Source organism: Marinobacter sp. E2 (assembly GCF_055755345.1).
This window is the reverse complement of the sequence record NZ_CM146911.1, coordinates 3,267,667-3,380,111: the sequence shown is the minus strand read 5'-3', so window position 1 is coordinate 3,380,111 and position 112,445 is coordinate 3,267,667. Positions and strand designations below refer to the sequence as shown.

107 protein-coding genes and 2 other RNA genes (2 of these 109 only partly in view) are annotated in these 112,445 nt (G+C 61.3%); 55 read left to right on the top strand and 54 right to left on the bottom strand.

Annotation, left to right across the window (positions count from 1 at the left end; all coding sequences use genetic code 11):
- Both AC0J1C_RS15455 and AC0J1C_RS15450 read right to left on the bottom strand, forming a co-directional pair.
- A protein-coding gene (locus tag AC0J1C_RS15455) for a transporter (protein WP_473044674.1) crosses the window boundary here: on the bottom strand, positions 1–1,067 show its 5' portion. The gene continues 10 nt to the left of window position 1, outside the view; only the first 1,067 of its 1,077 coding nucleotides appear in the window; it begins with the start codon at positions 1,065–1,067; the stop codon falls past the left edge of the window.
- Positions 1,068–1,080: 13 nt separating this feature from the next.
- Positions 1,081–2,460, bottom strand: a complete 1,380-nt coding sequence (locus tag AC0J1C_RS15450) for a sigma 54-interacting transcriptional regulator (RefSeq protein WP_473044673.1) — start codon at positions 2,458–2,460, stop codon at positions 1,081–1,083.
- A gap of 296 nt (positions 2,461–2,756) precedes the next feature.
- On the opposite strand from AC0J1C_RS15450, the gene AC0J1C_RS15445 reads away from it, so the two are divergent.
- Both AC0J1C_RS15445 and senA read left to right on the top strand, forming a co-directional pair.
- Positions 2,757–4,580 carry an SLC13 family permease gene (locus tag AC0J1C_RS15445; protein WP_473044672.1) on the top strand — a complete coding sequence of 608 codons (1,824 nt, stop codon included), beginning with the start codon at positions 2,757–2,759 and terminating at the stop codon, positions 4,578–4,580.
- Positions 4,581–4,730: 150 nt separating this feature from the next.
- On the top strand, positions 4,731–6,098 hold the full coding sequence (senA, locus tag AC0J1C_RS15440) for a selenoneine synthase SenA (protein WP_473044671.1): 1,368 nt from the start codon (positions 4,731–4,733) through the stop codon (positions 6,096–6,098).
- 17 nt (positions 6,099–6,115) lie between these two features.
- On the opposite strand, the gene AC0J1C_RS15435 is transcribed toward senA, so the two are convergent.
- From AC0J1C_RS15435 to AC0J1C_RS15380, 12 genes are all read right to left on the bottom strand, one after another.
- Positions 6,116–7,690 (bottom strand): cation:proton antiporter domain-containing protein, encoded by a 1,575-nt coding sequence (locus AC0J1C_RS15435; RefSeq protein WP_473044670.1) that lies wholly within the window; start codon positions 7,688–7,690, stop codon positions 6,116–6,118.
- A gap of 36 nt (positions 7,691–7,726) precedes the next feature.
- Positions 7,727–8,671, bottom strand: a complete 945-nt coding sequence (locus AC0J1C_RS15430; protein WP_473044669.1) for an alpha/beta fold hydrolase — start codon at positions 8,669–8,671, stop codon at positions 7,727–7,729.
- A 125-nt stretch (positions 8,672–8,796) separates the two neighbouring features.
- Positions 8,797–10,083 (bottom strand): phosphoribosylamine--glycine ligase, encoded by a 1,287-nt coding sequence (purD, locus tag AC0J1C_RS15425; protein WP_473044668.1) that lies wholly within the window; start codon positions 10,081–10,083, stop codon positions 8,797–8,799.
- 12 nt (positions 10,084–10,095) lie between these two features.
- A complete protein-coding gene (purH, locus tag AC0J1C_RS15420) occupies positions 10,096–11,676 on the bottom strand; it encodes a bifunctional phosphoribosylaminoimidazolecarboxamide formyltransferase/IMP cyclohydrolase (RefSeq protein WP_473044667.1) in 1,581 nt (526 codons plus the stop codon).
- A gap of 84 nt (positions 11,677–11,760) precedes the next feature.
- Positions 11,761–12,078 carry a DNA-binding transcriptional regulator Fis gene (gene fis, locus AC0J1C_RS15415; protein ID WP_473044666.1) on the bottom strand — a complete coding sequence of 106 codons (318 nt, stop codon included), beginning with the start codon at positions 12,076–12,078 and terminating at the stop codon, positions 11,761–11,763.
- Positions 12,075–13,073 carry a tRNA dihydrouridine synthase DusB gene (gene dusB / locus AC0J1C_RS15410; protein WP_091988124.1) on the bottom strand — a complete coding sequence of 333 codons (999 nt, stop codon included), beginning with the start codon at positions 13,071–13,073 and terminating at the stop codon, positions 12,075–12,077. Before dusB ends, fis begins: the two co-directional genes overlap by 4 nt.
- Before the next feature lie 244 nt (positions 13,074–13,317).
- Positions 13,318–14,568 (bottom strand): DUF3426 domain-containing protein, encoded by a 1,251-nt coding sequence (locus tag AC0J1C_RS15405; RefSeq protein WP_473044664.1) that lies wholly within the window; start codon positions 14,566–14,568, stop codon positions 13,318–13,320.
- Between the two features lie 61 nt (positions 14,569–14,629).
- The gene (prmA, locus tag AC0J1C_RS15400; RefSeq protein WP_473044663.1) at positions 14,630–15,526 is read right to left on the bottom strand and encodes a 50S ribosomal protein L11 methyltransferase; all 897 of its coding nucleotides are present in this window, start codon (positions 15,524–15,526) and stop codon (positions 14,630–14,632) included.
- Positions 15,527–15,528: 2 nt separating this feature from the next.
- Entirely contained in the window at positions 15,529–16,875 is a 1,347-nt protein-coding gene (accC, locus tag AC0J1C_RS15395; protein ID WP_091988115.1) for an acetyl-CoA carboxylase biotin carboxylase subunit, read from the bottom strand.
- Between the two features lie 18 nt (positions 16,876–16,893).
- Positions 16,894–17,361, bottom strand: a complete 468-nt coding sequence (gene accB, locus AC0J1C_RS15390) for an acetyl-CoA carboxylase biotin carboxyl carrier protein (protein WP_473044661.1) — start codon at positions 17,359–17,361, stop codon at positions 16,894–16,896.
- A gap of 26 nt (positions 17,362–17,387) precedes the next feature.
- Positions 17,388–17,828: a type II 3-dehydroquinate dehydratase gene (gene aroQ / locus AC0J1C_RS15385; protein WP_091988109.1), complete on the bottom strand. Its 441-nt coding sequence runs from the start codon at positions 17,826–17,828 to the stop codon at positions 17,388–17,390.
- Positions 17,829–18,126: 298 nt separating this feature from the next.
- Positions 18,127–19,740: a diguanylate cyclase gene (locus AC0J1C_RS15380; RefSeq protein ID WP_473044659.1), complete on the bottom strand. Its 1,614-nt coding sequence runs from the start codon at positions 19,738–19,740 to the stop codon at positions 18,127–18,129.
- Between the two features lie 195 nt (positions 19,741–19,935).
- Between AC0J1C_RS15380 and AC0J1C_RS15375 the strand changes: the two genes are divergently transcribed.
- Together AC0J1C_RS15375 and AC0J1C_RS15370 are read left to right on the top strand one after the other, a co-directional pair.
- Positions 19,936–21,936, top strand: coding sequence for a bifunctional diguanylate cyclase/phosphodiesterase (locus AC0J1C_RS15375; RefSeq protein WP_473044657.1), 2,001 nt, complete (start codon positions 19,936–19,938; stop codon positions 21,934–21,936).
- 7 nt (positions 21,937–21,943) lie between these two features.
- Positions 21,944–22,996, top strand: a complete 1,053-nt coding sequence (locus tag AC0J1C_RS15370; protein ID WP_091988100.1) for a DUF2333 family protein — start codon at positions 21,944–21,946, stop codon at positions 22,994–22,996.
- Positions 22,997–23,062: 66 nt separating this feature from the next.
- Here the strand turns inward: AC0J1C_RS15370 and ppa are convergent, their stop codons facing one another.
- From ppa to rpiA, 3 genes are all read right to left on the bottom strand, one after another.
- Entirely contained in the window at positions 23,063–23,590 is a 528-nt protein-coding gene (gene ppa, locus AC0J1C_RS15365; protein WP_473044655.1) for an inorganic diphosphatase, read from the bottom strand.
- Between the two features lie 496 nt (positions 23,591–24,086).
- Positions 24,087–25,226, bottom strand: coding sequence for an acyl-CoA dehydrogenase family protein (locus tag AC0J1C_RS15360; protein ID WP_473044653.1), 1,140 nt, complete (start codon positions 25,224–25,226; stop codon positions 24,087–24,089).
- A gap of 143 nt (positions 25,227–25,369) precedes the next feature.
- Positions 25,370–26,050 (bottom strand): ribose-5-phosphate isomerase RpiA, encoded by a 681-nt coding sequence (rpiA, locus tag AC0J1C_RS15355; RefSeq protein ID WP_473044651.1) that lies wholly within the window; start codon positions 26,048–26,050, stop codon positions 25,370–25,372.
- Between the two features lie 160 nt (positions 26,051–26,210).
- Here rpiA and ilvA point away from each other — a divergent pair, with 160 nt between their 5' ends.
- Complete coding sequence (ilvA, locus tag AC0J1C_RS15350) at positions 26,211–27,746, top strand: threonine ammonia-lyase, biosynthetic (RefSeq protein ID WP_473044650.1); 1,536 nt, start codon at positions 26,211–26,213, stop codon at positions 27,744–27,746.
- Positions 27,747–28,016: 270 nt separating this feature from the next.
- Positions 28,017–28,178: a hypothetical protein gene (locus tag AC0J1C_RS15345; protein WP_473044648.1), complete on the top strand. Its 162-nt coding sequence runs from the start codon at positions 28,017–28,019 to the stop codon at positions 28,176–28,178.
- Here AC0J1C_RS15345 and AC0J1C_RS15340 read toward each other — a convergent pair.
- The 6 genes from AC0J1C_RS15340 to AC0J1C_RS15315 form a co-directional block, all read right to left on the bottom strand.
- Positions 28,148–28,795: a 5-formyltetrahydrofolate cyclo-ligase gene (locus AC0J1C_RS15340; protein ID WP_473044647.1), complete on the bottom strand. Its 648-nt coding sequence runs from the start codon at positions 28,793–28,795 to the stop codon at positions 28,148–28,150. The genes AC0J1C_RS15345 and AC0J1C_RS15340 overlap by 31 nt on opposite strands.
- A 4-nt stretch (positions 28,796–28,799) precedes the next feature.
- Positions 28,800–28,981: non-coding RNA, 6S RNA (gene ssrS / locus AC0J1C_RS15335), on the bottom strand.
- Positions 28,982–29,042: 61 nt separating this feature from the next.
- Positions 29,043–29,339, bottom strand: a complete 297-nt coding sequence (locus tag AC0J1C_RS15330; protein ID WP_473044646.1) for a cell division protein ZapA — start codon at positions 29,337–29,339, stop codon at positions 29,043–29,045.
- Positions 29,339–29,545, bottom strand: a complete 207-nt coding sequence (locus AC0J1C_RS15325) for a TIGR02449 family protein (protein ID WP_091988079.1) — start codon at positions 29,543–29,545, stop codon at positions 29,339–29,341. Before AC0J1C_RS15325 ends, AC0J1C_RS15330 begins: the two co-directional genes overlap by 1 nt.
- Before the next feature lie 102 nt (positions 29,546–29,647).
- Positions 29,648–30,922 carry an ABC transporter permease gene (locus AC0J1C_RS15320; protein WP_473044644.1) on the bottom strand — a complete coding sequence of 425 codons (1,275 nt, stop codon included), beginning with the start codon at positions 30,920–30,922 and terminating at the stop codon, positions 29,648–29,650.
- Positions 30,919–31,635 carry an ABC transporter ATP-binding protein gene (locus AC0J1C_RS15315; protein WP_473044643.1) on the bottom strand — a complete coding sequence of 239 codons (717 nt, stop codon included), beginning with the start codon at positions 31,633–31,635 and terminating at the stop codon, positions 30,919–30,921. The genes AC0J1C_RS15320 and AC0J1C_RS15315 overlap by 4 nt, the downstream gene beginning before the upstream one ends.
- A gap of 67 nt (positions 31,636–31,702) precedes the next feature.
- Here AC0J1C_RS15315 and AC0J1C_RS15310 point away from each other — a divergent pair, with 67 nt between their 5' ends.
- Positions 31,703–32,224, top strand: a complete 522-nt coding sequence (locus AC0J1C_RS15310; RefSeq protein ID WP_473044642.1) for a DUF3299 domain-containing protein — start codon at positions 31,703–31,705, stop codon at positions 32,222–32,224.
- A 24-nt stretch (positions 32,225–32,248) separates the two neighbouring features.
- On the opposite strand, the gene AC0J1C_RS15305 is transcribed toward AC0J1C_RS15310, so the two are convergent.
- Positions 32,249–32,824 (bottom strand): ZrgA family zinc uptake protein, encoded by a 576-nt coding sequence (locus AC0J1C_RS15305; RefSeq protein ID WP_473044640.1) that lies wholly within the window; start codon positions 32,822–32,824, stop codon positions 32,249–32,251.
- 137 nt (positions 32,825–32,961) lie between these two features.
- Between AC0J1C_RS15305 and AC0J1C_RS15300 the strand changes: the two genes are divergently transcribed.
- From AC0J1C_RS15300 to AC0J1C_RS15280, 5 genes are all read left to right on the top strand, one after another.
- Positions 32,962–33,561 (top strand): UPF0149 family protein, encoded by a 600-nt coding sequence (locus tag AC0J1C_RS15300; protein WP_473044639.1) that lies wholly within the window; start codon positions 32,962–32,964, stop codon positions 33,559–33,561.
- A gap of 26 nt (positions 33,562–33,587) precedes the next feature.
- Positions 33,588–34,907, top strand: coding sequence for a Xaa-Pro aminopeptidase (gene pepP, locus AC0J1C_RS15295; RefSeq protein WP_091988064.1), 1,320 nt, complete (start codon positions 33,588–33,590; stop codon positions 34,905–34,907).
- Between the two features lie 6 nt (positions 34,908–34,913).
- A complete protein-coding gene (gene ubiH / locus AC0J1C_RS15290) occupies positions 34,914–36,194 on the top strand; it encodes a 2-octaprenyl-6-methoxyphenyl hydroxylase (protein WP_473044638.1) in 1,281 nt (426 codons plus the stop codon).
- Positions 36,187–37,410, top strand: coding sequence for a UbiH/UbiF/VisC/COQ6 family ubiquinone biosynthesis hydroxylase (locus AC0J1C_RS15285; protein ID WP_473044637.1), 1,224 nt, complete (start codon positions 36,187–36,189; stop codon positions 37,408–37,410). Before ubiH ends, AC0J1C_RS15285 begins: the two co-directional genes overlap by 8 nt.
- A gap of 66 nt (positions 37,411–37,476) precedes the next feature.
- Entirely contained in the window at positions 37,477–38,391 is a 915-nt protein-coding gene (locus AC0J1C_RS15280; RefSeq protein WP_473044636.1) for a DUF808 domain-containing protein, read from the top strand.
- Positions 38,392–38,410: 19 nt separating this feature from the next.
- Here the strand turns inward: AC0J1C_RS15280 and AC0J1C_RS15275 are convergent, their stop codons facing one another.
- The 9 genes from AC0J1C_RS15275 to ubiE all read right to left on the bottom strand — a co-directional run bounded on the left by AC0J1C_RS15275 (position 38,411) and on the right by ubiE (position 44,625).
- A complete protein-coding gene (locus tag AC0J1C_RS15275; RefSeq protein WP_473044634.1) occupies positions 38,411–39,130 on the bottom strand; it encodes a 16S rRNA (uracil(1498)-N(3))-methyltransferase in 720 nt (239 codons plus the stop codon).
- Complete coding sequence (gene tatC / locus AC0J1C_RS15270; protein ID WP_473044633.1) at positions 39,127–39,912, bottom strand: twin-arginine translocase subunit TatC; 786 nt, start codon at positions 39,910–39,912, stop codon at positions 39,127–39,129. The genes AC0J1C_RS15275 and tatC overlap by 4 nt, the downstream gene beginning before the upstream one ends.
- Complete coding sequence (gene tatB / locus AC0J1C_RS15265) at positions 39,909–40,400, bottom strand: Sec-independent protein translocase protein TatB (RefSeq protein WP_473044632.1); 492 nt, start codon at positions 40,398–40,400, stop codon at positions 39,909–39,911. Before tatB ends, tatC begins: the two co-directional genes overlap by 4 nt.
- Before the next feature lie 11 nt (positions 40,401–40,411).
- Complete coding sequence (gene tatA, locus AC0J1C_RS15260; RefSeq protein ID WP_473044630.1) at positions 40,412–40,666, bottom strand: Sec-independent protein translocase subunit TatA; 255 nt, start codon at positions 40,664–40,666, stop codon at positions 40,412–40,414.
- A gap of 88 nt (positions 40,667–40,754) precedes the next feature.
- Positions 40,755–41,084 (bottom strand): phosphoribosyl-ATP diphosphatase, encoded by a 330-nt coding sequence (locus AC0J1C_RS15255; protein WP_473044629.1) that lies wholly within the window; start codon positions 41,082–41,084, stop codon positions 40,755–40,757.
- 12 nt (positions 41,085–41,096) lie between these two features.
- Positions 41,097–41,513 carry a phosphoribosyl-AMP cyclohydrolase gene (gene hisI, locus AC0J1C_RS15250; RefSeq protein WP_473044627.1) on the bottom strand — a complete coding sequence of 139 codons (417 nt, stop codon included), beginning with the start codon at positions 41,511–41,513 and terminating at the stop codon, positions 41,097–41,099.
- A 39-nt stretch (positions 41,514–41,552) separates the two neighbouring features.
- Entirely contained in the window at positions 41,553–43,196 is a 1,644-nt protein-coding gene (gene ubiB, locus AC0J1C_RS15245; RefSeq protein WP_473044625.1) for a ubiquinone biosynthesis regulatory protein kinase UbiB, read from the bottom strand.
- Positions 43,193–43,834: an SCP2 domain-containing protein gene (locus AC0J1C_RS15240; RefSeq protein WP_375183785.1), complete on the bottom strand. Its 642-nt coding sequence runs from the start codon at positions 43,832–43,834 to the stop codon at positions 43,193–43,195. The genes ubiB and AC0J1C_RS15240 overlap by 4 nt, the downstream gene beginning before the upstream one ends.
- Positions 43,834–44,625: a bifunctional demethylmenaquinone methyltransferase/2-methoxy-6-polyprenyl-1,4-benzoquinol methylase UbiE gene (gene ubiE, locus AC0J1C_RS15235; RefSeq protein ID WP_375183786.1), complete on the bottom strand. Its 792-nt coding sequence runs from the start codon at positions 44,623–44,625 to the stop codon at positions 43,834–43,836. Before ubiE ends, AC0J1C_RS15240 begins: the two co-directional genes overlap by 1 nt.
- A 124-nt stretch (positions 44,626–44,749) precedes the next feature.
- Between ubiE and AC0J1C_RS15230 the strand changes: the two genes are divergently transcribed.
- Positions 44,750–45,028, top strand: a complete 279-nt coding sequence (locus AC0J1C_RS15230) for a polyhydroxyalkanoic acid system family protein (protein WP_091988031.1) — start codon at positions 44,750–44,752, stop codon at positions 45,026–45,028.
- A 13-nt stretch (positions 45,029–45,041) separates the two neighbouring features.
- Here the strand turns inward: AC0J1C_RS15230 and AC0J1C_RS15225 are convergent, their stop codons facing one another.
- Together AC0J1C_RS15225 and AC0J1C_RS15220 are read right to left on the bottom strand one after the other, a co-directional pair.
- A complete protein-coding gene (locus tag AC0J1C_RS15225) occupies positions 45,042–45,791 on the bottom strand; it encodes a DUF8198 family protein (RefSeq protein ID WP_473044622.1) in 750 nt (249 codons plus the stop codon).
- Between the two features lie 78 nt (positions 45,792–45,869).
- Positions 45,870–46,793: an alpha/beta hydrolase gene (locus AC0J1C_RS15220; RefSeq protein WP_473044620.1), complete on the bottom strand. Its 924-nt coding sequence runs from the start codon at positions 46,791–46,793 to the stop codon at positions 45,870–45,872.
- A gap of 336 nt (positions 46,794–47,129) precedes the next feature.
- On the opposite strand from AC0J1C_RS15220, the gene AC0J1C_RS15215 reads away from it, so the two are divergent.
- The 4 genes from AC0J1C_RS15215 (at position 47,130) to AC0J1C_RS15200 (ending at position 53,476) form a co-directional block, all read left to right on the top strand.
- Complete coding sequence (locus AC0J1C_RS15215) at positions 47,130–48,536, top strand: WS/DGAT domain-containing protein (protein ID WP_473044619.1); 1,407 nt, start codon at positions 47,130–47,132, stop codon at positions 48,534–48,536.
- Between the two features lie 190 nt (positions 48,537–48,726).
- Positions 48,727–49,830: a porin gene (locus tag AC0J1C_RS15210; RefSeq protein ID WP_375183791.1), complete on the top strand. Its 1,104-nt coding sequence runs from the start codon at positions 48,727–48,729 to the stop codon at positions 49,828–49,830.
- A 237-nt stretch (positions 49,831–50,067) separates the two neighbouring features.
- Positions 50,068–51,237: a nitric oxide-sensing protein NosP gene (nosP, locus tag AC0J1C_RS15205; protein ID WP_473044618.1), complete on the top strand. Its 1,170-nt coding sequence runs from the start codon at positions 50,068–50,070 to the stop codon at positions 51,235–51,237.
- Positions 51,215–53,476, top strand: a complete 2,262-nt coding sequence (locus AC0J1C_RS15200) for a hybrid sensor histidine kinase/response regulator (RefSeq protein ID WP_473044617.1) — start codon at positions 51,215–51,217, stop codon at positions 53,474–53,476. Before nosP ends, AC0J1C_RS15200 begins: the two co-directional genes overlap by 23 nt.
- Positions 53,477–53,650: 174 nt before the next feature.
- Here the strand turns inward: AC0J1C_RS15200 and AC0J1C_RS15195 are convergent, their stop codons facing one another.
- The gene (locus AC0J1C_RS15195) at positions 53,651–54,328 is read right to left on the bottom strand and encodes a response regulator (RefSeq protein WP_091990912.1); all 678 of its coding nucleotides are present in this window, start codon (positions 54,326–54,328) and stop codon (positions 53,651–53,653) included.
- Between the two features lie 370 nt (positions 54,329–54,698).
- Here AC0J1C_RS15195 and AC0J1C_RS15190 point away from each other — a divergent pair, with 370 nt between their 5' ends.
- Genes AC0J1C_RS15190 through AC0J1C_RS15175 form a run of 4 tightly spaced genes read left to right on the top strand, consistent with a single transcriptional unit; the run spans position 54,699 to position 57,547 of the window.
- The gene (locus AC0J1C_RS15190; RefSeq protein WP_473046568.1) at positions 54,699–55,652 is read left to right on the top strand and encodes an ABC transporter substrate-binding protein; all 954 of its coding nucleotides are present in this window, start codon (positions 54,699–54,701) and stop codon (positions 55,650–55,652) included.
- Positions 55,649–56,425 carry an ABC transporter permease gene (locus AC0J1C_RS15185; protein WP_473044616.1) on the top strand — a complete coding sequence of 259 codons (777 nt, stop codon included), beginning with the start codon at positions 55,649–55,651 and terminating at the stop codon, positions 56,423–56,425. The genes AC0J1C_RS15190 and AC0J1C_RS15185 overlap by 4 nt, the downstream gene beginning before the upstream one ends.
- The gene (locus AC0J1C_RS15180) at positions 56,418–57,089 is read left to right on the top strand and encodes an ATP-binding cassette domain-containing protein (protein ID WP_305896373.1); all 672 of its coding nucleotides are present in this window, start codon (positions 56,418–56,420) and stop codon (positions 57,087–57,089) included. The genes AC0J1C_RS15185 and AC0J1C_RS15180 overlap by 8 nt, the downstream gene beginning before the upstream one ends.
- A 29-nt stretch (positions 57,090–57,118) precedes the next feature.
- Positions 57,119–57,547 carry a tetratricopeptide repeat protein gene (locus tag AC0J1C_RS15175; RefSeq protein WP_286816414.1) on the top strand — a complete coding sequence of 143 codons (429 nt, stop codon included), beginning with the start codon at positions 57,119–57,121 and terminating at the stop codon, positions 57,545–57,547.
- A gap of 15 nt (positions 57,548–57,562) precedes the next feature.
- Here AC0J1C_RS15175 and AC0J1C_RS15170 read toward each other — a convergent pair whose 3' ends face one another.
- The 4 genes from AC0J1C_RS15170 to AC0J1C_RS15155 are packed head-to-tail and all read right to left on the bottom strand — an operon-like array spanning position 57,563 to position 61,269.
- Entirely contained in the window at positions 57,563–58,360 is a 798-nt protein-coding gene (locus tag AC0J1C_RS15170; protein ID WP_473044615.1) for an ABC transporter permease, read from the bottom strand.
- 1 nt (position 58,361) lies between these two features.
- Positions 58,362–59,084 (bottom strand): ABC transporter ATP-binding protein, encoded by a 723-nt coding sequence (locus AC0J1C_RS15165; protein ID WP_473044614.1) that lies wholly within the window; start codon positions 59,082–59,084, stop codon positions 58,362–58,364.
- The gene (locus AC0J1C_RS15160; protein ID WP_473044613.1) at positions 59,081–60,055 is read right to left on the bottom strand and encodes a YVTN family beta-propeller repeat protein; all 975 of its coding nucleotides are present in this window, start codon (positions 60,053–60,055) and stop codon (positions 59,081–59,083) included. Before AC0J1C_RS15160 ends, AC0J1C_RS15165 begins: the two co-directional genes overlap by 4 nt.
- A gap of 41 nt (positions 60,056–60,096) precedes the next feature.
- Positions 60,097–61,269 carry an ABC transporter substrate-binding protein gene (locus AC0J1C_RS15155; RefSeq protein ID WP_473044612.1) on the bottom strand — a complete coding sequence of 391 codons (1,173 nt, stop codon included), beginning with the start codon at positions 61,267–61,269 and terminating at the stop codon, positions 60,097–60,099.
- A gap of 163 nt (positions 61,270–61,432) precedes the next feature.
- On the opposite strand from AC0J1C_RS15155, the gene AC0J1C_RS15150 reads away from it, so the two are divergent.
- Complete coding sequence (locus AC0J1C_RS15150) at positions 61,433–62,656, top strand: sensor histidine kinase (protein WP_473044611.1); 1,224 nt, start codon at positions 61,433–61,435, stop codon at positions 62,654–62,656.
- Positions 62,653–63,309 (top strand): response regulator, encoded by a 657-nt coding sequence (locus AC0J1C_RS15145; protein ID WP_069181976.1) that lies wholly within the window; start codon positions 62,653–62,655, stop codon positions 63,307–63,309. The genes AC0J1C_RS15150 and AC0J1C_RS15145 overlap by 4 nt, the downstream gene beginning before the upstream one ends.
- A 12-nt stretch (positions 63,310–63,321) precedes the next feature.
- On the opposite strand, the gene AC0J1C_RS15140 is transcribed toward AC0J1C_RS15145, so the two are convergent.
- Together AC0J1C_RS15140 and AC0J1C_RS15135 are read right to left on the bottom strand one after the other, a co-directional pair.
- Positions 63,322–63,975, bottom strand: a complete 654-nt coding sequence (locus tag AC0J1C_RS15140; protein ID WP_473044610.1) for a pentapeptide repeat-containing protein — start codon at positions 63,973–63,975, stop codon at positions 63,322–63,324.
- A gap of 66 nt (positions 63,976–64,041) precedes the next feature.
- Positions 64,042–65,895, bottom strand: coding sequence for a methanol/ethanol family PQQ-dependent dehydrogenase (locus tag AC0J1C_RS15135; protein WP_473044609.1), 1,854 nt, complete (start codon positions 65,893–65,895; stop codon positions 64,042–64,044).
- Positions 65,896–66,261: 366 nt separating this feature from the next.
- Between AC0J1C_RS15135 and pedF the strand changes: the two genes are divergently transcribed.
- The 16 genes from pedF (at position 66,262) to AC0J1C_RS15055 (ending at position 83,220) form a co-directional block, all read left to right on the top strand.
- Positions 66,262–66,690, top strand: coding sequence for a cytochrome c-550 PedF (gene pedF / locus AC0J1C_RS15130; RefSeq protein WP_041645637.1), 429 nt, complete (start codon positions 66,262–66,264; stop codon positions 66,688–66,690).
- Positions 66,691–66,767: 77 nt separating this feature from the next.
- Positions 66,768–67,748: a substrate-binding periplasmic protein gene (locus AC0J1C_RS15125; protein ID WP_473044607.1), complete on the top strand. Its 981-nt coding sequence runs from the start codon at positions 66,768–66,770 to the stop codon at positions 67,746–67,748.
- Positions 67,749–67,885: 137 nt separating this feature from the next.
- Entirely contained in the window at positions 67,886–69,661 is a 1,776-nt protein-coding gene (locus tag AC0J1C_RS15120; protein WP_069181972.1) for a PQQ-dependent methanol/ethanol family dehydrogenase, read from the top strand.
- Positions 69,662–69,846: 185 nt separating this feature from the next.
- Positions 69,847–70,728, top strand: coding sequence for a bifunctional transcriptional activator/DNA repair enzyme AdaA (locus AC0J1C_RS15115; RefSeq protein ID WP_473044605.1), 882 nt, complete (start codon positions 69,847–69,849; stop codon positions 70,726–70,728).
- A 156-nt stretch (positions 70,729–70,884) separates the two neighbouring features.
- A complete protein-coding gene (exaC, locus tag AC0J1C_RS15110; RefSeq protein WP_091987995.1) occupies positions 70,885–72,405 on the top strand; it encodes an acetaldehyde dehydrogenase ExaC in 1,521 nt (506 codons plus the stop codon).
- 330 nt (positions 72,406–72,735) lie between these two features.
- Positions 72,736–72,807 carry a pyrroloquinoline quinone precursor peptide PqqA gene (pqqA, locus tag AC0J1C_RS15105; RefSeq protein ID WP_007153157.1) on the top strand — a complete coding sequence of 24 codons (72 nt, stop codon included), beginning with the start codon at positions 72,736–72,738 and terminating at the stop codon, positions 72,805–72,807.
- 53 nt (positions 72,808–72,860) lie between these two features.
- On the top strand, positions 72,861–73,790 hold the full coding sequence (pqqB, locus tag AC0J1C_RS15100) for a pyrroloquinoline quinone biosynthesis protein PqqB (protein WP_473044604.1): 930 nt from the start codon (positions 72,861–72,863) through the stop codon (positions 73,788–73,790).
- A complete protein-coding gene (gene pqqC, locus AC0J1C_RS15095) occupies positions 73,787–74,542 on the top strand; it encodes a pyrroloquinoline-quinone synthase PqqC (protein WP_473044603.1) in 756 nt (251 codons plus the stop codon). Before pqqB ends, pqqC begins: the two co-directional genes overlap by 4 nt.
- Positions 74,542–74,817, top strand: coding sequence for a pyrroloquinoline quinone biosynthesis peptide chaperone PqqD (gene pqqD, locus AC0J1C_RS15090; protein WP_473044602.1), 276 nt, complete (start codon positions 74,542–74,544; stop codon positions 74,815–74,817). Before pqqC ends, pqqD begins: the two co-directional genes overlap by 1 nt.
- The gene (pqqE, locus tag AC0J1C_RS15085; protein WP_473044601.1) at positions 74,814–75,971 is read left to right on the top strand and encodes a pyrroloquinoline quinone biosynthesis protein PqqE; all 1,158 of its coding nucleotides are present in this window, start codon (positions 74,814–74,816) and stop codon (positions 75,969–75,971) included. The genes pqqD and pqqE overlap by 4 nt, the downstream gene beginning before the upstream one ends.
- 133 nt (positions 75,972–76,104) lie before the next feature.
- Positions 76,105–77,898, top strand: coding sequence for a S9 family peptidase (locus AC0J1C_RS15080; protein ID WP_473044600.1), 1,794 nt, complete (start codon positions 76,105–76,107; stop codon positions 77,896–77,898).
- A gap of 44 nt (positions 77,899–77,942) precedes the next feature.
- Entirely contained in the window at positions 77,943–79,106 is a 1,164-nt protein-coding gene (gene ercA, locus AC0J1C_RS15075) for an alcohol dehydrogenase-like regulatory protein ErcA (RefSeq protein ID WP_473044599.1), read from the top strand.
- Complete coding sequence (locus AC0J1C_RS15070; protein ID WP_473044598.1) at positions 79,090–80,859, top strand: PAS domain-containing hybrid sensor histidine kinase/response regulator; 1,770 nt, start codon at positions 79,090–79,092, stop codon at positions 80,857–80,859. The genes ercA and AC0J1C_RS15070 overlap by 17 nt, the downstream gene beginning before the upstream one ends.
- Before the next feature lie 105 nt (positions 80,860–80,964).
- The gene (locus AC0J1C_RS15065) at positions 80,965–81,252 is read left to right on the top strand and encodes a hypothetical protein (RefSeq protein WP_473044597.1); all 288 of its coding nucleotides are present in this window, start codon (positions 80,965–80,967) and stop codon (positions 81,250–81,252) included.
- A gap of 82 nt (positions 81,253–81,334) precedes the next feature.
- Positions 81,335–82,711: a class II fumarate hydratase gene (locus tag AC0J1C_RS15060; RefSeq protein ID WP_473044596.1), complete on the top strand. Its 1,377-nt coding sequence runs from the start codon at positions 81,335–81,337 to the stop codon at positions 82,709–82,711.
- 26 nt (positions 82,712–82,737) lie between these two features.
- Positions 82,738–83,220 carry a CDP-archaeol synthase gene (locus AC0J1C_RS15055; RefSeq protein ID WP_473044595.1) on the top strand — a complete coding sequence of 161 codons (483 nt, stop codon included), beginning with the start codon at positions 82,738–82,740 and terminating at the stop codon, positions 83,218–83,220.
- On the opposite strand, the gene AC0J1C_RS15050 is transcribed toward AC0J1C_RS15055, so the two are convergent.
- Positions 83,217–84,191 carry a metallophosphoesterase gene (locus AC0J1C_RS15050; protein ID WP_473044593.1) on the bottom strand — a complete coding sequence of 325 codons (975 nt, stop codon included), beginning with the start codon at positions 84,189–84,191 and terminating at the stop codon, positions 83,217–83,219. The genes AC0J1C_RS15055 and AC0J1C_RS15050 overlap by 4 nt on opposite strands.
- Positions 84,192–84,355: 164 nt before the next feature.
- Here AC0J1C_RS15050 and chrA point away from each other — a divergent pair, with 164 nt between their 5' ends.
- The 3 genes from chrA (at position 84,356) to msrB (ending at position 86,733) form a co-directional block, all read left to right on the top strand.
- Positions 84,356–85,537, top strand: a complete 1,182-nt coding sequence (chrA, locus tag AC0J1C_RS15045; protein ID WP_473044591.1) for a chromate efflux transporter — start codon at positions 84,356–84,358, stop codon at positions 85,535–85,537.
- Positions 85,538–85,648: 111 nt separating this feature from the next.
- Entirely contained in the window at positions 85,649–86,296 is a 648-nt protein-coding gene (gene msrA / locus AC0J1C_RS15040) for a peptide-methionine (S)-S-oxide reductase MsrA (RefSeq protein WP_473044590.1), read from the top strand.
- A gap of 11 nt (positions 86,297–86,307) precedes the next feature.
- On the top strand, positions 86,308–86,733 hold the full coding sequence (msrB, locus tag AC0J1C_RS15035) for a peptide-methionine (R)-S-oxide reductase MsrB (RefSeq protein WP_473044589.1): 426 nt from the start codon (positions 86,308–86,310) through the stop codon (positions 86,731–86,733).
- 45 nt (positions 86,734–86,778) lie between these two features.
- On the opposite strand, the gene sorU is transcribed toward msrB, so the two are convergent.
- Positions 86,779–87,096, bottom strand: coding sequence for a SorU family sulfite dehydrogenase c-type cytochrome subunit (sorU, locus tag AC0J1C_RS15030; protein ID WP_473044588.1), 318 nt, complete (start codon positions 87,094–87,096; stop codon positions 86,779–86,781).
- A gap of 54 nt (positions 87,097–87,150) precedes the next feature.
- Positions 87,151–88,377, bottom strand: a complete 1,227-nt coding sequence (sorT, locus tag AC0J1C_RS15025; protein WP_473044587.1) for a SorT family sulfite dehydrogenase catalytic subunit — start codon at positions 88,375–88,377, stop codon at positions 87,151–87,153.
- Between the two features lie 212 nt (positions 88,378–88,589).
- On the opposite strand from sorT, the gene AC0J1C_RS15020 reads away from it, so the two are divergent.
- Entirely contained in the window at positions 88,590–89,354 is a 765-nt protein-coding gene (locus AC0J1C_RS15020; protein ID WP_375192668.1) for a lysophospholipid acyltransferase family protein, read from the top strand.
- A gap of 16 nt (positions 89,355–89,370) precedes the next feature.
- On the opposite strand, the gene AC0J1C_RS15015 is transcribed toward AC0J1C_RS15020, so the two are convergent.
- On the bottom strand, positions 89,371–90,354 hold the full coding sequence (locus tag AC0J1C_RS15015) for a calcium/sodium antiporter (protein WP_473044586.1): 984 nt from the start codon (positions 90,352–90,354) through the stop codon (positions 89,371–89,373).
- 9 nt (positions 90,355–90,363) lie between these two features.
- On the bottom strand, positions 90,364–91,614 hold the full coding sequence (gene nhaD / locus AC0J1C_RS15010; RefSeq protein WP_375192666.1) for a sodium:proton antiporter NhaD: 1,251 nt from the start codon (positions 91,612–91,614) through the stop codon (positions 90,364–90,366).
- A gap of 339 nt (positions 91,615–91,953) precedes the next feature.
- Here nhaD and mqo point away from each other — a divergent pair, with 339 nt between their 5' ends.
- From mqo to AC0J1C_RS14985, 5 genes are all read left to right on the top strand, one after another.
- Positions 91,954–93,435, top strand: coding sequence for a malate dehydrogenase (quinone) (gene mqo / locus AC0J1C_RS15005; protein WP_473044585.1), 1,482 nt, complete (start codon positions 91,954–91,956; stop codon positions 93,433–93,435).
- Between the two features lie 156 nt (positions 93,436–93,591).
- A complete protein-coding gene (locus AC0J1C_RS15000; RefSeq protein ID WP_473044584.1) occupies positions 93,592–94,824 on the top strand; it encodes an ATP-grasp domain-containing protein in 1,233 nt (410 codons plus the stop codon).
- Positions 94,825–94,876: 52 nt separating this feature from the next.
- Positions 94,877–96,901, top strand: a complete 2,025-nt coding sequence (locus AC0J1C_RS14995) for a hypothetical protein (RefSeq protein ID WP_473044583.1) — start codon at positions 94,877–94,879, stop codon at positions 96,899–96,901.
- Between the two features lie 64 nt (positions 96,902–96,965).
- Entirely contained in the window at positions 96,966–98,636 is a 1,671-nt protein-coding gene (locus tag AC0J1C_RS14990) for an acetolactate synthase large subunit (protein ID WP_473044581.1), read from the top strand.
- 45 nt (positions 98,637–98,681) lie between these two features.
- On the top strand, positions 98,682–99,545 hold the full coding sequence (locus tag AC0J1C_RS14985; RefSeq protein WP_473044578.1) for a hypothetical protein: 864 nt from the start codon (positions 98,682–98,684) through the stop codon (positions 99,543–99,545).
- Here the strand turns inward: AC0J1C_RS14985 and AC0J1C_RS14980 are convergent.
- The 5 genes from AC0J1C_RS14980 to smpB all read right to left on the bottom strand — a co-directional run bounded on the left by AC0J1C_RS14980 (position 99,542) and on the right by smpB (position 103,787).
- Entirely contained in the window at positions 99,542–100,429 is an 888-nt protein-coding gene (locus AC0J1C_RS14980) for a chemotaxis protein (protein ID WP_091987943.1), read from the bottom strand. The two genes, AC0J1C_RS14985 and AC0J1C_RS14980, sit on opposite strands and share 4 nt — an antisense overlap.
- Before the next feature lie 120 nt (positions 100,430–100,549).
- Positions 100,550–101,146: an exopolysaccharide biosynthesis protein gene (locus AC0J1C_RS14975; RefSeq protein ID WP_473044576.1), complete on the bottom strand. Its 597-nt coding sequence runs from the start codon at positions 101,144–101,146 to the stop codon at positions 100,550–100,552.
- A gap of 145 nt (positions 101,147–101,291) precedes the next feature.
- Positions 101,292–101,658, bottom strand: a transfer-messenger RNA (tmRNA) gene (gene ssrA, locus AC0J1C_RS14970).
- A gap of 91 nt (positions 101,659–101,749) precedes the next feature.
- A complete protein-coding gene (locus AC0J1C_RS14965; protein ID WP_473044573.1) occupies positions 101,750–103,168 on the bottom strand; it encodes a WS/DGAT/MGAT family O-acyltransferase in 1,419 nt (472 codons plus the stop codon).
- 139 nt (positions 103,169–103,307) lie between these two features.
- Positions 103,308–103,787, bottom strand: coding sequence for an SsrA-binding protein SmpB (gene smpB / locus AC0J1C_RS14960; protein ID WP_473044570.1), 480 nt, complete (start codon positions 103,785–103,787; stop codon positions 103,308–103,310).
- Positions 103,788–103,966: 179 nt separating this feature from the next.
- On the opposite strand from smpB, the gene AC0J1C_RS14955 reads away from it, so the two are divergent.
- The 3 genes from AC0J1C_RS14955 to AC0J1C_RS14945 all read left to right on the top strand — a co-directional run bounded on the left by AC0J1C_RS14955 (position 103,967) and on the right by AC0J1C_RS14945 (position 106,400).
- Entirely contained in the window at positions 103,967–105,592 is a 1,626-nt protein-coding gene (locus AC0J1C_RS14955; RefSeq protein WP_473044568.1) for a sodium-dependent transporter, read from the top strand.
- Between the two features lie 83 nt (positions 105,593–105,675).
- Positions 105,676–106,122, top strand: coding sequence for a type II toxin-antitoxin system RatA family toxin (locus tag AC0J1C_RS14950; RefSeq protein ID WP_473044567.1), 447 nt, complete (start codon positions 105,676–105,678; stop codon positions 106,120–106,122).
- Positions 106,122–106,400: an RnfH family protein gene (locus AC0J1C_RS14945; RefSeq protein WP_473046567.1), complete on the top strand. Its 279-nt coding sequence runs from the start codon at positions 106,122–106,124 to the stop codon at positions 106,398–106,400. The genes AC0J1C_RS14950 and AC0J1C_RS14945 overlap by 1 nt, the downstream gene beginning before the upstream one ends.
- 22 nt (positions 106,401–106,422) lie before the next feature.
- On the opposite strand, the gene AC0J1C_RS14940 is transcribed toward AC0J1C_RS14945, so the two are convergent.
- Entirely contained in the window at positions 106,423–106,749 is a 327-nt protein-coding gene (locus AC0J1C_RS14940) for an outer membrane protein assembly factor BamE (RefSeq protein ID WP_091987927.1), read from the bottom strand.
- 122 nt (positions 106,750–106,871) lie between these two features.
- On the opposite strand from AC0J1C_RS14940, the gene fur reads away from it, so the two are divergent.
- On the top strand, positions 106,872–107,285 hold the full coding sequence (gene fur, locus AC0J1C_RS14935; protein ID WP_091987925.1) for a ferric iron uptake transcriptional regulator: 414 nt from the start codon (positions 106,872–106,874) through the stop codon (positions 107,283–107,285).
- 97 nt (positions 107,286–107,382) lie between these two features.
- On the opposite strand, the gene recN is transcribed toward fur, so the two are convergent.
- Positions 107,383–109,062: a DNA repair protein RecN gene (gene recN, locus AC0J1C_RS14930; protein ID WP_473044564.1), complete on the bottom strand. Its 1,680-nt coding sequence runs from the start codon at positions 109,060–109,062 to the stop codon at positions 107,383–107,385.
- Between the two features lie 256 nt (positions 109,063–109,318).
- On the opposite strand from recN, the gene grpE reads away from it, so the two are divergent.
- The 3 genes from grpE to dnaJ all read left to right on the top strand — a co-directional run.
- Positions 109,319–109,918 (top strand): nucleotide exchange factor GrpE, encoded by a 600-nt coding sequence (grpE, locus tag AC0J1C_RS14925; RefSeq protein WP_473044563.1) that lies wholly within the window; start codon positions 109,319–109,321, stop codon positions 109,916–109,918.
- A 90-nt stretch (positions 109,919–110,008) separates the two neighbouring features.
- Positions 110,009–111,934 (top strand): molecular chaperone DnaK, encoded by a 1,926-nt coding sequence (gene dnaK, locus AC0J1C_RS14920; RefSeq protein WP_473044560.1) that lies wholly within the window; start codon positions 110,009–110,011, stop codon positions 111,932–111,934.
- A gap of 79 nt (positions 111,935–112,013) precedes the next feature.
- A protein-coding gene (gene dnaJ, locus AC0J1C_RS14915; protein WP_091987915.1) for a molecular chaperone DnaJ crosses the window boundary here: on the top strand, positions 112,014–112,445 show its 5' end (the start). Its footprint extends 693 nt past the window's final position; only the first 432 of its 1,125 coding nucleotides appear in the window; it begins with the start codon at positions 112,014–112,016; its stop codon lies off the right edge, out of view.

The window sequence follows — 112,445 nt, the reverse complement described above, 5'->3', positions numbered from 1 at the left end:
AACGGCAGCCGCAGCGTGATCTCGGTGTTCGGGGCGCTGTCGGTAACGCCGACGCCGACCGAGAGGTTCAGGCTGGCATCCGGTGACAGTCGCTGGGACAGTCCGAACGACAGGGTGCCAACGTGGATCCGGTCAAAGTTGGCATCGAACAGGTTGTTGTCCAGTTCGATGGCTGTCTTGCGAATGATCGAGTGGTCGTAACTCAGGCTGAAGGAGGTCCGCTCGTTGAATGCGAAGCCCATTCCGAACCCGAACCGGATCACGTCGCCAGCATCAACCTTGCCACCATTGTCCGGCCCCTCGTCCTCTTCCCGGGTCCAGACATAGCTGAGGTTGCCAAACAGGACCGCAGGGTCTGACGGGTAGATAAAGGACAGCCCGGGTTCGAAGGCCCAGTATCCGGAGCCCGTTGGCCGCTCGGCCAGCTCCACCCCGATAGGATTGCCCTGGCTGTCGACAATGGTCTCCCGATCCACGTCGTAGGGTCCCTCGCCCGTGGGCGCTTTCGTGCGAATCACGCCAATAATGTAGGGCCAGCCGTCCAGCCCGTCATTGATCTGGTACCGGAATGCCAGTTCGACATCGCCCAGTCCGTCGCCGGAGGACTCGCGCAGCGTATCAACCGGAGTGCCCTGAAAGGCCTCCCGCTCCCGCAGGTCTTCGTCAATCTTGAGGTAGGGCACTCGCAGCGACGCCTCGAATCGGCTGGTAAAACCGTACTTCAGGGACAGCGCGCCCACCAGAACGTCCCGCTGTATCTCGGAGATGTTGATCAGGCCCACCAGGAGAGCGGGTATCACTGTGTACCCCTCAACGGCGACCTGTGTCGAGTTACTGTGTGCGTAGGAGAAGGAGGGCTCGATGGTCAGGCGCCCGGGACGGGTGACAATACCCCGGTCCACGGTTATCGAGGCAATGTCGGTGGCCTGATCCTGTCCGCCCTGGCGGGTAGTGTTCGCAGCCGACTGTGCCGCGGCGCTGGCGCCGTCGGCCGCCTCCTCCGACGCCGCCGGCAACGCGAAAGCGACGGTTAACACCGGTAGCAGATAGAGCGCTGTGCTGTTCATTGATCACTCTCCTTTACTCGCGTCCTGTGTTCCACCCCGCTTTTCCGTGGTGCAACTGGTGTTTTTCCATCAGCCGGTACATCGAGACCCGTGAGATCCTGAGCAGTCTTGCGGCTGCCGAGACGTTGTTCCGGGCCAGGGCAAGACTGACCGAGATCGCTTCACGGTCGGCCCGGGAACGGAAAGCATCGAGGGAAAGTTCTGTTCGAGCGTTGTCGGTGGCGACGGGAAAGCCAAGATCCTGTGGCTCAATGCAGGGCCCTTCGCTGAGCAGCAGCGCCTGACCAAGGCGGTTCTGGAGCTCGCGAAGATTGCCGGGCCAGGCGTGCTCGGTCAGGCAGACCATGGCCGAATCAGTGAGACGAAGGCCGCGCCCGCCGGAGGCAGTCGCCGACAACAGGCCGGTAACCAGTGCCGGAAGGTCCATCCGGCGTTCCCGGAGCGGGGGCATGCGCACATGCAGGCTCCCCAGCCGGTAAAACACGTCACTCCGGAAGGCTCCCACCTCAACCAGTTGGTCCAGAGGGCGGGTGCTGGTGGCGATCAGCCGGGTATCGATCCGTATCGGGTGAGTGGCGCCCAACCGCTCGATGACACCCTCCTGCAGGAACCGGAGAATGGCGGATTGCTGCTCGGTCGAAAGTTCATCAATGCCCATCAGGAGCAGGGTGCCGCCGTGGGCCGCCTCAATCCGGCCCTTCTGGGCGCTCATGGCGTGGGTGAAGGCCCCTTTTTCATGACCGAAGAGCTCGTTCTGGGTCAGTGACGGCGGCAGGGCGGCGCAATTTACCACCACCAGGGGCTTGCCCCGTCTCGCCGAGAGCCCGTGGATGTACTTGGCTGCCGCCTCCTTGCCGGTGCCGTTTTCACCATCGATGTGTACTGGCTCGTCGGTTTGGGCAAACCGTTGCAGTAAGTCCCGGACCCTCACCATACCCGGCGAGTTACCGACAAGTGCACAGTCGTGGTAGGTGCCCGACCGGGTATCCGGGAGGCTTGCCTGAAGCACGGACATGCCCCACAGGTGTCCGATAAGCGCGCCAAGGCGCTGCGGCTGCAGCGGCCGGGTGTGGTAATCGGTACAGAATCGTTGAATCAGGCGGCGCAGCTCGGGGTTGCGAAGCTGGTCGGCGTCGACAATGGCAACCCACCGTTCCAGAGCAAGGCACTCGAGGGTTTTTGCGAGCGCTGTCAGGGCGTCTGACGCCAGTGCGCTGGTATCAAATACTCCGACTCTGGCGTCCGGGTTGAGGTCCGGCATGGCGCTCCCGGAGCTGTCCGGCATCGGCTTTAATGAGTAATACAGCAGTCGCCAGCCACGGAACACGGGCTCGCTGGCGAGAAAATCCGGGTATGCCGCCGACAGCCAAACGAGCGGTCGTTTTTCCTCCATGGCGACTCTCCTGCGAAGGGGTCGGGAAAACGGACTGCACAGCGTTCAGTAAAGGTTGGTGCTACCGGAACGGCTCGATCCGATCACTGCCCTGTGACCGCAAACGGCTGGGGGAAACAGGCAAAATACTCCTGTTAACTGCTATACAGGTTATATGCCAGTTCAAACAGGTGTTGCCGATTCAGTCGGTTATAAGCCGGCGCTGTCGAACTTCGGCGTTTCCTGTAAAGTTTGCCGACACAGGCCCGGCACCGGGTGTCGCGGCCTTCAAACGGGATGATCACCAGGGAGTCCGTGTGACCGCCAATCAGATAATCATCTTCTCGGTACTGGCCAGCGCTCTGGCGTTGTTTGTCTGGAACCGGATCCGCTTTGATCTGGTGGCCCTGCTGGCTCTGCTTGCGGTGGCCGTCACCGGCATTGTTCCGTCCGACCGGCTGTTCGATGGCTTTGGGCACCCGGCCGTGGTCACCGTGGCAGCGGTGCTGGTGATCAGTCAGGGCCTGGTGAATGGTGGGGTGGTTGACCGTCTTGCACGTTTGCTGGGCAAGGTTGGCCACCGGCCGACGCTGCAGGTCCTGATGCTGACTTCCGTCGTGGCCCTGTGCTCGGGTTTTATCAACAACGTGGGTGCCCTGGCGTTGCTGATGCCGGTGGCCGTGTGGATGTCCCGCGAGGCCGGGCGCTCGCCCTCGGTACTGTTGATGCCCCTGGCGTTCGGATCGCTGCTGGGCGGCACCATGACCCTGATCGGCACCCCGCCCAACATCATCATTGCCAGTTATCGTGAGGCCGGGTCTTTCGGCATGTTCGACTTTGCGCCGGTTGGCGTGGCCATCACCCTGGCCGGGATTGGCTTTATTACGCTGATTGGCTGGCGACTGACGCCAAGGCGTGGCAAGGCCGACGACGGTGGCAAGCTGTTCAGCGTCGGCGATTACGTGACCGAGCTGCGGGTACCCGAGGATTCCTCCCACGCCGGCGCTACCCTGCACAATCTCCTGACCGGCGCCGATGCCGAGGAGGACGTGGTGGTGCTGGCGCTGATCCGGGATGGCAAGCGTAACCTGGCGCCGACGACCTTTTCCGTGCTGCGCGGCGGCGACCTGCTGCTGGTGGAAGCCGGCACCGACGCGTTGCAGGAGTTTCTGGACAAGACCCAGCTGGAGCTTGCCAACGTTGCCGGAGCAGAGGAGGACGAGGCCGATGACCCGGAAGGCGACGGGGACTCGGCAGACGAGCCCGAAGAGCCGGCTCTGGCAGAGGGGGACGTCCGTCTGCTGGAGGCGGTGATTGCGCCCGAGTCCGTGCTGATCGGTCAGACGGCAAACCGCCTGAACCTTCGGGAGCAGCGGGGGCTGAACATTGTTGCCGTGGCCAGACAGGGGCAGCGACTGGAGAAACGGCTGGGTGATATCCGATTCCAGTCCGGGGACATCCTCCTGGTCCAGGGACATGAGCAGACTCTGCGGGCGACGCTGCAGAACCTGGGGTGCCTGCCCCTGGCGGAGCGCGGTCTGCGATTCGGCCAGGAGCGCAGTGGCCTGCTCTCCGGCGGGCTGTTCCTGGCCGCCATCACCCTGATTGTCGCCGGTTGGCTGTCGCCTCCGGTGGCGCTGGTGGCCTGCGCCGTCGTGATGGTGCTCACCGGTGTGCTCAGCCACCAGGAAGCCTACCGCGCGATTGACTGGCCGGTGATTGTCCTGCTGGCGGCCATGATTCCGGTCGGACAGGCCCTGGAGAGCACCGGGGCGGCCAGCCTGATTGCGTCCTGGATGCTTGAGCTCGGCTCCGGTAGTGAGCCCTGGCTGGTGATTTCCATTGTGCTGGCAGGCACCATGCTGCTGTCGAATGTCGTTAACAATGCGGCAGCGGCCATCCTGGTGGCTCCCATAGCCCTCAGCATTGCCAGCCAGTTGAATGTGTCGTCCGATGCGCTGCTGATGGCCGTGGCCATCGGTGCCTCATGCGCCTTCCTGACGCCGGTCGGGCACCAGTCCAATGCCCTGGTCATGGAGCCTGGCGGGTATCGTTTCGGCGACTACTGGCGCCTGGGCTTGCCGCTTTCGGTGATCGTCACCCTGGTGGCCACTCCCCTGATCCTGATGGTCTGGGTCTGAGCGGACGCAGCTGATGGCGGATCCGATCCGATGGCGCTGTCTGTCCGTAAACCCCAGCTTTTGCAGAAGACCGGTTGAATTGGTTTGGCGTCCGTTTTTCGCTGTCTGTTATGCTGATGGGCAGCCAGGTTGAGGTGGATGATGGGTGATATGACCACGATAGAGCGAATCGACGAAGCCAGAGCCGAGCTGCTGAGCCAGCTGGAGTGGACCCGGAAGCGTACCGAGGCCCTGGTGACCTCCCTGCCTGAATCGGCATTGGACGTACCCTACCATCCCGGCGTCAATCCGCCTCTTTGGGAGATGGGCCACGCCGCTTTCTTCTACGAGGTCTTCGTGTTCAATCTGCTGGACGGCACCCCCAGCGTCGATCCTTCCATGGACGATCTGTGGGATTCCTTCCACGTGGAGCATCGGGACCGGTGGAACCGCGAGCTGTTCCCCGGGCGGGAGCAGACCCTGGCCTACTTCAACCTGATCTACGACCGGGTGGCCGAACGCATCCGGACCCAGCCGCTGACCGACCAGGCCCGTTATCTGTACCGGTACGCTGTTTACCACCAGAACATGCACATCGAGTCGCTGATCTGGTGTCGTCAGACGGTGGGTTATCCGGCGCCGCCGGGCACCGACTGCTATCGGCCGGCACCTGGCGAGGGGCAGGGTGGTGATGTCACGATTCCGGCCGGCGAGTGGCTCATCGGCATGCCGGGCGAGTCGGAGGCCTATGCCGGTGAAGACTTTGCTTTCGACAATGAAAAGCCGGCCTTCAAGGTTCGCCTGGACGCGTTTGCCATCTCGAAACATCTGGTCAGCAACCGCGAGTTCCGGGAATTCGTCGAGGACGGTGGCTATCGTCGGCCCGAGCTGTGGTCGTTCGGGGGGCGCAAATGGTTGCAGACTGAGACCGATGTGGCCCTGGTCCATGGCAGTGCTGAACCGTTGATGCGGACTCCGAAGCACCCCCTTTACTGGCGCTGGCACGAGGGTCAGTGGCAGGAACGGCTGTTCGATCAGTGGCAGTTGCTGAATCCGGAGGCTCCGGTCACCCACGTGACTTTCTGGGAGGCCGAGGCCTACTGTCACTGGGCCGGTCGACGGCTGCCCACCGAGTTTGAATGGGAGGTGGCGGCGCTTGGCAACCGACCGGGCGGGCCTGCACGTCGTTTCCCCTGGGGTAATGACACGCCGGACGACCGCAGGGCCGATCTCGACGGTCGGGCCATGGCCCAGAATCCCGTCACCGATTACCCCGAGGGCGACAGCCCCTTCGGCTGCAGACAGATGACGGGTACCGTCTGGGAGTGGACCAGCAGTCAGTTCTTCCCGTACGACGGCTTCAAGGTGGATGTGTATCCGTTCATGTCCACCCTTCAGTTCGGCGACCACAAGGTAACCCGTGGCGGCAGCTGCGCCACGTCGTCCTGCCTGATACGCGGTACCTATCGCCAGGCCTATCTGCCGCTGCGCAATGATGCGTATACCGGCTTCCGTACCTGTGCACTTGGAGACCCGTAGGCGGGAAGCCTCCGACGCTAGTCAGCCGTGCCTGAGAGCGGTGCCGATCTCGCAGCGCTCCTGTTGGTGATGTGACTGGCCAGCGCCACGCCGGTTTCACTCATGGTCAGGTAGGCCTCGTCGGCGCCCGCCTCACGGATCTGCTTCGCTTCGTCCTCGTACAGGGTGTGGGCGACGATATAGCCCTTGAAACCCAGCTTCCTGAGCATACGCGCGGCGATGAGCTTGCCTTCAATGTCGCCCATTGCCAGGATCACCGACTCGACCGCCGGCATATGCAGCCCGTTCCAGAAGGAGGCATCCTCGGCGTCGGCGAACACCACATTGCGGCCGGCTTTCTGGTGCTGGCGGGCTTTCGCCGGATCCGAATCCAGCCCCATCAGCCGGGCTTCGTCGTCGGCGAGCCAGTCGTAGGCGGCGGTGCCGGTACGGCCCATCCCCATGATCAGCACCCGGGTGTCGCCCAGGGAAATAGGCTGCTCGTCGGGGTGATGCCTGCTGCCTTCAAACCGGCTGAGGTTTCTGGCATAGCGCTCGTAAATGCCGTGGGAGAAGCGATTCAGAGGCGCCGACACCAGGAACGATACCGAGACCGAAATGGCCAGGGGAACCAGCCACTCGGGCAGCGCGACGCTGGCGACAATCAGGCCGAATTCGCTGTAGTTGGTCAACGCCAGGGCACTCAGGAAGCCGCTGCGGGCCCGCAACCGGAACGCCAGGAGAAGGAAGAAGAACAAAAGACCCTTGAGCGGCAGGACAAGCCCCGCCACAACGGCGAATACAAGGGCATCGGTGTCCGGAAGGCCACCGATGCCGATCTGCAGGAAAAAGCCGACGAGGAAGACTTCCTTCACACTCCAGAGCGACTTGGACAGTTCCTGGGCGCGGGGGTGGTTGGCGAGCATGGCACCGAAGATCAGGGCACCGAGCTCGGAGCTAAGGCCGACCGCCTCAAAACCAAGGCCACCGACGACGAGGGCCAGCAAGAGCCCGAGAAGCACCAGCAGTTCATCGTGACCACTGGCGTCCAGCAGCCGGAACAGGAACGGTCGCAGCAGGGGCAGGCCAAACACAATCAGCGCCCACTGTGACGGCGTCTTGCCCGCAGCAAGACTCATCACCACCAGGGCAATCAGGTCCTGCATGATCAGGATGCCGATGGCGACGCGGCCATGGAACGCACGCAGCTCCCGTTTTGATTCGAGCACCTTGGCCGCCAGCACGGTGCTTGAGAAGGACAGGGCGATGGCCAGCATCAGCGCAGTCGACCAGGAGACGTCCAGGAGCAGGTAGACCCCCGGGGCGAATACCGCGCAAGTGATGGCGAAATGCAGGAGGCTGCCGCCGATCACCTCGGGGCTGACGATGGATCGCAGCTTCAGCTTCAGGCCAACGGTGAACAGCAGCAGGAGCACACCGAGATGGGCGATGTGCTGCAGGACATCGGTCGCTTCGATGACACGTCCCGTGGTTTCGGCAATGCCGCTCAGCACAAAGCCCGCGGCCAGGTAACCCACCAGTGGCGGCAGGCCTACCAGCTTGACCAGCAGGCCCAGACAGAAGGCAAAGGTGATCCAGATGGCTTCAGGCATGGGTGATGCAAGGTTGTGGCTTGGAACCAGGCAAGGCTAGCGCGTTTTCACCGACTGAGCCAGAAACTCGCGAAACAATCGGGCGGATTTCTCCGGAACCTCAATCATCGGCGCGTGGCCAACTCCGTCCAGGAGTACCTTGCGAGCATCGGGTATTTGCTCAATGAATATGTCGGCGTTGCGGGGGTCGGTAATTCGATCTTCCTTGCCCCAGATGATCAGTACAGGAGCCTCGATTCCGGTAATGCGCTGGCGGAAAGCGGACGCCATTGTGCTGTCACGGATGTCGTTGAAAATCACCGTGTTGACTTCCATGTTCGCAATGGCCTTTTCTTCCATAACGCTGTACACCGGCCAGGGAACAAAAGGTTTCTTCTCCAGAGCAAAATCGACCAGTCGCTCGAAATCCCCTTCTTTGGTGGGGATCAGTGGATTATCGCCGGCCATGACCTGTTCGGAAAGGTCGGACTCGTAAGCCCAGATGCCTGCCGGGTCGAACAGCACAGCCGAACGGATCTGACCGGGAAAGTTGGCGGCGTAGAGCGCGGTAATGGCACCGCCCATGGAGTTGCCCATCATGTGGAACTGATTCAGGCCCAACTCAGCCAGGATCCGTTCAAGTCGGTTCGTCTGCTCGTCAAAATGGTAGCCAATGTCCAGGGGTTTACTGCTGTCACCGTGGCCGGGCAGATCTATGGCGTAGACGTTGAAGTCATCGGTCAGGTGTTTGGCCAACCGCGTCCAGTTGTCTTTATTGGCACCAAAACCGTGGATCATCACGACGGTGTCACCATCAACCGGTTGCTGGTTTCGCAGGTAGGCGATGGTCAGATCACCCACCACCACGGTGTCCTCCTCCAGGCCCGCCGACGACCGTTCAAAACCAATGGCGGTTTCGTAGATGCTCTGTCGGGAGCAGGCGCCCAACAGCAGCGAAACGGTTACGATAAGCAGCAGGTTCTGGGTTGCGAAACGCGGCATGGCGGGCTCCTTGGCAATCGATGGGTCGGCGTCCTCTGCGAGGCGTTTACATTACCCGATAAAAAAGCCCGGTCAATGACCGGGCTGTGTTTTCGTGCAGGCGTCGGGGTATATAGGCGAGGGGGTTACGACTGCTCGCGGGCGATCGCGCGGAAGGCAATATCCTTGCGGTAGAACACGCCCTCCCACTGGATCCGAGCGGCCACATCGTAAGCCCGTTGCTGGGCCTCGGTAACCGTGTTGCCAAGGGCCGTGGCGCACAGAACCCGACCGCCGTTGGTCACCACCTGATCGCCCGAAAGGCGGGTACCGGCGTGGAACACTTTCTCGCCGTCGGTTTCCTCCTCAGGCAGGCCGGAAATCACGTCACCCTTGTTGTAGCTGCCGGGGTAGCCGCCGGCGGCCAGCACGATGCCCACCGAAGCGCGGTCATCCCATTCAGAGCGACACTGGTCCAGCTTGCCGTCGATGGCGGCGCTGCACAGTTCCACCAGGTCGGACTTCATGCGCAGCATGATCGGCTGGGTTTCCGGGTCGCCGAAGCGGCAGTTGAACTCAATGACTTTTGGGGCACCGCTGGGGTCGATCATCAGGCCGGCGTACAGAAAGCCCTTGTACGGATGACCCTCGGCGGCCATGCCCCGCACGGTCGGGAAGATAACCTCATCCATGATCCGCTGGTGGACATTGGCAGTCACCACCGGTGCCGGTGAATAGGCGCCCATGCCGCCGGTGTTGGGGCCGGTATCGCCGTCGCCCACGCGCTTGTGATCCTGGGAGGTGGCCATGGCCAGCACGTGCTCGCCGTCCACCATCACGATAAAGCTGGCTTCCTCGCCTTCAAGGAACTCCTCGACGACGACACGGCTGCCGGCATCGCCAAAAGCATTGCCCGCCAGCATGTCTCGGATGGCGTCCTCGGCCTCTTCCAGGGTCATGGCCACGATCACGCCCTTGCCGGCGGCCAGGCCATCGGCCTTGACCACGATCGGCGCGCCCTGTTTGCGAACGTAGGCCAGCGCCTCGTCGACATCGGTGAAGTTGCCGTAACCGGCGGTCGGGATTTTGTGGCGCGCCAGGAAATCCTTGGTAAAGGCCTTGGAGCCCTCCAACTGGGCGGCGCCGGCGCTGGGGCCAAACACCCTGAGGCCCCGGGCCTCGAACTTGTCGACAATGCCCGCCACCAGCGGTGCTTCGGGGCCAACGATGGTCAGCTCCACGTTGTTGGTGGCGGCAAAGTTGGCCAGGCCCTCGAGGTCCATAACGTCGATATCAACGTTCTCCAGACCCGGTTCCCGGGCGGTGCCCGCGTTGCCGGGCGCCACGAAAACCCGGTCTGCTTTCGGGGACTGGGCGGCTTTCCACGCCAGGGCGTGTTCACGGCCACCGGAGCCAATAACAAGAATGTTCATCGTTTCAGTCCCTCAGTGCCGGAAGTGACGCATGCCGGTAAAGACCATGGCAATGCCGTGTTCGTTCGCCGCATCGATCACTTCCTGGTCGCGCATGGAGCCGCCCGGCTGGATCACGGCGGTGATACCGGCTGCGGCCGCGGCATCAATGCCGTCCCGGAACGGGAAGAAGGCATCGGAGGCCATCACAGAGCCCTTCACTTCCAGGCCTTCATCCGCGGCCTTGATGCCGGCGATCTTGGCACTGTATACCCGGCTCATCTGGCCGGCGCCCACACCAATGGTGCGGCCCGCCTTGGCGTAGACAATGGCATTGGATTTGACGTACTTGGCCACTTCCCAGGCGAACAACAGGTCGTTCAGTTCCTGCTCGGACGGCTGGCGCTCGGTCACCACCTTCACGTCCTCCATGGCCACCATGCCCAGGTCCCGGTCCTGCACCAGCAGGCCGCCGGTAACGCGCTTGTAGTCCATGGAGCGGGCGCGCTCGCCGTCAAACTCGCCACAGGCCAGCAGGCGAACGTTCTTCTTCGCGGCCACCAGTTCCACCGCTTCCGGCGCGATGGTGGGGGCGATGATCACTTCCACGAACTGCCGGTCGATAATCGCTTTGGCGGTCTCAGCATCCAGTTCGCGGTTGAAGGCGATGATGCCGCCGAAAGCCGAAGTGGGGTCGGTGGCGAAGGCCAGGTCGTAGGCCTGGCGGATATCGGCGCCGATGGCCACGCCGCAGGGGTTGGCGTGCTTGACGATCACACAGGCCGGGTCGGCGAAGGGCTTCACGCACTCCAGGGCGGCGTCGGTGTCGGCCACATTGTTGTAGCTCAGTTCCTTGCCCTGCAGCTGTTTGGCCGTGGCCACGCACGCTTCCCGGGGGTGACGCTCGGCGTAGAAGGCGGCCCGCTGGTGCGGATTCTCGCCATAGCGCATGTCCTGCACCTTGACGAACTGGGCGTTGAAGGTGCGCGGGAAATCTGCGTTGTCATTGTCCGGGGTGCGGCCACCGAGGTAGTTGGCGATGGCGCCATCGTAGCCGGCGGTGTGTTCGAACGCCTTGACCGCCAGGTCGAACCGGGTGCTGTAGCTCAGCTGGCCGTCGTTGGCGTCCAGCTCTTTCAGTACACGGTTGTAGTCGGAGGCGTTAACAACAATGGCCACGTCGTTGTGGTTCTTGGCAGCGGCGCGCACCATGGTCGGCCCGCCGATGTCGATGTTCTCGATGGCAGTGGCCAGGTCGCAGTCGGGGTTGGCCACGGTCTCCTCGAACGGATAGAGGTTCACCACCACCATGTCGATCGGATTGATGCCGTGCTCGGACATGACGGTGTCGTCGGTGCCCCGACGCCCGAGGATACCGCCGTGGATTTTCGGATGCAGGGTCTTGACCCGGCCATCCATCATCTCGGGGAAGCCCGTGTAGTCGGACACTTCGGTGACGGGGACCTTGTTGTCCTTCAGCAGCCTGTAGGTGCCGCCGGTGGAGAGCAGCTCGACGCCGCGTTCGGTCAGGGCTCGTCCGAAATCGACGATGCCTGTCTTGTCACTCACGCTGATCAGCGCGCGACGGACGGAGGTATTAGCCTGGTTTGCCATGGGTCACTATCTTCGCTGGAGATGAACGAATAAGGGCCTCGCGAATGGTGTCCGGGAGGCCCTCATCAAATCAGGGTGTCTGGATTATAGCAGACCGTACTGCTTGAGCTTCTTGCGCAGGGTGCCGCTGTTCAGGCCCAGCATGGTGGATGCCTTGGTCTGGTTGTTGCGGGTGTACTTCATGACCTGCTCAAGCAGGGGCGCTTCCACTTCGGAAAGCACCAGCTGGTATACCTCGGTGACCGGAGCGCCATCCAGTTGGGCGAAGTAGTTTTTCAGGGCCACTTCCACGCTGTCACGCAGGGTGACAGTGTTGCCGCTGCTGTTCACCGTCTGCAACTGATGGATATCATCGTTGGCGGGTGTGCTCAGGTTGTCGTTTGCCAAAGTCTCAGCGCTCATGCTGCGAATACCTCTCCATTTCGTAAGCCTGCAAAGTACTGTTGAATCGCGTCTTTCTGCTCCAGCGCATCGTCGATGGCGTTGAAGCGTTTTCTGAATTGTTTGCCCGGGTCGTGAGACTGCAGGTACCAGCCCACGTGTTTTCTGGCAATGCGCGGCCCCATGGTGTTCCCGTAGAAGGCATGCAGGGCCTGCAGATGCTCGGTCAGGATCTGCTCCACTTCGTCCAGCGGCGGTGCCGGAAGATGCCGGCCGGTTTCCAGAAAATGCAGGATTTCCCGGAAGATCCAGGGGCTGCCCTGGGCGGCACGGCCAATCAGCAAGCCGTCAGCCCCGGTATGACGGAGCACGTCCCGGGCCTTTTCCGGGGAGGTGATATCCCCGTTGGCGAACACCGGAATGGACACCCTGGATTTGACCTCGGCGATGGTGTCGTACTCGGCCTGGCCGTTGTACTTGTCGGCCCGGGTGCGACCGTGTATCGCAATTGCCTGGATGCCGGCGTCCTCTGCCATGCGGGCAATGGTCAGGGCATTGCGATTGTCGCTGTCCCAACCAGTGCGCATCTTCAGGGTAACCGGCACCTCGACGGCCCCTGCCACTGCATGCAGGATGTCGCGTACCAGGGCTTCGTCCTTCATCAGCGCCGAGCCAGCCGCCTTGTTGCACACCTTCTTCGCCGGACAGCCCATGTTGATGTCGATGATCTGGGCGCCAAACTCGGCGTTCTGACGGGCCGCATCGGCCAGCATCTCGGGGTCGCCGCCGGCGATCTGAACCGAGCGGGGCTCGGGTTCGCCCTCGTGGTTGAGGCGACTACGGGACTTGCGCGTATGCCAGAGCTTGCTGTCCGCTATGACCATCTCCGATACCGCCAGACCTGCCCCCAGCCGCCGGCAAAGCAGCCGGAAGGGGCGATCGGTCACACCCGCCATGGGTGCGACAATCAGCGGGTTGGGCAGGGTGTACGGCCCGATTTTTGCCGTTGGCAGCATGATCTGAGTCCGTGTCACAGCGGATTAAGCCAGAGTCGGAGTTGAACGGTTGCTCAGAAAATAACCGATCATGCCTCCGAAGGGCGGTAATGATACCGCCGGGGGCACGTTGATTGAAGGGGCCTGGGGGCGAAAAAACTGATTATTTTTCGCGCTGTCTGGTTGACTTTTGTGCGTCGAGCTGGCCCCGGTGCGCTGTAGCGGAACCCGTGTTTCCTGATGCCGGTGCCGGCGTACGCCGGTGTCAGGGCGCGTAAGGGCGGAACAGAATGTTGTAATTGACCGCATCGCGACCAGGGTCACGGATGTTGATGGCGATGCGCACCGGTGTTTCCGGGGGCATAGTCTCGAGCTCCTTGCCCTCGCCGGCGAGGTACTCCTCCGGGGTGAACAGGCTCTGGGCCACAACGTCGCCATTGAGGTTGGAGAAGGTGAGGGCAATGGCCGGGAATGGCTGCTCGAAGTCGGCCCGGTTAATGATGACCGCGTCTACCACCAGCTGCGAGCGGTTGTCCGGATTGGTACGCACCACCAGCTTGCGGCTCTGGATGGCATCAACATCGATCAGGGGCTTGAGTTCGCAGCCCGCCAGTTCGCAGCCCTTCTCGTAGAAGGGGCGAAGTTCGGGGATGGCCGACAGCCGATCAAACTGGAACCAGGTCACCTGTGCCACCAGGACCCCGACCAGGGCGAGTACAATCAGGCTCCAGATAACGGTGCGCAGGCTGCCTCCCCTGCCGCTGTCGACGGCCACGGGTTCCCGGCGGAGATCCCGGAAGGGCGGATCGGCCCGGAAGCTGTCTTCTTGCCGTTCCGGTGTCTCGAATTCGATGGCGGCATCGCTACCCGAACCCTCTGGCGAAGAAGTCGCAGCGGTTGTCAGCGAGGGCTTTGTGGCCGGCGAGCTCTGGTAGGTGGGTTCTTCTTCCAGGCTCAATTCGGCACCGATGTCCGGACTCGGTTCGGGCTTCGCGGGAGCCTCCGGTTCCGGTTCCGGTTCCGGCTCTGGATCGGGTCTGGCTTTCTTCGCTGTCGTGGTTGACGGCTTGCGGGGCTCCGGTTCGTCGTCGAGAATCGCTTCCGCCCAGCTTTCATCCACCGGTTGCTCGGAGTGGTCGTCCTCAACGTCCTTGTAGTCGCTCTGGTCGCGCTCGTCGAAGCTGCGGAAGCTGTCGCTGAGCTCGTCGTCGGAAAAGGTCAGTTTGCTGCCGGCGTATCGGCCCTCTGCGGCGTCTTCCTCCGGGTTGTCCGCAAAGACGAAGTCTTCCTCGCTGGCGCCGGATGAGGCCGATGCCGTATCAGAGGGGCGGGACGGGGTTGACGAAGGACGATTGACGGCGGAACTTCCCGGCATGATCTGGTGCTCGATGGCGTTGAACACGTTCATGCAGTTGCCGCAGCGCACTTTGCCCTTGGCAACGCCAAGCTGCTCCTCGGTGACCCGGAAGCGGGTCTGGCATTTGGGGCACTGTGTCTGCAGGCTGCTCTGGGTCATGCTTCTTCCTGAAAGCGACGGGGCTACGACTGTCGGAGTTTAGTCGTTACGACCGGGTTCGTCATCTGTCGATGCGCCGTCCTGTGAGGCGTATCCACTCTTCCCTCTGCTCGGGCTCGTCCATCACAAACCAGGGCTCGTAGGCCGCCATCACTTCGCGGGCCTGGGTGGACAGTATGCCGGACAGAACCAGGGCGCCACCGGGCCGCGTGCGGGCCGCCAGGTGCGGCGCCAGGCCGATCAGCGGTTGCGCCAGGATGTTGGCGAGCATGATGTCGGCGCAGGTGTCCGGTTCGTTATCGGGCAGGTAGAGGTCCAGCCGCTGCTCGTCGATGTCGTTGCGACGGGCATTCTCACGGCTGGCCTCCAGGGCCTGGGGATCGGTGTCCACGCCCACCACGTGTTCGGCGCCGAGCAGCAGTGCGGCCAGTCCCAGGATGCCGGATCCGCAGCCGTAGTCGATGACCTGTTTGCCCAGGACGTCCTGCCCGTCAAGCCATTCCAGGCACAGGGCGGTGGTGGGATGGGTGCCAGTACCGAAGGCCAGCCCGGGGTCGAGCATAAGGTTGGCCGCCTTGGGATCGGGCGCCTGATGCCAGCTGGGTACGATCCAGAGCCGGTCGCCAAATCTCAAGGGCTGGAAGTCGTCCATCCAAGCCCGTTCCCAGTCTTTGTCCTCCACCAGGCTTACCTCGATTTCAGGCAGGTCCTGCTGGGTTCTCTGGTGCCAGGCATCGCGGATGTCGGCGCACAGCTGCTCAACGTCCCGGTCGGAGTCAAAGAGGCCGGTCACGGTGGTCTGGCTCCACAGGGGTGTGGTGCCGGGGTCGGGTTCGTACAGGGGCTGGTCGGCGGCGTCCTCCATGGAGACGGCGTCCGAGCCCATCTCCATGAGCAGATCCTCCAGCTGATCCGCGTTGTCCGGATCAGCCGGGATCTGGAGTTGTATCCAGGGCATGGTTATTCCCGCATCAGTTTCTCGAGGTAGTGGATGGTGAAGTCTACCGTTTTAAAGCCACCATCGCGTACCAGTTTCCGATGCAGGGACTGGTTGGTCTTGATGCCCTCGACGACGAGCTCGTCCAGCGCGTTCTTCATCCGGCGCCGGGCAATATCCCGGTCGTCGCCCCAGGTGATCAGCTTGGCCACCAGGGAGTCGTAGTAGGGCGGTACCGTGTAGCCGCTGTACAGATGGGAATCCACCCGCACGCCATTGCCACCCGGCGCATGGAAATGCTTGACCTTGCCGGGGCTGGGAACGAAGGTCTTCGGGTCCTCGGCGTTGATCCGGCATTCCATGGCGTGCCCGGAAATGCGGATATCATCCTGGGTGTACTGCAGGGGCAGACCACTGGCAATGCGCAACTGCTCGCGCACGATGTCCACGCCGGTCACCATTTCCGACACCGGATGCTCCACCTGGACCCGGGTGTTCATTTCAATAAAGTAGAATTCTCCATCCTGGTACAGGAACTCGAACGTACCGGCGCCCACGTAGCCGATTTCCTTGCAGGCATCCACGCAGGCCTTGAGGGTGCGTTCCCGGGATTCCGGGTTGACGTTGGGCGCGGGCGCCTCCTCAATAACCTTTTGGTTGCGACGCTGCATCGAACAGTCACGGTCGCCCAGGTGGATGCAGTTGCCGTGCATGTCGGCCAGCACCTGCACTTCCACATGCCGGGGCGCTTCCAGGAATTTCTCGAGGTACACGGTGGGGTCGCCAAAGGCGTTGCGGGCCTCGCTCTGGGTAATCTGCACGCCCTTGAGCAGGGCCGCTTCCGAATGCACCACCTGCATGCCCCGGCCGCCCCCACCAGAGGCCGCCTTGATCATCACCGGATAACCGATTTCCCGGGCGATGCGCAGGGTGCGTTCCTCGTCATCATTCAGGGGGCCGTCGGACCCGGGCACCGTGGGCACGCCCGCCTTGATCATGGCGTTGATGGCCGACACCTTGTTGCCCATCAGGCGGATGGTTTCGGCCTTGGGGCCGATGAAGCGGAATCCGCTCTTCTCAACCTGCTCGGCAAAGTCGGCGTTCTCGGCCAGGAACCCGTAGCCGGGGTGGATGCCCACGGCGTCGGTCACTTCGGCCGCGCTGATAATGGTTGGAATATTCAGGTAGCTGTCGGTCGCACTGTTGGGGCCAATGCAGACAGACTCGTCGGCGAGCCGCACGTGCATCAGATCGCGGTCGACCTGGGAATGCACCGCCACGGTCTTGATGCCCAGCTCCTTGCAGGCGCGCAGAATCCGGAGGGCAATTTCACCCCGGTTTGCGATCAGAACTTTCTCTAACATGGCCATGGGTTGCTATCACCGCGTTCAGGAAATGACGACCAGGGGCTGGTCAAACTCTACCGGTTGGCCATTCTCGACCAGGATCTCGGTAATGGTGCCGCTCTTGTCGGCCTCGATCTGGTTCATCATCTTCATGGCTTCAACGATGCAGATGACGTCACCCACGTTCACGCTCTGGCCGACTTCCACGAACGCCTTGGCCGTGGGTGAGGGCGAGCGGTAGAAAGTGCCGACCATCGGCGATTTGACGGTGTGGCCGGAAGGTGCGGCCGGTGCCGAGGATTCCTCGGATGCCTGTGCGGAGCCACCCTGGGCCGGCGCGGGCTGGGGTGCCGGCGCGGGCGCCGGGTAATGGCTCACGTATTGGGTGCCTGCGGCGGGTTCGCGGCGACGAGAGATACGTACCGAATCGTCGGCTTCGTGAATCTCCAGCTCCTCGACGTCGGATTCCTCGAGCAGCTCGATCAGTTTCTTGATTTTGCGAATATCCATAGTCAGTCCAGTCCCGTGTGTCAGTTCTATCGGTGAATGCGTGTCAGGGCGGCCTTGAGGGCGAGATCGTACCCCTGGCTGCCCAACCCACAGATAACGCCTTCGGCGATATCCGAGAAATAGGAGTGATGGCGGAAGGGTTCCCGCGCATGCACGTTGGAAAGGTGCACCTCGATGAAGGGGATGCCGGCGGCCAGCATGGCATCCCTGAGTGCAACGCTGGTGTGGGTGAAGGCGGCCGGATTGATGATGATGAAATCCACGCCTTCCGCACGGGCTTCGTGCACCCGCTCGATCAGCTCGTACTCCGCATTCGACTGCAGGTGCAGCAGGTGGTGACCGTGCTCGGCCGCCACTGAGCGCAGGCGGTCGTCGATGTCAGCCAGGGTCTCGTAGCCATAGACCTCTGGCTCGCGGCTGCCGAGCATGTTGAGGTTGGGGCCATGGAGTACGAGAATTGTCGACATGGTGCTGGCTGCCTTGGTGTCTTTTTACAGGATCGCCGAATTTAACGGCATGTTCACCCAATGGTGCGTGCTTATATCCCTCAGATCAACACTTTTTGACATTCGTCCGTGTTGTCCATTGGTCGTAAAAAGACGGCAAATGAATCGAAACCGGACCTTTTTGCTGATGACAGGAATTGTCGTCAACGATGGCCGGAACTTCCATACGACGTTGGTTTCATAAAGCCGGGGCCGGGGCGGTCAGGCACCGCACCCCGGCTGGCTGGTGTCGGGACAAGGGGGGGGCTGGCTGCCGAACTCAGGTCTCGGCCAGGGTAACGCAGTTGCGACCGTGTTCCTTGGAGGCGTAGAGGGCGCGGTCGGCCCGCTCGCACAGGGCCTGGGACGTTTCGTTGTTCCAGGCCGCAATGCCACAGCTGAAGGTCACGTTGAACTCCCGATCGCCGGCCGGCTGCTGCAGCTCCGAAAACCGCTCCCGGATCTCGTTGAGCACGTTGCGGGCATCGCTCGGGCGGGTATTGGGCAGGATGATGGCAAATTCCTCGCCGCCGTACCGGCCGATGTGATCGGTCTTGCGCAGCCGCTGCTTGAGAAACATCGACAGGCTTCTGAGGACGCGGTCGCCAATCGGGTGACCGAAGGTGTCGTTTACCTTCTTGAAGTAGTCAATGTCGATCATGGCGAAGCACAGCGGCTGGTCTTTCTGACGGGCCCGGACAATCTCTTGGTCCAGCAGGTGCAGGGTGTGAGTGTGATTGAACAGGCCGGTCAGGCTGTCACGGATCATCAGGGCCAGAAGCGAGCGCGCCCGACGGCCACGGTTGTGGATGGTGGCAATCAGGTGTTTCGGGTCGATGGGCTTGGTCAGGAAGTCATCACCGCCGAGGCTCATGGCATGCAACTGCTTGGTGACGTCCTCTTCCGCCGAGAGGTAGATGATGGGCACGCTGTGGAAGCGGTCCTGCTGACGGATGACCCGGGCAATCTCCATGCCGGTGCACCCGGGCATGTACATGTCGAGAATGATGATCTCCGGCGAGAATTCTTCCAGGGCATGGATGATCTGCATGGGGTCGGTGATGATGTGGGCGGTCATGCCCGCCTTCTTCAGCACTGTCTCCATGTACTTGGCCTGAGCCCGGGAGTCGTCCAGCACCAGTACCCGGTAAGGTTCGACGGTGTTGCCGTGGGTGTAGGTCTCGATTTTCTCGATCAATTGCCCGGGGTCTACAGCCGGGTAGAAAAACTCCTCGCCGCCGCATCGCGAGGCGCGCAGGCGGGTCTCGATGGAACCATCCTCGTCACTCATGAAAATGATGGGAATGGGCGTGTCGTGGCGTTCCTGAAGCGTCTCGATGGTGGCGATGCCGGCGTTGGTTTCGCCGGTGAAATTGACATCCACCAGGATGGTTTCGGGTTTATGCAGGGCGCAGGCCTCGTTCAGTTCCGATGCGCTGGCAAACGCTGAGGCGCGAAAGCCAAAGAACTCCAATTGACGGATGAGGCGGCCGGCCATCTCCTGGTTGGCCAGGGCAATGTACACCGGGGTGCGACGGAACTGATGTGGGGCTTCGGTACTGTTCAGGTCGGTGCGGCGCAGGGTACTGTGGGACAGGCTCTCAATGGCATCCTGCAGCTGTCGGGCAAGGGCATCGTCCAGTGGCGTTCCCGGCTCCCACCGGTTGGTCAGTTCCCGGAGCGATTCGCCGGCCTGGGCGTGGCTGGCCATTTCGAACCGCTGGGCGTAGCGTACCAATTTGTCGATGGCTGCAACGAATTCGTTGCGATGGCCGGGGGCGGCGTCCCGGTTTTCATGGATCTTCTGCCAGGTGTCCAGAACAACCCGGGCCTGGGTTGTGACACGGCGTGCGAAATGCTGCCTGAGTTTTTCCTTCTGGCTTTCGTCGTTCATGCTGCTCCGGCCTGTCTCTTTTTTTCGTTTTTGGTGGTCTCGCCCCGGACCACTTTTTCAACCTTAGTCCTTTTGCAGAGTCTATAGTGTTTAATGTTGTCGGCGTAGGTTGCGCTGTGTAAATGTTTGTCAACTCTGAGGTGCAGGTCACAATCGGCCCGCCAGTTGCCGCACGGCCTGTCCGGAGACACCTCCATGGCACGGAAGCAGTTCATCAAGCAACGCAGTCAGCGGGGAGTGGCGACCCTGCGCACCATTCTCCTGGTCCTCACCGGCGCTCTTTTGATCACATTGCTGGCGGCGGTGTTCGTGACCAGCTACGGCTATTTCCGCGATTACGTGTCGGATCAGCTGGCCGGCCATGCCCGTGATGGCGCCACCGCCATCGGTCTGTCGCTCTCCAACGCCATTGACGGTCGCGACCCGGTTGCGGCGGCGTCGCTGATCGATTCGGTGTTCGACAGTGGTCGTTACCTCTCCATCAGCTACCGGAATCACCAGGACGAGCAGATCGCAGGTCGTGCCATGACCCTTCAGAACATAGCGGTGCCGTCCTGGTTCAGGTCACTGGCAGATCTACCGTTGCCGGTGGCTGAGGCAGAGGTGGTCCGGGGCTGGAGCCGGCTGGGCACGGTGCAGGTCATCAGCCACCCGGGCAGGGCCTATCAGGACCTGTGGCGCATTACCGTGGGGCTGACCACCAGCACTGCTATCATCGGCGGCCTGGGACTGTTCGCGGTGTTCCTGCTGTTGCGAAGAACCCTGCAACCTCTGCTGGCACTGGAAGACCAGGCCAGGGCCCTTGGTCAGCGAGACTTCCGGAAGCGGGTGTCGGTGACCTCCACCCGGGAGATCAATCAGGTTACCGAGGCCATGAACCGGATGGCCGACGATCTCGGCCAGCTCTTTGAAGGGCAGGCCAAACTGATCCAGCACCTGCGCCGGGTCAACAACGAGGATGCGGTGACCGGTCTGGCCAGCCGCAGTGCATTCGATCAGCGCCTCAAGGTGGAAGTGGAATCCGAGGAGAAGGCGGCGCCGGGGGTGTTGATCCTGATCCAGCTGGCGGACTTTGCCGGTTACAATCAGGCGTACGGTCGTAACGACGCCGACCGCCTGTTGCTGCGGGTGGCGAGCGTCGTGTCGGACTTCGTGAACCAGCATGCAGGCGCCTTTGCCGGGCGCCGCACCGGCGCCGAGTTTGCGATTTTTCTTCCCGGTGTGATGGCGGCCGATGCCGGCGTCTGGTGCCGGCAGCTGGTTGCGGACCTCGACGGTGTATACGCCGACCTGGCGTCACCCATCGATACCGCAGTTCATGCCGGCCTGGCAAAAACGCTGGAAGGGCGGGGCGCCAGGGAATTGATGGCGGCCGCCGACGAGGCCCTGCGAACCGCCCAGAACCGGAACGGCAGTGGCTGTCATCTGGCGGACCCCGAGCGGGACGGCCACCACAACCTCGAAACCTGGCGAGTCATCATCAGCCAGGCTATACGCCAGAGGACGCTGGCACTCTGGCTACAGCCCATGGTGAATGAGGGTCGGCTGATGCCGGTTTACCATCAGGTGTTCTCCCGGATCGATTCGGCGGAGGGGGCATTGAAGGCGGGTACCTTTGTGCCGCTGGCCGAGCGTTTTGGTCTGATTGCCGATCTCGATCGCCTGCTCATTGAACGGGTACTGGAACGGCTGCGTACCTTTCCGGACCAGCCATTGGCCATCACTCTCGGCAATGCCTCGGTGGCCAGCGAGAGCTTCCGCTCGGATCTGCTGGCGCAACTGGACCAGGCGGGCCAGCTTGCAGGCAACCTCTGGATTGGCATCTCTGAACAGACCATTCATCACCACCGCACGGCGGCGGGCCTGCTGGTGCGTGCGCTGGGGCGCCGGGGTGTTCCGGTGCTTGTGGACCGCTTCGGCGTGGGCGGCGTGCCCTTCAGCTACCTTAGAAATCTGAGGTTTCAGGGGTTGCGTATCGATAACAGCTTCATTCACGACATCGACACCCACGAGGACAACCGCTTTTACGTGGAGTCGGTGCTGGCGATTGCCCACAGTCGCGGTGTGAAGGTGTTTGCCACGGGAGTGGAAACGGCGGCCGAATACTCTGTACTCTGTCAGCTGGGTATTGACGGGGCCATGGGGTACCATCTGGGTCGACCGTTTGCCGCTGATAACCAACAGACAGGGGATTGAGTGCTCTATGCCAGGCAGAATCAGACAGTATTTCAGGGACAGGAAAGAGGATGTGCAGGATTACGCCGGCGGCAGTAGCGTCATCGGCAAACTGATCCTGGCCGTGGTTGGCGTGTACCTGCTGGTAGCGGTGGTTCTCGGGATGTACTGGAGCAGTGAGCCCGATACCTTCTCGGTGCGTGAACACACCCGGTCGGTGGCAAACGCCATGGAGCGGGAGCCGATTACCGGTTTTGCCACCACCACGACTATGATTCGCATCGCCGAAACCCTGCTGGAGAAACCCGGCGGCTACCTCTCCAATGACATCTTCCCGCCGGGCGTCTGGCTCGACAACATTCCCAACTGGGAGTACGGCGTCCTGGTTCAGTTGCGGGACCTCTCACGTGCCATGCGGCGGGATATCGCGCGGTCCCAGAGCCAGTCTGCCGAAGATCCGGACCTGGTGATCGCAGAACCCCAGTTCCACTTCGACAGCGAAAGCTGGGCCATTCCGTCCACCGAGGCCGAGTACCGCCGTGGCATTGAGGCGCTCAGGCGTTATCTGAACCGGCTCAGCGCGCCCGAGCAGGCCAACGCCCAGTTCTTTGCTCGCGCCGATAACCTGAACAGCTGGCTGGCAGATCTCGAGACCCGTCTCGGTAGCCTTTCCAGAAACCTGGGCGAAAGCGTGGGCAAGGCCTCGGTTTCAGACGCGGTGGCCAACGTGGAAGAAGGTAATCCGCTTGCCGAGGAAACCGGCGCCAATGAAGTGCAGACTCCCTGGACCAAAGTGGACGACGTTTTTTATGAGGCCCGTGGCAGCGCCTGGGCGCTGCTGCATATCTTCCGGGCGATCGAAGTGGATTTCCGCAAGGTGCTGCAGGACAAGAACGCCATGGCCAGCCTTAAGCAGATCATCATCGAGCTCGAGGGAACCCAGGGCGAGATGTGGAGCCCGGTCATCCTGAACGGCAGTGGCTTTGGCGTATTGGCCAACCACTCCCTGACGATGGCGGCTTACTTGTCCCGGGCCAACGCGGCCATCAGCGATATGCGGGATTTGCTGTCGCGGGGCTGATTGGCCTGCGGGAGACATAAAAAAAACCGGGCTGCTGCCCGGTTTTTTTGTATTCGGAGGCGGCGATTAGCCCTTGTAGTTGTTGATGGAATCAACAATGGCCTTGCGCGCCGCGTCCGCGTTATCCCAACCCTGCACCTTCACCCACTTGCCGGGCTCCAGGGTCTTGTAGTTCTCGAAAAAGTGCTTGATCTGGTCGCGCAGCAGTTCCGGCAGATCGTCAATGTCCTTCACGTCGTGGTAGGTGGTGGTCAGCTTGTCGTGAGGCACTGCCACCAGCTTGGCGTCGCCGCCTGCTTCGTCTTCCATTTTCAGCACACCCACAGGGCGGCAGCGAATCACGGAGCCGGCCTGTACCGGGTAGGGGGTAACCACCAGCACGTCCAGGGGGTCGCCGTCGTCGGCCAGGGTGTGCGGGATGAAGCCGTAGTTTGCCGGGTAGAACATGGGCGTGGCCATGAACCGGTCAACCAGCAGGGCGCCCATGTCTTTATCGAGCTCGTACTTCACCGGCGAGCTGTTGGCCGGGATTTCGATGGCAACGTAGATGTCTTCAGGCGGGTTCTTGCCTGCGGGGATGTTGTCGAATTGCATGTGCGATCCTTCCTGGTACGTTCAAGGTACGTTTAACTGCGATTAAAAAGTGGGCGCAATTATACGGAAGTCTCCTGCGGTTCGAAACTAAACCTTGGTCGCTGGTTTTTTTGCCGGTTGTGTCGGGCTTTGGTGTACGCGGGAATCTGGCGTGACCTTCCGAAAAACGCCCGTGAATACATCCCTGTAGGGCTCGGTCGCGCCATCCCTGGCGCTCCACGTTTTCGGAAGGTCACGCCAGATTCCCGCCCGAACCTTTGAGAAAAGCCGTCGAAGTAAGTCCGAAACAAAGAACGCGGTATTCAACATGAGGACTGCACAGTGTTCGAACGGGGCGTGTCAGTGGCTGTTCCAAAACTGTAGAGGGCCATGGATGGCCCGAAACAAGCGCACATGGACGTGCTCGTAGCGTGTTTTGGAACAGCCTCTGACATGCCCCGCCACCAAAACTCGGCAGGCTGGGTCAGGACAAGAGGGCGATCACGTAAACCGCAACTCAGAGCTTGATCTGCTTGGCAATGAGTTCCTTCATGATCTCGGTGGTACCGCCGCCAATCGAGAGAATCTTGGCGTCCCGATACAGGCGCTCGACCACGGTTTCCCGCATGTAGCCCATGCCACCGAACAGCTGCACCGCCTCCCGGGTGACCTTCTCGCAGACATCCACCGAAAAGTTCTTGGCCATCGCCACCTCCTTGATCGGGTTCTTGCCGGCCTGCATCAGGGCCGCGCAGCGGTAGGTGTATTCCCGGGCAACGTCGATCTGGGTGGCCATGTCCACCAGCTTGTGGCGGGTGACCTGAAAGCCGGCGATGGAGCGGCCGAAGGCTTGCCGCTGACGGGTGTGCTCCAGGGCCGCCTCGTAGGCCAGTTGCGCGGTCATGTATGCCATGATCGACAGGCTGAGTCGTTCAAACAGGAAGTTGCTCATGATGGCGATGAAGCCGGCGTTCTCGGCGCCGATCAGGCGATCTGCGGGTACCCGGCAGTCCTCAAAGAACAGCTCGGCGGTGTCGCTGGCCCACCAGCCCATTTTGCGCAGTTTCCTGCCGGTGGAGAATCCAGGCATGTCCCGGTCAATCAGCAGCAGGCTGATGCCGCCGTGGCCCTCGCCACCGGTGCGTACCGCCACCGTGTAGTGGTCGGCGCGAAGGCCGCTGGTGATGAAGGTTTTGCTGCCGTTCACGATGTAGTGGTCGCCGTCGCGCACCGCGCGGGTCTTGAGGTTGGCGACGTCCGAGCCGCCTCCCGGTTCGGTTACCGCCAGCGCGGCAATTTTCTCGCCCCGCAGTACCGGCGGAACGATTCTTTCGCGGACTTCCGGTTTTGCCCATTTGGCCACAGGAGGCAGTCCGATATCCAGGGAGCCGAGGCCGGCAACCAGGCCGCCGGACGTGGAGCGCATAAGCTCCTCGGACACTGCCACTTTCATGAAGATGTCCCCCTCGCCAACCCCGCCCAGCGATTCCGGGAAGCCAATGCCCAGAAGGCCTGTCTCTCCGGCTTTCGCGTAGAGATCCCTGGGGAATTCGCCTGCCTCTTCCCAGTCTTCGATGTGCGGACGCACATGGGTATCGATGAATTTGCGCGCGGTGGCCCGGACCTGCTGGTGGGTTTCGTTGAAATAATCGGACACGGTAAAGCTCCCTGATCGGAATCAATGGGAAGCAGTGTCGCCCATATTCTGAAACCAAGCAAGCGCTTGGTTTTCCGTTTTTCAGGCAATAAAAAAGCTGGCCCATCTGGCCAGCTTTGCTGTGTCCGGTGTTGTTGTGACGATCAGGCGCCCTTACTCTCGATGGTTTTGACACCATCCTTGGTGCCCAGCAGTAGCACATCGGCGCGCCGCCGGGCGAACAGACCGTTGGTGACCACGCCCACCACGTTGTTCAGCTGCTCCTCCACCCGGATCGGCTGGGAAATATCCATGTTGTGCACATCAATGATGATGTTGCCGTTGTCGGTCACCACGCCTTCGCGATACACCGGATCGCCGCCGAGTCTCACGATTTCCCGGCCTACGTGGCTGCGGGCCATGGGAATGACTTCCACCGGCAGGGGGAATGCTCCCAGGATACCCACCATCTTGGACTCGTCGGCAATGCAGATAAAGGTCTTGGCGACGGCGGCCACGATTTTCTCGCGGGTCAGTGCGGCACCGCCGCCCTTGATCAACTCCAGGCGTTCGTTGGTTTCGTCGGCACCGTCCACATAGAACTCCAGTTCACCGGCGCTGTTGAGATCGTAGACCGGGATGCCGTGACTTTTCAGGCGTTCTGCGGTGGCTTCGGAGCTGGCAACGGCGCCATCGAATTCGGTTTTCAGGTCGGCCAGCATGTCGATGAAGAAGTTGGCGGTGCTCCCGGTACCGACACCGATCACGCTCTCGCTGTTGAGGCGGGGGGTGATGTAATCAATGGCGGCCTTGGCGACGGCTTTTTTCAGTTCGTCCTGGGTCATCTGGGGCTCCGGCGGTAAAACAGAATGGATTTGCCGGCATTATAGCGTCTTGTGCGGGTCTGCTTATAGACGGCCCCCGTGCAAAGTTTCTACACTGTGGGTTTTTCCCAGCCGGGCCGCTGAATCAACCCGCCACCAACCAACAGAAGCCGGAACTGCTATGCCGCAACGCTACATCAAGAAGATTCTCGATGCGCGCGTCTATGACGTGGCCATCGAAACACCCCTCACTGAAGCCCGCAGTCTGTCCAAGCGCTTTGGCAACAATATTATGCTCAAGCGGGAAGACCTTCAGCCGGTGTTTTCCTTCAAGATTCGTGGCGCCTACAACCGGATTGCGCAGCTTTCCGAGGAACAGAAGGCCAAGGGCGTTATCTGCGCGTCGGCCGGCAACCATGCCCAGGGCGTGGCCCTGGCGGCCAAGAACCTGGGCATCAAGGCGGTGATTGTGATGCCCCAGACCACGCCCGAGATCAAGGTGCGCTCGGTGCGTGATCACGGTGCCCGGGTGGTTCTCAAGGGTGATGCCTTTGATGAAGCGGCCGCCCACGCCCAGGATCTGATCAAGAAACACGGCTACACCTATATCCCCCCGTACGATGATCCAGACGTGATTGCCGGCCAGGGCACGGTGGCCATGGAGATCCTGTGGCAGTTCAGCAAGCCGATTCATGCCATTTTCATCTGCGTGGGCGGCGGCGGCCTGATCGCCGGCATGGCCGCCTACATCAAGTACCTGCGCCCGGAAATCAAGGTGATTGGCGTGGAGCCGGAGGATTCCAACTGCCTGCAGGCGGCCATGAAGGCGGGCAAGCGGGTGGTGCTGGATGAAGTGGGCATCTTCGCCGACGGCGTGGCGGTCAAACAGATCGGCAAGCACCCGTGGGAGATCTGCAAGGACTATGTGGACGAAGTGATCACCGTGTCCACGGATGAAATCTGCGCCGCCATCAAGGATGTGTTCGAGGATACCCGCTCCATTGCCGAGCCCGCCGGGGCCCTGGGCGTGGCGGGCATCAAGAAGTACATCGAGCGTGAGAAGATCGAGGGCGAAAACCTGGTGGCTACCCTGAGCGGTGCCAACATGAACTTCGACCGCCTGCGTTATATCTCCGAGCGCACCGAGGTGGGTGAGAAACGTGAAGCGATCCTGGCGGTAACCATTCCGGAGAAGCCGGGCGCTTTCAAGACCTTCATCAATGCCCTGCACAAGCGCAGCATTACCGAGTTCAACTACCGCTACGCCGATGCCACCAACGCCACCATTTTCGTGGGGATCCAGATCGCCGCCGGCGGCCATGGCCGGGAGGATCTCGTGCAGGAGCTTCGGGAAAACGGGTACTCAGTGGTGGATCTCACCGACAGCGATCTGGCCAAGCAGCACATTCGCCACATGGTGGGCGGCCACGCGCCGACCATTACTAACGAGAAGGTGTTCCAGTTCGAGTTTCCGGAGCGCCCGGGGGCACTGCTGAAATTCTTGATGTCACTGGGCACCCGCTGGAACATTTCCATGTTCCACTACCGGAACCACGGTGCAGCCTACAGCCGGGTGCTGCTGGGTGCACAGGTGGAAGACGATGAAGTGCAGGACTTCGAGAAGATGCTCGACAAGGTCGGTTTCCGCTATGAAAACATGACGGATAACGAGGCCTATCAGCTGTTTCTTGGGCAGGGTAACGCGCGTTCAAGTTAACTCTGGGTAGGTCAGGGTCTGGCAGGGCTTTCCAAAACTGTGCGGAGCCATGGATGGCGGAGCCAAGCGTACAGGGATGTATCCACAGCGTGTTTTGGAAAGCCCTGCCAGACCCTGGCCGGTCCCCCCACTTCAAAGCTTACTGAATTTTAATCTGTCAAAAATTGTAAAAGTTCAATTAGGTGTTAGTCTTTCTTCTGATTCTTGAAGTCAAGAATAGCTCACTGATTTTCCGACGTTTTCAACATCGCATTTTGAGGAACTGAAGCCATGGGCGGCAAGCCTGACATCATCAAAGCCATTGTGCTGATTTTCGCCATCGGCCTTGTGATTACCGGTTTCACTTCCATCCACGCCTCTGAAGACAACGGCCCCCGGGCCAGTACCCTTGTGGGTGCCGCTCAGGTAGCGAGCCCACCTCTGAACCGGTAACGCTGTTTATCGGTAACCACGCTGTGTAACGGCACATCCCAGGGCTCGATGGGCAGCTTGTCCACTTTCTGAAAGTCATGGGCCAGGCCGATCAGCTTGGGCGCCAGACTTGGCCGTAACCGGCTGAAAGCAAAGGTACGGTCGTAGAAGCCGCCGCCCATGCCCAGTCTGCCTCCGTGTTCGTCAAAACCCACCAATGGAAACAGAACCGCATCCAGTGCCCAGACCGGGCGCCGAAGACCTTTGCTGAAGGCAGGCTCGGGAATGCCGAAGCGGTTGGCGGTCAGCTCCACGCCATCGTAATAGGGGCTGAACACCAGTCGACCCTCATGGATCGGGTGCAATACTGGCAGATAGAAACGGACACCCTTGCGCCGTGCGATGTCCAGATACACGTGGGGATCAATCTCGCCGTCGTTGGGGAGGTAGATGGCCACGTGCCGCGCGCGATGCAGGTCCGGATTCTTCAGCAGGTTCAGGGCGAGGTTCTCGGCGGCCTGCTGCTGTTGTTCAAAACTGAGGGAACGTCGCTGGTGTCGCAGACGCTTGCGCAGCGCGCCCCGCGAAATAGTATCTGGATGGGATTGAAACGGATGGGGCTCGATAAACTGGCTCAAAATAAAGCTTCCCGGGCTGCCGTTATCGGATGTGGCCCTTGAACCCAAAGTTCAAGGTCGGTGGCCGCTGTGACATATTAGGCTTTCCCCTTTCGGGGACGTGCTCACAATGCCCTGAAGTAGCCACCTGGGTAGTGCGCATCGGCTCGAGGACGTATCCGACTATCCCGAACAGCCCAGGAAGTTAGACTCATTATACGGGCAGGTCCGGGGCCGATTGCAACACCTGTCCGGGATTCTCCGGAGGTTACCGGCCGGATCCGTCGCCGAGGGCGCCGCTCAGTTTGCTGTCCATCGCCCGCAGCAGGCTGCTGGTGGCGTCGGACATGGTGTCCCGCTCCAGCAGTTCGTGGGTGATGTTCAGGGCGGCCATGACCGCAATGCGCTCGGTGCCGAATACCTTGCCGCTGGAACGGATTTCCCGCATCTTGCTGTCGAGGTGACGGGCTGCACGAAGCAGCGCTTCCTGTTCTTCCTCGGGGCAGGCGACCAGGTATTCCTTGTCGAGGATTTTCACCTCAACCGTGGTGGATTGCTGTGCCATCAATGATGCTCCAGGGCCCGAAGGCGGCTGATCATGGCTTCGATCTTGTGCTTCGCGTGATCGTTCTTCTGCATCAGCTGGGCCCGTTCCCGGTTCCAGTCGTCCTGCAGTTCCCGCAAAGTTGCGTTGTCCCGCTCGAGTTTCTGACAGCGTTCAATCAGCCTGTCCAGCTTGTCCGCTAATGCCTGTACTTCGGACTGTTCCATGACGTGCCCAGCAGTGGTTTGAAAGAGTTGTAACCAACTATAAGTGTGGACGGTAAGTCGGTCAATTTACAGGCTTGTCATCGGGTTCCAACGTGACGGCCATCACTGATCCGAAGCCCCGCCAAAGCCCTGGTGACGGCTCTGGCGCCAGGTGTTCACGGCCGGGATCACGGCAACCACCAGTGCCGCCACCGGCACGGTGGCCAGAAGCGCCCACTCGCTCAGGGTCAATGGGCGCAGGCCGAGCTGCAGCCCGTATTCGGTCAGCAGCCAGGGACTGGCCAGGGGTATGGCCAGAGTGCCGATCAGCAGCGCCAGGACGCAGGCTGCCAGGGCGAGACCAAGGCACTCCAGCAGATACAGCGAGGCAATCAGCCCGGGCGAGGCGCCGGTGGCGCGCAGCACGGCAATTTCTTGGGCCCGTTGTGCCTGCAGTGTCAGGAGCACCGCCGCCAGCCCGATCAGGCTGGTTGCCACCACAAACCCGGTGATGCCCAGCAGTGCCGTCTCGAACTGGCCCATCAGCCGCCAGAGCTCGCTGAGGGCAACGCCGGGCAGAATGGCGGAGAGTGGCTCGCCGGCATACTGGTTGATTTCCCGTTGGATGCGGAAGGTCAGAATCGGCCGTTCAATACCCACAAAGACGGCGGTGATGGCATCGGGGGTGAAGTCGCGCCCCTCGGCCTGTTCACGGCTGAGGGTTCGTCCCGGTATGGCAACCCCGGATTCCCAGCCCACGTGCATGGCTTCCATGCCGTCCAGGCCAATGTACACGGCCTGGTCCACGGGTGTGCCGGTGGGGGCCAGAATGCCGGTTACGGTGAACGGGGTGTCCTGGTGGTTGGAAAAACTGGTTCGGCCGCCGCCGTGGGACAGGACAATGTCCTCTCCCACCTGGTGCCCCAGGGTTCGCGCGACGCCTGCACCGAGCACCACATCGAACACACCTTCGAACCATTGGCCCTGGGCCAGTTCCAGGGGCAGGTCCCGTCCGTACCGGAAGTGCGCCGGGAAGTTCTCGTCCGTTGCCACCACCCGGTAGCCCCGGTAGCTGTCGCCCAGGGAGATCGGGATCAGCCAGTCCAGGCGGTTGTCTTCCCTGAGTTTCTGGTAGGTTGACCAGCGGACGTTGTTGGTGGCATCGCCGATGTGAAACACCGTGTACAGCAGCAGGTTCAACTGGCCGCTTCGGGCTCCGACAATCAGGTCGGTGCCGCTGATGGTGTTGGTGAAGGACTGCCGGACCTCGGTTCGCAGATACTGGATGCCCAGCAGTAGCGACACGCTCAGGGTCAGTGTAACGCAAACCAGGGCAAGGACCTTTTTGCGGTGCCAGAGGCTGGCCAGGGCCAGGGACAGAGCGAGGCGTGCTTTCATGGCTGTTCGCTCCCGAGCGCCAGGCGGTTGTCGAAGTGGGCGGCGAGGGACTGGTCGTGGCTGACAAACAGCACCGATGTGCTGTGCTGCCGGGCGAGGGTCAGTAGCAGTTCCAGGAACCGGTCACGGTTGTCGGCGTCCAGGGCGGAGGTGGGCTCGTCCGCGAGAATCACCCGGGGGGTGCCGATCAATGCCCGTGCGGCGGCAATGCGCTGCTGTTGGCCGATGCTCAGGCGGGTAATCTTGCGATGCCAGTGATCCACCGGGATCGATAGTGCGGTGAGCAGGCGCTCTGCCTCGTTCTGCGGATCCGGTTCGCAGCGTTGTCTGCGAATCGCCGAGAGGCCGCAGGGCAGGGTTACGTTGCCGAGGGTGGTCAGGTAGGGCACAAGATTGAACTGTTGGAAGATGACACCCATGTGGTCGGCCCGGAACTGGTCCCGGGCGCCCGCGCCCAGGCGGTGGATGTCGGTACCATGGATGTCAATGGTGCCGCTGGCCGGGCGCAGCATGCCGGCAAGGAGGCTTAGCAGGGTGCTTTTGCCACAACCGCTGGGGCCGTGGATAAACAGATGTTCACCCTGTCTCAGATGGATGTCGGGGAACGTCAGCGGTGCCTGGTCCATCGACCACGAGAAGCCGAGACCGCGGACTTCGATGGCCATTTGCCCGTTTTGGGAACCAGGGCCGATTGTGTCTGTCTTGGTGTTCATGTTGATTGCCGTTTCGCCCATGTATGATGGCGGCTTGCCCTTTTGACTGTCAGGAGTCCATGGTCCGATGATGTTTTTCCCGGCACGTTCGCGTTTCGCGCTGCCCTGTCTCATGATGCTTGCACTGTTGTTGTCGCTGCCCGCAACCGGCCGCACTGAAACCCGGGAGATCGACTGGCTTGAACTGATGCCGGCCGAGGATCTCGCACTGCTGGAGAATATGCCAGAGATTGACCACGAGGGCGACGGCGCGCCCCTGTTGCCCGATGAAATCATGACCGGGCGCGTGGTGCCGGAGATGGGCAATGTCGAGGGCCGGATCCCGGGCTTTGTCGTACCCCTGAAAACCACCGAGGACATGCGCATCCTGGAATTCTTCCTGGTGCCTTACTACGGTGCCTGCATTCACGTACCGCCACCCCCTCCCAACCAGATCATCCACGTGAAGTACCGCGAGGGCTTTACCCTTGAGGCGCTGTACGACCCTGTGTGGATTGAGGGCAAGCTGGTGATCGAGCGCACAGAGAACGATATCGGCACCTCGTCCTACTCGATGGTAGCAACCGGGGTTGAGCCCTACACCGAGTGAATTCGCAGCGGTCCAGCGCGGCTGTTAGCGAGCGTTCAGGCTGAACCGGTCCACACCCTGTTCCAGGCGCTCGGAACCCTGACCGCCGGACCAGACCCACTCGACGCTCAGGTGCTCGATCTCGGGAAACCGCCCGGTCAGCGGCGTCGACAGGGTGGTGCCGTCGCCGAGGCCGGCGCAGCTGAGTGTCTGGGCGACTTCGAAATCGGTGTGCGTTGATTCTGGATGCTCTGATCCGGAGTGCCCGGATCCGTGGTCGTGGTGATCGTGTCCGTCAGCACCGGACTGGTGTTGCACATCGGCTTCCATGACCTTACAGCTGGGGTCTGTGGTGTCGACCAGGGGCGTCGAACCCAGCCAACGGGTGGTTTCCTGGACCGTCGTCTTCTGTTCGCCGGTATGGGCCTTGTGCTCAAAGCCGAGCAGGTTGTAGGCCGGTGAGGTGAACAGCAGGTCAATGCGATTGCCTTCTACCGCCAGTTGGAGTTCGGCGTTACCGTGGTCATGGGCGCCGGGGTTGTCGCCGCTGGCGACGCAGGTGTTGGCGGCCACTGCGCCCGTCAGCGCCAGTAGACAGCCGGTCAGTCGGGCTGGATTCATGGGGATGTCCTTTGACTCAAAATGATACGTTATAACATATTGATGCGGTGCCGGATAAAAATCAACAGGCAGTGCCTTGCCCCGTCCCGAATGCTAGGATAGGGCCCTAATCCATCAACACAGGACCTGCCTGTTTCATGTCAGAAACCGACGCCACCGGCGCTGCCCGCGCCGCTGAGTTTGAGCGCTGGGCCAACGTCTTCACCGCCCACAAGGCGTTCAGCCATCCCTCGGAGTTACACGGTGCACTGTGTGGTCGCCTGGCCGCCGGATCCCGGATCAATGAGCCGGAATGGTTGGCCATGGTATGCGAGCACATGGGATTACCCGAGCAGGCGGCAGAAGAATCGACTGATCTGGCGCCGTTCATGAACAGGGCCTACGAGCAAACCCTGGAACTCTTGAAATCCACCGACATGAGTTTCCACCCTTTGCTACCGGATGACGACTATGCCATCGAGCAACGGCTGGAAGCGCTGGTGTCCTGGGTGCGGGGTTTTCTGGAAGGGATGGCGCTGTCTGCCGGTGAGTCCCTGGGCCAGGCGCCGGATGAGATCCGCGAGCTGATCGAGGACATGGTGGCCATCAGCCAGTTATCCGAGGATGAGGAAGCCGACGAGGAAAGCGAGCAGCAGCTTCTGGAAATCACCGAATATATCCGGCTCGGTGCATTGGCCGTATTCACTGAGTTCAATGCGCCAGAACCGCCGAAGACAGATTCGCCGACCCTGCATTAAGCCGGGTCCCGATTGCAGGAGAGACGATGAATTCCATGATCCCCGTTAAGGAATTTGCAGAGCGCCGCCGCAAACTGATGGAGCGCATGGCGCCAGACAGTATCGCCATTATCCCGGCGGCGCCCGAGCGGGTACGCAACCGGGATGTTCTGCACCCGTTTCGTCAGGACAGCGATTTCCACTACCTGTCCGGTTTTGGTGAGCCGGAGGCAGTGCTGGCCCTGATCCCGGGGCGGGAGCATGGCGAGTCGGTGCTTTTCTGCAAGGAGCGTAACCCCGAAAAAGAGCTCTGGGACGGCTTTCTCGTCGGCCCTGAGGGCGCGATAGAGCGCTACGGGCTGGACGACGCCTTCCCGATTTCCGACATCGACGACATCCTGCCCGGCATGATCGAGGGCCGCAGCCGGGTGTACTACCCGCTGGGCAAGGACGATCATTTCGATGCACGGGTCATGGACTGGGTGAAGATGATTCGTAGCAAGGTGCGCAGCGGCGCGCATCCGCCCGGGGAATTCGTGGCCCTGGAACACCTGCTGCACGATTTGCGGCTGTACAAGAGCGCCAGCGAAATCAAAGTGATGGCCAAGGCCGCCCAGATCAGCGCCGAGGCCCACTGCCGCGCCATGAAGCGGGCACGGCGGGGCGGTTTCGAGTACAACCTTGAGGCCGAACTCATCCATACCTTCATGGAACATGGCGCCCGTTCCACTGCCTATCCCTCTATCGTGGGCGGTGGCGCCAACGGTTGTATCCTGCACTACATAGAGAACAGCGCCCCCCTGAAAGAGGGCGATCTGGTACTGATCGATGCCGGCTGCGAATACCAGTGTTATGCGTCGGACATTACCCGTACCTTCCCGATCAGCGGCAAATTCAGCCCGGAGCAGCGCGCCCTTTATGAGGTCGTTCTGGCGGCCCAGTACCGTGCCATCGAGGCGGTGTCGCCGGAGAACCACTGGAATCGTCCCCACGAGGCCGCCCTCGAGGTGCTGACCCAGGGCCTGATTGATCTGGGCTTGCTGTCCGGCACCCTGGAAGACGCCATCGCCAACGAGGCCTACAAGCCGTTCTTCATGCACCGCACCGGCCACTGGCTGGGCCTGGACGTGCACGACGTGGGCGATTACAAGGTGGGCGAAGCCTGGCGCCAGTTAGAGCCGGGTATGGTGCTGACGGTGGAACCGGGGCTCTACATCGCTCCCGACAACACCAGTGTGGATGAGAAATGGCGGGGGATTGGTATCCGCATTGAGGACGACGTGGTGGTCACCCGAGAGGGTTGCCGGGTACTGACTGAAGCGGTGCCGAAGACCATCGCTGAAATCGAAGCCCTGATGGCGGACTGACACCCGGTGGCCACGTTCGATACCGATCTCATCATTGCCGGCGGCGGTCTTGCCGGCGCGACCCTGGCGCTGGCGGTGGCCCGGGCGGTTCCGTCGCTGCGAGTGACCGTGGTGGAGGCCTTTCCGCTGTCGCCGGATGCCCTGCCCGAGAGTTACCAGCCCAGTTACGATGCCCGCTCCACGGCGCTCGCCTGGGGCTCACGGCTGATTTTCGAGGAGCTTGGGCTCTGGCAACGGCTGGCCGAGCACGCCACACCCATCAAGCACATTCACGTTTCCGACCGGGGCCACTTTGGCGCCACCCGATTGCACGCCGTCGACCACGGCCAGGAGGCCCTGGGCTATGTGGCCGACAACCGCTGGATGGGCCTTTGCCTGATGCGGGAGCTGCTGGATACAGGGGTGCAGTGGCGCGCACCGGCGGAAGTCACCGACATGGCGCCCATCCCCGAAGGTGTTCGGGTGCGTCTGTCAGAGGGCGATGACACCCGTGAAATGTCCGCCCGATGCCTGGTGGTGGCCGATGGCGGCCGATCGGGATTACGGGAGAAGCTCGGGTTCCAGCCCGATCGCCACAGCTATGGCCAGAATGCCCTGATCGCCAATGTCTCCACCAGCGACAGCCATGACTTTACCGCGTTCGAGCGCTTCACCGACGCCGGTCCCATGGCGCTGCTGCCCCACGGTTCGCCGGCCCGCGCAGGGCACCAGTCGGCGCTGGTCTGGACCCTGTCTGATGACGCCCTGGGCCAGGTACTTGAATTGTCTGACGAAGAAAAATGCCGATGGCTGCAGGAGCGGTTTGGCTGGCGGCTTGGGCGGTTCACCCGCATCGGCACCTGCCACCATTACCCGCTCACCCTGACCACGGTGGCCGAGCCGGTGCGCCCGGGCGTGGCACTCGTGGGCAACGCTGCCCATGCGCTGCACCCGGTGGCCGGTCAGGGTTTCAATCTCGCGCTTCGGGGGCTGATGACGCTGGTTGAACAGTTCCGGTTGGCGGAGGAGAACGGCCTTGGCATTGGTGATCTGGAAGTGCTGGGCCGCTACCAGAGCCTGCATCGTCAGGACTGGCAACAGACGGTGCGGTTTTCCGATTCCCTGATACGTCTGTTTGGCCAGTCCATGGCGCCAGTCGCCGCCGCCCGCGATGCCGGTCTGGTGGGCCTGGATCTGCTGCCCGGTGCCAAGCGCTGGTTTGCCCGCAAGGCCATGGGCCAGGGCGGGCGCCGCGCGGTGATCAACCGGCCCGGTAATCACCCGCGGGGGAGCATGGGTCATGAGTGAATCCAACCGCTTGGACATCCTGGTGGCCGGTGGCGGCATGATCGGTTCGGCCCTGGCCCTCGGCCTGTCCCGGCAGGGCTGGCAGGTGGGCCTGGTAGAGGGCGCCGACCATGACAGCCTGATGCGCGCGCCGGATCCCGCCGCCTCGGTAGACGATTTCGAGCCCAGGGTCAGTGCCCTGTCGCTCGCCAGTCAGCGTCTGTTGGAGCAGCTTGGCGTCTGGCCCGACATTGTTGCCGGTCGGCATTGTCCCTACCAGACCATGACTGTGTGGGACGCGGACGGCACCGGCCGTATCCGGTTTGAGGCGGCGGAACTCCAGACCCGCGCCCTGGGCACCATCGTCGAGAATCGGCGCATCGTACAGGCCCTGTTCACCGCCCTGGACCAGAGCCCGGTAACGCTTTTTGATGGCGCCAGGATGGTTGGCTGCCAGAGGCATCCGGAGGGTTTCCGGCTGGATCTGGCGGATGGCCGATCACTGTCGGCCAGGCTGCTGGTGGGCTGTGACGGCGCCCATTCGCCATTGCGACAGTGGGTGGGGTTACCGACGCGGGAGTGGGACTACGACCAGCAGGCCATAGTCTGTACGGTCCGTACCAGCCAGAGCCACCGCTACACCGCATGGCAGCGGTTTTCCCGGACCGGCCCCCTGGCGTTCCTGCCGCTGCTGCCGGAATCCGGTGAGGCGCATTTCTGTTCCATTGTCTGGTCCCAGGATACCACCGAAGCTCAACGACTGATGGCCCTGGACGATCACGCCTTTGCCCTCGAGCTTGAGCGGGCCATTGAACGCGAGCTGGGTGCGGTAGAGACGGTGTCCCGCCGGTTTGCCTTCCCACTGCGCCAGCGCCACGCCAAGGATTACGTCCTGCCGGGATTTGCCCTGTTGGGGGACGCTGCCCACACCATCCACCCGCTGGCAGGTCAGGGGGCCAACCTGGGTTACGGTGATGTTCGCGCCCTGATGAGCGAGCTGGCAAAAGCCCGGCAGGCGGGCCTGGATCCCGCCCACGAGCTGGTTCTGTCCCGCTACCAGCGCCGGCGCAAAGGGGAGAACCTGACCATGATGGCGGCCATGGAGGGCTTCAAGCAGCTTTTCGCCCGCGACGAGTTGCCAGTACGCTGGTTGCGCAACACCGGCCTGAGATGGCTCGACGGTCTCGGGCCGGTGAAAAATCGTATTGCCGCCGAGGCCATGGGGCTGCACGGCTGAACCTCTGAGCCGCATGGGCTCGGAACCTTTCAACCACAGAAAGACATAGCGACAGGAGTCTTTTCCATGGCAGGAAGCAGTCTGCTGATTCTGATCGACGACATCGCCACGGTGCTGGACGACGTCGCCCTGATGACCAAAACCGCGACCAAGAAGACCGCCGGCGTTCTGGGCGACGATCTGGCGCTCAACGCCCAGCAGGTGACCGGCGTAAAACCCGCCCGGGAGTTGCCGGTGGTGTGGGCGGTGGCCAAGGGCTCGATGATCAACAAGGCGATTCTGGTGCCCGCTGCCCTGGCAATCAGCTTTTTCATGCCGTGGCTGGTGACGCCGCTGTTGATGCTCGGCGGCGCCTTTCTGTGTTACGAGGGCTTCGAGAAGCTGGTGCACAAGTTCCTGCACCGGGAAGAAGACGAGAAGCACAAGGGCGAGCTCCACGAGGCCCTGAAGAACCCGGAAGTGGACCTGCGTGCCCTCGAGAAAGACAAGATCAAGGGTGCCATCCGCACCGATTTCATCCTCTCCGCCGAGATCATCGCCATTACCCTGGGCACTGTGACCAGCCAGACCATTGGTATGCAGTTCCTGGTGCTGGCGGTGGTTGCCGTGCTTATTACGGTTGGCGTCTATGGCCTGGTGGCGGGTATCGTGAAGCTGGACGATGGCGGCCTGTACCTGAGCCAGACCGATAGCCCGATATGGCAGAAGCTTGGAGCGGGCATACTCTGGCTGGCGCCCTACCTGATGAAAACCCTGTCGGTGCTCGGCACGCTCGCCATGTTCCTGGTGGGTGGCGGTATCTTGACCCACGGTTTCACGCCCGTGTACGACGCCATTCACCACTTCGCCGAGGGGTTCAGCGGTGTGGTTGCGTTGCTGCTGCCGACCGTGGCGGATGGTCTGTTCGGGGTGCTGGCCGGTGCTGTCCTGGTAGCGGTGATTACGCCTCTGGTGAAATGGTGGCAGCAACGCTCCGCCTGAGACTGGCCAGTAAGCGATCCTAGCGGCAGCTGTCGAACAGCCGACTGATCAGCACCGGAACGGCGGTTTCCACTCTGAGGATGCGCGGGCCGAGGTGCACTCCCTGACAGCCGGCCTCCTCCAGTTTGCCCACTTCGTAATCGGTAAATCCGCCCTCCGGGCCGACACACAGAAGCGCAGGCTCCTCAAGGTGTGCCGGGCAGGGCGCCGACGTGCCCGGGTGGGCCACGAATGCCTGTTTTGCAGCCAGCAACGCCGGCAATTCGTCCTCGACAAACGGCTTGAACAGCTTGCGGATGTGCACGGTGGGCATCCGGGTGTCCTTTGCCTGCTCAAGGCCCAGCACCAGGTTCTCCCGCAGGTGGTCCTCGGACAGCCAGGGCGTCTGCCAGAAGCTTTTCTCCACCTTGTAGCTGTTGATCAGCCAGAGATCCTTGACGCCCAGGGCAGCGCAGGTTTGCAGGACGCGGCGAAACATCTTGGGCCTGGGCATGGCCAGGACCAGCGTAAGCGGTAACGGGGGCGGCGGTGGCTGGTCCAGGGTAACCCTGAGCTCCGCCTCGGAGTCCGTGAGCCTGACGACCTCGCCAGTGCCCATCGGGCCATCGACTCGGCCGACCGGTACCCGGTCGCCGGTGGCCACCTTGATGACCGAGGTCAGGTGCGTCAGGCGACGCCCCTTCAATACCGCGCGATCAGCGTCCACAAAGTCGCTGTCGAACAGCAGGGCCAGATTCATTCGCCGGTGGGCTCGTCGGTTTCCGGGTCAGCGGCTTCCCGCCTTGCCAGCCGCCCGAAGAGGATGCCGAATTCAAACAGGATCCACATGGGCACTGCCAGCAGGGTCTGGGAGATGATGTCGGGCGGCGTCAGCAGCATGCCGATGATAAAACAGGCCACCACCACATAGGGGCGCTTGGCGGCCAGGTCATCGGGCGTGGTGGCGCCGGTCAGGATCAGCAACACGGTGGCGATGGGGATCTCGAAGGCGACACCAAAGGCGAAGAACATCTTCAGCACGAAGTTGAGGTAGCTGGTGATGTCCGGCAGCTCAACAATGCCCTCGGGGCCTATCGCAGTAAAGAAGCCGAAGACTAGCGGAAACACCACAAAGTAGGCGAAGGCTGCGCCCGCGTAAAACAGGATCACCGAGGTGAACAGCAGCGGGAAGGCCAGGCGCTTTTCATGGGCATAGAGCCCGGGGGCGATGAAGCTCCAGAGCTGGTAGAGGATGATCGGAATGGCGGCAAACACCGCCAGCACCAGAGCCAGCTTCAGGGGCGCGAAGAACGGCGAGGTCACGTCCGTGGCGATCATGGTCTGGCCAACTGGCAGCAGCGAGCGGATAGGCTCGGACAGCCACAGGTACAGCTCGTTGGCGAACGGATAGATGGCGGCAAAGCAGATCAGCACTGCCAGCACCATTTTCAGCAGACGGTTGCGCAGCTCGAGCAGATGCTCGATCAGGGGCATTTCCTGCTGGTCCGGAGGCATCTGGTTGCCGTCGGGTTTTGCATTCATGGACGGTTATCCGGCGGACTTTGCGGTGTTTTGTTGTCGGTTTGTTCATGGCTGTCCGTGCCGGGTTGTTCGTGGCCGTCCGTGCCGGACTGGGGTGAGGCTTCGCTGGCGGCGGCCCGGTTCTGATCGGCTGAGCTACCAGCATCCCTTTCGGCGGCCACGCGGCGTGTGGCCGGGGCCGGTCGGGGTTTGCGGGTTTCGCTCTCCGGCAGAATCATGTGCTCGTATTTCTTCGCCTCGTCCAGGGCGCCACGCACGGTTTTCTGGACGTCGTCGATGCCCACGTCGCCCGCCTTGCGAAGCTCTTCCCGCAGTTCATCGGCCTTGAGCTGGCGGTCCAGTTCCGAGGTGAACTGGCTGACCATCCTGCGGGCGCCACCGACCCAGCGGCCGGCAGCACGGGCAGCCGTCGGCAGGCGCTCGGGGCCAAGCACCAACAGCGCGATAACGCCGCAGATCAACAGCTCAAGAAAGCCGATATCGAACATTCAGCCTGGTCTCAGCTGTGGGACTTGTCCCGGGCCTTGTCATCGGCGGCGGCCTGCTGCTGCTCGCCTTCCTTGCCTTCCAGCGACTCCTGGCTCCCGGCCTTGGCGTTTTCGCCGTCGGCCTTGGTGTCGTCGTCATTCATGGACTTCTTGAAGCCACGGATGGCGCCGCCCAGGTCGCTGCCGATGTTGCGCAGTTTCTTGGTTCCGAACAACAGAATGACAATGCCGAGTACGATTAGTAGTTGCCAGATGCTGATACCCATGCAGGGGTCCTCGTATGATGTTGCTGTTTTATGTCATTGTACGTTAACAGAAGCGACCGGCGGAAACCCCCCGTTAGTGGTATGCCCGTTACCGGTTCCGCGACGCCTTTTCCTCGAGTCCCGAGAGATCGAACCGGCTGGCGAGTTCGTCCAGCACGTCCCTGGGGCCCAGCCCCAGTCTCGAGAGCATGACCAGGCTGTGGAACCAGAGATCCGCGGTTTCGCACACCAGTTCCCGGGTCTCTCCGGAACGCTCGGCATCCTTGGCCGCGAGCAGGGTTTCGGTGCACTCTTCGCCCACCTTTTCCAGAATCTTGTTCAGGCCTTTGGCGTGGAGACTGGCCACGTAGGAGGTTTCCGGATCCGCCTCCTTGCGGGCCTCCAGAACCCGGGCCAGATTTTCCAGTACATCGTTCACTGTCAGAGCTCCTTACTTACTGCCGTAAATGCGGTTCGGATCCTTGAGTACGGGATCTTTTTCCACCCACTGGCCGTTCTCGAGAGACCGGTAAAAACAGCTGCGTCTGCCGGTATGACAAGCGATGCCGCCTTTCTGATCCACCTTAAGCAGCACCACGTCATTGTCGCAGTCGAGCCGGATGTCGCGGATGACCTGCTGGTGCCCGGAAGTTTCACCCTTGCGCCACAGCTTGCCCCGGGAACGGGACCAGTAGACCGCATGGCCTTCCTCTGCGCTCAGCCGCAGGGATTCGGCATTCATCCAGGCCATCATCAGGATATCGCCGGTCTCGGCGTCCTGGGCGATGGCTGGCACCAGACCGTCTTCGGTCCAGCGGATACTGTTCAACCAGTCGGGGTTGCCGACATTATCCGAGCTATCTTGCATTTTCGTGAATCCTGAAATTTCCATGGTGCCGGTAACCGGTTATCGGCTGCCCCGAAGGACCAGCCCACAGGCCACGGCAAACAGCGCCCAGCTCCAGGTGGGCACCGTCTGCAGCCACTGCTGGCTGTCCGGGTGCGTACCGGCGAGCCCTGCCGCAATGAGCAGAACGGCCACGGTGCCCCGGCGCCAGCGGCGCTCGGTGCGCACCTGTTGTTCCCGAAGAAGCTCCAGTGTAGCGCGATTCTGGGGCTCCGTGGGACCGGCCTGGCGCAGCTGCAACAGGGCGTCGTGCACCAACTGTGGCATTTCGGGCGACTGCTCGAGCCAGGAGGGCAGGTGCGACTGCAGGGACTTGAGCAGGCCGGATGGGCCAATGCGCTTGCGCATCCAGGTTTCCAGATAGGGCTGCGCGGTGCTCCAGAGGTCCAGGTCCGGGTACAGCTGGCGCCCCAGGCCCTCCACGTTGAGCAGCGTTTTCTGCAGCAGCACCAGCTGAGGCTGAACTTCCATATTGAAGCGCCGCGCGGTCTGGAACAGGCGCAGCAGGAAGTGGCCGAACGAAATGTCCTTCAGCGGCTTCTCGAAGATCGGCTCGCATACGGTGCGAATGGCCGCCTCGAACTGGTTCACCGGGGTGTCTGGCGGCACCCAGCCGGACTGGATGTGCAACTGGGCCACCTGGCGGTAGTCGCGTCGGAAAAACGCGAGCAGGTTTCGGGCAAGGTAGCTCTGGTCGTCTGGCGCCAGTGTACCCACGATGCCGAAGTCGATGGCAATGTACCGGGGATCCGCCGGGTTGGACGTGTCCACGAAGATGTTGCCCGGGTGCATGTCGGCGTGGAAGAAGCTGTCACGGAACACCTGGGTGAAGAAGATCTCCACGCCCTTTTCCGCCAGCACTTTCATATCCACACCGGCGCTTTTCAGAGCGTCGGTGTCGGCGATGGGAATGCCGTGGATGCGCTCCATGACCAGTACCGACTTGCGGGTGTAGTCCCAGTCGATGAACGGAATGTAGATCAGCGAGGAGTTCTCGAAATTCCGGCGCAGCTGGCTGGCGTTCGCGGCTTCGCGCTGCAGGTCGAGCTCGTCGTGGATGGTGGCGTCGTAGTCGGCGACCACCTCCACCGGGTGCAGGCGTTTGCCTTCGGACCAGTATTTCTCCAGCAGGCCGGCCATCAGATACATCAGCGCCAGATCCTGGCGGATGACCGGCTCAATGCCAGGGCGAAGCACCTTCACCACCACTTTCTGGCCGTTGGGCAGAGTCGCGGCGTGCACCTGGGCCACGGAGGCGGACGCCAGCGGATCCGGGCTGAACTCGGCGAAGAGTTCCGAAACAGGGGCGCCCAGGGATTCCTCGATGATGCCTCTGGCCTGAGCGCTGGGGAACGGGGGAACACGATCCTGCAGGTTCTTCAGGGACTGTGCCATGTCGTCGGGTAACAGATCCCGCCGTGTGGACAGGATCTGCCCGAACTTTACGAACACCGGCCCCAGTTCCTCCAGGGCCAGGCGCAGGCGATCACCGCGGTCGAGTTTTGGTTGCGGGAACAGGTGCCAGGGCGCCAGCAGGAAGAACAGTTTCAGAGGGGCAGGCAGTTCAGCGATCGGCAGGAATGTGTCCAGCCGGTAACGGCAGAATACCCAGGCAATTCGGAACAGGCGGCGCAGTCGGGTCACGGCGTCTCCGGTTGGTCGTTCTGGTCGCCCCGGGCGATCAGGTCCAGGCGGGCCTGCAGGCGGTCCGTGCGCAGGCTGAGCTCATCGATGTCCTCGAAGGTGGCTTCCAGTTCCCGCCGACCGGGCAGGGCACGGCTCTCCTCGTGCACGTACTCCTCGATGTTGGCGTTGAGGGACTGGAACGCCTGCCGGCTCCAGCGCAGGGCGCCGCGAACCCGCTGGCCAAGGAAGTGGGCGGGCACATCGCCGATGTGACGGGCCAGGGCGGCTTCCCAGTCCGGATTCAGCTGGTTCAGGGCGCGTTGCAGCTGGTGGGCCAGAGCCATATCGCCGCTGACGTCGAGCCGGCCATCGGCGAACACCCGATCATCGCCGGTGGCCAGGGCGGCAAAGGCAATGGGCCTGCCGGTGATTTCGAGGGCCGGCGAGTCTACCGGCTGGCTGCCCACCCGAACCCGGTCACCGGCCCGGTCCAGGGTATAGGTGAGAGCAATCGGAGCGGTCACGGTAAACTGCACCGGGCCCGCCAGTGCCGCCATCAGCGCTTTTTGCCCGACCGGGTCCAGCTCAAGCGCCCGGTTCAGGGCACTTTCCAGTACGGCGGATACGGCAGACAGCAGGGTCGGGCCGGGAAACATCAGGGCTTGATTCCCACGTGCAGTGCCACGATGCCACCGGTCATGTTGTAGTACTTGCAGTTCACCAGACCGGCGTTTTCCATCATGCCTTTCAGGGTGTCCTGGTCCGGGTGCATGCGGATGGACTCGGCCAGGTACTTGTAGCTTTCGCTGTCGCCGGCAATCAGCTGGCCCATCAGCGGCAGGGCCGAGAACGAGTAGGTGTCGTAGGCCTTGCTCAGCAGCGGATTGGTGGGTTTGGAAAACTCGAGCACCATCAGCTTGCCGCCGGGCTTGAGGACCCGGGTCATGTCCCGCAGAGCCTGGTCCTTGTCCGTCACGTTGCGCAGACCGAAGGCAATGGACACCGCGTTGAAGTTGTTGTCCGGAAACGGCAGGTTTTCGGCATCCGCCTGCACATACTCAATGTTGCCGGCATAACCGCGGTCGGTCAGCCGGCTTCGGCCGACCTGCAGCATGGAGGCGTTGATGTCCGCCAGCACCACCCTGCCGGACGGCCCCACAAGGTCCGAGAACTTCATGGTAAGGTCGCCGGTGCCGCCGGCGATGTCCAGCACCTGATGGCCGGGCCGGACGCCGGAAAGCTCGATGGTGAAGCGCTTCCACAGCCGGTGGATGCCCATGGACATCAGGTCGTTCATGAGGTCGTACTTGCCGGCCACGCTGTGGAACACTTCCGCCACCTGGTTCGCTTTCTGGCTCTTGGGCACGTTGCGAAAACCGAAGTGGGTCACGTCGTCCTGGCCGTTACCGTTGGTGGCCGGGTTGGCTGGCGTTTGCTGCTCGCTCATGAGGCTGTCCTGTCAGAATCTGAACCCCGTATTCTAACCGCTGACGGGGTTGCTACAAGGGTGGCGGCGAGTTAAATCGCGCCCTACACTGTAAAGCCGAACAAATTCGAGAGAAAACCGATTCATGTCAGTTATTGATGTACACCGTCCCCACAGTCTGGACAAGGAGCACGCCCGTCAGGCGGCCGAGTCCCTGGCGCAGGATCTGTCCCGTCAGTTCGACGTGCATTACCAGTGGGAAGGCGACCAGTTGAAGTTCAAGCGCAGTGGCGTCAAAGGCCACCTTCACATCAGCCCTTCAGAGCTGCACATTCATCTCGAGCTGGGCATGATGCTCCGGCCTTTCAAATCCCGCATCGAGCAGGAAATTCATTCCCAGCTGGATCAGATCATCAAGGCCTGAGCCCCCGCCAGCGTCACAGGTTGTCTGGAAGCCGGAAGGGCTCCGGGTGATCGGCCATCAGATTGCGCATCACCTGCTGTTCCCGGCTCACCAGGCGGTCGATCAGCAGGTGCACGTCTTCCATCTTGCGGAATGCCGAGTAACCCCGGTGCAGGAAGCTGTGCAGGTCGGTGAGGTCGGCCATCTCTGCGGGGCCGCGGCTGATGGATAGCAGCCAGCCCAGGGTACGGTTACGGACGTAACGATCCAGTTGCTGACCGACCTCGGCTACCAGTCGAATCTGCCTCTCCCGCTGGTCGGGCTGACGGGTTTCCCGGTAGGCGGCGCCGTAGCGGGCGGGGGTCAGTGCTGCAGCGGGTACATTCTGCCGCTCCAGGATCTCGGCGAGTTCCAGGTCGAGCTGCTGGGTCAGCAGATTCAGTTCTACCAGTCCGGCGAAGGTGTCCAGCAGGTTGTCCGGCAGCCACTTCACCATTTTGGGGAATATCCGGTCGACGTTGTCGTCCCGTCGGGTCATACCCGCCGGCGCGTACAGGTCGGTGAGCAGGAACTCCAGACCCTGATGGTAGCCCGGGTGCTGGTATAGGTCGTGGTGTGTGGCCTTGAGCCGTTGGGCCTGCCAGTCGGCTACCTCGAAGGTCTGGTCGAGCAGGGGGTGCGCGGCCTTGTGTTGCCGGAAATCGTGGTAGTCGATCAGCAACCGTTGCAGCCGGCGGGCGCTCTCGGATCGGGTGTCGGTGGCGACCAGGCGCTCACGGTACATGGGGTGGCTCCACAAAACTGAGAAACGCGCAGTTTAGCGAAGCCGGCGCAACCTTGCAGCCGTGGCGGTCGCGCGCTATCAGGCCTGGGCCGCAGCGGGCAGGGTCTCGAAGCCGGGCACCCATTCCTTGCTGTCGAGGGTGATGAAGTGGCTCGGCGCCTCGGTTTCCACGATTCTCATGGTGGTGGGGCTCTGGCGGGCGCTGGCGAGCATGGCCGAGCGGTCCAGGATCCGGTCCACCGCCGGAATCAGGAAGGTCCCGTGGCGAACGTGCTTGTAGATGCTGGTGTCGGTGCGGTCCATCCAGTCCATGATGTTCTCGATGTTGCGAACGATGGTCAGGTGGTCCTTGGTGGCCGAGAACAGCTTGCTCAGGAGTTGCTTCTTGCGCGGGTTCATCTTGCCGAAGAAGGTCTGGCCATAGGCAGATGAGGGCGCGCTGTTGATCAGACGGATTACCCAGGGCCACATGCCATGGCTCACCGGTTCCAGGATGGTGGTCACCAGTGCAGACAGCCGGCCATTGGGCAGTACCGGGGCTTCCAGCACCACCTCAACATCCTCATAGAGCTCGGGCCACTGCTTGATGGCCTCCAGAATCACCGCGCCACCCCGGGAATGGCCGTGTAGCCGGATGTTCTCGGTGGTGGGCAGATTGGAGAGAGCCTGGTTGAGAATGCAGGCGTCGTACTCGATGGTGCCCTCGAGCTGCTTGATGGGCACTTCCCACTCCGGTGTCTCCGGAGTCACGCCATTCACCGGGATGTGGTAGTTGCTGCAGGTCAGCAAAATCAGTTCGGTGGTGGGCGCTTCGTAGGCCTGCGTGAAGTAACAGTGGTTTTCCAGAAAACCGTGCACGCCGATAACGGTCTGTTCAGCCGCACCGCTGTGGTTGCGAACGGAGACCGCGCCCTTGCCAACGCGATAGACCCGCCCGGAGAACATTTCCGAGTAGGCGCTCTCAATCGGTTTTATCAGCTTTCGAACGTGACTGGCTTTCATAACGGTTCTCCCACCCGGCACGGCAATGGCCTGTTTTTGGAATTCGAAGGTGCCGGTGACCTTGTTGTACCCCAACCGCCGGTTTCGCGTATTGGCGCTGCTAACCGGTTTTACGACGTTCCAGGGCCAATCGATGACTGTCGGCGGCACTGGTGCGGGGCGTTTAATAACCATTGCATCAAGGCTTATAACCAGTATAGGGCTGAAGGGTTACCTTCGTGTAATTTTTTGTAACCGTGCGCGCCGATGCGAGATATGGAGCCGATGGGGCATGTCTGGCACAATGCGGAGTTCGGTTTTTACTTACCTCCACCACTTCTCCGGGGACGTTCGGGTTTGAGTCACGAGCAATCGCATCTCCTGTTGCCGTCGGATTCGGCCTGGCTGGCGCTGGAACGTCCGGACAACCCCATGACCATCACCGTCATGCTCCGGGTGGAAGATCTCACTGCGGAGCGCTTTCGGGAGTTCCTACAAATCTACTGGATGGCGTGGGAGCGATTCCGGTACCTGCCAGTTAAACGGGCACCGGGATGGTGGTGGCAGGCGGATCCCACCTTTGATGTCCGGCACCATCTCGATGTCGTACTGGATCGCTTCTCGCCCGATGCCCTTCGGGAGTGGGTCTCGGCCCGCCTGAACCAGCCGCTGCCCCTGTATCGCCCCCTGTGGAAATTCTGGCTGGCACCCAACGCCGAGGGCGGTGCCGCGTTGTTGCTGCGCATTCACCACTGTTACGCCGACGGTCTTTCACTGCTTGGCATCTTTGACCGTCTGTGCCCGCCATCACCCCGCCAGCATCCGGCCATCTATGGGGCACCTCAGGAGGCCGATCTGGCCCGGTGGACCGCCGCTGCGAAGGTCTGGCTTGAGCGACTGGTGGCTTCCGGCGGCGCCGGAGGGGCTTCGGAAGAGGTCGATTCAGAGCCGCAACCGACCGGGGGCAACCAGTGGCAGCAGGCCACTCGATTGCTCGAGCGCATGGGAGAGCAGGGCCTGAAACTGGTTCACGAATGCTCGGAGTTTCTGGTGCAACCGGATGATACCGAGAGTGACCTGAGGCGACCGCTGCTGGGTCGCCGCCACTGCCGATGGTCGCAGCCGGTTCCCCTGGCCCGTTTCCGGGACATCGCCAGGGCCACCAACGTCACCATCAACGATGTGTTGCTCAGCTGCGTGGCTGCGGCGGTAAGGACCCGCCTGGGCATTGACGGCGACGATCTCGAAGAAGCCATCCTGCACGCGGCGGTGCCAGTAGACATTCGCAGCCGGCTGCCCGGCGAGCTCCGGCCGGGCGCGGGCGAGTTGGGCAACTACTTCGGAACAGTGTTCGTGCCGCTGCCGGTGGATGGCGAGAGCCCCCTGGAACGGCTGTATCGCATCAAACACGAGACCCGTCGCCTGAAGAAAAGCTGGCAACCCGGCATTGCCTGGGGCCTGGCGGCGAGCGCCTCGGCGATCCCGGAACCCTGGCGGGAGCCGGTGGCGGATGTCTTCTACCGCAAGGCCAGCGCCGTGGTGTCCAATGTGCCGGGTACGCCCGAGCCTCGCTACATGGCCGGCTGCCGGATTACCGAACAGATGTTCTGGGTGCCCCAGGCCGGGGATATTGGCCTGGGCATCAGCATCGTCAGTTACGCCGGGCAGGTGCAGTTTGGTGTGGTGGCCGATGAAGCCGTGATGGCCGACCCGGAAGCCTTCCTTGATGACTGCCTGCAGGAGCTGGCCCGGTTTCCAGGCTAAAAACCGGCCAGGTCGTACTCCCAAAGTTTCATTCCCCATGCCTCCCAAATGAGCAGAAAACCTGCTCCCTCGAAGCATTTTCCCCTTCTGGTGCATCACCGACCATGGAATTCAGGCGACAGACCACGCCTGGAGCGCCCGGATGTCCCGGGTCTCCGATCCCAGATTTCCAAAAACAACCGGGGGAACTATGAAAAACAACAACTTCAGAAAGTCAGGGTTGGCCATCGCCATGGCCGCCGCCATGGGTGCCAGTACCGGCGCCAGCGCGGCCGTTGAACTGTATAACCAGGACGGCACCAGCTTTTCCGTGGACGGCTATTTCAACGCGTTCTATGTCAACCGTGACGACAAACTGAACGACGTGCGCGATTCGCGCATCAAGATGGGCTTTCTGCCCAACACCATCGGCTTCAACTTCAGCAAGGAGATGGGCGATCTGACCCTGGGGGGGCGCTCTTCCTTCTGGACCACGATTAACGACAGCCTGGATGCCCCGACTGACACCGCCATCGACGTGCGGCAGTTCTACGCCACGGTCGACGGCGATTTCGGCCAGGTGCTGATCGGTAAGGATTTCGGCCTCTACGCCCGCTCCAACATCTTCCTGGATGAGATCCTGATGGGCTTCGGTTCACCGGGTTTGGCTCCGGGTGGAGTGTCCTTTGGCAACATCCGTGCGGGCTACCCTTACCCGACGCCGTCTGCCCAGATTACCTACCGCTCGCCGGACATGAGTGGCCTGAAGGTTGCGGCCGGCGTGCTGGATCCTGCAAACACGGTAACGGGCGCCAACGATGAAAACTCAGCGCCTCGTTTCGAGTCCGAAATAACCTACAACGCCAACCTGAACAACGTGGCCCTCACCGGCTGGGTGAACGGTCGCTACCAGTCCGCCGAGAACGGCAACACCACGGTCGACAGCACTGGCCTTGGCTACGGTGTGAAGGCCTCAATGGCAGGTCTCACTCTGGCTGCATCAGGATTTACCTCAAAAGGTGACAATCCGATTCTGATCGTAAACGGTGCGGTGCCTGAAGACGATGCCGATGGCTTCCTCGTTCAGGGCTCCTACGCTTTTGGCGCCAACCGCATTGTGCTGTCCTACGGTGAGACCGATGCCGAGATTCTGAATCTTGAAACCGAAAACACCACCGTGGGCTTCTTCCATGATGTGAACAGCAACTTCAAGCTGGTTGCCGAATACAACATGTACGAAGACAACAACCGCACCACCGGTGCCACCACCACCGAGGCGGACACCATCGCCCTCGGCGCCATCGTGATGTTCTGAGCCAACAGGCGCTGCCGGTGGCAGGACGCCGCCGGTAGCGACCGTCGGTCTAAGACTAAAGTGCCGGTTTGCCACCCGTGAAACCGGCAGCGCCACCAGGCATTGATTCAGGAGGTTGTTTAATCAATGGCTTATGATCGTTTTGGCGCGCCTATTAAAAGCACTGAAGTCGCATTGGCTGGCGTTGCGGATGCCGTAGAATCGAAGAGAAATCATCGGTTCAAGGGATCGGCGTTCATGAAGCCAGCAACGACCCTGCCTGCGGTCCGGGTAGCGAGCTCTAACGTTCGAGATCCGATGTTGGCCGCTACCAATCTTGCCAGCCAGCTTAGCCACGAACACCTCGGCTGTGTGCTGTTTTTCTGTTCCGCCGAATACGACCTCGGGCGCCTTGGTATTGCGCTGGAGCACGTTTTTCAGGGAGTTCGGGTGTGCGGGTGCACCTCCGCTGGTGAAATCACTCCGGAGGGCTATGGCCGGGGCTGCATTACCGCCATTGGTTTTGACCGCCGCTATTTCGCCATCGACTGTGCGCTGATCCGCGAGCTGGACCGGTTTACCCTGCAGGATGCCCAGGGCGTGATCGATGGCCTGCTTGCAACCTGCCGCGATGCCCGGCTGGCGCCGATCAAGGGCAATACCTTTGCCATCACGCTGCTGGATGGGTTGTCCAGTCGAGAGGAACTGGTGCTGGCGACCCTGAATTCGGCCTTGGGCACCATTCCCCAGTTCGGCGGCTCCGCTGGCGATGACGAGCGTCTTGCCAATACCCATGTGTTCTACGAGGGCCAGTTTCACACCGGCGCCGCCACCGTGCTGCTGGTAAACACGCCGCTGGATTTCCGGGTGTTCTCCACCCATCACATGGTTGAACGTAACGAGAAGCTGGTCGTGACGGAAGCCTGCGCCGAGAGCCGCACCGTTTATGAACTGAATGCAGAACCGGCGGCCGAAGCCTATGCCCGCGCCGTGGGCGTGGATGTGAAGGACCTGGATCGCAAGGTATTTGCGCTCAGGCCCATGGGTGTGAAGATCGGCGGCCACTATTTTGTCCGCTCGGTACAGCGGGTGAATCCGGACAAGAGCCTGACGTTCTATTGCGCGGTGGAAACCGGCATCGTGATGACGGCCATGGCGCCAGAGTCGCTGCTCGACAGCGTCCGGGCCCAGATCGAGGCGTCCGAGCGGGTGGTGGGTCCGCCTTTGGTCACCATCGGTTGCGACTGTTTCCTGCGGCGCCTGGAAGCCGAACTGACCGGAGAAGTGGATGCGGTCTCGGAGTTCCTGCGGCATCACAAGGTAATCGGCTTCAACACCTACGGCGAACAGTTCGACGGCATGCACATCAACCAGACGTTCACGGGGGTGGTCATTGGCCAGCCTGATGTCCATTACGGACAAGACTGAACGCTCCGCCGGCGATGATCGGGACCGGCGCATTGCCGAACTCGAGGCCGAGAACGAACGACTCCGGCGGATTCGCGACGCGCTGATTGTGCGCGTGGAATCCGGCTCTGCCCACAAACCAGAGCCCTACGCTGCGTTTGAACACTCCGTTGTGCTGGCGGAGCAGGTGCGGGAGCGCACCGAGGCCCTGAACCAGGCCATGGACGAACTCAAGGGCAGCAACAAGGCCCTGAACCGGGCCCGGGAAGAGGCTGAAACCACCCGCCAGCGCCTCAGCGACGCCATTGAAAGCATCGCCGATGGCTTTGTGCTGTTCGATCGCCAGCACCGCCTGATCCAGAGCAACAGCCGGTTCCGCAGTTACTGGCGTCATTCCGGCCTGGAGGCACCCCAGGCCGGTACCTCCGTAACCGATGTAAAGGCCCAGGCGGTCAGCTCGGGACTCATTGTTGAGGAACACAGCCACCCGGACTCCGAGGGCGTGGTGTTCCTGCTCTCCAACGACCGCTGGGTCCAGATGACCGAGCGGCCCACCCGGGAAGGCGGCCTCGTGGTGCTCTACTCGGACATCACCGATGTCAAGAACAGCGAAATGGCGCGGCGCATCAAGGCCCTGGAAGAGAGTGAGCGCTGGATCCGGGTGGTGACCGACCACGTGCCCGCACTGATTGCCTATGTCGGTGCCGACATGACCATCCAGTTCTGCAACAAGGTCTATGAGAGCTGGTACGGCCGCCGGGGTGAATCGCCCCTGGGCAAGCGTCTGAACCAGATCCACTCGCCGGAGTTCTATCAGCGTCTGCTGCCGCAGATTCTCGAGGTGATGGACGGCAACAACGTAACCTTCGAGTTTGAGGAAACCGGCGAACTCGGGGACACCCGCTACATGCTGCGTTCCTACGTGCCCAATTTTGATGAGCAGGGCGATATCATAGGCTTTTTCGTGTTGATCCGTGATATCACTGATCGTCGCAAGACCGCGCTGGCCCTGGAACAGGCCTATGACAACCTGGAGCGGCGGGTGAAGGAACGCACGGCCGCACTGACCGGGCTCAACAACCAGCTGCGCCAGGAAATTACCGAGCGTGCGGCTGTGGAAGCCCGGTTGCGGGATGCCAAGCTGGAAGCCGAGCGGGCCAATCTTTCGAAAACCAAATTCCTGGCCGCAGTCAGTCACGACCTGCTGCAACCGCTGAACGCCGCCCGGCTGTTTACCAGTGCCCTGCTTGAGCAGTCCTTCGGTCCCAAGGCGGAAGGGCTGGTGCGCTCGGTGAGCACGTCTCTGGACGATGTGGAAAATCTGCTGGGGACCCTGGTGGATATTTCCAAACTCGACGCCGGGGTGATCAAACCCGACGTCACGGCCTTTGACCTGCGGGACCTGCTCAACAACATTGCCCGGGAATTCCGGCAGATGGCCATGGCTGAGGGGTTACAGCTGGATTTTGTGGCCAGTTCGGCAATCGTGGAATCCGACTCACAGCTGCTGGCGAGAATACTCCGGAACTTCCTCACCAACGCCATCCGCTACACCGGCGATGGCCGTATCCTGCTGGGTTGCCGGCGGCGGAAAGACCACGTTCTGTTGCAGGTCTGGGACACGGGCCCGGGGATTCCGGAGGACAAGCTCACCGAGATCTTCCAGGAGTTCAAGCGCATTCGCCCGGCCGGCTCGCAGCCCGACAAGGGGCTTGGCCTCGGACTGGCGATCGTCGACAAGATCTCGCGGATGCTAGGCCATGAGGTAACGGTGTCCTCACTAGAGGGCAAAGGTTCGGTGTTCAGCGTCCGGGTGCCGATTGGCCGACTCAAGCCCAGGCAACCGTCCGCCGACCAGGACAGGGCGCTGACATTCAATGCCGGGCTGGGTGGCGCCCGCATCTGGGTAATCGATAATGACCGGTCTATCTGCGAGGGCATGAAAACCCTGCTGGAAGGTTGGGACTGCCAGGTGGTGACGGCGGTGTCGCTGGACGATCTTGAGCGCCAGTTGAACCCGGCCACCGGGGCGGTGGACCTGATACTGGCCGATTACCATCTTGATAACGATGAGAACGGCGTGGATGTGGTGGCGCGGATCAATGGCCGCCGCCGCTGCCCGGCCCCGGTGGTCATGATCACCGCCAACTACACCAATGAGCTCAAGCAGCATATCCGCGAGTTGGGGTATCTGTTGATGAACAAGCCGGTGAAGCCCCTTAAGTTACGCAGTGCGTTGAGTCATCTACTTAGAAGCTGAGACTGACGATAGGTGTCGGATTACGGCTGCGCCTAATCCGACCTACGCGGGGATGAGTACTCAAAAGGTAGGTCGGATTAGCCAACGGCGTAATCCGACAACCACTGCGCGGGGATGATTGCTCAAAAAGGTAGGTCGGATTAGCCAACGGCGTAATCCGACAAACCCGCAACCTTACCGCTTCAGATACTGACTGAAATCCACATCGCTGGCAGACAGTATCGCCTGCACCCGGTTATGCACGCCGAGCTTGCGCAGTATGGCCGAGACATGGGCCTTCACGGTGGTCTCGGCAATGTTCAGGTTGTAGGCAATCTGCTTGTTGGATTCGCCTTTGGACATGCGCTCCAGCACCAGCAGCTGGCGGCGTGTCAGGGAATTGAGCAGCTCCGGTGAAATCGGATTGTCTTCGTGCCGGCTCCGGCGGCTGTTGCTTTCCTTGCCGGTACGGATGATGTCGGACGGCAGGTACACGTTGCCGTTCAGGATCTGCTGTATGGCCTCGGTCATCTGGGCCCGGGGCGAGGATTTGGTGATAAAGCCGCAGGCGCCGTAGGTAATGGCCTGCAGCACAACCTGCTTGTCTTCCTCGGCGGAGACAATGACCACGGGAATGGTCGGTGCCTCATTGCGCAGGCTGATCAGGCCATTAAGACCGTGCATGCCCGGCATGTTCAGGTCCAGCAGAATCAGATCCAGATCGTCATTGTCGCGGGTTATGTCCAGGGCGCTGTCCAGATCAGCGGTCTCGATGATCTCACTGCCCTCGAAACCGGACGCTATGACACTGCTGATGGCCTCCCGGAACAGCGGGTGGTCGTCGGCAATCAGGATCTTGTAAGCCGGCTCCATGGATGCGTTTACCTGTTTGTTGTCAGTATCGGGGATGGCTTCTGAACCATGATAGCGGTTTTCAGAGGTGTGTTGGCGGTTTTTGGGCGCGGAGAGTTCGGCAGAGGGTACGGCATCGAGCTCGTTAAGCATGGCGGCCTCCTGTGCAGAGAATCCCCGGTAACGGACCTGATTCCCTGGTTATTATTGCGATGGTTTCATTACACGCCATCTTGGTCTCCGGTTGAATGCGACCATCGCACCAAAAAACAGGCACCAAAGTACTATTCTTGCCGGCCTGTGGGCTTCGTATCGTGGTTTTATGAGCCTGCATCCAACAACAACGCCTGTGTCCCGAATCTCTCTCGCCGATCTCTGGTTCGCGAAGGGAATGGCCGCTCTGCTGTGTCTTCTCCTGAGTCTTGCCGGCAGTGTCCAGGCCCGGGAAGCCGCGTCTGGTCTTCCCCTACTGTCTGTCAGCGTGCTGCAGTTTGGCACGGCGCATTGGGAACTGGATCACATCCTTCACCGTGGGTTGGACCGTGCGCACGGCTACCGGCTGGTGCTGCAGCCGGTCGCCAACCTGCCGGCCTCCAGGCTGGCGGTGACCAGTGGCTCGGTGAATGGCGCCGTGGCCGACCTGCTGTGGGCGCAGTCGCGGTTCGAGGCGGGCACTCCCTATCTTTATCTGCCGTTTTCGTCCCAGATCGGCGAGATCGTGGTCGCGGAGTCCTCGCCAATCCTCTCGGTCGCCGATCTGGCGGGCAAGCGCATTGGTGTCGCCGGTGGGCCGGACAGCAAGGGCTGGATTCTGCTCAAAAAAGTCGCGCAGCAGCAGGGCATTGACCTGGAAGCCTCTGCGCAGATCCAGTATGCCGCGCCGCCGCTGTTGAGCCAGGCGCTCATGCGGGGGCAGGTGGATGTGATTGTTACCTACTGGCATTTCGCCGCCCGGCTCACGGGCGAGGGCGGCTGGCGGTCGGCGTTCGGCATGGCGGACCTGCTGACAGAGCTGAAACTGGATCGCAATTTGCCGGTGCTCGGGTACGTTTTCCCGGCGGCGTGGGCGAGCAAGCATCGGTCACTGATCGATGGGTTCGCAGCCTCCCTGGCCGAGGCCAAAGCCGAGCTGGCGGCCGGCGAAGGACCATGGCAGAGGCTGCGGCCATTGATGGGGCATCCCGGGGAGGGCGTATTCACGGCATTGCGGGAGGGCTTTGTCGCCGGCACTCCGGCCCCGCAAACGGCCCCGCGAATTGCCGATCTGCAGCGTTTGATGACCCTCACCGGCGCCGATCCGGACAACCTTATGCCGGCCAACCTGTTTTACCGGAGGCAGCCGTGAAAGGCCGCGCCGGCCGCCCGCCGCTCTGGAGCTACTGGATCGTTCTGCCATCGTTTGTCGTGATCTGGGCATTGGTGGCCTGGCAGTTTCAGTCGCCCTTGTTGCCAACGCCCCTGAACGTTCTGGACACCCTGATTCGTGAATCGGCGACGGGCGAGCTCTGGCATCATCTGGGCGCGACCCTCGCGCGCGTGGTGATCGCCTTTATCCTGGCCATGGTCATTGGCACCGCCATCGGCATCGTCATGGGGCGGTCGCAAACCACCAATGCCCTGTTCGACCCCTTGCTGGTGCTGCTGCTGAATCTGCCGGCCCTGGTCACCATCATCCTGATGTACGTGTGGTTTGGCCTGGTGGAAGTAGCCGCGGTGATGGCGGTGGTGATCAACAAGGTTCCGAATGTTGCGGTCACCGTGCGGGAGGGCGCCCGCAGCCTCGACCACCGGCTGGAGGAAATGGCCACCGTTTATCGGTTCACCCGCTGGCAACGGCTGCGGGAAGTGTGGATGCCGCAGCTGTTCCCCTACCTGATGGCCGCAACCCGGGGCGGGTTGGCCCTGATCTGGAAAATCGTGCTGGTGGTGGAACTTCTGGGTCGCTCCAGCGGCGTCGGTTTCCAGCTGCACATGGCCTTTCAGGTGTTCGACGTGGCTGCCATCCTCGCCTACAGCCTGGCCTTTATCGTTGTGGTTCAACTCATTGAGCTGGCCATCCTCCAGCCTCTCGAACGCAGGTCCAGTCGCTGGCGTCAGCCGGAGGTGGCACATGCTTGAGCTGAGAATAGAGGGTCGCAGTTTTGGCTTGCCGGTGCTTGGGGAGGTGTTCTCTACCATCAACCGCGGTGACCGCATTTGCCTCCTTGGTCCTTCAGGCATTGGCAAAACGACCTTGCTAAACGCCATCGCCGGACTCGATCAGTCGTTGCAAGGTCCTGCTGTTGTTGGAAGAGAAAAGCTGCGGATCGGCTATCTGTTTCAGGAACATCGGTTGCTACCTTGGCGGACCTTGATGGCCAACCTAAAACTTGTGGGTGCCAGCGAGGCAGAAGCTCAGAAACTTCTGACTGACGTTGGACTGCAGGACTATGCCAGTTATTTGCCCGACCAGCTGTCACTTGGCATGGCCCGACGAGCAGCCCTCGCACGCTGCCTGGCAGTAAAACCGGATCTGCTGCTGCTTGATGAGCCCTTTGCCTCTCTGGATCCGGTGATGGCCAGCGACCTGAAACTATTGATCGCCAGCATTCTGGACGACCATCCAGATATGGCCATGATCTGTGTGACGCACGATGGCCAGGATGTGGAAATTTTGGCGAACCGGCTTTGGTATCTAGACGGCAAGCCGGCTCGGTTGCGATGGGATAATCATGTTGGTGTGTCGGGGTTGATTGGGGGGGTGCTCCGGCGGCTTCGTGGCGAATCAGAGGGTGCGTCGTAGTGAAACCTTTTAAACCCCCGGAGGCATTTATGAAACTCCAATACGCTAGAAAATTGACAGTCATGGCCGTGAGTTTTTGGCTGTTGCCTTCGTTTGCCCTGTATGCAGACGAATCGGAACAGCAAATGGGCGTGGCTCGCGAGATGGTTCAAGTGCTTGAGGCCTATGCTGTTTATAAGATGGGCCAGTATGATCTGGCTTTCGAGCGCTACCAGACGCTTGCAGAATCGGGAAGCCACCAGGGAATCTACAATCTGGCGAATATGTACGCGAATGGTTTGGGTGTGGAGCAAAGTGATGCCAAGGCATTCGAGTGGTATTTGAAAGGTGCAAAAGCCGGCGACAGACTATGTATGCATGCAGTGGCACAAGCTTATGCTCAGGGCATAGGCACCGAAGCAGACCCGATCTTGGCCGATTTTTGGCGAGCAAAGGCAGCATTGGAATCTGATGAGTAACGCTGATCTCCCGGGTTATGAGTTTGCCAGTATCCTGGTGCGCTGAGGTTTAAACCCGGCCGTCGCGAGCAGGGATAAGACGACAGTCACCGTTGCTGTAATGCCATAGGCCACCGGATTCCATTCCAGATACAGTGAGAATCGTATCGCTTCAACGGCGTGGGTAAACGGATTGAACTGGCAGATCCAGTACAGCCAGGGACTGGCTTCGTTCATGCGCCAAAGCGGATAGAGCGCCGAGGACATGAAGAACATCGGGAAGATGACAAAGTTCATCACCCCGGCAAAATTCTCCAGTTGCTTGATCCAGGTGGCGATCAGCAGCCCCAGAGCACCCAGCATCAGGCTGGTAAGGATCAGCGCCGGCAGCACCGCCAGGTAACCCCACAGCGGCGGCTCCACATCCACCAGCAGCGCCAGCAGCAGGAACACATACACCTGGCCAATGGACACAACCCCCATGGCCAGGAGTTTGGTCACCAGCAGGAAGGGTCGTGGAAGGGGGCTCATCAGCAGTACCCGCATGCTGCCCAGCTCCCGGTCGTACACCATCGACAGCGCGCCCTGCATGCTGTTGAACAGGATGATCATGCCGCACAGGCCGGGAGCGATGTAGGTCTCGTACGTGATGTAGGTGTCATAGGGCGGGATGATGGAAATACCCAGCACCGCCCGGAAACCGGCGGCAAACACCACCAGCCACAGCAGTGGCCGAACCAGAGCGCTGGCAAAACGGGTGCGCTGTTGCCAGAAGCGCAGCCATTCCCGCGTCTGGATGCCGATAAAACAGTGCCAGTAATGCGCGGGTTTCATATCAGCCGGCTCCGGTCAGGGCATGGAAAGTTTCGGCCAGATCGCGGGTACCTTCTGCCTCGCAGATGGCCTGGCCGTTGCCGTCGGCCAGCAGCTGGCCCTGATGCAGGATCAGCACCCGGTCGTCGGCACGGACTTCCTCAATCAGGTGGGTGGCCCAGAGCACGGTCAGTCCGTCTTCATCGCACAGGGTCCGAACGTGCTCGTTGAGGGCCTTGCGGCTTGCCACGTCCAGGCCCACCGTGGGTTCGTCGAGCAATAGTAGCGAGGGCTCATGCAGCAGGGCGCGGGCGATTTCCACCCGCCGGCGGTGGCCGCCGTTGAGCTGGCGGACGGCGTCGTTGGCCCGGTCCAGTAGTTCGAAGCGTTCCAGCTCCCGGTCACCCCGGGCCCTGGCTTGCTTGCGGGACAACCCGTGCAGGGCGGCGTGATACTGCAGGTTCTGGCGAACGGTCAGGTCCAGGTCCAAGGCATTCTGCTGGAACACCACGCCGATCTGGCGCATGGCCTCGGCCGGCTGCTTTTTCAGGGATTGGCCGCCCAGCCGAATATCGCCCTGCTGCAGGGCCAGAAGCCGTGTGAGCAGCCCGAACAGGGTAGACTTGCCGGCGCCGTTGGGCCCGAGCAGGGCGTGAAAACGGCCAGAGGTCAGCGCGAAGCTGACCTCCCGGAGCACTGGCTTGTCGCCGTAGCGAAAGCCGAGGTTGCTCGCTTCGATGGTCATGACGTCGGGTCGATGACCACACCCCAGGGGTAGCGGCCTACCTTGATGGATTTGATGACCTTCAGGTCCTCCACATCGATCACCGACACATCGCCAGAGACGCCGTTGGTGGTGTACAGGTGCTTCTCGTCCTTGTCCAGATCCAGCTGCCAGACCCGGCTGCCCACCAGCAGGTAATCCAGCACCTCGTAGGTCTGGGCATCCACCACCGCCACATGATTGGAGGGGCCCAGCGCCACGAAGGCGTACTTGCCATCGGACGTCAGTTCAATGCCCACCGGCTGCACCCGGTCCTGATTCACGCCCGGCACCTTGAAGGACATCTCGTGGATCTGTTCCAGGTTGTCGACGTCAATGATGTGCACGGTGCCGCCGATTTCTGCGGAGGCCCAGGCAATCTTGCTGTCTTTGGTGAACTCCACGTGGCGCGGGCGCTGGCCGACCACGATGTTTTTCTCGATCTCGAAGGTTTCGGTGTTGATCCAGTGCAGCATGCTGGTGGTTTCCGAGGTGTTCACCGCCCACTTGCCGTCCGGGCTCACCGCCATGCCTTCGGGTTCGATGCCGACGTCGATCTGCGCCAGCACCTCCTTGGTCTCCACATCCACCACCGTGACGATGGCATCGTCCTCGTTGGCGATATACAGGTGCTTGTTGTTCGGGTGCAGTGCAAACTGCTCGGGGTCCTCCCCGGAGGGCAGGGTGTCCACGATCTTGCGGGTGGCCAGGTCCAGTACCTGCACCGTGTCGTCGTCACTGGCGCAGATATAGAGCTTGGTGTAGTCCTTGGAGAGCAGAATGCCCCGGGGGCGCTGGCCGACATCGATGGTTTCAATCACTTCCTGGGTTTCGGTATCGATCACCGACAGGGTGTTGTCCTTCTCGTTGGAGACATAGGCCACGCTGGCCAGAGCCGGTGTCGACAGACCAATCATGGCAGCCAGGGCCGTGCGCTTGATCAGGGTTTTCATCTTTTAGCTCCTTCTTGTTTTAAACGTTCGTAGCCGCTGGGTCAGCCGTTGATCCGGCACTCGCTCTCGGGCCGGTCAAAGCCGAGGGTGTCCAGTTCGGTATTCGGGTGCAGGAAGCCTTCGAACGGGGCGGTCGCCACCAGCCCTCTCGGATGCACCAGCGGAATGGGTTGGCGCATCTGGCCGTTCCAGTCCCGGAAAGTAACCTTGCGGCCCTTGAAGGCGGCCAGTTGGAATTCGTCGCTGAACAGGAAGTTCCGGATCTCAGTTGGATTTGCGGAATTCAGGTCGGTCACGGCAGTACCGATGGCGCGAATGGCTGCCCAGGCGGCGTAGTCTTCGCTGTTCATGTTCCGATCGGCCAGTTCGCGGAACCGGTTCTGCAGTTGCGCTGCGCCCCAGCTCTCCACTACCCGGTGCCAGGTGACCGGCGACATGCCCTGGGTGCCCACCACCGGGCGTGGCAGCCAGGTGTTGAATGGCACGTACTCGCCAAAATCGCCCCGCACATCGGCCACCACCACCGCGTCGTAATCGCTGGCCTGGGTGAAAAGGGGCAACTCTTTCGAGGCGGTGCGACGCAGGTCGGCATCAAAGGTCCAGGGCTTGTCTTCGACGATCTCCAGCCCGAAGCGCTTGGCCGAACGGCGGAAGGCGTCCGCCCAGCCCTTGTCGGCCTCGGTGGGGCCGGTAATCAAGAACACCTCATCCCAGCGTCGCTGGTTCAGCCACTGGCCGAGGGCATCGGTAAGCATCGAATAGCTGGGCATGGTGTGCAGCAGGTTCACGTGGCACTGGCCGGTGCGCAGGGCATCGTCTTTGGCCCCGGCGTTGAAGATCAGAGTGTTGTCGCCGGCCTTTTCGGTGAGGATTTTCAGTGTTGAGGCAGGCGCGTTCACCACGAATAGCTCCAAGCCGTTCTCGCGCATTGAATCAAAGGCCGCGATGGCCGCTTCTTCGGTATCCGCAACATTGCTTTGGAGTGAGTAGGTCTGGCCCAGAAACTTGCCGGTGGTGCTGTTGTCGTTGATGGCCAGTTCGGCGCCCCGCAGACCGGCGTCCTCAGGTTCCGGGATCACATTGGAAAGCACCGGGCCCTGGTCGGGCACCCACTGCAGGTAGCCAATCCGCACGTCCAGCGATTCCGCTTTCAACGGGGTTGCTGCTACCAGGGCAATCAGTGATGTCGCCGCTGTCCGGGTGAGAAAAGACATGGGATTCTCCGGTTTGTTGTTGTGCTTCCAGCTTAGAGAAGGGAAAAAGTCCCGGAAATATTCAGAAAGTAGGAAAGTGGCGGTACTAAAGAACTATTCCGGTGAAATCTGGCGGCTTTAGCATGGATGTAGAGACGCTAAGTACCCGCAACGGATAACAACAATGACCGTATACCGGAAGATTTCCTTGTTGATGCTGGTGGTTTTCCTCCTCATCTACCTGCTTGGGGCGCTGCTCTACACCCAGCAAGCCCGCCATGATGTGCAGCGGGAGCTCGACGGTGTTGCCGGGCTTGCCCAGAGCCTGGCAAGCCCCAAGGGTCTTCCGGACTCCATGGTCAGCAGCATGCGCCACCTGACCCCGGCGGCGAGGATGGAACGCGGGTCCGGAGGAGAAGTACCGGCCTGGTTCTCGGTGCTGATAGCCGGAGAAACGCTCCGGCCTGTGATCAATGGCTGGCGGGTTGATCCCGCCGACGAGGTCGAGGAGATCTGGGAAGGTTTTCTGTTGATCTCGGGTGCTTATGCGATCGGTATGGGGCTTTGTTTTCTGGCGCTGTTCGTGATGGTTCGGCGGGGCATGCGCACGCTTGCCAGCCTGTCCGAGGCCATGGGAGCGGTGTCTGAGGGCCAACTGACGTCCAGACTGCCTCGGCAGGGCGAACAGGAACTGGATGCGCTGGTTTGCCGGTTCAATTTCATGGCCGGGGCGCTGGAATCGGAACAGCAAACGGTGAGCCGTCTGCTCAATGAACTCCTGCAGTTGCAGGATCGGGAGCGCGAACACATTGCCCGGGTGCTGCACGACGATCTCGGCCAGTACCTGACGGGCATTCGGGCCCAGGCTCGCAGTCTGCTCTACGATCCGGACCTCAGCGACCGACAGAAGCAGCAGGCCCGGGATCTGGCCGAACACTGTGAGACTGTCCAGAAACACTTCCGGCACCTGCTGCAGGAGCTGCACCCCCTGGTGATGGAGCAGCTGGGCCTCGGCAGTGCCATTCGCCATCTGACCGAGCAATGGCAACAGCTCAGCGGGCTTGAATGTCGCCTGGCCATGGACGAGCGCCTGCCCGATTTCACCGGTGAGCAGCAGACCCATCTGTACCGCTTCCTGCAGGAAGCCCTGAACAACATTTCCCGTCATGCAAAAGCTTCCTGCGCCACGCTGGCCGTTGCCCGCAATGATAACGAGCTGAGCATCGAGTTGCGCGATGATGGCGTGGGCAATGATCAACTGCCCGGCAATGCCGGCCTGGGCGTGCGTTCCATGTGCGAGCGAGCCCGCTGCCTGGGGGGCGAAGTGAAGTTTCTGAGCCGATTGGGCGAGGGAACCCGAATCCGGCTGGCCGTGCCGCTGACTCCAGGTACCGGAGGTGTTTCATGAAACTGATGATTGTGGATGACCACCAGGTCGTGCGACAGGGCATTGCCAATCTTTTGCGCTCCATGCTGCCGGCAGTGGCCATCACCGAGGTCGACAACGGTCAGGATGCCGTTGCCCGCTATGGCGAGCTGCGGCCCGACGTGGTGCTGTTAGATATGGGGCTGCCCGATATCTCCGGGCTGGAGGTCGGGCGTCGACTGCGCCAGCGCTGGCGGGGAGCCGCGATCCTGTTCTTCACCATGCACGATGAGTTGCCCATGGTGCGTCAGGCGCTGGACGTAGGTGGGCTCGGTTTTGTATCCAAGAGCTGCGCGCCCGAGGAACTTGCGGAAGCTGTAAAGCGGGTGGCATCGGGTCAACCGTACATCGAGCATCCGATTGCCACGCGCTTGGCGATGAATCAGGAGCGGCCGGTCGATCACCGCCTCCGGGATATGACCCAGCGGGAGATGGAAGTATTGCTGATGTACGCCAGAGGGGAGAGTTTGGGCGGAATTGCAGAACGCCTGTGTGTGAGCAGTAAGACGGTATCCAACCATCTGGCCGGACTGAAAAGCAAGTTGCAGGTGTCCTCGTCAGTGGAGTTAATTCATCTGGCGGTGGATGCCGGCCTGATACGCTATGGTCAGTTGGAGGAAGCAAGGCGGGTCTGAGCCCGCCCCGGATCACCAGTCAAAGGGGCAGGCTGTGCAGCCTTCCATGTAAGTGCCCTCGAAGGTGGCATAGTGGATGCGGCTTCCGGTCAGGTCCGCGTGTGCCAGATTGGCCAGCCCCAGCTTGGCTTCCTGAAGGTTTGCCCCCCTCAGGTTGGCTCCCTCCAGATTGGCCTTCGGCATCCAGGAAATCTCGAAACTGCTGAATGGCATGGTGGCGTTGACCAGCGTGGCGCCGGAAAAACGGGAGAAGTCGAAGTTCGCACCGGTCAGATCCGCGCCGCTGAAGTCCGCACCCTGGGCGAACAGGTATTCGCCCTGCATTCCCTGTAACCGGGCATTTTTCAGTGACGCGCCTCGCATGCTGGCCCGGTACACCTGAAGGCGGTATCCGGTGACGTTGTCGAGGTTAGCCCCGTCTAGATTGGCGCCTCTCAAACTGGTGTGGCTGAGGTTAGCGCCGGACAGGTTGGCACCGCGGAAGTTGGCGGAGCGAAGATCCATATTCGACAGATCCACGCCCTGAAGATCAGCGCCCGGGCAACTGGTTTCCCGCTCCAGTTTGCAGCCGTTGATGACCGGAGCTTGCTCAAGGTCGGCCATATAGTCGCCGGCGAAAACCGGTGTAAAAGCGAGAAGAAGTGAGGCTGTTGCGATAGGTCTCATGGGTTCACTCCCGAATCGATGGTAAAAAAGGGCCTGGCGAGACGCCAGGCCCGAGCCGGAGAAACGTTAGCGGGAAGCCTGTGCCCAGGAGGGCATCTTGAATACCCAGAATGACCCGCCCTGGGAAATGGGCTTGGTCAGTTCGGCCATGTCGCCACCCCAGAGCGGAACTGCACCGCCGTAGCCGGAGGCAACCCCGATGTACTGTTCGCCGTCCATCTCCCAAGTGATCGGAGAGGAGATGATTCCCGAGCCCGTCTGGAACTTCCACAGCTCTTCTCCGGTTTCAGCATCGAACGCCTTCAGGAAGCCGTCGCCGGTACCGGTGAACACCAGACCACCCTTGGTAGTCAGTACGCCGGCCCAAAGTGGCAACCGTTCCTTGTGCTCCCACTCGATCTCACCGGTAAGTGGATTCATGGCGCGAAGGATGCCTACATGGTCGTCATACATGCGCTTGATCCGGAACCCCTGACCCAGATAGGCGGCCCCTTTCTTATAGGTGACTTCCTCAGTCCAGTAATCCTCTTTCCAGTGGTTGGCCGGGACGTAGAACAGCCCGGTATCCTGGCTGTATGCCATCGGGTTCCAGTTCTTGCCGCCGAGGAAAGGCGGAGATACTTCAATGGCCTCACCACGGGTTTCGCCTTCAGCAACTTTGGGTGGGCGTTGACCTTCCACTTCCACGGGTCGACCATCCTCCCCGATTCGTTCGGCCCAGGTAATGTTGTCCACGAACGGGAAGCCTTTCTTGAACTCGCCGTTTTCGCGGTCGACGACATAGAAGAAGCCGTTGCGGTCGGCGTGGGCCGTAGCTTTTACGGTTTCGCCGTTGTCATCGTATTCAAACAGCACCAGCTCGTTGTTGCCGGAAAAGTCCCAGGCATCGTTCGGCGTGTGTTGGTAGAACCACTTCACTTCGCCGGTAGTGGGATCTACGCCCACCTGACCTGAGGTGTAAAGGTTATCGTAGTCGGCAGGGTCACCGCCGGGTGATGTGCGCTTCCAGGTATTCCAGGGTGCGGGGTTGCCGGCACCAATGATGATGGTGTTGGTCTCAGCATCGAAGCTGGCGCTTTGCCAGGGGGCGCCGCCGCCATGACTCCAGGCCTCCACCTTGCCGGTTTCGGTGTTGGGGTCATCCGGCCAGCTGGGTGCGCGGGGGTCGCCGGTGGGGGTGCTCTTTTCGCCGTTCAGGCGGCCATAGTGGCCTTCAACGAACGGGCGCATCCAGATTTCCTTGCCGGTATCGGGATCCCGCGCAAACAGCTTTCCGACAACGCCGAACTCATCACCGGAGGAGCCGTGAATCAGCAGTACCTTGCCGGTTTTTTGATCTTTTACCAGAGTGGGGGCGCCGGTCATGGTGTATCCGGCTTCATGGTCAGCGAACTTTTCTCGCCACACAACTTTGCCGGTGTCTTTGTTCAGGGCAACGATGCCGGCATCCAGGGTGCCAAAGAACACCTTGTCACCGAAAATGGCTGCGCCTCGGTTGACCACGTCGCAGCAGGGACGGATACCCTCGGGAAGGCGATGGGAGTATTCCCAGAGACGCTCACCGGTCTTGGCGTCCAGGGCGAAAAGGCGAGAGTAGGAGCCAGTAACATAGACCACACCATCATGAACCAGTGCCTGGGATTCCTGGCCCCGCTGTTTTTCATCGCCGAACGAGAACGACCACGCTGGAACCAGGCGCTCGACGTTATCCCGGTTAATGGTGGTCATGGGGCTGTAGCGTTGTGCCTTGGGGCCAATGCCGTATCCGAGAACGTTCTCAGGTGTTTGCGCGTCATTGGCAATGTCGTCCCAGGTCACGTCTTTGGCGTGAACCTGGCTGGCCAGTCCGGCCGCTGAGCTCAGAGCCAGGGCCAATCCGATCCCGCGAAGCAGCGGGTGTTTGCGTGTCTTGATGTTCATAGTCTTTCCCCTTGGTTTTTGTTGTAACCATTGTCTTGCCCATGGCATCGACGCCCCGAGTATTGGCGCAGGCGGACTTTGATGGCGACGGAAAAACCCACTTCCAGTGCGGGAAAAAATCCGTAAAAACCGGGAAAAAATCCCGAACCGCCTCCTTCTTCATGAAAGTTGGTCGGTTTCCCGTTCTTGCTGAGGGATCTCGTGCTTTGGCCTTCGCTCCAACCATCTACTACCAAGGAACTAAGTCAAAAACCCCAAAGTGGCATTCGGATTGGAGAAGAGCATTCCTAGACTGGATATCAGCAAGTTGGCAACTGACAAATCCAATAGCCAACCACGGGGAATCCAATAACAGAGGTAAGACCAATGGCAATGTCCTTTTCACTCAAAGCAATCGTGGCTTCGGCCATGCTTGGCCTGGCCGGCTTTGCTATCGCGCACGGCAATGTCACACCACAGGAAGTGGATACGGGCAATCTGCCGGAACTGGGGGATGACGTCCGCGCCGAGAATCCTTTCCGCGAAGGTAACGAGTTTGGCGAGTTCAACGCTCAGGCCATCAAAATCGGTGAGAGTGCTTACGCTGGCAACTGCGCCGCTTGTCATGGTATCCGCGCCATGTCCGGTGGGCTGACGCCGGACCTTCGGGAACTCACCGAATGGGACGACGAGTACTACATCGGCCGGGTGATGAATGGCACCGATCGTGGCATGCCATCCTGGAAGAAAAGCATGGATCAGAATGCCATGTGGGCAATCCGCACGTATGTGGAATCGCTGCCTAAGCCGGAATAACCGTTGCGGCGTCTACCAAAACGTATGCCTGAATTCGGGTCGGCCTTGTGCCGGCCCTTCGTCGTTGGGAGATAACAATGAAAACACTGACTCGAATGCTTGCCCTTTTGCTGTTTGCCCAGGTCGTCCTGGCTCAGGAGGTTAACGACGGAAACGAATTGCTCAATCGACCGGCGGAGCGCACCTACGACATCATCCTGGATTCCGGCTATCTGAAAGTCGGTGTCTACGAGAATTTCCCACCGTACTCCTACGAGGTGGATGGTGAGCCCAGGGGCATCGACGTCGAACTCGGTCGCCGGATTGCCGAGGAAATGGGCGTGGAATTCAAAGTCCACTGGATCACCCCGGATGAAAACCTCGGAGACGATCTGCGCAACAACGTCTGGAAAGGGCACTACCTGGCCAAGCAGCGGCTCGCCGATGTGATGCTCCGGGTGCCGTACGACAAGACCTACGCCTACATGCAGGATTCCACCGGCGAGTACATCAACGAACAGGTCGTTCTGTTCGGCCCATATCAGCAGGAAACCTGGCAGATTGCCTATAACCCCGAAAAGCTCGATAGCGTCGAAACCGTGGCGGTGTTCCAGTACAACCCGATCGGCGTTGAGATCGACACCCTTCCCGACTTTTACCTGACTTCCGCGTTTGGCGGCCGCATGCGGGACAAGGTGCGTCACTACCACAAAGTTGCTGAAGCCTTCGAGGCACTGCGCAAGGGCGAGGTGAGTGCCGTCATGGCCATGCGTTCGGAGATTGATCACGAACTGGCAAAGCCCGAGAACGAGGGGTTCAAAGCGGCCAGTAACGGTTTTCCGGGCATCGGCAAACAGGTGTGGGATGTCGGTATGGCCATCAAGCATACCCATCGGCAACTGGGTTATGCCCTCGAAGCCATTGTCGACAGGCTGGTGAAAACCGGCGAGATGAACGAGCTGATGGCCGCCCAGAATCTTCGCTACAGCGTGCCGGGCTATTACCGGGCGTTCCTTGATGAACAGGCCATCGCCCGGGCGGAAGGGGGCGTGGAGTTTCGGAGTAGTACTACCAAGTGATGAGGAAACCTGTTCCGGCGAGCAATTGTTGGTTTTGCCCCCGAGGCGAAGAATCGCATCAGAGGCGGGAAAAGTTCCCGGTTCGGCCTGAAACGAACTCAAGAGAACTGAAAACAAGAGACTTGGAGAGCGCAACCATGAGAACCAACAAGTTCGGGATTCGCATCGCGGCCAGCGCCCTGGCCATGGCAGTATCTTACGGGGCCCATGCGGTAACCGACGAAGACATCATCAACGATCACAAGACCCCTGAGGACATTGTCAGCTACGGCATGGGTACCCAGGGACAGCGCTACAGCATCCTGGAAGATCTGAACACCAACAACGTCCAGTATCTGCAACCGGCCTGGGCTTTCTCCTTCGGCAGCGAAAAAATGCGCGGCCAGGAATCCCAGCCGCTGGTTAAGGACGGCGTCATGTACGTGACCGCTTCCTACTCCCGCATCTACGCCATCGATGCCAAAACCGGCGAAGAGATCTGGCAGTACGATGCCCGTCTGCCGGACGGCATCATGCCTTGCTGCGACGTTGTTAACCGTGGTGCCGCCATCTACGGCGACAAAATCATTTTCGGAACCCTGGACGCGAAACTGGTGGCCCTGAACAAGGACACCGGCAAGCCGATGTGGATCAAGAAGGTGGCTGACTACCAGGCCGGCTACGCGATCACCGCGGCGCCCCTGGTCGTCAAGGGCAAGGTGATTACCGGCGTTTCCGGTGGTGAATTCGGGATTGTCGGCAAGGTTGAAGCCTACGACGCCAATACCGGCGATCTGGTCTGGACCCGTCCTACCGTTGAAGGTCACATGGGCTACGTCTACAAGGACGGCAAGAAGATCGAAAACGGTATTTCCGGTGGCAAAGCCGGCGTCACTTGGCCCGGCGAAATGTGGAAGAACGGTGGCGCGGCAACCTGGCTGGGTGGCACCTACGATCCGGACACGGATTCCCTGTTCTTCGGTACCGGTAACCCGGCTCCCTGGAACTCACACCTGCGCCCGGGTGACAACCTGTTCTCCTCAAGCCGCCTGGCGATTGATCCGGACGATGGCAGCATCAAGTGGCACTTCCAGACCACGCCGAACGATGGCTGGGATTATGACGGTGTCAACGAGCTGATCTCCTTCGACTACGAAGAAAACGGCAAAACCGTCAAAGCGGCGGCCACGGCGGACCGTAACGGCTTCTTCTATGTTCTGAACCGTGAGAACGGCGACTTTATTCGCGGCTTCCCGTTCGTGGACAAGATCACCTGGGCGAAAGGCCTGGATCCCGAGACCGGTCGTCCCATATACACCGAAGGCGGTCGTCCGGGTAACCCGGCTGATATGGACGGCAAAAAAGGTGAAACCGTTGTAGCGCAGCCCGCGTTCCTGGGCGGAAAGAACTGGATGCCCATGGCCTTCAGTCAGCAGACCGGCCTGTTCTACGTGCCCTCCAATGAGTGGTCCATGGATATCTGGAATGAGCCGGTATCCTACAAGAAAGGCGCTGCGTTCCTCGGTGCAGGCTTTACCATCAAGCCGGCCAACGATGAATACATTGGTGTACTTCGGGCCATGGATCCGAAAACCGGTGAGGAAGTGTGGCGTTACGAGAACACCGCTCCGCTGTGGGGTGGCGTGATGACCACGGCCGGTGGTCTGGTATTCACCGGTACTCCTGAGGGCCATCTGAAGGCATTCGACGCCAAGACGGGCGAAGAACTTTACCGCTTCAACACCGGTTCCGGTGTGGTAGGCACGCCTGTCACCTGGACCATGGACGGCGAACAGTACGTCTCTGTAGCTTCCGGCTGGGGCGGTGCGGTTCCGCTGTGGGGTGGCGAAGTGGCCAAGGTAGTGAAGGACTTCAACCAGGGCGGTATGGTCTGGACCTTCAAACTGCCGAAGGATCGGGTTGCCAGCAACTGATCCGCGTGAGTACCGGCCACCGGCCGGTTGATGAAGAGGGACGGCTGTGGCCGTCCCTTTTTTGTGCCTGTTGGTTGGACTGGGAGAAGGGCTAGGGTCCGGTGGCGCAAGATTCGGATGGCAGCGCCCACCGTAAACTCGCATCATAGGGATCAAGGCTAAATGATTCGCGAAGGAATCCAGGCATGACCGACTCCCGTTCCCCGACACCAGAAAGCGCTGCCTCCCCGGCCTCGCCGGACGACCCCATGGTCACCGTGGCCCGGTATATCGAGGAGCATCCAGATTCGACACTGAGGCTTGTGGATCTTGGCGCCCTGGTGGGCTTGTCGGCCACCCGGGTACAGAAGGCGTTCAAGGAAACCTTCGGGGTGTCTCCCAGGGCCTACCAGGATGCGCTGCGCCAGAGGCACTTCCGGCAAGCCCTCCGGAGCGGCCGAAGTGTGACCGACGCCATCTTCGAAGCCGGGTATGGTTCCGTCAGCCGGATCTATGGCGAAGCAGAACGACAGTTCGGGATGCCTCCGTCCCGGTACCGAAAAGGCGGAGAGGGCGAGGTAATCGCGTTCGCCTGTCGGCAAACGTCGTTCGGGCTTTTGATGATGGCAACGACAGACAAAGGCGTGTGTTTCGCTGAATTCGGAGACTCGGAGCAGGCCTTGACCGAGCGGCTGCAGAGGGAATTCCCCAAGGCCCGGCTGCTCCCGTCGGGTGCCGGTGGCTCCTCCGATCTCGATGCCTGGATGGCCGCGCTGGATGAACACCTCAGCAGGAACCGGCCCCGGCCGGAGGTGCCGCTCGATATGCGGGGTACGGTGTTTCAGACCCGGGTCTGGAAACTCCTGTTGAGCGTGCGCGAGGGCGAGGTTGTGAGCTATACGGAACTGGCGAGGCGACTGGGTGAGCCGAAAGCCGTTCGGGCGGTGGCCTCGGCCTGTGGACGCAATCGAATCGCGGTGCTGATTCCGTGTCACCGGGTCCTGCGCAGCGACGGTTCACTCGGGGGCTACCGCTGGGGGCTGGACCGAAAACGGCGGCTGCTTGATCAGGAATGCGCCGGGTCGTGAACCTGGCATCGCCCGTTCATCCAGCCATCTACTACCAAGGGATGAGTTTTTCGCCCCCATCGCATCATTCAACGATCCTGGATTGCGGTCTACATTGAACAGGTAAACGCGAAAGGCCGCGTTGCCCTGCGACAAACACAACAAGAGGTCGAGACCATGATCTACGCACAACCAGGAAAGGATGGCTCCGTCGTTTCTTTCAAATCCCGTTACGAGAACTACATCGGTGGCGAGTGGGTCGCGCCGGTGAAAGGTCAGTACTTCGAGAACATCACTCCGGTCACCGGTGAGGTGATCTGTGAAATTCCACGTTCCAGCGCCGAGGACATCGAACTGGCCCTGGACGCAGCACACAAGGCCGCGCCGGCCTGGGGCAAGACCTCACCCACCGAGCGCTCCAACATTCTGCTGAAAATCGCCGACCGCATCGAGGCCAACCTCGAAAAGCTGGCTGTGGCCGAGACCTGGGACAACGGCAAGGCCGTTCGTGAAACCCTGAACGCCGACATTCCCCTGGCCGCCGATCACTTCCGGTACTTTGCCGGTTGTATCCGGGCCCAGGAAGGCCATATGGGCGAGATCGACCACAACACCGTGGCGTACCACTTCCACGAGCCCCTGGGTGTGGTTGGCCAGATCATTCCCTGGAACTTCCCGCTGCTGATGGCGGCCTGGAAACTGGGCCCCTGCCTGGCCGCCGGTAACTGCACCGTGCTGAAGCCGGCCGAGCAGACTCCTGCCAGCATCCTGGTGCTGATGGAAATCATCGGTGACCTGCTGCCGCCGGGCGTGCTGAACATTGTCAACGGCTACGGCATCGAGGCCGGCCAGGCGCTGGCCACCAGCAAGCGCATCGCCAAGATTGCCTTCACCGGCTCCACCCCGGTGGGCTCGCACATTCTCAAGTGCGCGGCTGAGAACATCATTCCGTCTACCGTGGAGCTGGGCGGCAAGTCGCCCAACATCTACTTCTCCGACGTGATGAAGGCCGAGCCCGAGTTCATCGACAAGTGCGTGGAAGGCCTGGTGCTGGCGTTCTTTAACCAGGGCGAAGTGTGCACCTGCCCGTCCCGGGCCCTGGTGCAGGAAGACATGTACGACGAGTTCATGGCCAAGGTCATCGAGCGCACCAAGAAGATCAAGCGCGGCAACCCGCTGGATACCGACGTGCAGGTGGGCGCCCAGGCGTCGAAGGAACAGTTCGACAAGATCATGTCCTACCTGGCCATCGGCAAGGAAGAGGGCGCCCAGGTACTGACCGGTGGCGACCGCGAGCATCTGGACGAGGAGTTCAACAACGGCTTCTACATCCAGCCCACCCTGTTCAAGGGTGACAACAAGATGCGCGTGTTCCAGGAAGAAATCTTCGGACCGGTGGTGGGTGTGACCACCTTCAAGGACGAAGAAGAAGCCCTGGCGATTGCCAACGACACCGAGTTTGGTCTGGGTGCCGGCGTGTGGACCCGCGACACCAATCGCGCCTATCGCATGGGTCGTGCCATCCAGGCCGGCCGTGTGTGGATGAACTGCTACCACGCCTACCCGGCCCACGCGGCCTTCGGCGGCTACAAGAAGTCCGGCGTTGGCCGCGAAACCCACAAGATGGCACTCGAGCACTACCAGCAGACCAAGAACATGCTGGTGAGCTACGACACCAACCCGCTGGGTTTCTTCTGAGTCTGTGAGCGGTAAGCGGGCCCCTCCACACGGGCCCGCCTGTGAGTCAGCACAGTGGATGTGCCTCTTCAGTCCCGGCATCTGGCCGGGACGACTCTCTTGTGAGAGTTCGGGTTTTGTCACTCTCTTTGGCCCCTCCCAGGGCCTTTTTTCGTTTCTGGCAGGCCAGGAGCCGGTGCCCCTTTCTTTGCGACCTAGGAAGGGACGAAAACAGTTCCAAAGTACCATATGGGCGCCTTGCCCCGGCCGATAGGATGGGAACTGGGTTATCGGCAACTTCGTTGATTCACCCGCAATGCCCTGACAATCATGACAACAGAGGTGAGCATTATGTGGACCAAACCAGCCTACGAAGATCTGCGCATCGGTTTCGAAGTCACCATGTACTTCGCCAATCGCTGAGTACAGACGCGGCCAGCCTCGAGCTGGCCGTTTTGTCTCCGGAGTAACCCGCCATGCTCATCCACGTTCTGGGCTCCGCCGCCGGCGGTGGCTTTCCCCAGTGGAACTGCAACTGCGCCAACTGCGACGGTTTCCGCAAGGGCACCCTGAACGCGAAGGCCCGTACCCAGTCCTCCATTGCCGTCAGTGAAGACGGCGAGCACTGGATCCTGTTTAACGCCTCCCCGGATATCCGCGCCCAGCTAGCCGCGTTTGAAGCGATGCAGCCGGCCCGCGAGCTTCGCGATACCGGCATCGACGCCATCGTGCTGATGGACAGCCAGGTGGACCACACCACCGGTTTGCTGTCCCTGCGCGAGGGCCTGCCGATGGACGTCTGGTGTACCGAGCAGGTGCATGAGGACCTCAGCGGCGGATTTCCCCTGTTTACCATGCTCAAACACTGGAACGGTGGCCTGAACTGGCAGCGCATCGAGGCCTCCGAGCAGGTGCCTTTCACCATTCCCTGTGCGCCGTCCATCGAGCTTACCGCCATTCCGCTGTTGAGCAACGCGCCCCCGTATTCACCGCGCCGGGACAACCCGCACCCGGGCGACAACATCGGCCTGTTCCTGAAAGACACCCGTACCGGCCAGACCGTCCTCTATGCCCCGGGCCTGGGCCAGCCCGACGAGCGAATCCTTGGCTGGATGCGACAAGCGGATGTGCTGATGGTGGACGGCACCGTCTGGCACGACGATGAGATGATCCGCCAGGAAGTGGGCACCAAAACCGGCCAGGCCATGGGCCATCTGGCCCAGAGCGGCCCGGGCGGCATGATCGAGGTGCTCGACGCCATGCCGGCCCAGCGCAAGATCCTGATACACATCAACAACACCAACCCGATCCTGAACGAGGACTCCCCGGAGCGGGCGGAGCTGACCCGCCACGGCATCGAGGTGTCCTGGGACGGCATGCACATCGACCTGTCGGGGCAGCCATGAACGCCAAAGCCAACACCGCTATGAACCGGACGGATTTCGAGCAGGCCCTGCGGGCCAAGGGCCAGTACTACCACATCCACCACCCGTACCATAAAGCCATGTACGGCGGGCAATGCACGCCCGAGCAGATCCGCGGCTGGGTGGCCAACCGGTACTACTACCAGATCAAGATTCCCCAGAAAGACTCCGCCATCATGGCCAACTGCCCGGACGCCAGCGTGCGCCGGCTCTGGCTGCAGCGGATTCTGGACCACGATGGCCACGACGGGGATGTGGGTGGCATCGAAGCCTGGCTGTGTCTGGCCGAGGCGGTGGGCCTGAGCCGGGAAGAAGTCATCGACCAACGCCATGTGTTGCCGGGGGTCCGCTTTGCAGTAGACGCCTACCTGAACTTCGCCCGCCGGGCGACCTGGCAGGAGGCGGCCTGCTCGTCCCTGACTGAGCTGTTTGCCCCGGAAATCCATCAGTCACGCCTGGACAGCTGGCCTGCCCACTATCCGTGGATTGAAGAGAGCGGCTACAGCTACTTCCGCAAGCGCCTGTCGGAAGCCCGGCGGGATGTGGAGCACGGCCTGACCATTACGCTGGACCACTTCATCACCGAGGCCCAGCAGGCCCGGGCCCTGGAGATCCTGCAGTTCAAGCTGGACATCCTCTGGACCATGCTGGATGCCATGACCATGGCCTATGGCCACCGGACCCCGCCGTACCACACCGTGACCGACGAACAGGTCTGGCACCGGGGGCTGTAATGGAGGTGGGTATGCACCAGATTCCACGATTTCGCCGAGGCTTCCGGTTCCAGTGGGAGCCGGCCCAGGAGAGTTACGTGTTGCTGTACCCCGAGGGCATGGTAAAGCTCAACGGCAGTGCCGGTGCCATCCTCAACGAAGTGGACGGCCAGCGCAGCGTGGCTGATATTGTGGCCAGCCTGGAGCAGCAGTTCCCCGACGCCGGCCCTCTGGGCCAGGACGTCAGCGAGTTCCTGCAGGACGCCCGGCAACAGCACTGGATTGAATGGTCATGAGCTGCTCCCACGGACACCCGGCGCCCGCCAACCCCCATGACGCCGGGCCGCCCCTGTGGCTGCTGGCGGAACTCACTTACCGCTGCCCGCTGCAATGTCCCTACTGCTCCAATCCGCTGGATTTTGCCCAGACTGAACGGGAACTGACCACCGACGAGTGGGTGAGCGTGCTTCGGCAGGGTCGGGCAATGGGCGCGGCCCAGCTGGGCTTCTCCGGGGGCGAGCCGCTGGTGCGCCCGGATCTGGCGGAACTGATCGCCGAAGCCCGGCACCTGGGTTACTACACCAACCTGATCACCTCTGGCCTGGGGCTGACCGAGGCCAAGGTGGATGCCTTTGCCGAGGCCGGGCTGGACCATATCCAGGTGAGCTTCCAGGCCTCGGATCCGGAACTGAACAACGCCGTGGCCGGCTCCCGCAAGGCCTTTGACCAGAAGCTGGCCATGGCCCGGGCGGTGAAGGAGGCGGGCTACCCGATGGTGCTCAATTTTGTGATCCACCGACACAATATCCACCAGATGAACGACATCATGGACCTGTGCGAGCGCCTGGGCGCGGATTACGTGGAGCTGGCCACCTGCCAGTATTACGGCTGGGCCTTCGAGAACCGGGAAGGCCTGATGCCCTCGAAAGCGCAGCTGGTGAAAGCCGAGCAGGAAGTGAACCGTTATCGCGAACGGCTGCAGCAGTCCGGCTCGGCCATGAAGCTCATTTTCGTGACTCCGGATTACTACGAAGAGCGCCCGAAAGCCTGCATGAACGGCTGGGGCAATCTGTTCCTGACAGTGGCCCCCGACGGCACCGCCCTGCCGTGTCATAGCGCCAGGCTGCTGCCCATCGAATTTCCCAACGTTCGAGACATGGATCTTCAAAACATCTGGTATGACAGCCCCGGATTCAACCACTACCGGGGCGACAGCTGGATGCCGGAGCCCTGCCGTTCCTGCGATGAGAAGGAAAAGGACTTCGGCGGCTGCCGATGCCAGGCGTATTTATTGACCGGCAATGCCGATAATACAGATCCGGTTTGCAACAAATCCGCGTATCATGACCGTATCCTGGCAGCGAGGAGAGCTGCCGACCACGCCACGGCCGGCCTGACGGAACTGGTGTACCGAAATGCGGACAATTCACGACTTTTCTTCCGGGGCTGACGGCTCTTCCTTCCCAGCTGAAGGCTCTTCCCTCCCAGCTGATGGCTCTTCCCTCCCAGCTGATGGCTCTACAACCCGATGCCTGAGTGCCAGCGAGGCGTGTGCCGCCCATGTTCAGTGCGGTGAGCTTACGGTGTCGGCTGCCGGTGTTTACTGGTTGCAGACCGACCCTGAGCGGGGTTGCATGGTGCTGTGGCAGCTGTCGGAGCAGGGGCCGGTGAGGTTCGGGCCCGACACCCTGGGCGTCCGCAGCCGGGTCAACGGCTACGGGGGCGGCGCCCTGGCGGCGTGTTCCACCGGGGTGTTTGTGGTGGCCGAGGATCAGCAGATCCGGCATGTCAGCCTGAAAGACGGGCAGTGTACCCAGCTTACCGACGACCCCGATGCGATGTATGGCGGCCTGGTTGCCGATGACACCCGCCAGCGGGTACTGGCGGTACGCGAATGCAATCACCAGCAGCAGCTGGTTGCGATCACCCTCGAGGGTGAGCAAAGAGTGCTTCACTCGGGCCAGGATTTCTACAGTGCCCCGGCACTCTCCGATGACGGTAACCGGTTGGCATGGGTGAGTTGGCAGCAGCCGGATATGCCCTGGATACGCAGCCAGCTGTGGTTGGGTGAGGTGAGGGACGGTGGCGCCCTTGCCGACTGCCATTCCCTGAGCTCGCCCCTCAACCGGTCCCTGCAGGCTTCGGTCCAGCAACCGGTGTTTGATGGCGACCGGCTCTGGGTGCTTTCTGACCATGAGGGCTGGTGGCAACCCTGGCAGGTTGATGAGCGGGGCGAGGGAGACTGGCGCTCGGGCGGAGCTCCGGCTTGTGATCATGCCAACGCGCCCTGGCAGTTGGGTGAGTCCCACCATTGTCCCATCGGCGATGGCCGCTGGGCGCGGGTGCGATACTGCAATGGCACGGGGCAGCTCTGGTTGATTTCCGACGGTCAGGAAGAGCGCCGGGTGGCTACTGAATACGGCGATTTCCGTCACCTGCGAGTGGCCGAAGGTACCCTCTACTGTGTGGCTCGTTCTGCTACCCGATTGGATGCGATACTGGCTATTGATCCTGTCACGGGCCTCGAGCGCATCATCGCCGGTGGGGGCGACCCCATGCCGCAGGTACGGGCCGCGCTGCCGCTGGACATCGAGGTGCCAGCTTCGGGGGGCGATAGCCGCCCGATACAGGGTTTTTTCTACACGCCAAAACAGGCCTCCGTGGACGCACCGCCGCTGATTCTGATCGCACATGGCGGGCCCACGTCCGCCGCCTACCCGGTATTCAATCCCCACGTGCAGTACTGGTGTCAGCGCGGCTTTGCGGTGGCCGAGATCAACTACCGCGGCAGCACCGGCTTTGGTCGGGCGTTCCGGCTGGCCCTCGAGGGCCGCTGGGGGGAGATTGACGTGGAGGATATGGAGCGGGCGGCTGATCATCTGGCGTCCTTCGGCCTGGTGGATGGCAGTCGGGTGTTCATCCAGGGCCGCAGCTCCGGCGGTTATACCGCCCTGATGGCCATGATCCGGAGCCGCCGGTTCAGGGCGGGGGCCAGCCTGTTCGGGGTTACCGATCCACTGCGTTTGCGGGCGATGACCCATCGTTTTGAATCCGGCTATCTGGACTGGTTGCTGGGCCATCCCGATGACCATCCCCGGCGCTGGCACGAGCGCACGCCGCTGCACCACGCGGACCGCATCGCGGCGCCGATGATTTTCTTCCAGGGCGGCCAGGATCCGGTGGTGGTGCCGGAGCAGACCCGGGCCATGGTGGCCGCCATGAAAGCCGCCGGAGGTGCGCCGGAACTGCACTGGTTCGACGAGGAAGGCCACGGTTTCCGCAAACGGGACAGCCAGGTGGGCATGCTGGAGTGGACCTTCAGCTTTTACCGACGGCATAGCGAAAAGTCCGATGAACAGGCCGCTTACTTGAGTTAAACTTTCGACCATTCCTATAACAACAAACCGTCGGATAGAGAACGATGAGCCACGACATTTCTGCGCTTCGAAAGTTTGTGTCCCCGGAAATTGTATTCGGCGCCGGGTCGCGCAAGTCAGTGGCAAACTTTGCCAGCAACTTCGGCGCCCGACACGTGCTCCTTGTGTCTGATCCAGGTGTGGCCGCCGCCGGCTGGGTTCGCGAGATTGAGACAGTCCTGACCGACGCTGGCATCCGCAGTACCCTGTTCACCGGTGTTTCGCCCAATCCCAAGGTCGAGGAGGTGATGACAGGCGCCGAGCTGTACAAGTCGAGCGATTGCGATGTCATTGTCGCCATTGGCGGCGGCAGTCCCATGGACTGCGCCAAGGGCATCGGCATTGTTGCCACCCACGGTCGCAACATTCTCGAATTCGAGGGTGTGGATACCATCACCAACCCGCCACCCCCGTTGATCCTGATACCGACCACGGCTGGTACCTCCGCCGATGTCTCCCAGTTTGCGATCATTTCCGACCCCAATCGCCGGTTCAAATTCTCCATCATCAGCAAGGCCGTGGTGCCGGATGTGTCGCTCATTGATCCGGAAGTGACCGAAACCATGGACGCCTACCTCACCGCCTGTACCGGTGTGGATGCCCTGGTGCATGCCATTGAGGCGTTCGTATCCACTGGCAGCGGCCCGCTCACCGACACCCACGCTTTGGAGGCGATCCGGCTGATCAACCGCAACCTCGAGCCCCTGGTTGCCAACACCGCCGATCCGGTGCTGCGGGAGCAGATCATGCTGGCGTCCATGCAGGCAGGCCTGGCGTTTTCCAACGCCATCCTCGGTGCTGTACACGCCATGTCTCACAGTCTGGGCGGCTTCCTGGATCTGCCCCATGGGCTGTGTAACGCGCTGCTGCTGGAACACGTGGTGGCCTACAACTACCAGGCCGCCGAGGACCGGTTCCGGCGGGTGGCTGAAGCCATGGACATCGACACCCGCGGCATGAGCCGGGCCGAGATCAAGAAGCGTCTGATGGGCCGGATTGTGGAACTCAAGCGCCGGGTCGGCCTGGAAGCGCGGCTGGCCCAGCTCGGAGTGAGCGTGTCTGACATTCCTTACCTTTCCGGCTTCGCCCTCCAGGACCCCTGCATTCTGACCAATCCACGCAAATCCTCGCTCCGGGACGTTCAGGTCGTCTATGAAGAAGCGCTCTGACGAACAGGACGGCGAGCGGGACAGCAGCTACGGAATTGGCGATCTTCTGGGACTGGGCAGCCAGTCTGTTCGCAAGAACTATTACCCGGCGTTGCAGGAACGGATCGAGGAGCTCGAGCAGGAACGTAACCGCTACAAGTGGCTGTTCGAGAATGCCCTGCACGGTATTTTCCAGGCTAACCTGCGCGGCGGCTTCCTGGCCTGCAATCCGGCAATGGCACGGATCTGCGGGTACGACAGCCCCGAGGCGCTCAAGAACGGGGTGATCCGGCTCCGGGAACAGCTGTTCTGCAGCGCCAGCGAGTTTGATGCTATCCGCCAGGAGTTGCTTGATTACGGCAGCCTGAGTGCCCGGGAAACCCGCTTTCAGCGGGCCGATCGCACGCCGGTTCAGGTGGCGGTAACATTGCTGCGCAGGCCAGACCTGGGGCCGGAGGTGGTGGAAGCCTTCGTCGCGGACATTACCGAGCGGGTGCTGGCACGGCAGAAGCTGGAACAACTGAACGCGACCCTTGAGCGCCGGGTGGAGGAGCGCACCGAGGCACTGCAGAATGCCAACGTGGGCCTGCGTTATCAGATTGAGGAGCGGGAAAAAGTCGAGCGGGAACTGGTGGTCGCCATGGAGGCCGCCAAAGAGGCGATCCGCAGCAAGGACAAGTACCTGGCGGCGGCCAGCCACGACCTGCTGCAGCCGCTCAACGCCGCGCGCCTGATGATCTCTGCGCTCCAGGACAGCTCGCTGCCGGAACAGGAAGCCCGCATGGTGCAGCAGGTACACCGGGCTCTCGAAGGGGCCGAAGACCTGCTGGCGGATTTGCTGGACATCTCGAAACTCGACCAGCAGGCCATGAAACCCGATCTGGTTTACACCGATGTGGCCTCTCTGGCCCGGGCTCTGGGCGAGGAATTCGAGGCAGTGGCCGCCAATGCCGGCCTGGGCTTCCGGGTACGTACGGTGCCTGCGGTGGTCCGAACGGATCAGCGCATGCTCACCCGCATTGTGCGTAATCTGCTCAGCAACGCCTTTCGCTATACCCGCAAAGGTGGCGTGGTGCTGGCACTCCGGCAGCGGGGCGAGCAGCTGCGCATTGAAGTGTGGGACACCGGTGTCGGCATCGAGGCGGCCAAACTCCGGGATATCTTTACCGAGTTCCACCAATTGCTGCCCCAGGGTACGGGCGGCCGGCAGGGTGTTGGCCTCGGGCTCGCCATTGTCGAGCGCATGGTGCGGGTGTTGGGCTACAGCATCGATGTGGCTTCAAGGCCGGGGCGCGGGTCCCGGTTCGTGCTTACCCTGCCTCTCGATCACGCAGCTTCGTCCCCCAGGCCAATGCCGGGCCCCACGTTACCCAGCCATGCCCAGGGTTTCGACGGCCTGCCGGTGCTGGTGATCGACAACGAACCGGCGGTGCTGGAAAGCATGCAGTTGTTGCTGGAACGCTGGGGGTGCGATGTGGTCACCGCTGCCAGCAAGGGCGAGGCGCTGGCGAAGATGGCGTCTGGCGCCGGGGTGCCAGCGGTGATCCTGGCCGATTATCACCTCGACCACGAGTTGACCGGTTACGATGCCATTCACGCGGTCCGGCGGCATCTCGGCCAGGACATCCCGGCCGCTGTCATCACGGCTGATCGCAGTGACGACACCCGCCGACTGTTGCGGGCGCAGTACCTCCCGATACTCAACAAGCCGGTAAAACCGAACCGGCTGCGGGCCCTGATTACCAGCCTGATCACGCCTTCCTCGACGCTCTGATCACTGTCGCTCCCGGCCTCGCCGGTCTCCTGCCAGCGCGCGAAAATCACAGGAATTGCACCGCCGGACTACACTTAGGGGAGGTTCACAGTAAGGAGACCCATCATGAGTGTTTCGGACAACAGCCTGACCAATCACGAAGTGACGGTCTGCCTCGCCGGCGGCGCCGTGCTGGGGCCGTTCAATGCCACCTGGAGTCAGGACTCCGGCGGCGACGTGCGGGAACTGGTGCGCGAGTACGACAGCTTCCTGCAGGGTGAGAAACAGCGTCGATACAAGTTTCACCTGCATGATACCTACACCAACACCGTGCACACACTGATCCTGAACTTTGAGCAGGTCACCGGCATTTGTGACCATGTGCGGTTGAGGTCCCACGGCGGTACGGGTTGATACAGACGCCGGAGCCTGCCGTACAACGCCGGTAACTCACGATGTAAACGGACAGGATGTAAACGGACAGACAGGAGGGATCATGAGCGACTACCGAATCGAAACCGACAGTCTTGGAGACGTCCAGGTTCCATCCAGCGCGCTCTGGGGGGCACAGACCCAGCGTGCGGTTGAAAATTTTCCGGTCAGCGGGCAACCCATGCCAGGTGCGTTCATTGCGGCGGTGGCGCGGGTAAAGCGGGCCGCCGCCGAGGCCAATACCAGCCTGGGCCTGCTCGACAGCGACCTTCGGGATGCCATTGTGCAGGCCTGTGACGAACTGGTGGCCGGCGAGCACGCCGATCAGTTTCCGGTTGACCGGTACCAGACCGGTTCCGGCACCAGTACCAATATGAACGTGAACGAGGTGATTTCGAACCTTGCCGGGAACGCCGGTCACGAGGTGCATCCCAACGACCACGTCAACATGAGCCAGAGCTCCAACGACGTGATTCCCACGGCCATTCATGTGAGCTCGGTACTGGCGGTGAAGGAAAAGCTGCTGCCGGCGCTGTCCCACCTGCGCGGGATGATCTACGAGCGTGAGGCGGAATTTTCCGAGCAGGTGAAAACCGGCCGAACCCACCTGATGGATGCCATGCCCGTTACCCTGGGGCAGGAGCTGCGAACCTGGCGGGAGCAGCTGTTCGCCGTGGAAAAACGGGTGGAAGCTGCAGCGGACGAACTGCTGGCGGTGCCCCAGGGCGGGACAGCCGTGGGTACCGGCATCAACGCCTTGCCGGAGTTTGCAGAGCAGTTTGCCAAGTCCCTGCGTTCGAACACCGGGTTTCATTTCACCACCCTGGAGCACAAGTTCATCGGCCAGAGCGCCGTGGACGGCCCGGTGGCGCTGTCTGCCCAGTTACGGGGCGTGGCCATTGTGCTGACCAAGATCGCCAACGATCTGCGCTGGATGAACAGCGGCCCCATCCATGGCCTGGCGGAGATCAGCCTGCCGGCCCTGCAGCCGGGCAGCAGTATCATGCCGGGCAAGGTGAACCCGGTGATTCCGGAATCGGTGGCCATGGTGAGTGCCCAGGTCATGGGGCTGGACAGCACGGTGGCCATCGCGGGACAGTCCGGTAATTTTCAGCTCAACGTGATGCTTCCGCTGGTGGGCGCCAACCTGCTGGACATGACCGAGCTGCTGTCCAACGCCGCCCTGATGCTGGGCGACAAGGCCATCCGTGATTTCACGGTGCACGCCGACAACCTGGATGCCGGCGTCGGCCGTAATCCGGTGCTGGTGACCGCGCTGAACCCGGAAATTGGCTACAGTCTGGCGGCTGATATTGCCAAGGAAGCCTACCGCACGGGTCGCCCGGTGATTGATGTGGCGGAGGAACGCAGCGGTCTCAGCCGTGAACGGCTCGAGGGCTTGATGGACCCACTCAAGCTGACCCGGGGCGGCATCGCCTGAGGCGCCGGACAGGGAGGCAAGGGCCTTTGCTGATCACCCTGGAGCTTTATGTGATGCTGGTGCTGGCTAACGGTACGCCGGTGGTCGCCGCCCGCCTGCTTAAACACCGTTGGTCGGCGCCGGTGGACGGTGACCGGCTCTGGGGGGACGGTCGCCCTGTGTTTGGCCACAGCAAAACCTGGCGAGGCGTGGCGTCCGGCACTCTGGCGTGCGCGCTGTTTTCCGTGGCGACCGGGCTGGGTTTCGTGTTCGGCGTGCTTTTCGGGTTACTCGGGCTGGCGGGCGACCTGCTCAGCAGCTTCATCAAGCGTCGCCTCGGGCTCGTTTCCAGCGCCCGGGCCCTGGGGCTCGATCAGATCCCGGAAGCATTGCTGCCCATGTTGCTGGCCCTGGTCTGGTTACCGGTCAGTCTCTGGGTGGTGATTGCCGTGGTGGTGTTGTTCACCGTCTCCAACATTCTGGCTTCACCCTTACTGTACCGCCTCGGTATTCGCCGACAACCGCACTAATCAGGGCCCCGGGTGAGGGTGTGCAGGGTGACCTCCGGAGGACAGTTCAGGCGCACATTCACCACGGAGGTTCCGCTACCCGGTGAGGTGTAACCCTGCATGCCGTTGACCTGCCAGTAGCCCCGTCCGAGGCTGCGGGGGCAATCCGAATCCAGGGTTACCGGAATGCCTCCGGGCAGGCAGATCTGGCCACCGTGGGTGTGACCGCACAGGAACACGTCGTACCCGGCGTGGGCTGCCTCCCGCCAGATTTCGGGGGTGTGGCTGAGCAGGATACTGGTGCCACCTGCGGGTATCTCGTCGCCGGCCCGGTGCAGGTTGTGGACCTTGTAGAAGTGGGCGTCGTCGACGCCGGCCAGGAACAGGGTCTGGCCGTCCAGCTCCAGGGGCGCCATCTCATTCATCAGCAGTTTGTAGCCCATGTCTTCCAGGGCGGGCACCATGCGCACACTGTCGTGGTTGCCGAGAACCGCGTAGGCGGTGCCCCGAATGCCCCGGCGCAACCGGGCCATGCCCTGCAGGGCATTTTCAATGGGGCCCCAGGTCAGTTTCCGGTAATCACCGGTGAGCACGCACAGGTCGTAATCCAGCGGCTCGATCTGGCGCAGAACCGCCTGCAGGTTGGCCTCATCCATGTCCACGTGGAGGTCGGTAAGGTGCAGAATTCGAAAGCCCTCGAAGGCGGCGGGGAGGTTGGGCAGGCAAAAGCGGTTGTGAACCGTGTTCAGACGTCGGCTGTTGTGCTGGCCCCGCCGCCAGAGGCCGGCCAGTTGAAGGCAGGTCCGGATAAACCGGGGCGCAGTGGTCCAGTTTTCCAGGTGGAAAGAACTGTGATCCTGCCCGAACACCTTCGCCTCGGCTTCCCGTTCAATGCCCAGTCGTTGGCGGGCGTGAACAGGGCCGAGTCTCAGGCTCAGGCGGTATTCCAGGAGATCGTCCTGGTTCTCCGGTGTGTGAGCCCTTGCCGTCATTGTGCTTCCTTCGTATGCCGAGCCGGGCATGGCCTGTATGCAAAGTGGCAAACCCTCCTTCATTATGGTTGGCCCTCGATGCTATGCAACCAAAACGACATAATGTTCATGTTTGATGCCGGATACCGGCACATCGATGACCAGGCCCCGGGAACAGGACAGCCATGACCACAGAAACGCAACTGAACAGAGCTTCCTTCTGGCAGACTTTCGGGCTCTTCCTTCGCCTTGGGCTGACGTCCTTCGGCGGGCCGGCGGCCCATCTCGGCTTTTTTCACGATGAGTTCGTCAAGCGCCGTCGGTGGCTGTCGGACAGCGTGTATGGCGAAATCGTGGCGCTCTGCCAGTTGTTGCCGGGCCCGGCATCCAGCCAGGTGGGACTCACCATTGGCTTTCTGAAGGGAGGCTACCGGGGGGCGCTGGCAGCGTGGCTTGGCTTCACGCTGCCGTCGGCGGTGATCATGATCGGCTTTGCAATGGGCTTGGCCCTCTGGCCCGAAGCCAGCGCCGGAGGCTGGGTAAAGGGCCTCAAACTGTTTGTGGTGGCGGTGGTGGCGCAGGCGGTTTGGCAAATGGGCAAGAGCCTGTGTCCGGACCGCAGCCGGGTGGCCATGGCACTGCTGGTGGCGATCGGCCTCCTGATGATCGGGGAGACCTGGATGCAGCTCCTGGCCCTGGCCATCGCCGGAGGCGCCGGTGCGCTCATGGGGCTTGGCAGTGATCGGGCTGCCGATCCGTTGCACCTGCCGTTGCAGTCTGGCAAGCCGGCCCTGATGGGGCTGGTATTTCTGGGGCTGTTGCTGGCGTCGTTCCTGCCACAGGTGTCGGGCAGCCTGGCGTGGGTTGCCGCCGAAATGTACCGGGCAGGCGCCCTGGTGTTTGGTGGTGGCCATGTGGTGCTGCCCTGGCTGCAGGAAGGTTTCGTGGCATCGGGTGCCATGCCGGCGGACACCTTTCTGGCCGGTTACGGGGTAGCCCAGGCAATGCCGGGGCCGCTGTTCAGCTTTTCGGGCTTCCTCGGCGGGGCCGAGGCCGGTGTGGCCGGCGGTCTGTTGGCGGTCGTGGCGGTTTTCCTGCCGGGCACCCTGCTGGTGTTTGCGGGCCTGCCTTTGTGGCGATGGCTGCGGGAACATCGCTCGGCGCGGTCGGCCCTGGCGGGGGTGAATGCCGGTGTTGTCGGATTGCTGCTGGCGGCCCTGTACGACCCGGTCTGGACTTCTGCGGTGCACGGCCCGATGGATTTTGGCCTGGTGCTGTTGCTGTGGGTGGCCCTGGCGGTCTGGCGAGTGCCGGTGTGGCTGCTGGCGCCGCTGAGTGCGGGCGTGGGTGTGATCCTGCCCCTCTGATGATCGTACAACTGGCGGGGCTTGTAGCCGCCAGGGCGCGGGTTGGCAAAGTTGCCGGTTTCCGGCCACAATCCCCTGCAAGCACATAACGGTTTGAAATCAGAGGTCACCATGTCGACATCCTGCAACATTCCCGGCCTGAAGGTTCCCCGCAGCCGATTCCCGGACCCGGAGAAGGATTTGCCCGCCGTCGCTGGCGAGCAGCGGGTGGTATTGGCCGGCGGTTGTTTCTGGTGCGTCGAGGCCGTGTTCCTGGCCATTGACGGCGTCACCCGTGTTCAGTCCGGCTATGCCGGAGGCCATGCCAGTTCCGCCAACTACGAGGCGGTGTGCAGCGGCACCACCGGCCACGCCGAGGTGGTCGAAGTGCACTACGACCCGGCCAGGGTAAGTTTCGGTGAACTGCTGAAAGTGTTCTTCTCCGTTGCCCACGACCCCACGCAGCTGAACCGCCAGGGCAATGATCGCGGCACCCAGTATCGATCCGCCGTGTTTTTTGAAACCGCCGAGCAGCGCGAGGTGGTCGAAGCTTACATCCGCCAACTGGAGGAGGCCGGCGTGTATCCGGATCCGATCGTTACCACGCTGGAGCCGCTGGAGGCGTTCTACCCGGCCGAGGAGTACCACCAGAACTTCGCCGCCCGCAATCCCTATCAGCCCTACATCATGGCGGTGGCGGCCCCGAAAATGGAAAAGCTGGTGGACCGGTTTGGTGACAAACTGAAGCCGGAATACACCGACACAGACAGCACCGCCTGAGGAGATAGATGATGGCCGTTTCTGCATCTGGTTATGACCTGACGCCCCTGACCCCGGCGCAGGTTGAGGAGAAGGCCGCCGACCTGACCGCCGAGGAGCGGCGTGTCCTGCTGGACCACGGCACCGAGCATCCGTTCTGCGGCACTCTGCTGGACAACAAGAAAGCCGGCGTGTACCACTGCCGGCTGTGCGATCTGCCGCTGTTCAGCTCGGACTCAAAGTTCGATTCGGGTACTGGCTGGCCCAGCTTCTTCCAGCCCTTCGACCCGGAACACATTCGGTATCTCGAGGATACCAGCCTCGGTATGACCCGGACCGAAATACGTTGCCCGCGCTGCGACAGTCACCTAGGGCACGTGTTCCCGGATGGGCCGCCGCCGACCGGGCAACGCTACTGCCTGAACTCGGTTGCCATGGTGTTCGAGGAAAACAGTTAACAAAAAAGGGCCTCTGGGCCCTTTTTCTCTGGTCCAGCGCGCTGGTCAGTTACCGCGGGTTGCCGCCACCACGTAATCGGCCACCGCCTGAATCTGTTCGTCGGAGAGCGACTCACCGAAGGCGGGCATGATGCCAACGCCACCGGTCACCGCATTGATCACCTGTTCCCTGGAAGGCTTGAGTTGGTCCAGGTCCGGGCCGATGGCGCCGGAGGAGCCTGCGTCGGCCAGGGCGTGGCAAACCGTGCATGAGGGTTGCGCTTCCCGGGTGAAGACTTGTTTTCCCTGCTCGGTGTCGCTGGCCATTGCCATGGACGACAGCCCGATCAGGGACGATGCAAACAGTACCGCCGTTATTCTCATGTTGTGATGTTCCGAAAAGCGGGGTCGCCGTTTCCGGCGGCGGCCCCGTGCCAGTCAACTGACAGCGACCGTGACTCCGTGGTCGCTCCAACCATTGTGGCCATAGCCACGCTCGTTATCGACCCGCCCCTCGGGCTGCACGTTGCCCTGGGCATCGGTCGCGCGGCTAACGATTCGGTACTCACCGGCGGAGAGGTCCGTTGCGAGAACAAACGGTCGCCAGGCGTAGGCTCCGAGATCTGGCCCCAGGAATCGTGCCTGCTTCCAGGTTTTGCCGCCGTCCACTGACACCTCCACCTTGTCGAGGGGCACGGTGCCGCCAAACGCCACGCCGTAGATCATATTGCGACCGGCGCGACCGGTTTCCAGCGGCGAGGTTACCCAGGACTTGACGTTCATTTCCCACATTGAGGGCTGGTCCGGAGCGCCTTTGACCCCGACATCGCGAATACGGTAACCGGACGCCTGGATCTTGGCATCGGTCTGGTTTTCAGTGAGGGCGAGGTTTTTGACGTACTTGACGTTATTCACGCCATAGTAACCGGGTACCACCAGGCGCAGGGGACCGCCATGGGTGTGGGTCAGCGGTTCGTCGTTCATCTCCCAGGCCAGCAGGGCGGCCTCCATGGCTCTGGTGGGTATCGAACGCTCAACCACGATGGTTTTGGGATCCACTCCGTCGGGCAGGCTTTCACCACCGGTGGCGGTGATGTAGCGGGCGCCTTCAACCGTTCCACCCAACGCCTCCACAACCTCTTTCAGCGGTACGCCTGTCCACATCACGCACCCGGCCGCACCCACCGACCATTGGGTGCCACCGGCACCGTGTGGAAAGAAGGCGCGGCCATTACCGGAGCACTGGAGCACCGAGGCAACGGTGGTCACGCCCATCGCCTTCAGATCCCCCACGGTGAGAGTGCGAGGATTCCTGACACCCTCAATCCGTACCTCCCAGACATCCGGGTTTTCAGTTACCGAGGCCGGTGGGGCGGGCAGGTTGTTGCGAACAAACAGGCGGTCGCTGGCGGTAATGACGCCGTTGCCGATAGCACCCCGCTGGGTTTCCATGGTGTTGGCGCTGTGAATAATCAGCGCGTTGCGTTCTTTCCACGCCGCATAATCGGGCAGAGACTTGGGTTCGTCGGCTCTGGCAAGGGGCGTGAGACCAATCAGGCTCACAGCGGCCATGGCGCCGGCGCTGCCGAGCAGTATGCTTCGTCGCGAGGGATTCTGAAGGCCGGGGTCGTTCGGGCCCCGCAGCAGGGCTGTTTCCAGTTTCATGATCCGTCTCCTTATAGGGGTTGTGATCAGACGGGGACCTGCCTTCGAAGCGAAAGCAGGTTATAACTATATTCTTATAGGTGGTGTTTAAAAATTGATCAATACTTTTTGGTCGTTATCAAACCGGCGCCCCAGTCGCTATAATCCGGCTCACCCTGAAACCCCGACAAATACTCGCCTTCCGATCCACGAGAAGGATACAAGGAGCCGGAATGATCCGACTGAATCTGAGCCCGCTGACCGAATCAGCGACCTTGCTTCGGCGCGCGGGCGTGGTGCTGGGCAGTGTCGGGCTGACGGCTATCTACTCGCTGCTGATCCTGCTGCGGGCGCTGTTTGGCCAGCTCAACCGGCCTATCGTGGACAAGTACTGTCGGGAGTGGTCGGCGGCGCTGTTACGACTGGTGCGGGCCAGCCTCACGGTAAGGGGCGAGGTGCCGGATTTCGGCGATGGGCGGCGTTACATCATCATGTGTACCCACGCGAGCCATTACGATATCCCGGTCAGTTTCGTATCCCTGCCAGGATCCATTCGCATGCTGGCAAAAAAGGAACTGTTCAGCATTCCCCTGCTGGGCCAGGCTATGCGGGCGGCTGAATTTCCGTCGGTGGATCGTTCCAACCGAACCCGGGCGGTGCGGGACCTGGCCAGGGCCCGGGAAATGATGGAAAGCGGTATTGTGCTCTGGGCGGCACCCGAGGGGACCCGCTCACCGGATGGCAAGTTGCTGCCGTTCAAGAAAGGCTGTTTTCACCTGGCCCTGGACACCCAGGCGGTCATCGTTCCAGTGGCGGTGCGCGGGATTCACCGGGTGTTGCCCGCACGCACCTGGAAAATCAACCTGGGCCAGCCGGTGGATGTGCGGGTGGGCGCCCCGCTGGATACCACCGGCAAGACCAAGGAAGACCTCGACGAGGTGATGGCCGAGGTCCGGGAGCGTTTAACCGGTCTTCTCGGTGACGGCGAGGCCGAATAAGGCTCGCTATGCGGGCTCAGGCCGTGCCCGCCGCCACCACCGTTGACAGCAGGTAACCCGTGTAGGCCACGTACACCAGCACCAGAATGCCGCCATCAAGCCGGCTGATCAGCTTGCGGGCGCCGGTCAGGCCAAATCCCATCAGCAGCAGGCCAACGGTGAGCGCCAGCATGAGATTCCAGTCCCGGTAGAGCACGGCCGGATCGACCGCCAGGGGCTCGATGGCTGCGGCCAGGCCTACCACCGCCAGGGTGTTGAAAATACCAGAGCCGAGGATGTTACCGAGGATCAGGTCGTGTTCGTTCTTCTTGACCGCCGCCAGTGCCGAGGCCAGCTCTGGAAGTGATGTGCCTATGGCTACGATGGTCAGGCCAATCACCAGGTCACTGACCCCGAGGCTCTGGGCAATGGTGACGGCGCCCCATACCAGCATCCGGGAACTGACAATCAGCAGGACCAGCCCCACCGCCAGCCAGATCAGGGCGGTTTTCAGTGGCATCGGGTGGGCGATGATTTCGGCGTCGGTCTCGCTGGCCAGCGGGTCAGCCTTGCCTTTCATGCCCTGGTAGATGGACCATCCCATCACGGCGGCGAACACTGCCAGCAGTATCCAGCCGTCCAGCCGTGACAGTTCGCCGTCAAGCAGCTGGGCACCGGCAATGAGTGTAAGCACCACCAACAGGGGCAGTTCCTTGCGGATCACCTGGGAATGCACCGCAATCGGCGCAATCACGGCGGTCAGGCCGACAATCAACGCAATGTTGGTGATGTTGGAACCGTAGCCGTTGCCGAGCGCCAGGCCAGGGTTGCCGTCAGCCGCCGCCATGGCCGATACCGCCAGTTCCGGCGCCGAGGTGCCAAAACCGATGATCACCATGCCAATCAGCAGGGTCGGCATGCCCAGGTGTTTGGCGGTGGCCGCCGCCCCTTCCACAAACTTGTCGGCACTCCAGACCAGGAGTACCAGGCCGGCGATGATTGCGCCAAATGCCATCAGCATAGAAAAACCTCAGTTGATGAAACGTCCGAGCATGAACACACCGGCGTAGCCGAGGGTGTAGGCCGCCAGAAGGTGTGCAAGATACCGCATGTAGGCTGCAAAGGTCAGCCCCGGGATCTTGCTCATGGCCACGATACCGGCCGCAGAACCGATTACCAGCAGCGATCCGCCGACACCCACCGCATAGGTCAGTCCCATCCACTCACCCGGACTCATATCAATGCCCGCCTTGAGCAGGGCAGCGGTCAAAGGCACGTTGTCGATCACCGCTGAGAAAATCCCCATCAGATAATTCGCGTACAGCGGTGGCAATACGTCGTAGATAGCCACCAGCGAATCCAGCGCGTGAATTTCCTTGAGCATGCCCACCAGCAGCAGGATGCCTAGGAAGAACAGCAGGGTTTCGAACTCGATAATACGGATGTACTCGAGAATCGGGTCCAGATCGGAATCGTCGCTCAGGAAACGGGATACCAGGAACATCACCGACAGGCCAAAGAGGAAGGTCAGCACCGGTGGAACCGCAAACAGGGCATTTCCGGCAATGGTGCACAGGATTGTTAACAAAAACAGGCCGCCGATGATGGCGTCGACCGGTCGCACCGGGTTGGTGGTTGAACGCAGGGTGATGGTGCCTGTCAGGCCCCGGGACAGGAACAGGGCGAGCACGAAAACGGTGATCGACGCGGGAATGGCGAGGGTGAGCAACGTCAGTATTTCCACCTTGTCCGCGAGGAAAATCATCAATGTGGTGACGTCGCCGGTGATCAGTGACACGCCGCCGGAGTTCACCGCAAAAACGACCAGGGTGACGAACTGGATGCGCTTTTTTAGCTCCAGATCCAGCGAAAGGATCAGCGAACATGAGACTAAAGTGGCGGTGATATTGTCTGCAAGAGAGGAGAAAATGAAGCAGAACAGTCCGGTCAGGAACAGCAGTCGCCGTTCGCTCACCTGTTTCGGCATGATCAGGTAGATCACGTTTTCGATCATTCCCTTCTTGTTCAGGTAGGCGACAAAGGTCATGGCAGCCACCAGGAACAGCCACAGCCCAGCAATTTCGGCAATGCTCTCGGACAGCCCGGCGGAAATGGCCGAGGTTTCCGCCGCGTTATCGCTGAACAGAAACAGCAGCATCCAGCTCAGGGTGCCGAAGAATAACGTTACCTTGGCCTTGTTGATGTGGATGGCTTCTTCAAAAATGACGCCGAGCAGCGCCAGCACCGCCAGAACAATCAGGCTTACTTCAAGGGCAGACATGAACGAAGGTCCTGTCGAGGTTGATGACAAATCGGTTTCAGGAGGGGCAGTCGCCGCCGACCGCGCACCCACGGAGGCGGATTCTAGAGCGTTGGCCCGTCGCAAACCACTGTTTGCAGGTGCATCTATTCACCATCGAGCACCGTTGGCAGCCAGATACCGGCGCATCGATTGACATTCGCATTTTATTATCCCCGCAAAAATCGGGATAATTGCGCCCACATTCAGACCGGAAGCAGACGGCGGCGTCGTTTACCTCGCGCCCGACCGGCTTCCGACAGGTCTCCTTGCTGATCGTGGGGGGATAAAAAGCTTCAACACTAGCTAGGGTGAAAAGCAATGGCCGTTAGACAGGCAGATGTAGTGCTGGTCGGCGGTGGCGTCATGAGCGCCACTCTCGGCATGATGCTCAGGCAACTGGACCCGTCCCTGGACATCGTCATGGTGGAGCGTCTCGACCACGTGGCCCATGAGAGCACCGACGGATGGAACAACGCAGGTACCGGCCACGCCGGCTACTGTGAACTCAACTACACACCCGAGACCGACGATGGCGATGTGGCCATCGAGCGGGCCCTGCAGATCAACGCCCAGTTCGAGGTATCGCTACAGCTCTGGTCGTACCTTGTGGAGCAGGGCATTCTTCCGGAGCCTTCCGCGTTTATCAACCGCACCCCGCACCAGAGCTTTGTCTGGGGTGAAAAGGACGTGGCATTCCTGAAGCGTCGCCACGAGCGGCTCAGCGCCCATCACCTGTTCAGGGATATGGAGTACACCGAGTCGCCGACCGATCTGGAAGAGTGGATGCCGCTGGTCGTCAATAACCGGGATCCCATGCAACCGGTAGCGGCCACCCGGATCAAGCACGGCTCGGATGTGGATTTCGGCTCCCTGACCCGCAGTATGGTCAGCTGGCTGGAAACCCAGCCCAACTTCGAACTCATGCTGAGCTCTCCCGTGCACTACATTGACCAGCGTGACAATGGCCGCTGGAAGGTGCGTGTACGAAACCAGAAAACCGGCGAACTGACCAAGCTGGAAGCCGGGTTTGTGTTCCTGGGCGCCGGTGGTGGCGCGTTGCCGCTGCTGCAGAAGTCCGGTATTGCAGAAGCCCGCGGCTATGGCGGTTTCCCGGTCAGTGGCCAGTGGCTGGTGTGCGGCAAGCCCGACATCGTTGAGCAGCACAACTCCAAGGTCTACGGCAAGGCGCCCATCGGGGCGCCGCCCATGTCGGTGCCGCACCTGGACACCCGGATCATCAACGGCGAGCCGGCGCTTCTGTTCGGACCGTTTGCCGGCTTTACCACCCGCTTCCTCAAGCAGGGCTCCATCTTTGATCTGTTCGGTTCGGTAAAGTCCAACAACCTCAAGCCCATGCTGTCGGTGAGCAAGAGCAACATGGACCTGACCCGCTATCTGATCGGCGAGGTGTTCCAGTCCCACAGCGACCGGGTAGCCGCCCTCCGCAACTTCTTCCCGGATGCCCGGGAGGAAGACTGGCAGCTGCGGATGGCCGGCCAGCGGGTGCAAATCATCAAGCAGGTGCCCGGCGGTGGCGGTAAGCTTGAATTCGGTACCGAGATTGTGGCCGCCAGTGACGGCACACTCGCCGCCCTGCTGGGCGCGTCGCCCGGAGCCTCTACCGCCGCCAACGCCATGATCAACGTGATCGAGCGCTGCTTCCCGGAGAAAATCAGGACACCGGAGTGGCAGGCGCGCATGAAGGAACTGGTTCCGTCTTATGGTCAGTCCCTGGTGGATGACGAGGCTCTGCTGACCAAAGTGCGGGAACGGACCCTGTCGACCCTTCAGTTGGGCTGATATTCCGAATCGATCTAAAGCAGGCTAAAGCACTGTGATTGCTGGGCTCAGTCCCTGCAATCTCAGTGCTTTTGTCGTTTTATGGGGCGCCTGGAATTTGCGATTTCGCGAGGGCTACTTAGGGTTATAAGGTAACCCTAGGAAAGGAGAGAGCCTGTGACTGAGCAAAAATACAATCCTGAAAAGGGGTATGTGGCACTTCTGGGCTGGAGCCTGAACGCGGTTGAAGCGGCCGACAAGTTTGATCGCCGCTACGTGGTAGTGGCCCCGGACTGGGCAGAGGCCTACTGCAAGGAGCACGATATACCCTACGTGCCCTGGAACTTTGAGCGCCTGAACGACCGCTCGTTCGAGATCGCCCAGACCCTCAAGGACATGGGCGTGAACGTGGCCATTCCCCTGTTTGAGGAAACCGTGGAGTGGGCCGGCGCCATCAACTCGGTATTGCTGGACCAGCCAAAGCTGTTCGGCCAGTCCATGCTGCTGCGGGACAAGGCGTTGATGAAGCGCCGTGCTCAGCTTGGCGGTATCCGGGTGGGTATTTTCGAGGAGGCCCACGACCGGGATGATGTCATCCGCTTCCTAAAGCGCGTGAACCAGACCCTGTTGAAGCTGGACGGCGACCCGAACGATCCGATCCACCTGAAAGCCTTCGATAAGGCCGGCTGCCTGGGCCACCGGGTGATTCGCACGCCGGACGAAGTGGATACCATACCCGACGAGGAATTCCCGGTGCTCATGGAATCCCACCTGGACGGCTGGGAGTTTGCCGTCGAGGCCTGGATTCATAAAGGCAAGATCAAGTTCCTGAACATCTCCGAGTACGTCACCCTGGGCTATTCGGTGTTCGTGCCGGCGACGCCGGACCTGGAAAAATACCGCCCGCAGATTACCGCGGAGATCGAAAAGCTGATCAAGACCTTCGACATCGAATTCGGTCTGATCCACCCGGAGTACTTCGTCACCAGCGACGGCACCATGTACTTCGGCGAGGTGGCCTACCGGCCGCCGGGCTTCAAGGTGTTCGAACTTCTGGAGCGGGCCTATGGCTTCAACGCCTACCAGGGCATGATCCTGGCCTTCGACCCGAAAACCACAGAGGAGGAGATCAACGCCTTCTTCCCGAAAGAGGTCGAGGATGCCAAGGGCTATGCCGGTTGCTTCGGGGTGTATCCCCGCCGTCGGGTGGTCAGCCGTCTGGAGATGCCCGAGGAAACCGAAAACCACGAGTATTTCGAGTCCCACGAGCTGACACCGCCCATGGAGGAAACGGTGACCAAACGCACCGCCTTCGGCACCCATTGGGGGCTGGTGTATTTCTTTGGTGAGGACCCCTACGTGATGCGGGATCTGCTCAAACATCAGGAAGAGCTCGATTTCTATGTATAATCGGGGCACTGATTAACAAAAAGGGTTTGGTGCAGGCCCTGAGGAACCTCGTTTGAGCGAATACCAATCGGCCAGCCAGGCACCGGCAGTCAACCTCGACAAGCTGGTGCACAAACTGGATGAAGCCATCGCGGCTCTGGAGGAGAGCCGGTCGTTCGCCAAGGCCGGCAAGCTCCCCAAGCTGTTCGATATCGCCCGGCGCGTCCTGATGCAGCCGGGCGGCTGCGAGGCCGTTGAGGCGCGCGCCCGCCGCCTTGAGGAGGCGGGCGTGTTCCAGGGTACCGACTGGGCTGATCCATCCATTCTGCTGCCCTCCCTGACCCCCCACTCTTTGCAAAGCAAAGACGCCGACACGGTGGTGATTGAGGCGCTCAGCCAGCTCCGGCTCCTGTCGGTGGTGCAGGAGCATTACCTGCATCCGAGCGTGTCGGCAGAGCAGGCGCACCACTACCTGACGCAGGTCCTGGCGATCAATCTCGGTCTGCTGTTCGGCATGGGCGGCGAGGCCGAACGTGAACAGGGCAGGCTCGCGCAGATCAGCCAAAGCCTGTTGCAGTACGTGGCGGACCACATCGGCTACGAACACATCATCGACAGTCTGATAGAAGAGATCTGGCGCATCCTGGAGCAGCGACCGATTCGCGTTTCTGATGTGGGGCGGATGATTACCCAGATTGCCATCTGCCGGGCCGATCCGGAGGCTGACCTGGGCAGCGCAGGGCGTGGTGCCGACCGCCTGATCTCCGCCCTGTACGGGCCGACCCGGGCGTGCAGCGAGGACCCGGGCATTCCGGTTTACCAGCAGCGGCTGGAATCCATGGATTCGGTGGCGCTGCAGAACGAGGCCACCGGCTTTGCCCGCTCCATGCACGATACCGGACTGGTATCCCCTTACCACGCGTGCTTTGTGCGTTACATCCTGGAGACCCAGGACAATCTGCTCAGCAGCTCCCTGGGTTTGTCCAGTACCGGCCGTGACTGCCTGCTGTGCTACCGCGAGCTGGTGTACACGCTGATTGAAGCCTCGGTGTTCCCGGAGACCGCCCAGGGCTTGTACGGGCTGGCACTGTTGCTTGAACGGGGCATTCTCTACCAGCCACCGGTGGCGCCTTCGCTCTGGCGCCAGATTCGCCTGAGCCTGTGCCCCGCCGCCCGGGACAGGCTTCAGATCGCCTATGGCTATGAGCCGCAGCCCTCGGCCTGGCTTATGCAGGGCGTTCTCAACATGCTGGGCCAGCCGCTGGGCGTCGGGCAAGGTAACAATCCCACCTGCCAATCGGCGCGGGCGCTGTCCATGTGGGCCTACAACGATCCCGATTACCTGCTGCAGATGGTGGCCTGGGCAGCTCGGGACAACGAGATTGTCATGCACTTCGAAGGGCAGCCGGTCTCATCGGCCCGAAGTGCCGGTGGCGTTGCCTCGGAGGTGACGCTCGACCTGGATCCGGTGTCACTTGTTGTGGTGCCGCATCTTGATCGCATCTATGCGGAGATGGGTCGCCTGTGTGCCGAGCGTGAGGGCGACCCCCACAAGTGGGTGAACCCGGAATTCCACGGCTGGTCCGCGGGGCGGGGCTTCGCCATCAATGTGGACGTGGCGACCGGCAATCTCACCGGCCTCGAGGAGTTCATCCGGCATTTCTATGCCAGCTACCATCCCTACTACAACGGCAATCAGCCGCTGATCCATCCACAACCGGCGGGGATTGCGGTCACCGACAGCGCGGCCCGATTCATTGGCTGGCATGCCATTACCATCCTCCGGGCAGGGCTCGACCCCGAGGGCGAGATGCGGGTGTACTTCTTCAACCCGAACAACGACAGTGGCCAGAACTGGGGCGATGGCGTGGAAGTGAGCACCTCCGGCTACGGTGAGCGGTTTGGCGAATCCTCGTTGCCCTTTGAGCAATTCACCTCGCGTCTGTACATTTTCCACTACGATCCTCTGGAGCGCGGCGAGCTTGCGGAAGTGAACGATGACGAGCTGCAGCGCGTAACAGAAGGAGTGTACCGGAGCTGGGGCAAGGGCCGGGTGCCCGCCGATGCGCTCCAGGCGGAGCCGCCGCGGACTGACTAGGCCCGTCGCCGATTTGCCCGACCCATTCACTGAGCCCACCCATTCACCGAGCGAGAGGAAGGTCATGGCCAACGAGAACCGTCCGGCCCGTAACGGCGCCGAGCTGTTTGTGCGCGCGCTGGAAAACGAAGGTGTTCAATACGTGTTTGCGGTGCCCGGTGAGGAGAACCTGGCATTCCTGGAGGCTCTGAGGGAGTCCCGTATCGAACTGGTACTGAACCGCCACGAGCAGGCTGCAGGCTTCATGGCGGCGACCTACGGGCGTCTCACCGGTAAAGTTGGCGTCTGCCTGTCGACCCTGGGGCCTGGCGCCACCAACCTGGTCACCGCCGCCGCCTATGCCCAGCTGGGCGCCATGCCCATGATGATGATCTCCGGCCAGAAGCCTATCAAATCCTCCAAGCAGGGCCTGTTCCAGATCCTGGACGTGGTGGACCTGATGCGTCCGCTCACCAAGTACACCCGCCAGATCACCAACGCCAACACCATACCGGCGAAAGTGCGTGAAGCGTTCCGGCTGGCGTCCGAAGAACGCCCGGGCGCGGTGCATCTGGAGCTGCCCGAAGACATCGCAGACGAAGCGCCGGAACCGGATACCCACATCTTCAAACCCAGCGATGCCCGCCGGCCCACGGCCAGTCAGAAGAGCCTGGAGATGGCGTGCGACATGCTTCGCGAGGCACGGCACCCGCTGATCATGATTGGCGCCGGCGCCAACCGGAAGCGGGTGTCCCAGGCGTTGATTCACCTGGTGAACGTCACCGGTATTCCGTTCTTCACCACCCAGATGGGCAAGGGCGTTGTGGACGAGCGCCATCCGCGCTATCTGGGTAATGCCGCCCTGTCGGCGGGCGACTTCGTCCACTGCGCCATTGATCGCGCCGATCTGGTGATCAACGTGGGCCACGACGTGGTGGAAAAGCCGCCATTTTTCATGACCCCGGGCGGCAAGAAGGTGATCCACGTAAACTTCAGCGCTGCTGACGTAGACCCCGTGTATTTTCCTCAGCACGAGGTGGTGGGTGACATTGCCAACAGCGTGGAGTACATGGCCGAGAACTGTGGCCAGTGCGCCAACCATGACTTCAGCCAGCTCATGGAAGTGAAGCAGGCCGTGGACGCCCACCTGACCTCCATGGCTGGCGATGGCCGCTTCCCGGTGATTCCCCAGCGCATCGTGGCCGATGTGCGGCAGGTCATGCCGGATGACGGCATCATTACCCTCGACAACGGCATGTACAAGTTGTGGTTTGCCCGCAACTATCCGGCCTACGACAACAACACTGTGCTGCTGGACAATGCCCTGGCCTCCATGGGCGCCGGCTTACCCAGTGGCATGATGGCTTCCATGCTGTACCCCGATCTGAAGGTCATGGCCGTGTGCGGCGACGGCGGCTTCATGATGAACAGCCAGGAGCTGGAAACCGCGGTGCGCCTCGGGCTTAACCTGGTGGTGCTGATCATCAACGACAGCGCCTACGGCATGATCAAGTGGAAGCAGGGACAGGAGGGCTACGCGGACTTTGGCCTGGACTACCGCAACCCGGATTTTGTCACCTACGCCCAATCCTACGGCGCCACCGGCCACCGTATTACCCGCACCGAAGACTTGCGGCCCACTCTGGAGCAGGCCCTGGCCGCTGGCGGAGTGCACCTGGTGGACGTGCCGGTGGATTACAGCGAGAACCGGCGGGTATTTGACGAGGAGCTGGCGGAGCTGACCTGTCGATTGTAAGCCGTGTATGATGTCCACCGGACGAAAACCGGAGATGTCATTACCATGAGTCGTTTGTTTGCCAGAGTTCTGGCTGTTGCGTTTTCCCTGGCCCTGTTCGCAGGTTGCAGCAACCCGGAGACACCCCAGGAGGTGACGGCTGCTTTCTGGCAGGCAATGGCCGAAAATGATGCGGGCGACGTCGTGGAATACTCCACTCTGGCAGACGCCTCGGCATTCGACGGATACCAGCGCAGCTGGACTGACGCCGTTCCTTCCTATGGCCGCGTGGTTATTGACGACGACGAAGCCTCCATTGTCACCCGGGTACCCGCCGAATCCGGCGCTGCGGGTGAGCAACTTGAGATCGCCACCTATCTGGTTCGCGTTGATGGCCAATGGCTGGTGGATTATGGGCGCACCGGCGACGCCATTGTGAACCCCTCTCCGTTCAGCGGCATTCTGGGGGAGCTCAACCGGATCGGTGAAAAGCTCAGTGCCAGCTTCTCGTCATCCTCTGGCCAGCTTGAACGGGATATGGAGCAGCTCGCCCGGGACCTGCAGATCTATTCGCAGGAGATGTCGCAGCAAGCGGGAGAGGCCATGGCCGAGTTCAGTGAACAGCTGCAGGAGGCCATGCGGGATCTTGAGCAGTCGCTGGAGGAAGCTCTCGAAGATGACCGGCAAACCCCTGAACAGGATCGTGTCATCCTGGAGCAGGCAGCGCGTGATCTGGACCGGGGCGCCAATGACCTCAACGACCCCACTCTGGAATCTCTGGCCAATGCCAGTCGCACGGTGGCCGAAACCGGAGAACGGTTTGGCCGCCTCAGTGAAGACACCCTGAATCGTTACCGCGAGCAGTGGCAGCGCGACATCGCCGAGATGCGTAACGAGGCAGAGTCTTTTATGGCGCAGCTCAGGCCTTAACGGGCCTGCTCGGCGCCACGCAGCATGGCCTGCAGAAGCTCCTCGGCATCAAATTTGGTGAGGGCCTCATCGGCACCCACCTGATTGGCATAGCTCAGGCTCATCTCGCTGTTCAGGGAGGTATGCAGAATGATGTACGGCTGCTTGAGCGCGGTGTTGTCCCGCACATTGAAGGTGAGCTCATAGCCGTCCAGCCCTGGCATCTCGATGTCACTGACCAGGATATCCGTGGGCCGGCCCAGCTCATGATCTCGTAGCAGAATCTGCAGGGCATCGTCGCCATTCGAGGTAACGTGATAGGAGATGTCCTTGCTGTCGAGGACATCGGAGAGCTGCTTGCGGGCCACCTGGGAATCGTCCACCAGCAGAATGTTCAGTGATTTCAGGGTTTCGCTCTGTACATCAGTGAGCGTGACCTCGCCGGTCTCCAGGGATTCCGGGTAAACCTTCGCCAGCAGCAGCTCCACATCCAGCAACTGAATAATGTCGCCGTCCACATCGAGCAGACCGGTAATGAATGCCCGGTTGCCCAACGCCTTGGGCGGCGGCATGACCGACTTCCAGTTGGTTTCGATGATCTGCTGTACACCCCGCACCAGAAAGCCGATTTCCTGACGCTGGATGTCGGTGATGATAATCGAGGCTTTTTCCCGTTCTTCCCGGGTCAGCGCCGGATAGCCCACCGCCGCGGCCATATCGATGACCGGCACCGCAGAACCGCGAAAGGTGGCCGTGCCGATCACCGCGTGGTGACTGTGGGGCAGCTTGGTGAGCTTCATGAATGGCAGGATCTCCCGAATCTTCAGGGTACCGATGCCGAAGAGGCGCTCCCCGGAGAGACGGAAAAGAAGAAGCTTCTGGGACTGCTTCGCTTTGCTGGACATGGACAGATCCTTCCAAAAACACCGATCAGAAAATCAATAGACAGTGAATCATGATAGCAGCAAGAAACCGGCAGGAGCGGTAAATCATTTGTATCAATTGGTGATTGGATGAAATCGGTGTCAGCCGGGCAGGTTGGTGAGTACGAACCAGGCGGTACCGCCGGTCGTCAGGGCTGCAAACACGGCCAGTAGACCGTCCCGGGCGATGATGGCCAGGCCGAAGGCCACCAGCGCAAGCCCGCCGCCGTTGGCACTGAAGGGAATGATCTCCATCAGCGGCATGGCCGCCGCAACCAGCAGGCACAGCACCGCCATGACGTACTGCCCCGGCCCCCGCACCAGGAACACCAGGCGGGGCCTGGTCCAGCGGTCCAGAAACCGGGCAGGCTTCTCCAGCCAGTCCAGGCCCCTGTCCAACTTCTCCTGCTCCATGGACCGGTTGGCGAGCCGGGCCGGAATCCAGATCGTCTCCCGCTGGAACAGCAGCTGGCCGACGGTCAGCAGGACCATCAGGGCGAGCAGAGTGGGAACGCCCGGAATGTCGCCAATCAGCGGCGCCAGAGTAACCAGCCCCGCCACCAGTGCCAGTGGGCCGAATGAGCGCTCACCCACCACCGCCAGGATATCGCCCACCGACACCCGGCGCTGGCCGTCGGTGCCGTCGCGAAGCCGGTCCAGTAACTCCTTCAGGCTGTTCGGATCGTCCGGTTGGTTCATCGCACAAGCTTCTGGGTTTGAGTGAGGACGTGGCAAAACCTTACACAATCAGGGCGTAGTCTGCATGAACACAGGATGACGAGGGGGTTAGCTGTGATGCAGAACGAAAAAAGCCCCGGAAATCCGGGGCTTTTCTCTGGGAGTTTGGTGGAGACGGCGGGAATTGAACCCGCGTCCGCCAGTACTCAGCCTTGAGGTCTACATGCTTAGCGTCTCTCTATTGTTTTAAGTTCAAGCGACCCGAGAGTCAGGGTGCAAGAACCGAGCTCTTTGAATCTTAGCCATGTGTCAGTGAGCTCTGACACACGGAGCAGCCTATAAGCGATGACGTCCTGGGATGTTGCTACTGAGTTATAGGCGCCTCAGCCAGGACGACTGGAACGGCTTACGCCGCCAGTGCGTAGTTTTCGTCGTTTGCGACTATTTTAAAGCAGCTTTGGATTTACGAGATTCGCTGCCATCTCGACATGCACCCAAGGGTTCGCCACCGGCGTCGAAGCCATGTCGTCCCCTTACAGCTGAGTATATGTGTCCGGTTTGCCGGACTTCAAGGTTTCTTTGCGATTGTTTGTTGACCGGCGTTGTGTAGATGTACTTACGCGCCTAGCCCGCCAGCTGCTTCACGGCACCGGTGCGCCCGGCCAGCGCCGCGTGGCTGAGTGCTGCGAAGCTGTCGTGAAAATAGTCCATCACGGCGTTGGGATCGGCGTGGATAGCCCGGTCGACGGTAATGCCGAACTGGACCGTGCCCGCGTAGCTGAAAATGCTCAGGCCAATGCCGATGCTGCCGCTTTGCGGCACCCAGAACATGGGCTGGGTGACTTTGCTGCCGGCAAGGTACAGGGCGTCTCTGGGGCCGGGCACGTTGGTGAGCACCGCCGAGGCCTTGTTGCTGAGCAGGTCCAGGGCCCTCCTCTCCAGGCTATCAGGGCCGCGGCCGAACAGATCCAGCAGGCTGTAGGTTACCTGGGCCTGGTAAGAGCGCTTGAGCCGGTTCATGTTCTCCTGAACCTGTCGAAAGCACATGATCGGATCCTGTACCTCAACCGGCAGGTTCACCAGTACCAGCCCGAATTCGTTGCCGAGAGTATCGATGGGTTGGTTAAGCGGGCGCAGGTTGAACGGCACCGCTACCCGGATGCCGCACTCGGGAACAGGCTCTCGATTGGCGGCAAAGTGCCGTTGCAGGGCGCCGGTGGTGGCGCACATCAGCACATCGTTGACGGTGCCTCCGAGGGCCCGAGCACAGGCCTTGACCTCGGCAAAGTCCAGAGGCTCGGCCCAGGCCACCTGTTTGCGCCCGCACAAGGGGCTCTTGAGGCCGGTTCTGGGCTCGAAGGGTGCCAGGCCGAGCTTCAGCAGGTCCATGGCAACACCGCTGGCGGTGGTGGCGAGCTTCAGGGGGTAGTTGGGTTCCTGGCGTACCGAGGCAATAAACAGGCGGGCCTGTTGCGCGGCCACCTGGGCGCTGTCCACCAGCCGGTGCAGCGTGCTTCTTCCCCGGGAAGCAGTGCCTGTAAAGGTTTCAGGCTTGCCGGCCACCCGTTTAAGTGTCGGCTCGGGGGTCTTGTCGGTAAGTGAGAGCATCACCCGTACGAGGGAAATGCCGTCTGCAATGCAGTGGTGAATACGCACCAGCAGGGCGGCGCCACCTTCGTAATTGTCGATGTAGTGCATCTGCCAGAGTGGGCGGCGAAAATCCAGGGAGGTGCTGTTCAGGTCGCTCACCAGTTTCTGGAGTTCGGCTTTGTCGGCCTTGCCGGGCAGCGCAATCCGGTGCAGGTGGTTGTCGATATGAAACAGCGGGTCCTCTTGCCAGTAAGCCCGGTCGCCATGGTCGACGACCCGTTGGCGGAAGCGCTGGAAGCGAAGAAACCGTTCTTCGAGCGTGCGTTTGAGGCGCTGAATGGAGACCGGCCGTTCAAGGGCCAGAACGCCGCAGATCATCATGGGATTTTCCGGGGTGTCCATGCGCAGCCAGGCGCGATCCACGGAAGACATGGGGGTCTGTTTGGGTGACATAAGCGCTCCCTTTGCCATGCACCGGAACTGCCGAGTATAGGCCGGTTGTCTGGATCAACAAAGAGAGTGAGTATGCGACATATTTGCCGGCCACATCCTGACCGGCGTCAGATTATTTGAGGGTCTGGTGAGCCCGCTCTCAGGCGTTGGCGTCGCGCAGGATACGCTGCTTCTGGCGGTTCCAGTCGCGTTCTTTCTCAGTAGCGCGTTTGTCGAACAGTTTCTTGCCTTTCACCAGGGCAATTTCGCACTTAACCTTGTTCTTTTTCCAGTACAGGGCGAGTGGAATACAGGTGTAGCCGGCCTGATTGACCTTGCCCACGATCTTGGCAATCTCCTTGGCGTGCAGGAGCAGCTTGCGGGTGCGGGTCGGGTCGGCTATCACGTGGGTGGACGCGGTGCTCAGGGGGGTGATGTGGGAGCCGAGCAGCCAGGCCTCGCCGTCCTTGAGCAGTACGTAGGCGTCCACCAACTGGGCCTTGCCAGCGCGGAGGGACTTTACTTCCCAGCCGAGCAGCGCCAGGCCCGCCTCGAAGCGTTCCTCGATGTGATACTCGTGCTTCGCCTTTTTGTTCAGGGCGATGGTATTGCTGGGCGTTCCGGGTTTTTTCTTGCTCATGAATCAGTGAATCCGGGGTCGGACGTGTCAACGGGCCGGCCGCTTTTGGGCCGGAAAAGCGCGCATTGTAGCCCAACAGTGCCGGACTGGTCACGAAACGGGCGCTGAGGCTGGTGCCGGTTCGTGCGCGGCCAGATCCTTCGGCTACAATAAGCGGTCATACATTTTCAGGGGCGCGAATGCCTACGCCGTATCAGACACACATCGGGTCATTTACCCGCAAATCAACCTTCTTCTGGGCCGCCGTGGGTGCCACGGTGGGCCTGGCCAATCTATGGCAGTTTCCCTATCTGGCCAGTCTTCACGGTGGCGGGCTGTTTATCCTGCTGTATCTTGCCTGCCTGCTGCTGGTGACCCTGCCTTTGATGGTAACCGAAGCGGTGGTGGGGCGGTATGCCCGCCATGGCCTGGTGCTGGCCATCGATGGTTTGATTCGCAGTGCCCGGTGTTCGCGCGCCTGGATGGCGGTTGGGCGGCTCAGTGTGCTGGCCGCGTTCCTGGTGCTGTCTTTTACTGCCGTGTTCGGGGCCATCGCACTGGCGTATGTGTTCTTCGGCGCCCTGGGTCGTTTCTCCGGAGCAGGGCAGGCCGAGGCCACCGCGGTTCTTGCGGGGCTGGTGTCGGATCCCGGGCAATATCGGATCTTCATGGCCTGGCATGCCTTCTTCCTGGTGCTGGTGGTCTGGGTGTCCGCCCAGGGCGTGGAGCGCGGTCTGGAACGGGCGTTGCGGGTGGTGGTGCCCGGCACCCTGTTGTTGATGGTGGCGTTGTTCAGCCTGTCGGTGCTGCATGGCCGCATCGAAGGTGCGGCTGATCATATCCTCGCCATGCACCCGGAGGATCTGAGCTGGGAAAGTCTTCGAGCGGCGCTGTTCCACGCCTTTTTTACCCTCGGCCTTGGCATGGGAGTGTGGGCGATTCTGGGTGCATATACCACGCCCCATACCCGGCTGAAGCGCTCCATTCTGGCGGTGGTGCTGATGGACACGCTGGTGGCGATCATGGCCGGCCTGATGATTTTTGCCATGGCCACCGATGGCAACAGTTTCGATGGCGAGCGCGGGTTCAGCCTGCTGTTCGTATCCATGCCCGTGACGCTGGCGGAGCTTCCCGCCAGCCAGTTCGTGATTGCCTCTGTGTTTTTGATGGTGGTGCTGATTGTCTGGACAACGTCGCTGAATCTGCTTGAACCGGTGGTGGGCTGGTTCCGGGAGTGGACCGGCGCTCCCAGGGCACTGTCGGTCATCCTGACAGGGCTGGCGGTTTGGCTGGCCGGGCTCGCGTCCCTGTTGTCGTTCAACCTCTGGTCGGAGTACCGGTTCGGTGGTGCCACCATATTCCGGTGGCTGGAGCTGGTGACCGGCGGTTTGCTGATTCCTCTGGTGGCCATCCTGCTCGCTCTGTTTACCGGCTGGTGTCTCACCCGGCATCTGTCTGCCACCATGCTGGGATCGGCTCCTCGTCTGTTCGCAGGCATCTGGTTCTGGGTGATGCGGCTTGTGTTGCCGGTGGTGGTCGCCTGGATTGGCATCCAGTACACGGCGTTTTCACTGGCCAATCTCTGCAGCAACGGCAGTGACGCCCTGTGGTGTGAGCAGCGAGAGATCATGGTGTCCGGCGGCGAGCCGGAGGCCGCCAAGGACGCCGGGAAAGCACCGTCACACGGGGCAGACGGTAATGACGCGGGCACGAACGCGCCACGCGCTCGGAGCGGAAAAGACGGAAACCCCGAAAAGGCCCGGGCACCGGACAGCCCGGTTGAAAATGCCCCAAAGGAAGGCGATATCCTTTATCATAGCGTGTGATTCAAGCTGCCTTCCCCGCCAGAAGTCTGCTCGAAGTCTGCACAACCCGAACAGAGTGTTTGCAAGCAGGACAATCGGTTTCAATGCCCCATCAGATCGACAAAACAGCGTTGGTGATGCATTCCGCTGAGCGAATGTTTCACCTGGTCAACGACATTGCCCGCTATCCGGAGTTTCTTCCCTGGTGCGCCGGTGCGCGCATCCATGAGCAGAATGCTTCGGAGATCACCGCTTCTCTGGAGATTGCCAAGGGTGGCATGCGCCATACCCTGACCACGCGTAACCAGCTGCAGATGCCGGACGCCATCGAAATGCACCTGGTCGACGGTCCCTTCCGCAACCTTACCGGTCGCTGGCACTTCAAGCCGCTGGATCTCAATGCCTGCAAGGTGGTGCTATCGCTGCAATTCGAGTTTTCCGGCTCGCTCTCGCGGATGACCTTTGGCCCGGTGTTCAGTCAGGCTGCCAATACCATGGTGGATGCCTTCTGCCGACGGGCAGACGAGCTGTATCGAACGGAGGGCGCGTGATGCAGGTGGAAGTGGCCTACGCCCGGCCCGATCGTCAGGAAATTGTACCGGTAAAGGTGCCGGCCGGGACCACTGCGCTCGAGGCCGCGAGGCTGTCAGGCATCACCGATCTGTTTCCGGAAATAGAGCTGGAGAAGACTGACATGGGCGTGTTCGGGAAGGTGATCAAGGATCCGTCTGCCCATGAGCTAAGGGACGGCGACCGCGTTGAGCTGTATCGGCCGCTGAAAATCGATCCCAAACAGGCCCGTCTGAACCGGGCCAAGAAAAAGGGCTGAGCGGAGCACCAGAGACCTGGGCTCAGTAGGCGGGTGTTTCCTCGAGCAGCTGTGCTTCGTAAGAGGCGTACTCATCACCTTCGTAATACACGATGATGCGCTGCTCCTTGATCTCGCCACCGGCCCGCTGGAACGTATACACATAGTACTCTCGGGACAGATCGACCGGGTTGAGCATCAGCGGGGTTCCCAGCAGTGCGTGCACCTGGCTTCGGGGCATGCCTGCGGCCAGTTGAGCCAGCTCCTCATCGGTGACGATATTGCCCTGCTGGACGTTGATCTTGTACACGCCCGGGAATACGCAACCGGTAAGAAACAAGGTAAGAATGAGAGCTGTGAGCTTTTGCATCGCCGGGGGAAATCCTCTATCTTGAAAACGCCTGCCAGAGGCAGGTATGACACGGGTTAACCGTTCAAAGGCGGCTTCATCATACCGGAAGCCGTGAGGCACACCAAAGAGTGAATAGTAACATGTCATCCGAGAACGCCGAATTACGAAAAGTCGGTCTGAAAGTGACCCTGCCGCGGGTCAAGATCTTCAACATTCTGGAGAATGCCGAAGAAGACCACCACCTCAGTGCCGAGGATGTGTACAAGAAGCTTTTGGAGCAGGGAGATGACGTGGGCCTGGCAACGGTTTACCGGGTGCTGACGCAGTTCGAGGCCGCTGGCCTGGTGCTTCGCCACAACTTCGAAGGTGGCCACGCCGTGTTCGAGATGGCCGGGGATGATCATCACGACCATATGGTGTGTACCCAGACCGGTGAGGTGATCGAGTTTGTTGACGAGGTGATCGAAGAGCGCCAGCAAAAGATTGCCAAAGAACACGGCTATGAAATTGTTGATCACAGCCTGATTCTGTACGTCAAACCTCTCAAGTCCTGATCCTCTCTCCAGGCCGGATGGTAAAAAAAGAGGCGGGTGCAAGGCCCGCCTCAACAGCTCTCAGGATCGAGAGGGGAATAGTCCGGTTATCTCATGCTCAGTGGTGTGTCGCCTGGCCCTTGGAAAACATTTCCCGGGCATGGGCGATGGTGTGTTCGGTCATGTCCACGCCGCCCAGCATTCTTGCTACTTCGCTGATCCGACCCTGGTCGTCCAGGATTTCGATTTTCGAGAAGGTGGCATCCCGCTCAGTGAACTTGCTGACAAACAGGTGCTGATGGCACTGGGCCGCCACTTGCGGAAGGTGGGTCACGCACAGTACCTGGCCGTTGCCCCCGAGGGTGCGCAGCAAACGACCAACCACTTCCGCCGTGCCGCCGCCAATGCCCACATCCACCTCATCGAACACCAGCGTGGGGGTGGTGGATGTCTGGGCAACCACCACCTGGATGGCCAGGCTGATCCGTGACAGTTCGCCGCCGGAGGCAACCTTGGCCAGCGGGCGGGCCGGTTGCCCCGGGTTTGCGCTGACCAGGAATTCGATGTCTTCGAGACCATGAGGTGCGGGCTCGGTGCCGTTGCTGCGGTTCAAGTGGGTGATGAACTGCATGTTGGGCATGCTCAGTTGCGCCAGTTCGGCGGCTACGCGCTGGTCCAGCTCGGCTGCGGCTCTGGCGCGGGCCTCGGACAGCTCCCCGGCCAGCTCGTCAAATCGCGTGCGGTGCTCGTCCAGCTCCGCTTCCAGCTGCTCCAGGCTGCCTTCTCCGCCATCCAGTTCCGCCAGTTCAGCGCTCAGGCGCTGATGCAGTTCCGGCAGTTCTTCGGGTGTTATGCGGTGCTTGCGTGCCATCTGGTAGATGGCGCTCAGGCGTTCTTCAACTTCCGCCAGGCGGGCAGGATCGGCTTCGTAATCCTCTACAAAGTGGCGCAGGTTGTCACCGGCTTCGGTGATCTGAATCTGCGCTTCGTTCAACATCTGGATGGTATCGGTCAGGGCCGGCACTTCCACCGGCAATTGCTCCAGCTGGTGCAGTGCCTGACGTACCAGGTCGGCTGCGCTGTTCTCATCTTCGGTGCACAGCAGGGCCGCCTGGTGGCTGCTGTGCAGAACCGTGTCGGCCTGGCTGAGCTGGGCCTGCTCCTGCTCCAGTTGTTCCTGCTCGCCGTCTTCCAGGGCCAGCCGGTCCAGCTCCTCCACCTGATAGCGCAGCAGTTGCAGGCGGGCCTCGGCTTCGTCCGCATTCTGTTGCCGTTCGTTCAGTCGTTGGCGGATCTGGTGCCAGCGTTTCCAGGCCTCCCGGGTGTCCGCCGCCAGGCCTTCAACTCCGGCAAATTCGTCCAGCAGTTTGCGATGGGTATCCTTGCGCAAAAGAGACTGGTGCTGGTGCTGGCTGTGGATATCCATCAGCAGGCCGCCGAGTTCCTTCAGGTGGTTCAGGGGGCAGGGCTGGCCATTGATGTAGGCCCTGGAGCGACCATCCTTGCTGATCACACGGCGCAGGATACAGTCGTCTTCGTCGTCCAGTTCGTGCTCTGCCAGCCAGTCTCCGGCTTCCGGTATGGCGGAAACATCGAAGGTGGCGGTGATGTCCGCACGCTTGGCACCGTGGCGCACCGCCCCGGCGTCGGCACGCCCGCCCATGGCCAGGCCCAGGGCGTCCAGCACAATCGACTTGCCGGCGCCGGTTTCACCGGTAAGTGCGGTCATGCCCTTGCCAAACTGCAGTTCTACCCGCTCGGCGATGGCGTAATTGGAAACCGTTAGTTGGGTCAGCATGCAGATAACCTCCGCGTTTTTCTGAGTCCGGCAAAACACTGTGGATGTATACAGTTGCTGTGAATATATACAGGGTTTTGCCTGTATGCAAATCCCTTCCGGATATTTTCTTCAGGAATGCAGGCAGCAGATGGTTGAAACCTGAGAGCAGGGCCCCATATCCGTTCGCAACGACGTTTTTCAGGCCTGTCATGGCCGAACACACGATTGGCCGGTCGCCCTGGTGCGAACCGCTTGAGACCAAGCAGGAGTAGTCATGAGCACTGACGAGAATCGCAAAGAACATGAAGAGCTGAGCGAAGCCCTTGAAGCCGCAAAAGATGAGGCCCAGGCCTCTGAAAAAGAGGCTCCCGAGGGTGAAGCCTCCGAGGCGGATGCCCTGGCGGCTCAGGTTCAGGAATACCAGGAGCAGATGCTGCGGGCCCAGGCCGAGATGCAGAACGTGCGTCGACGGGCGGAAATTGATGTTGAAAAGGCCCACAAGTTTGCCCTGGAGAAGTTTGTGAAGGAACTGCTGCCGGTGGCGGATAGTCTGGAAAAAGCGGTGGAAAGCACCGAAGGCCACGAAAACGCCGGCGAGGTGGTGGCTTCCATCCGTGAGGGCGTGGAGATGACCCTGAACCTGTTCATGTCCAGCCTGAAGAAATTCAATGTTGAGCAGATCAACCCGGTGGGCGAGCCGTTCGACCCGCAGCAGCACGAGGCCATGTCGATGGTGCCGGCGCCCGATGCCGAGCCCAACAGTGTGGTGGCCGTGGTGCAGAAAGGGTATCTGCTTAATGGTCGTGTGGTGCGGCCTGCCATGGTGGTGGTCGCCAAGGCGGAAGATGCGCCAAAAATTGATGAGCAGGCTTGAAAAGCCGATTAAAGCGCCAATATAGCCAGTAAATAGCGACAGCGGAGGCGGCGCCTCCATGAAAGCATTCAGAAGAATTGGAGTGATTCAATGAGCAAGATCATCGGTATCGACCTGGGAACGACCAACTCCTGTGTGGCCATCATGGATGGCGACAAGGTAAAGGTAATCGAGAACGCCGAGGGTGATCGCACCACCCCGTCCATCATCGCGTACACCGACGATGGCGAAACCCTGGTTGGCCAGTCTGCCAAGCGCCAGGCGGTAACCAATCCGAACAATACCCTGTACGCCATCAAGCGTCTGATTGGCCGTCGGTTTGAAGACGACGTGGTCCAGAAGGACATCAAGATGGTGCCCTACAAGATCACCAAGGCCGACAACGGTGACGCATGGGTTGAGGTGAAAGGCCAGAAGATGGCGCCGCCCCAGGTGTCTGCCGAAGTGCTGAAGAAGATGAAGAAAACCGCCGAGGATTACCTGGGCGAGAAAGTGACCGAAGCGGTTATCACCGTGCCGGCCTACTTCAACGACAGCCAGCGCCAGGCTACCAAGGACGCGGGCAAGATCGCCGGTCTGGAAGTGAAGCGGATCATCAACGAGCCGACCGCGGCTGCCCTGGCCTATGGCCTGGACAAGAAGAGCGGTGACCGTACCGTGGCCGTGTATGACCTCGGTGGCGGTACCTTCGACCTGTCCATCATCGAAATTGCCGATGTGGACGGCGAGCACCAGTTCGAGGTTCTGGCCACCAACGGTGACACCTTCCTGGGCGGTGAAGACTTCGACCTGAAGATCATCGAGTACCTGGCAGACCAGTTCAAGAAGGACAGCGGCATCGACCTGCGCGGTGACTCCCTGGCCATGCAGCGTCTCAAGGAAGCCGGCGAGAAGGCCAAGATCGAGCTGTCCAGCAGCCAGCAGACCGACGTGAACCTGCCGTACATCACTGCAGACGCGTCTGGTCCGAAGCACATGAACGTGAAGCTGACCCGTGCCAAGCTGGAGTCCCTGGTGGAAGACCTGGTCCAGCGCAGCCTCGAGCCCTGTAAAGTGGCTCTGCAGGATGCCGGCATGAAGGCCTCCGAGATCGACGAGGTGATCCTGGTTGGTGGTCAGACCCGCATGCCGCTGGTTCAGGAAAAAGTGAAAGAGTTCTTCGGCAAAGAAGCCCGCAAGGACGTGAACCCGGATGAAGCCGTGGCCATGGGTGCTGCGATTCAGGCAGCAGTTCTGTCTGGCGACGTGAAGGACGTTCTGCTTCTGGACGTCACCCCGCTGACTCTGGGTATCGAAACCATGGGCGGCGTGGCAACACCGCTGATCGAGAAGAACACCACGATTCCGACCAAGAAGTCGCAGACCTTCTCCACAGCGGACGACAACCAGACTGCCGTGACCATCCACGTGGTTCAGGGTGAGCGCAAGCAGGCGAACCAGAACAAGTCCCTGGGTCGTTTCGACCTGGCCGACATTCCGCCGGCGCCGCGCGGTGTGCCACAGATCGAAGTCACCTTCGACATCGACGCCAACGGTATCCTGAACGTGTCCGCCAAGGACAAGGCGACCGGCAAGGAACAGTCCATCGTGATCAAGGCCTCCTCTGGCCTGAACGACGACGAGATCGAGAAGATGGTGCGCGACGCCGAGGCGAATGCCGAGGAAGATCGCAAGTTCGAGGAGCTGGTGCAGGCCCGGAACCAGGGCGATGCCATGGTTCACGCCGTGCGCAAGACCCTGAAAGATGCCGGCGATAAGGTCAGCGACAGCGAGAAGGAGTCTATCGAAGCCTCTATCAAAGAGCTGGAAGAGGCGCTGGAAGGCTCCGACAAGGACGACATCGAAGCCAAGACCCAGAAGCTGACCGAGGTGTCCTCGGAGCTGGCCCAGAAGATGTACGCAGATCAGGCCGAGCAGGCACAGCAGGCTGGTGGCCAGGAAGGCGCCCAGAGCCAGCAGTCTGACGACGCCGTCGACGCCGAGTTTGAAGAAGTCAAAGACGACGACAAGCGGTAAATCTGAAGTACATCAGGCAGTTGGAAAAACGCGGGGGAATCCCCCGCGTTTTCCGCGTTTAAAAACAGGGTTTTAAAGCATGGCCAAGCGAGATTATTACGAGATTCTCGGAATTTCCCGGGATGCGGACGAAAAGGAAATCAAGCGGGCTTACCGAAAGCTCGCGATGAAGTACCACCCCGACCGTAACCCGGAGGACAAAGAAGCCGAGAACAAGTTCAAGGAGGCCAGCGAAGCCTACGAAGTACTCGCGGACCAGTCCAAGCGGGCCGCTTACGACCAGTTCGGCCATGCCGGCGTCGACGGCCAGGCCGGTGGTGGCTTCGGTGGCGGCGGTGCCAGCTTCTCCGACATCTTTGGCGATGTGTTCGGCGATATCTTCGGTGGTGGCGGCCGGGGCCGCAACACCCGGGGCGCCGATCTGCGCTACACCCTGGAGCTGGATCTGGAAGAAGCCGTCAAGGGCAAGACTGTCCAGATCAAGATCCCGGGGCATCGCGAGTGTGAGGTG

Excerpts from the sequence above, each read along its gene's own strand:
- AC0J1C_RS15285 (WP_473044637.1), top strand. The coding sequence starts at position 36,187 with ATGAGTGAATCCAACCGCTTGGACATCCTGGTGGCCGGTGGCGGCATG.
- pepP (WP_091988064.1), top strand. The coding sequence starts at position 33,588 with ATGAATTCCATGATCCCCGTTAAGGAATTTGCAGAGCGCCGCCGCAAA.
- mqo (WP_473044585.1), top strand. The coding sequence starts at position 91,954 with ATGGCCGTTAGACAGGCAGATGTAGTGCTGGTCGGCGGTGGCGTCATG.
- AC0J1C_RS15320 (WP_473044644.1), bottom strand. The coding sequence starts at position 30,922 with ATGAAAGCACGCCTCGCTCTGTCCCTGGCCCTGGCCAGCCTCTGGCAC.
- AC0J1C_RS15280 (WP_473044636.1), top strand. The coding sequence starts at position 37,477 with ATGGCAGGAAGCAGTCTGCTGATTCTGATCGACGACATCGCCACGGTG.
- pqqC (WP_473044603.1), top strand. The coding sequence starts at position 73,787 with ATGAACGCCAAAGCCAACACCGCTATGAACCGGACGGATTTCGAGCAG.
- fur (WP_091987925.1), top strand. The coding sequence starts at position 106,872 with ATGTCATCCGAGAACGCCGAATTACGAAAAGTCGGTCTGAAAGTGACC.
- purH (WP_473044667.1), bottom strand. The coding sequence starts at position 11,676 with ATGGCAAACCAGGCTAATACCTCCGTCCGTCGCGCGCTGATCAGCGTG.
- senA (WP_473044671.1), top strand. The coding sequence starts at position 4,731 with ATGACCACGATAGAGCGAATCGACGAAGCCAGAGCCGAGCTGCTGAGC.
- AC0J1C_RS15050 (WP_473044593.1), bottom strand. The coding sequence starts at position 84,191 with ATGACGGCAAGGGCTCACACACCGGAGAACCAGGACGATCTCCTGGAA.
- tatB (WP_473044632.1), bottom strand. The coding sequence starts at position 40,400 with ATGTTCGATATCGGCTTTCTTGAGCTGTTGATCTGCGGCGTTATCGCG.
- AC0J1C_RS15195 (WP_091990912.1), bottom strand. The coding sequence starts at position 54,328 with ATGGAGCCGGCTTACAAGATCCTGATTGCCGACGACCACCCGCTGTTC.
- AC0J1C_RS15020 (WP_375192668.1), top strand. The coding sequence starts at position 88,590 with ATGATCCGACTGAATCTGAGCCCGCTGACCGAATCAGCGACCTTGCTT.
- rpiA (WP_473044651.1), bottom strand. The coding sequence starts at position 26,050 with ATGACCCAGGACGAACTGAAAAAAGCCGTCGCCAAGGCCGCCATTGAT.
- pqqD (WP_473044602.1), top strand. The coding sequence starts at position 74,542 with ATGGAGGTGGGTATGCACCAGATTCCACGATTTCGCCGAGGCTTCCGG.
- AC0J1C_RS15160 (WP_473044613.1), bottom strand. The coding sequence starts at position 60,055 with ATGAAAACCCTGATCAAGCGCACGGCCCTGGCTGCCATGATTGGTCTG.
- tatC (WP_473044633.1), bottom strand. The coding sequence starts at position 39,912 with ATGAATGCAAAACCCGACGGCAACCAGATGCCTCCGGACCAGCAGGAA.
- pqqE (WP_473044601.1), top strand. The coding sequence starts at position 74,814 with ATGAGCTGCTCCCACGGACACCCGGCGCCCGCCAACCCCCATGACGCC.
- AC0J1C_RS15175 (WP_286816414.1), top strand. The coding sequence starts at position 57,119 with ATGAAACTCCAATACGCTAGAAAATTGACAGTCATGGCCGTGAGTTTT.
- ppa (WP_473044655.1), bottom strand. The coding sequence starts at position 23,590 with ATGCAATTCGACAACATCCCCGCAGGCAAGAACCCGCCTGAAGACATC.
- AC0J1C_RS15210 (WP_375183791.1), top strand. The coding sequence starts at position 48,727 with ATGAAAAACAACAACTTCAGAAAGTCAGGGTTGGCCATCGCCATGGCC.
- AC0J1C_RS15070 (WP_473044598.1), top strand. The coding sequence starts at position 79,090 with ATGAAGAAGCGCTCTGACGAACAGGACGGCGAGCGGGACAGCAGCTAC.
- smpB (WP_473044570.1), bottom strand. The coding sequence starts at position 103,787 with ATGAGCAAGAAAAAACCCGGAACGCCCAGCAATACCATCGCCCTGAAC.
- AC0J1C_RS15240 (WP_375183785.1), bottom strand. The coding sequence starts at position 43,834 with ATGTTTCCCGGCCCGACCCTGCTGTCTGCCGTATCCGCCGTACTGGAA.
- nhaD (WP_375192666.1), bottom strand. The coding sequence starts at position 91,614 with ATGTCTGCCCTTGAAGTAAGCCTGATTGTTCTGGCGGTGCTGGCGCTG.
- msrB (WP_473044589.1), top strand. The coding sequence starts at position 86,308 with ATGGCCGTTTCTGCATCTGGTTATGACCTGACGCCCCTGACCCCGGCG.
- AC0J1C_RS15120 (WP_069181972.1), top strand. The coding sequence starts at position 67,886 with ATGAGAACCAACAAGTTCGGGATTCGCATCGCGGCCAGCGCCCTGGCC.
- AC0J1C_RS15200 (WP_473044617.1), top strand. The coding sequence starts at position 51,215 with ATGTCCATTACGGACAAGACTGAACGCTCCGCCGGCGATGATCGGGAC.
- AC0J1C_RS15155 (WP_473044612.1), bottom strand. The coding sequence starts at position 61,269 with ATGTCTTTTCTCACCCGGACAGCGGCGACATCACTGATTGCCCTGGTA.
- AC0J1C_RS15300 (WP_473044639.1), top strand. The coding sequence starts at position 32,962 with ATGTCAGAAACCGACGCCACCGGCGCTGCCCGCGCCGCTGAGTTTGAG.
- AC0J1C_RS15315 (WP_473044643.1), bottom strand. The coding sequence starts at position 31,635 with ATGAACACCAAGACAGACACAATCGGCCCTGGTTCCCAAAACGGGCAA.
- AC0J1C_RS14945 (WP_473046567.1), top strand. The coding sequence starts at position 106,122 with ATGCAGGTGGAAGTGGCCTACGCCCGGCCCGATCGTCAGGAAATTGTA.
- AC0J1C_RS15220 (WP_473044620.1), bottom strand. The coding sequence starts at position 46,793 with ATGAAAGCCAGTCACGTTCGAAAGCTGATAAAACCGATTGAGAGCGCC.
- accC (WP_091988115.1), bottom strand. The coding sequence starts at position 16,875 with ATGGCCATGTTAGAGAAAGTTCTGATCGCAAACCGGGGTGAAATTGCC.
- AC0J1C_RS14940 (WP_091987927.1), bottom strand. The coding sequence starts at position 106,749 with ATGCAAAAGCTCACAGCTCTCATTCTTACCTTGTTTCTTACCGGTTGC.
- aroQ (WP_091988109.1), bottom strand. The coding sequence starts at position 17,828 with ATGTCGACAATTCTCGTACTCCATGGCCCCAACCTCAACATGCTCGGC.
- ubiE (WP_375183786.1), bottom strand. The coding sequence starts at position 44,625 with ATGAGCGAGCAGCAAACGCCAGCCAACCCGGCCACCAACGGTAACGGC.
- recN (WP_473044564.1), bottom strand. The coding sequence starts at position 109,062 with ATGCTGACCCAACTAACGGTTTCCAATTACGCCATCGCCGAGCGGGTA.
- AC0J1C_RS15310 (WP_473044642.1), top strand. The coding sequence starts at position 31,703 with ATGATGTTTTTCCCGGCACGTTCGCGTTTCGCGCTGCCCTGTCTCATG.
- sorU (WP_473044588.1), bottom strand. The coding sequence starts at position 87,096 with ATGAGAATAACGGCGGTACTGTTTGCATCGTCCCTGATCGGGCTGTCG.
- AC0J1C_RS15345 (WP_473044648.1), top strand. The coding sequence starts at position 28,017 with ATGGGCGGCAAGCCTGACATCATCAAAGCCATTGTGCTGATTTTCGCC.
- AC0J1C_RS15060 (WP_473044596.1), top strand. The coding sequence starts at position 81,335 with ATGAGCGACTACCGAATCGAAACCGACAGTCTTGGAGACGTCCAGGTT.
- AC0J1C_RS15015 (WP_473044586.1), bottom strand. The coding sequence starts at position 90,354 with ATGCTGATGGCATTTGGCGCAATCATCGCCGGCCTGGTACTCCTGGTC.
- AC0J1C_RS15305 (WP_473044640.1), bottom strand. The coding sequence starts at position 32,824 with ATGAATCCAGCCCGACTGACCGGCTGTCTACTGGCGCTGACGGGCGCA.
- AC0J1C_RS15170 (WP_473044615.1), bottom strand. The coding sequence starts at position 58,360 with ATGAAACCCGCGCATTACTGGCACTGTTTTATCGGCATCCAGACGCGG.
- AC0J1C_RS15405 (WP_473044664.1), bottom strand. The coding sequence starts at position 14,568 with ATGACCCAGAGCAGCCTGCAGACACAGTGCCCCAAATGCCAGACCCGC.
- AC0J1C_RS15430 (WP_473044669.1), bottom strand. The coding sequence starts at position 8,671 with ATGCCGCGTTTCGCAACCCAGAACCTGCTGCTTATCGTAACCGTTTCG.
- AC0J1C_RS15065 (WP_473044597.1), top strand. The coding sequence starts at position 80,965 with ATGAGTGTTTCGGACAACAGCCTGACCAATCACGAAGTGACGGTCTGC.
- hisI (WP_473044627.1), bottom strand. The coding sequence starts at position 41,513 with ATGCAAGATAGCTCGGATAATGTCGGCAACCCCGACTGGTTGAACAGT.
- AC0J1C_RS14985 (WP_473044578.1), top strand. The coding sequence starts at position 98,682 with ATGAGTCGTTTGTTTGCCAGAGTTCTGGCTGTTGCGTTTTCCCTGGCC.
- AC0J1C_RS15165 (WP_473044614.1), bottom strand. The coding sequence starts at position 59,084 with ATGACCATCGAAGCGAGCAACCTCGGCTTTCGCTACGGCGACAAGCCA.
- pedF (WP_041645637.1), top strand. The coding sequence starts at position 66,262 with ATGGCAATGTCCTTTTCACTCAAAGCAATCGTGGCTTCGGCCATGCTT.
- AC0J1C_RS14950 (WP_473044567.1), top strand. The coding sequence starts at position 105,676 with ATGCCCCATCAGATCGACAAAACAGCGTTGGTGATGCATTCCGCTGAG.
- AC0J1C_RS15140 (WP_473044610.1), bottom strand. The coding sequence starts at position 63,975 with ATGAGACCTATCGCAACAGCCTCACTTCTTCTCGCTTTTACACCGGTT.
- fis (WP_473044666.1), bottom strand. The coding sequence starts at position 12,078 with ATGAGCGCTGAGACTTTGGCAAACGACAACCTGAGCACACCCGCCAAC.
- AC0J1C_RS15150 (WP_473044611.1), top strand. The coding sequence starts at position 61,433 with ATGACCGTATACCGGAAGATTTCCTTGTTGATGCTGGTGGTTTTCCTC.
- accB (WP_473044661.1), bottom strand. The coding sequence starts at position 17,361 with ATGGATATTCGCAAAATCAAGAAACTGATCGAGCTGCTCGAGGAATCC.
- AC0J1C_RS15435 (WP_473044670.1), bottom strand. The coding sequence starts at position 7,690 with ATGCCTGAAGCCATCTGGATCACCTTTGCCTTCTGTCTGGGCCTGCTG.
- pqqB (WP_473044604.1), top strand. The coding sequence starts at position 72,861 with ATGCTCATCCACGTTCTGGGCTCCGCCGCCGGCGGTGGCTTTCCCCAG.
- AC0J1C_RS14975 (WP_473044576.1), bottom strand. The coding sequence starts at position 101,146 with ATGAACCAACCGGACGATCCGAACAGCCTGAAGGAGTTACTGGACCGG.
- AC0J1C_RS15145 (WP_069181976.1), top strand. The coding sequence starts at position 62,653 with ATGAAACTGATGATTGTGGATGACCACCAGGTCGTGCGACAGGGCATT.
- AC0J1C_RS15190 (WP_473046568.1), top strand. The coding sequence starts at position 54,699 with ATGGCCGCTCTGCTGTGTCTTCTCCTGAGTCTTGCCGGCAGTGTCCAG.
- grpE (WP_473044563.1), top strand. The coding sequence starts at position 109,319 with ATGAGCACTGACGAGAATCGCAAAGAACATGAAGAGCTGAGCGAAGCC.
- dnaK (WP_473044560.1), top strand. The coding sequence starts at position 110,009 with ATGAGCAAGATCATCGGTATCGACCTGGGAACGACCAACTCCTGTGTG.
- dusB (WP_091988124.1), bottom strand. The coding sequence starts at position 13,073 with ATGCTGCCAACGGCAAAAATCGGGCCGTACACCCTGCCCAACCCGCTG.
- AC0J1C_RS15230 (WP_091988031.1), top strand. The coding sequence starts at position 44,750 with ATGTCAGTTATTGATGTACACCGTCCCCACAGTCTGGACAAGGAGCAC.
- AC0J1C_RS15325 (WP_091988079.1), bottom strand. The coding sequence starts at position 29,545 with ATGGAACAGTCCGAAGTACAGGCATTAGCGGACAAGCTGGACAGGCTG.
- AC0J1C_RS15450 (WP_473044673.1), bottom strand. The coding sequence starts at position 2,460 with ATGGAGGAAAAACGACCGCTCGTTTGGCTGTCGGCGGCATACCCGGAT.
- AC0J1C_RS15375 (WP_473044657.1), top strand. The coding sequence starts at position 19,936 with ATGGCACGGAAGCAGTTCATCAAGCAACGCAGTCAGCGGGGAGTGGCG.
- ilvA (WP_473044650.1), top strand. The coding sequence starts at position 26,211 with ATGCCGCAACGCTACATCAAGAAGATTCTCGATGCGCGCGTCTATGAC.
- msrA (WP_473044590.1), top strand. The coding sequence starts at position 85,649 with ATGTCGACATCCTGCAACATTCCCGGCCTGAAGGTTCCCCGCAGCCGA.
- tatA (WP_473044630.1), bottom strand. The coding sequence starts at position 40,666 with ATGGGTATCAGCATCTGGCAACTACTAATCGTACTCGGCATTGTCATT.
- AC0J1C_RS15135 (WP_473044609.1), bottom strand. The coding sequence starts at position 65,895 with ATGAACATCAAGACACGCAAACACCCGCTGCTTCGCGGGATCGGATTG.
- AC0J1C_RS14955 (WP_473044568.1), top strand. The coding sequence starts at position 103,967 with ATGCCTACGCCGTATCAGACACACATCGGGTCATTTACCCGCAAATCA.
- prmA (WP_473044663.1), bottom strand. The coding sequence starts at position 15,526 with ATGCCCTGGATACAACTCCAGATCCCGGCTGATCCGGACAACGCGGAT.
- AC0J1C_RS15125 (WP_473044607.1), top strand. The coding sequence starts at position 66,768 with ATGAAAACACTGACTCGAATGCTTGCCCTTTTGCTGTTTGCCCAGGTC.
- AC0J1C_RS15275 (WP_473044634.1), bottom strand. The coding sequence starts at position 39,130 with ATGAATCTGGCCCTGCTGTTCGACAGCGACTTTGTGGACGCTGATCGC.
- AC0J1C_RS15115 (WP_473044605.1), top strand. The coding sequence starts at position 69,847 with ATGACCGACTCCCGTTCCCCGACACCAGAAAGCGCTGCCTCCCCGGCC.
- chrA (WP_473044591.1), top strand. The coding sequence starts at position 84,356 with ATGACCACAGAAACGCAACTGAACAGAGCTTCCTTCTGGCAGACTTTC.
- AC0J1C_RS14980 (WP_091987943.1), bottom strand. The coding sequence starts at position 100,429 with ATGTCCAGCAAAGCGAAGCAGTCCCAGAAGCTTCTTCTTTTCCGTCTC.
- AC0J1C_RS15225 (WP_473044622.1), bottom strand. The coding sequence starts at position 45,791 with ATGTACCGTGAGCGCCTGGTCGCCACCGACACCCGATCCGAGAGCGCC.
- exaC (WP_091987995.1), top strand. The coding sequence starts at position 70,885 with ATGATCTACGCACAACCAGGAAAGGATGGCTCCGTCGTTTCTTTCAAA.
- ercA (WP_473044599.1), top strand. The coding sequence starts at position 77,943 with ATGAGCCACGACATTTCTGCGCTTCGAAAGTTTGTGTCCCCGGAAATT.
- AC0J1C_RS15370 (WP_091988100.1), top strand. The coding sequence starts at position 21,944 with ATGCCAGGCAGAATCAGACAGTATTTCAGGGACAGGAAAGAGGATGTG.
- purD (WP_473044668.1), bottom strand. The coding sequence starts at position 10,083 with ATGAACATTCTTGTTATTGGCTCCGGTGGCCGTGAACACGCCCTGGCG.
- nosP (WP_473044618.1), top strand. The coding sequence starts at position 50,068 with ATGAAGCCAGCAACGACCCTGCCTGCGGTCCGGGTAGCGAGCTCTAAC.
- AC0J1C_RS15380 (WP_473044659.1), bottom strand. The coding sequence starts at position 19,740 with ATGAACGACGAAAGCCAGAAGGAAAAACTCAGGCAGCATTTCGCACGC.
- sorT (WP_473044587.1), bottom strand. The coding sequence starts at position 88,377 with ATGAAACTGGAAACAGCCCTGCTGCGGGGCCCGAACGACCCCGGCCTT.
- AC0J1C_RS15180 (WP_305896373.1), top strand. The coding sequence starts at position 56,418 with ATGCTTGAGCTGAGAATAGAGGGTCGCAGTTTTGGCTTGCCGGTGCTT.
- AC0J1C_RS14990 (WP_473044581.1), top strand. The coding sequence starts at position 96,966 with ATGGCCAACGAGAACCGTCCGGCCCGTAACGGCGCCGAGCTGTTTGTG.
- AC0J1C_RS14965 (WP_473044573.1), bottom strand. The coding sequence starts at position 103,168 with ATGTCACCCAAACAGACCCCCATGTCTTCCGTGGATCGCGCCTGGCTG.
- AC0J1C_RS15330 (WP_473044646.1), bottom strand. The coding sequence starts at position 29,339 with ATGGCACAGCAATCCACCACGGTTGAGGTGAAAATCCTCGACAAGGAA.